The sequence below is a fragment of the Actinomycetes bacterium genome, assembly GCA_035506535.1.
In the GTDB taxonomy this organism is placed as follows: Bacteria; Actinomycetota; Actinomycetes; order DATJPE01; family DATJPE01; genus DATJPE01.
On the sequence record DATJPE010000033.1, the window covers coordinates 1 to 104,779 of the forward strand.

The 104,779-nt window shown below is 72.4% G+C and carries 103 protein-coding genes, 1 tRNA gene and 1 pseudogene; 51 read left to right on the forward strand and 54 right to left on the reverse strand.

What is annotated here, in order from left to right:
• The coding region (locus VMI11_05195) for a saccharopine dehydrogenase NADP-binding domain-containing protein (GenBank protein HTY71804.1) at window positions 1-470 on the reverse strand (470 nt) is incomplete at its 3' end.
• 90 nt (window positions 471-560) lie between these two features.
• Between VMI11_05195 and VMI11_05200 the strand changes: the two genes are divergently transcribed.
• Window positions 561-1,616, forward strand: coding sequence for a hypothetical protein (locus tag VMI11_05200; GenBank protein HTY71805.1), 1,056 nt, complete (start codon window positions 561-563; stop codon window positions 1,614-1,616).
• Between the two features lie 31 nt (window positions 1,617-1,647).
• Here VMI11_05200 and VMI11_05205 read toward each other — a convergent pair whose 3' ends face one another.
• A complete protein-coding gene (locus VMI11_05205; GenBank protein HTY71806.1) occupies window positions 1,648-2,421 on the reverse strand; it encodes a BTAD domain-containing putative transcriptional regulator in 774 nt (257 codons plus the stop codon).
• Window positions 2,422-2,472: 51 nt separating this feature from the next.
• On the opposite strand from VMI11_05205, the gene VMI11_05210 reads away from it, so the two are divergent.
• The 4 genes from VMI11_05210 (at window position 2,473) to VMI11_05225 (ending at window position 5,675) form a co-directional block, all read left to right on the forward strand.
• A complete protein-coding gene (locus VMI11_05210) occupies window positions 2,473-2,631 on the forward strand; it encodes a DUF1059 domain-containing protein (GenBank protein HTY71807.1) in 159 nt (52 codons plus the stop codon).
• A 14-nt stretch (window positions 2,632-2,645) separates the two neighbouring features.
• Window positions 2,646-3,542: a class I SAM-dependent methyltransferase gene (locus VMI11_05215; protein ID HTY71808.1), complete on the forward strand. Its 897-nt coding sequence runs from the start codon at window positions 2,646-2,648 to the stop codon at window positions 3,540-3,542.
• Window positions 3,539-4,486: a carbon-nitrogen hydrolase family protein gene (locus VMI11_05220; protein ID HTY71809.1), complete on the forward strand. Its 948-nt coding sequence runs from the start codon at window positions 3,539-3,541 to the stop codon at window positions 4,484-4,486. The genes VMI11_05215 and VMI11_05220 overlap by 4 nt, the downstream gene beginning before the upstream one ends.
• A gap of 70 nt (window positions 4,487-4,556) precedes the next feature.
• The gene (locus VMI11_05225) at window positions 4,557-5,675 is read left to right on the forward strand and encodes a 5-methyltetrahydropteroyltriglutamate--homocysteine S-methyltransferase (GenBank protein ID HTY71810.1); all 1,119 of its coding nucleotides are present in this window, start codon (window positions 4,557-4,559) and stop codon (window positions 5,673-5,675) included.
• 10 nt (window positions 5,676-5,685) lie between these two features.
• Here the strand turns inward: VMI11_05225 and VMI11_05230 are convergent, their stop codons facing one another.
• Together VMI11_05230 and VMI11_05235 are read right to left on the reverse strand one after the other, a co-directional pair.
• Window positions 5,686-7,317 (reverse strand): hypothetical protein, encoded by a 1,632-nt coding sequence (locus VMI11_05230; GenBank protein HTY71811.1) that lies wholly within the window; start codon window positions 7,315-7,317, stop codon window positions 5,686-5,688.
• Between the two features lie 22 nt (window positions 7,318-7,339).
• Window positions 7,340-8,155: a class I SAM-dependent methyltransferase gene (locus VMI11_05235; protein ID HTY71812.1), complete on the reverse strand. Its 816-nt coding sequence runs from the start codon at window positions 8,153-8,155 to the stop codon at window positions 7,340-7,342.
• Window positions 8,156-8,284: 129 nt separating this feature from the next.
• Here VMI11_05235 and VMI11_05240 point away from each other — a divergent pair, with 129 nt between their 5' ends.
• From VMI11_05240 to VMI11_05260, 5 genes are read left to right on the forward strand one after another with little or no spacing between them, the layout of a single operon-like run.
• Entirely contained in the window at window positions 8,285-8,773 is a 489-nt protein-coding gene (locus VMI11_05240) for a DUF1269 domain-containing protein (protein ID HTY71813.1), read from the forward strand.
• Window positions 8,770-10,443, forward strand: a complete 1,674-nt coding sequence (cydD, locus tag VMI11_05245) for a thiol reductant ABC exporter subunit CydD (GenBank protein HTY71814.1) — start codon at window positions 8,770-8,772, stop codon at window positions 10,441-10,443. The genes VMI11_05240 and cydD overlap by 4 nt, the downstream gene beginning before the upstream one ends.
• A complete protein-coding gene (gene cydC / locus VMI11_05250) occupies window positions 10,440-12,125 on the forward strand; it encodes a thiol reductant ABC exporter subunit CydC (GenBank protein HTY71815.1) in 1,686 nt (561 codons plus the stop codon). Before cydD ends, cydC begins: the two co-directional genes overlap by 4 nt.
• A 49-nt stretch (window positions 12,126-12,174) precedes the next feature.
• Complete coding sequence (locus VMI11_05255) at window positions 12,175-12,627, forward strand: DUF6325 family protein (GenBank protein ID HTY71816.1); 453 nt, start codon at window positions 12,175-12,177, stop codon at window positions 12,625-12,627.
• Between the two features lie 29 nt (window positions 12,628-12,656).
• Complete coding sequence (locus VMI11_05260) at window positions 12,657-12,968, forward strand: SHOCT domain-containing protein (protein ID HTY71817.1); 312 nt, start codon at window positions 12,657-12,659, stop codon at window positions 12,966-12,968.
• 27 nt (window positions 12,969-12,995) lie between these two features.
• On the opposite strand, the gene VMI11_05265 is transcribed toward VMI11_05260, so the two are convergent.
• Window positions 12,996-13,538 carry a hypothetical protein gene (locus VMI11_05265; protein HTY71818.1) on the reverse strand — a complete coding sequence of 181 codons (543 nt, stop codon included), beginning with the start codon at window positions 13,536-13,538 and terminating at the stop codon, window positions 12,996-12,998.
• Between the two features lie 179 nt (window positions 13,539-13,717).
• On the opposite strand from VMI11_05265, the gene VMI11_05270 reads away from it, so the two are divergent.
• Window positions 13,718-14,314, forward strand: a complete 597-nt coding sequence (locus tag VMI11_05270; GenBank protein ID HTY71819.1) for a biotin transporter BioY — start codon at window positions 13,718-13,720, stop codon at window positions 14,312-14,314.
• Here VMI11_05270 and VMI11_05275 read toward each other — a convergent pair.
• A complete protein-coding gene (locus VMI11_05275) occupies window positions 14,268-14,894 on the reverse strand; it encodes a histidine phosphatase family protein (GenBank protein ID HTY71820.1) in 627 nt (208 codons plus the stop codon). The genes VMI11_05270 and VMI11_05275 overlap by 47 nt on opposite strands.
• 79 nt (window positions 14,895-14,973) lie before the next feature.
• Between VMI11_05275 and VMI11_05280 the strand changes: the two genes are divergently transcribed.
• From VMI11_05280 to VMI11_05290, 3 genes are all read left to right on the forward strand, one after another.
• Window positions 14,974-15,279 (forward strand): WhiB family transcriptional regulator, encoded by a 306-nt coding sequence (locus VMI11_05280; protein HTY71821.1) that lies wholly within the window; start codon window positions 14,974-14,976, stop codon window positions 15,277-15,279.
• 61 nt (window positions 15,280-15,340) lie between these two features.
• Complete coding sequence (locus tag VMI11_05285) at window positions 15,341-16,069, forward strand: hypothetical protein (GenBank protein ID HTY71822.1); 729 nt, start codon at window positions 15,341-15,343, stop codon at window positions 16,067-16,069.
• Window positions 16,070-16,085: 16 nt separating this feature from the next.
• Window positions 16,086-16,886, forward strand: coding sequence for an enoyl-CoA hydratase-related protein (locus tag VMI11_05290; GenBank protein HTY71823.1), 801 nt, complete (start codon window positions 16,086-16,088; stop codon window positions 16,884-16,886).
• Window positions 16,887-16,892: 6 nt separating this feature from the next.
• Here VMI11_05290 and VMI11_05295 read toward each other — a convergent pair whose 3' ends face one another.
• A complete protein-coding gene (locus tag VMI11_05295) occupies window positions 16,893-17,924 on the reverse strand; it encodes a LacI family DNA-binding transcriptional regulator (GenBank protein HTY71824.1) in 1,032 nt (343 codons plus the stop codon).
• A gap of 203 nt (window positions 17,925-18,127) precedes the next feature.
• On the opposite strand from VMI11_05295, the gene VMI11_05300 reads away from it, so the two are divergent.
• Window positions 18,128-20,191 carry a methyl-accepting chemotaxis protein gene (locus VMI11_05300; protein ID HTY71825.1) on the forward strand — a complete coding sequence of 688 codons (2,064 nt, stop codon included), beginning with the start codon at window positions 18,128-18,130 and terminating at the stop codon, window positions 20,189-20,191.
• Here VMI11_05300 and VMI11_05305 read toward each other — a convergent pair.
• The 3 genes from VMI11_05305 to VMI11_05315 are packed head-to-tail and all read right to left on the reverse strand — an operon-like array spanning window position 20,188 to window position 22,908.
• The gene (locus VMI11_05305; GenBank protein ID HTY71826.1) at window positions 20,188-22,245 is read right to left on the reverse strand and encodes a bifunctional copper resistance protein CopD/cytochrome c oxidase assembly protein; all 2,058 of its coding nucleotides are present in this window, start codon (window positions 22,243-22,245) and stop codon (window positions 20,188-20,190) included. The genes VMI11_05300 and VMI11_05305 overlap by 4 nt on opposite strands.
• Window positions 22,246-22,293: 48 nt before the next feature.
• Window positions 22,294-22,614, reverse strand: a complete 321-nt coding sequence (locus tag VMI11_05310; protein HTY71827.1) for a co-chaperone GroES — start codon at window positions 22,612-22,614, stop codon at window positions 22,294-22,296.
• A 54-nt stretch (window positions 22,615-22,668) separates the two neighbouring features.
• Window positions 22,669-22,908, reverse strand: coding sequence for a DUF3618 domain-containing protein (locus VMI11_05315; GenBank protein HTY71828.1), 240 nt, complete (start codon window positions 22,906-22,908; stop codon window positions 22,669-22,671).
• 130 nt (window positions 22,909-23,038) lie between these two features.
• On the opposite strand from VMI11_05315, the gene bcp reads away from it, so the two are divergent.
• The 7 genes from bcp to VMI11_05350 all read left to right on the forward strand — a co-directional run bounded on the left by bcp (window position 23,039) and on the right by VMI11_05350 (window position 30,274).
• A complete protein-coding gene (gene bcp, locus VMI11_05320; GenBank protein HTY71829.1) occupies window positions 23,039-23,497 on the forward strand; it encodes a thioredoxin-dependent thiol peroxidase in 459 nt (152 codons plus the stop codon).
• 187 nt (window positions 23,498-23,684) lie between these two features.
• Window positions 23,685-23,766: transfer RNA gene (locus VMI11_05325), tRNA-Leu, on the forward strand.
• A 64-nt stretch (window positions 23,767-23,830) separates the two neighbouring features.
• Window positions 23,831-24,646, forward strand: coding sequence for a glutamate racemase (gene murI / locus VMI11_05330; protein HTY71830.1), 816 nt, complete (start codon window positions 23,831-23,833; stop codon window positions 24,644-24,646).
• Complete coding sequence (locus VMI11_05335; GenBank protein ID HTY71831.1) at window positions 24,643-25,335, forward strand: MBL fold metallo-hydrolase; 693 nt, start codon at window positions 24,643-24,645, stop codon at window positions 25,333-25,335. Before murI ends, VMI11_05335 begins: the two co-directional genes overlap by 4 nt.
• A 34-nt stretch (window positions 25,336-25,369) precedes the next feature.
• A complete protein-coding gene (gene rph, locus VMI11_05340; GenBank protein ID HTY71832.1) occupies window positions 25,370-26,107 on the forward strand; it encodes a ribonuclease PH in 738 nt (245 codons plus the stop codon).
• Complete coding sequence (gene rdgB / locus VMI11_05345; GenBank protein ID HTY71833.1) at window positions 26,104-26,727, forward strand: RdgB/HAM1 family non-canonical purine NTP pyrophosphatase; 624 nt, start codon at window positions 26,104-26,106, stop codon at window positions 26,725-26,727. Before rph ends, rdgB begins: the two co-directional genes overlap by 4 nt.
• Before the next feature lie 37 nt (window positions 26,728-26,764).
• On the forward strand, window positions 26,765-30,274 hold the full coding sequence (locus VMI11_05350) for an adenylate/guanylate cyclase domain-containing protein (GenBank protein HTY71834.1): 3,510 nt from the start codon (window positions 26,765-26,767) through the stop codon (window positions 30,272-30,274).
• A gap of 41 nt (window positions 30,275-30,315) precedes the next feature.
• Here the strand turns inward: VMI11_05350 and VMI11_05355 are convergent, their stop codons facing one another.
• The 5 genes from VMI11_05355 to clpS all read right to left on the reverse strand — a co-directional run bounded on the left by VMI11_05355 (window position 30,316) and on the right by clpS (window position 32,921).
• A complete protein-coding gene (locus tag VMI11_05355; GenBank protein HTY71835.1) occupies window positions 30,316-31,263 on the reverse strand; it encodes a cysteine synthase in 948 nt (315 codons plus the stop codon).
• Complete coding sequence (locus tag VMI11_05360) at window positions 31,264-31,542, reverse strand: MoaD family protein (GenBank protein HTY71836.1); 279 nt, start codon at window positions 31,540-31,542, stop codon at window positions 31,264-31,266.
• Between the two features lie 61 nt (window positions 31,543-31,603).
• Window positions 31,604-32,032 (reverse strand): M67 family metallopeptidase, encoded by a 429-nt coding sequence (locus tag VMI11_05365; protein HTY71837.1) that lies wholly within the window; start codon window positions 32,030-32,032, stop codon window positions 31,604-31,606.
• A gap of 30 nt (window positions 32,033-32,062) precedes the next feature.
• Window positions 32,063-32,614: a DUF2017 domain-containing protein gene (locus VMI11_05370; GenBank protein HTY71838.1), complete on the reverse strand. Its 552-nt coding sequence runs from the start codon at window positions 32,612-32,614 to the stop codon at window positions 32,063-32,065.
• 1 nt (window position 32,615) lies between these two features.
• Complete coding sequence (gene clpS, locus VMI11_05375) at window positions 32,616-32,921, reverse strand: ATP-dependent Clp protease adapter ClpS (protein HTY71839.1); 306 nt, start codon at window positions 32,919-32,921, stop codon at window positions 32,616-32,618.
• A gap of 66 nt (window positions 32,922-32,987) precedes the next feature.
• Here clpS and VMI11_05380 point away from each other — a divergent pair, with 66 nt between their 5' ends.
• Both VMI11_05380 and VMI11_05385 read left to right on the forward strand, forming a co-directional pair.
• A complete protein-coding gene (locus tag VMI11_05380) occupies window positions 32,988-34,280 on the forward strand; it encodes a nicotinate phosphoribosyltransferase (protein ID HTY71840.1) in 1,293 nt (430 codons plus the stop codon).
• A complete protein-coding gene (locus tag VMI11_05385; GenBank protein HTY71841.1) occupies window positions 34,277-34,846 on the forward strand; it encodes a nicotinamidase in 570 nt (189 codons plus the stop codon). Before VMI11_05380 ends, VMI11_05385 begins: the two co-directional genes overlap by 4 nt.
• Window positions 34,847-34,866: 20 nt before the next feature.
• Here the strand turns inward: VMI11_05385 and VMI11_05390 are convergent, their stop codons facing one another.
• Together VMI11_05390 and VMI11_05395 are read right to left on the reverse strand one after the other, a co-directional pair.
• A complete protein-coding gene (locus VMI11_05390; GenBank protein HTY71842.1) occupies window positions 34,867-35,697 on the reverse strand; it encodes a phosphatase PAP2 family protein in 831 nt (276 codons plus the stop codon).
• A gap of 30 nt (window positions 35,698-35,727) precedes the next feature.
• Complete coding sequence (locus VMI11_05395; protein HTY71843.1) at window positions 35,728-36,258, reverse strand: pyridoxamine 5'-phosphate oxidase family protein; 531 nt, start codon at window positions 36,256-36,258, stop codon at window positions 35,728-35,730.
• A 157-nt stretch (window positions 36,259-36,415) separates the two neighbouring features.
• Between VMI11_05395 and VMI11_05400 the strand changes: the two genes are divergently transcribed.
• Window positions 36,416-38,719 carry a cation-translocating P-type ATPase gene (locus VMI11_05400; GenBank protein HTY71844.1) on the forward strand — a complete coding sequence of 768 codons (2,304 nt, stop codon included), beginning with the start codon at window positions 36,416-36,418 and terminating at the stop codon, window positions 38,717-38,719.
• Window positions 38,720-38,733: 14 nt separating this feature from the next.
• On the opposite strand, the gene VMI11_05405 is transcribed toward VMI11_05400, so the two are convergent.
• From VMI11_05405 to VMI11_05420, 4 genes are all read right to left on the reverse strand, one after another.
• Entirely contained in the window at window positions 38,734-39,420 is a 687-nt protein-coding gene (locus VMI11_05405; protein HTY71845.1) for a hypothetical protein, read from the reverse strand.
• A gap of 115 nt (window positions 39,421-39,535) precedes the next feature.
• Window positions 39,536-40,378: an ABC transporter ATP-binding protein gene (locus tag VMI11_05410; GenBank protein ID HTY71846.1), complete on the reverse strand. Its 843-nt coding sequence runs from the start codon at window positions 40,376-40,378 to the stop codon at window positions 39,536-39,538.
• Window positions 40,378-41,472 carry an iron ABC transporter permease gene (locus tag VMI11_05415; GenBank protein HTY71847.1) on the reverse strand — a complete coding sequence of 365 codons (1,095 nt, stop codon included), beginning with the start codon at window positions 41,470-41,472 and terminating at the stop codon, window positions 40,378-40,380. Before VMI11_05415 ends, VMI11_05410 begins: the two co-directional genes overlap by 1 nt.
• Before the next feature lie 13 nt (window positions 41,473-41,485).
• Window positions 41,486-42,523 carry an ABC transporter substrate-binding protein gene (locus VMI11_05420; GenBank protein ID HTY71848.1) on the reverse strand — a complete coding sequence of 346 codons (1,038 nt, stop codon included), beginning with the start codon at window positions 42,521-42,523 and terminating at the stop codon, window positions 41,486-41,488.
• Between the two features lie 208 nt (window positions 42,524-42,731).
• On the opposite strand from VMI11_05420, the gene VMI11_05425 reads away from it, so the two are divergent.
• Both VMI11_05425 and VMI11_05430 read left to right on the forward strand, forming a co-directional pair.
• A complete protein-coding gene (locus VMI11_05425) occupies window positions 42,732-44,378 on the forward strand; it encodes a copper resistance protein CopC (protein HTY71849.1) in 1,647 nt (548 codons plus the stop codon).
• An 11-nt stretch (window positions 44,379-44,389) separates the two neighbouring features.
• The gene (locus VMI11_05430) at window positions 44,390-45,142 is read left to right on the forward strand and encodes a YcnI family protein (protein HTY71850.1); all 753 of its coding nucleotides are present in this window, start codon (window positions 44,390-44,392) and stop codon (window positions 45,140-45,142) included.
• Window positions 45,143-45,146: 4 nt separating this feature from the next.
• Here VMI11_05430 and VMI11_05435 read toward each other — a convergent pair whose 3' ends face one another.
• Both VMI11_05435 and VMI11_05440 read right to left on the reverse strand, forming a co-directional pair.
• Complete coding sequence (locus VMI11_05435; GenBank protein ID HTY71851.1) at window positions 45,147-45,392, reverse strand: heavy metal-associated domain-containing protein; 246 nt, start codon at window positions 45,390-45,392, stop codon at window positions 45,147-45,149.
• A gap of 20 nt (window positions 45,393-45,412) precedes the next feature.
• A complete protein-coding gene (locus tag VMI11_05440) occupies window positions 45,413-46,105 on the reverse strand; it encodes a DUF5134 domain-containing protein (protein ID HTY71852.1) in 693 nt (230 codons plus the stop codon).
• A gap of 207 nt (window positions 46,106-46,312) precedes the next feature.
• Here VMI11_05440 and VMI11_05445 point away from each other — a divergent pair, with 207 nt between their 5' ends.
• Window positions 46,313-47,956: an aminotransferase class V-fold PLP-dependent enzyme gene (locus tag VMI11_05445; GenBank protein ID HTY71853.1), complete on the forward strand. Its 1,644-nt coding sequence runs from the start codon at window positions 46,313-46,315 to the stop codon at window positions 47,954-47,956.
• Window positions 47,957-47,985: 29 nt separating this feature from the next.
• Here the strand turns inward: VMI11_05445 and VMI11_05450 are convergent, their stop codons facing one another.
• The 8 genes from VMI11_05450 to VMI11_05485 form a co-directional block, all read right to left on the reverse strand.
• Window positions 47,986-49,707, reverse strand: a complete 1,722-nt coding sequence (locus VMI11_05450; GenBank protein ID HTY71854.1) for a glycosyl hydrolase family 18 protein — start codon at window positions 49,705-49,707, stop codon at window positions 47,986-47,988.
• A 107-nt stretch (window positions 49,708-49,814) separates the two neighbouring features.
• A complete protein-coding gene (locus VMI11_05455) occupies window positions 49,815-50,564 on the reverse strand; it encodes an amino acid ABC transporter ATP-binding protein (GenBank protein HTY71855.1) in 750 nt (249 codons plus the stop codon).
• Window positions 50,561-51,415, reverse strand: coding sequence for an amino acid ABC transporter permease (locus VMI11_05460; GenBank protein ID HTY71856.1), 855 nt, complete (start codon window positions 51,413-51,415; stop codon window positions 50,561-50,563). The genes VMI11_05455 and VMI11_05460 overlap by 4 nt, the downstream gene beginning before the upstream one ends.
• A complete protein-coding gene (locus VMI11_05465; GenBank protein HTY71857.1) occupies window positions 51,412-52,359 on the reverse strand; it encodes a transporter substrate-binding domain-containing protein in 948 nt (315 codons plus the stop codon). Before VMI11_05465 ends, VMI11_05460 begins: the two co-directional genes overlap by 4 nt.
• 126 nt (window positions 52,360-52,485) lie before the next feature.
• Window positions 52,486-53,418 carry a transporter substrate-binding domain-containing protein gene (locus VMI11_05470; GenBank protein ID HTY71858.1) on the reverse strand — a complete coding sequence of 311 codons (933 nt, stop codon included), beginning with the start codon at window positions 53,416-53,418 and terminating at the stop codon, window positions 52,486-52,488.
• The gene (locus VMI11_05475) at window positions 53,415-54,809 is read right to left on the reverse strand and encodes an MFS transporter (protein HTY71859.1); all 1,395 of its coding nucleotides are present in this window, start codon (window positions 54,807-54,809) and stop codon (window positions 53,415-53,417) included. The genes VMI11_05470 and VMI11_05475 overlap by 4 nt, the downstream gene beginning before the upstream one ends.
• Complete coding sequence (locus VMI11_05480; GenBank protein HTY71860.1) at window positions 54,806-55,117, reverse strand: DUF3039 domain-containing protein; 312 nt, start codon at window positions 55,115-55,117, stop codon at window positions 54,806-54,808. The genes VMI11_05475 and VMI11_05480 overlap by 4 nt, the downstream gene beginning before the upstream one ends.
• 33 nt (window positions 55,118-55,150) lie before the next feature.
• On the reverse strand, window positions 55,151-55,720 hold the full coding sequence (locus VMI11_05485; protein HTY71861.1) for a YqgE/AlgH family protein: 570 nt from the start codon (window positions 55,718-55,720) through the stop codon (window positions 55,151-55,153).
• Window positions 55,721-55,782: 62 nt separating this feature from the next.
• Here VMI11_05485 and VMI11_05490 point away from each other — a divergent pair, with 62 nt between their 5' ends.
• On the forward strand, window positions 55,783-56,457 hold the full coding sequence (locus VMI11_05490; protein ID HTY71862.1) for a type 1 glutamine amidotransferase: 675 nt from the start codon (window positions 55,783-55,785) through the stop codon (window positions 56,455-56,457).
• Here the strand turns inward: VMI11_05490 and VMI11_05495 are convergent.
• Window positions 56,447-58,258 (reverse strand): phosphoenolpyruvate carboxykinase (GTP), encoded by a 1,812-nt coding sequence (locus VMI11_05495; GenBank protein HTY71863.1) that lies wholly within the window; start codon window positions 58,256-58,258, stop codon window positions 56,447-56,449. The genes VMI11_05490 and VMI11_05495 overlap by 11 nt on opposite strands.
• Before the next feature lie 199 nt (window positions 58,259-58,457).
• Here VMI11_05495 and VMI11_05500 point away from each other — a divergent pair, with 199 nt between their 5' ends.
• Window positions 58,458-59,216 carry a L,D-transpeptidase family protein gene (locus VMI11_05500; protein ID HTY71864.1) on the forward strand — a complete coding sequence of 253 codons (759 nt, stop codon included), beginning with the start codon at window positions 58,458-58,460 and terminating at the stop codon, window positions 59,214-59,216.
• A gap of 66 nt (window positions 59,217-59,282) precedes the next feature.
• Here the strand turns inward: VMI11_05500 and VMI11_05505 are convergent, their stop codons facing one another.
• Window positions 59,283-59,486: a cold-shock protein gene (locus tag VMI11_05505; GenBank protein ID HTY71865.1), complete on the reverse strand. Its 204-nt coding sequence runs from the start codon at window positions 59,484-59,486 to the stop codon at window positions 59,283-59,285.
• A gap of 274 nt (window positions 59,487-59,760) precedes the next feature.
• Here VMI11_05505 and VMI11_05510 point away from each other — a divergent pair, with 274 nt between their 5' ends.
• Window positions 59,761-60,834, forward strand: coding sequence for a M15 family metallopeptidase (locus VMI11_05510; GenBank protein ID HTY71866.1), 1,074 nt, complete (start codon window positions 59,761-59,763; stop codon window positions 60,832-60,834).
• 4 nt (window positions 60,835-60,838) lie between these two features.
• The gene (locus VMI11_05515; GenBank protein HTY71867.1) at window positions 60,839-61,681 is read left to right on the forward strand and encodes a hypothetical protein; all 843 of its coding nucleotides are present in this window, start codon (window positions 60,839-60,841) and stop codon (window positions 61,679-61,681) included.
• A 1-nt stretch (window position 61,682) separates the two neighbouring features.
• Here VMI11_05515 and VMI11_05520 read toward each other — a convergent pair whose 3' ends face one another.
• Window positions 61,683-62,606, reverse strand: a complete 924-nt coding sequence (locus VMI11_05520; protein ID HTY71868.1) for a DUF2510 domain-containing protein — start codon at window positions 62,604-62,606, stop codon at window positions 61,683-61,685.
• Window positions 62,607-62,731: 125 nt separating this feature from the next.
• Here VMI11_05520 and VMI11_05525 point away from each other — a divergent pair, with 125 nt between their 5' ends.
• The 4 genes from VMI11_05525 to VMI11_05540 all read left to right on the forward strand — a co-directional run bounded on the left by VMI11_05525 (window position 62,732) and on the right by VMI11_05540 (window position 66,358).
• Window positions 62,732-64,075 carry a cytochrome P450 gene (locus tag VMI11_05525; protein HTY71869.1) on the forward strand — a complete coding sequence of 448 codons (1,344 nt, stop codon included), beginning with the start codon at window positions 62,732-62,734 and terminating at the stop codon, window positions 64,073-64,075.
• 245 nt (window positions 64,076-64,320) lie between these two features.
• Window positions 64,321-65,175 (forward strand): hypothetical protein, encoded by an 855-nt coding sequence (locus tag VMI11_05530; GenBank protein HTY71870.1) that lies wholly within the window; start codon window positions 64,321-64,323, stop codon window positions 65,173-65,175.
• Between the two features lie 6 nt (window positions 65,176-65,181).
• Window positions 65,182-65,913, forward strand: coding sequence for a PIG-L family deacetylase (locus tag VMI11_05535; protein ID HTY71871.1), 732 nt, complete (start codon window positions 65,182-65,184; stop codon window positions 65,911-65,913).
• 85 nt (window positions 65,914-65,998) lie between these two features.
• Window positions 65,999-66,358 carry a cupin domain-containing protein gene (locus VMI11_05540; GenBank protein ID HTY71872.1) on the forward strand — a complete coding sequence of 120 codons (360 nt, stop codon included), beginning with the start codon at window positions 65,999-66,001 and terminating at the stop codon, window positions 66,356-66,358.
• Between the two features lie 3 nt (window positions 66,359-66,361).
• Here VMI11_05540 and VMI11_05545 read toward each other — a convergent pair whose 3' ends face one another.
• Both VMI11_05545 and VMI11_05550 read right to left on the reverse strand, forming a co-directional pair.
• Window positions 66,362-66,754 carry a nuclear transport factor 2 family protein gene (locus tag VMI11_05545; protein HTY71873.1) on the reverse strand — a complete coding sequence of 131 codons (393 nt, stop codon included), beginning with the start codon at window positions 66,752-66,754 and terminating at the stop codon, window positions 66,362-66,364.
• A 40-nt stretch (window positions 66,755-66,794) separates the two neighbouring features.
• Window positions 66,795-67,784: a hypothetical protein gene (locus VMI11_05550; protein ID HTY71874.1), complete on the reverse strand. Its 990-nt coding sequence runs from the start codon at window positions 67,782-67,784 to the stop codon at window positions 66,795-66,797.
• A gap of 264 nt (window positions 67,785-68,048) precedes the next feature.
• Here VMI11_05550 and VMI11_05555 point away from each other — a divergent pair, with 264 nt between their 5' ends.
• The gene (locus tag VMI11_05555) at window positions 68,049-68,582 is read left to right on the forward strand and encodes a flavodoxin domain-containing protein (GenBank protein HTY71875.1); all 534 of its coding nucleotides are present in this window, start codon (window positions 68,049-68,051) and stop codon (window positions 68,580-68,582) included.
• A gap of 24 nt (window positions 68,583-68,606) precedes the next feature.
• Here VMI11_05555 and VMI11_05560 read toward each other — a convergent pair.
• Both VMI11_05560 and VMI11_05565 read right to left on the reverse strand, forming a co-directional pair.
• Window positions 68,607-69,245, reverse strand: a pseudogene (locus VMI11_05560) (phosphoribosyltransferase).
• Window positions 69,238-71,151 (reverse strand): SulP family inorganic anion transporter, encoded by a 1,914-nt coding sequence (locus VMI11_05565; GenBank protein ID HTY71876.1) that lies wholly within the window; start codon window positions 71,149-71,151, stop codon window positions 69,238-69,240. Before VMI11_05565 ends, VMI11_05560 begins: the two are co-directional and overlap by 8 nt.
• 157 nt (window positions 71,152-71,308) lie before the next feature.
• On the opposite strand from VMI11_05565, the gene VMI11_05570 reads away from it, so the two are divergent.
• Window positions 71,309-71,941, forward strand: a complete 633-nt coding sequence (locus tag VMI11_05570; protein ID HTY71877.1) for a hemerythrin domain-containing protein — start codon at window positions 71,309-71,311, stop codon at window positions 71,939-71,941.
• A gap of 1 nt (window position 71,942) precedes the next feature.
• Here VMI11_05570 and VMI11_05575 read toward each other — a convergent pair whose 3' ends face one another.
• Entirely contained in the window at window positions 71,943-72,728 is a 786-nt protein-coding gene (locus VMI11_05575; GenBank protein HTY71878.1) for a type IV pilin protein, read from the reverse strand.
• Window positions 72,729-72,827: 99 nt separating this feature from the next.
• Between VMI11_05575 and VMI11_05580 the strand changes: the two genes are divergently transcribed.
• Together VMI11_05580 and VMI11_05585 are read left to right on the forward strand one after the other, a co-directional pair.
• Window positions 72,828-74,069: an alpha/beta fold hydrolase gene (locus VMI11_05580; GenBank protein HTY71879.1), complete on the forward strand. Its 1,242-nt coding sequence runs from the start codon at window positions 72,828-72,830 to the stop codon at window positions 74,067-74,069.
• A gap of 4 nt (window positions 74,070-74,073) precedes the next feature.
• Window positions 74,074-74,727: a VOC family protein gene (locus tag VMI11_05585; GenBank protein ID HTY71880.1), complete on the forward strand. Its 654-nt coding sequence runs from the start codon at window positions 74,074-74,076 to the stop codon at window positions 74,725-74,727.
• Window positions 74,728-74,731: 4 nt separating this feature from the next.
• On the opposite strand, the gene VMI11_05590 is transcribed toward VMI11_05585, so the two are convergent.
• The 4 genes from VMI11_05590 to VMI11_05605 form a co-directional block, all read right to left on the reverse strand.
• Window positions 74,732-76,288 carry a YfcC family protein gene (locus VMI11_05590; GenBank protein ID HTY71881.1) on the reverse strand — a complete coding sequence of 519 codons (1,557 nt, stop codon included), beginning with the start codon at window positions 76,286-76,288 and terminating at the stop codon, window positions 74,732-74,734.
• A gap of 4 nt (window positions 76,289-76,292) precedes the next feature.
• Window positions 76,293-77,534, reverse strand: coding sequence for an arginine deiminase (locus VMI11_05595; protein HTY71882.1), 1,242 nt, complete (start codon window positions 77,532-77,534; stop codon window positions 76,293-76,295).
• Window positions 77,535-77,546: 12 nt separating this feature from the next.
• Window positions 77,547-78,950 carry a basic amino acid/polyamine antiporter gene (locus VMI11_05600; GenBank protein HTY71883.1) on the reverse strand — a complete coding sequence of 468 codons (1,404 nt, stop codon included), beginning with the start codon at window positions 78,948-78,950 and terminating at the stop codon, window positions 77,547-77,549.
• A gap of 226 nt (window positions 78,951-79,176) precedes the next feature.
• On the reverse strand, window positions 79,177-79,509 hold the full coding sequence (locus VMI11_05605) for a TfoX/Sxy family protein (GenBank protein ID HTY71884.1): 333 nt from the start codon (window positions 79,507-79,509) through the stop codon (window positions 79,177-79,179).
• Window positions 79,510-79,638: 129 nt separating this feature from the next.
• Between VMI11_05605 and VMI11_05610 the strand changes: the two genes are divergently transcribed.
• A complete protein-coding gene (locus tag VMI11_05610; GenBank protein ID HTY71885.1) occupies window positions 79,639-80,055 on the forward strand; it encodes a Rid family hydrolase in 417 nt (138 codons plus the stop codon).
• A 12-nt stretch (window positions 80,056-80,067) separates the two neighbouring features.
• On the opposite strand, the gene VMI11_05615 is transcribed toward VMI11_05610, so the two are convergent.
• Together VMI11_05615 and VMI11_05620 are read right to left on the reverse strand one after the other, a co-directional pair.
• Window positions 80,068-81,762, reverse strand: a complete 1,695-nt coding sequence (locus VMI11_05615) for a DUF222 domain-containing protein (protein HTY71886.1) — start codon at window positions 81,760-81,762, stop codon at window positions 80,068-80,070.
• 99 nt (window positions 81,763-81,861) lie between these two features.
• Window positions 81,862-83,244, reverse strand: a complete 1,383-nt coding sequence (locus VMI11_05620) for a tryptophanase (protein ID HTY71887.1) — start codon at window positions 83,242-83,244, stop codon at window positions 81,862-81,864.
• A gap of 135 nt (window positions 83,245-83,379) precedes the next feature.
• On the opposite strand from VMI11_05620, the gene VMI11_05625 reads away from it, so the two are divergent.
• Together VMI11_05625 and VMI11_05630 are read left to right on the forward strand one after the other, a co-directional pair.
• Window positions 83,380-84,255 carry a class III extradiol ring-cleavage dioxygenase gene (locus tag VMI11_05625; protein HTY71888.1) on the forward strand — a complete coding sequence of 292 codons (876 nt, stop codon included), beginning with the start codon at window positions 83,380-83,382 and terminating at the stop codon, window positions 84,253-84,255.
• 16 nt (window positions 84,256-84,271) lie between these two features.
• Complete coding sequence (locus VMI11_05630; protein ID HTY71889.1) at window positions 84,272-84,904, forward strand: LysE family transporter; 633 nt, start codon at window positions 84,272-84,274, stop codon at window positions 84,902-84,904.
• A 13-nt stretch (window positions 84,905-84,917) separates the two neighbouring features.
• Here the strand turns inward: VMI11_05630 and VMI11_05635 are convergent, their stop codons facing one another.
• From VMI11_05635 to VMI11_05650, 4 genes are read right to left on the reverse strand one after another with little or no spacing between them, the layout of a single operon-like run.
• Window positions 84,918-86,162: an NAD(P)/FAD-dependent oxidoreductase gene (locus VMI11_05635; protein HTY71890.1), complete on the reverse strand. Its 1,245-nt coding sequence runs from the start codon at window positions 86,160-86,162 to the stop codon at window positions 84,918-84,920.
• A complete protein-coding gene (locus VMI11_05640; protein HTY71891.1) occupies window positions 86,159-87,586 on the reverse strand; it encodes an NAD(P)/FAD-dependent oxidoreductase in 1,428 nt (475 codons plus the stop codon). The genes VMI11_05635 and VMI11_05640 overlap by 4 nt, the downstream gene beginning before the upstream one ends.
• Window positions 87,583-89,022 (reverse strand): FGGY family carbohydrate kinase, encoded by a 1,440-nt coding sequence (locus tag VMI11_05645; protein ID HTY71892.1) that lies wholly within the window; start codon window positions 89,020-89,022, stop codon window positions 87,583-87,585. Before VMI11_05645 ends, VMI11_05640 begins: the two co-directional genes overlap by 4 nt.
• Before the next feature lie 54 nt (window positions 89,023-89,076).
• Entirely contained in the window at window positions 89,077-89,463 is a 387-nt protein-coding gene (locus VMI11_05650; protein ID HTY71893.1) for a VOC family protein, read from the reverse strand.
• A 123-nt stretch (window positions 89,464-89,586) separates the two neighbouring features.
• Between VMI11_05650 and chrA the strand changes: the two genes are divergently transcribed.
• Window positions 89,587-90,756, forward strand: a complete 1,170-nt coding sequence (gene chrA / locus VMI11_05655; protein HTY71894.1) for a chromate efflux transporter — start codon at window positions 89,587-89,589, stop codon at window positions 90,754-90,756.
• Window positions 90,757-90,762: 6 nt separating this feature from the next.
• Here chrA and VMI11_05660 read toward each other — a convergent pair whose 3' ends face one another.
• The 3 genes from VMI11_05660 to VMI11_05670 form a co-directional block, all read right to left on the reverse strand.
• Window positions 90,763-94,284, reverse strand: coding sequence for an adenylate/guanylate cyclase domain-containing protein (locus VMI11_05660; GenBank protein HTY71895.1), 3,522 nt, complete (start codon window positions 94,282-94,284; stop codon window positions 90,763-90,765).
• A 68-nt stretch (window positions 94,285-94,352) separates the two neighbouring features.
• A complete protein-coding gene (locus VMI11_05665; protein HTY71896.1) occupies window positions 94,353-96,125 on the reverse strand; it encodes an FAD-dependent monooxygenase in 1,773 nt (590 codons plus the stop codon).
• 504 nt (window positions 96,126-96,629) lie between these two features.
• A complete protein-coding gene (locus tag VMI11_05670; GenBank protein HTY71897.1) occupies window positions 96,630-97,241 on the reverse strand; it encodes a GNAT family N-acetyltransferase in 612 nt (203 codons plus the stop codon).
• Window positions 97,242-97,369: 128 nt separating this feature from the next.
• Here VMI11_05670 and VMI11_05675 point away from each other — a divergent pair, with 128 nt between their 5' ends.
• The 4 genes from VMI11_05675 to VMI11_05690 are packed head-to-tail and all read left to right on the forward strand — an operon-like array spanning window position 97,370 to window position 100,188.
• The gene (locus VMI11_05675; protein ID HTY71898.1) at window positions 97,370-98,686 is read left to right on the forward strand and encodes a DUF222 domain-containing protein; all 1,317 of its coding nucleotides are present in this window, start codon (window positions 97,370-97,372) and stop codon (window positions 98,684-98,686) included.
• A 36-nt stretch (window positions 98,687-98,722) separates the two neighbouring features.
• Window positions 98,723-99,310: a GNAT family N-acetyltransferase gene (locus VMI11_05680; protein HTY71899.1), complete on the forward strand. Its 588-nt coding sequence runs from the start codon at window positions 98,723-98,725 to the stop codon at window positions 99,308-99,310.
• A 46-nt stretch (window positions 99,311-99,356) separates the two neighbouring features.
• On the forward strand, window positions 99,357-99,704 hold the full coding sequence (locus VMI11_05685) for a metalloregulator ArsR/SmtB family transcription factor (GenBank protein HTY71900.1): 348 nt from the start codon (window positions 99,357-99,359) through the stop codon (window positions 99,702-99,704).
• A complete protein-coding gene (locus VMI11_05690) occupies window positions 99,694-100,188 on the forward strand; it encodes an SRPBCC domain-containing protein (GenBank protein ID HTY71901.1) in 495 nt (164 codons plus the stop codon). The genes VMI11_05685 and VMI11_05690 overlap by 11 nt, the downstream gene beginning before the upstream one ends.
• On the opposite strand, the gene VMI11_05695 is transcribed toward VMI11_05690, so the two are convergent.
• Window positions 100,185-101,018, reverse strand: a complete 834-nt coding sequence (locus VMI11_05695) for a class I SAM-dependent methyltransferase (protein HTY71902.1) — start codon at window positions 101,016-101,018, stop codon at window positions 100,185-100,187. The two genes, VMI11_05690 and VMI11_05695, sit on opposite strands and share 4 nt — an antisense overlap.
• Window positions 101,019-101,062: 44 nt before the next feature.
• Between VMI11_05695 and VMI11_05700 the strand changes: the two genes are divergently transcribed.
• Both VMI11_05700 and VMI11_05705 read left to right on the forward strand, forming a co-directional pair.
• Window positions 101,063-102,595 carry an HD domain-containing phosphohydrolase gene (locus tag VMI11_05700; protein ID HTY71903.1) on the forward strand — a complete coding sequence of 511 codons (1,533 nt, stop codon included), beginning with the start codon at window positions 101,063-101,065 and terminating at the stop codon, window positions 102,593-102,595.
• Between the two features lie 88 nt (window positions 102,596-102,683).
• A complete protein-coding gene (locus VMI11_05705) occupies window positions 102,684-103,094 on the forward strand; it encodes a nuclear transport factor 2 family protein (GenBank protein ID HTY71904.1) in 411 nt (136 codons plus the stop codon).
• 24 nt (window positions 103,095-103,118) lie between these two features.
• On the opposite strand, the gene VMI11_05710 is transcribed toward VMI11_05705, so the two are convergent.
• Complete coding sequence (locus VMI11_05710; GenBank protein HTY71905.1) at window positions 103,119-104,099, reverse strand: DMT family transporter; 981 nt, start codon at window positions 104,097-104,099, stop codon at window positions 103,119-103,121.
• Window positions 104,100-104,184: 85 nt separating this feature from the next.
• Between VMI11_05710 and VMI11_05715 the strand changes: the two genes are divergently transcribed.
• Window positions 104,185-104,736 (forward strand): CGNR zinc finger domain-containing protein, encoded by a 552-nt coding sequence (locus tag VMI11_05715; protein HTY71906.1) that lies wholly within the window; start codon window positions 104,185-104,187, stop codon window positions 104,734-104,736.
• Window positions 104,737-104,779: the final 43 nt, after the last annotated feature.

Genomic DNA, 104,779 nt, shown 5'->3' on the forward strand with positions numbered 1-104,779 from the left:
AGGAGGCAGCCGAGGTCGGACGGGATGGAGTCGAACCCGCACGAGTGGACGATCCGCGCGCCGTGCGACGCGGCCGGCGCACCGCAGCGTGCCAGGGACTCGCGCACGAACAGCACCTCGCCGGTGAGGTCGGCGTAGTCGGTCCCCGCGGCCGCGCACGCCTCCACCACCGGAAGGCCGTAGCGGGCGTACGGCCCGACCGTCGTCGCGACCACCTGCGCGGACCAGACCATCGCCTCGACGGAGTCCCGGTCACCGGAGTCCGCGACGAGCAGGGGCCAGTCACGGGCGCGCGGCGCCAGCCCACCGCGCAGCGCCTCCAACTTCTGCTTGGAACGGCCCGCGAGCCCGATCCGTACGCCCTCCGGCGCGTGCTCGGCGAGGTAGTCGGCGACGAGACGCCCCACGAAGCCGGTCGCCCCGAAGACCACCACGTCGAGGTCACGCCGGACCGGGTGCTCCTCGTCCATGCGGCGCCCCTCTCCTCGTGGGCGAATCTACCCAAGCACCGCTCGGGCGTTCACACGTCACTCACAGGTCGCCCTCCTACTCTCCTCGCCATGGGCAGGCCGAGCTCCGCGGACGCCGGCCGCGACGTCGACCGGCGGCGCTTCCTCGGTCTGCTCGCCGCGGGCGCCGCCGGCCTCACGGCCGCCGCGTGCACCACCAGCGCCGGGTCCACGAGGGCCGCGTCGTCCGCGCGCGCATCCGGACCCGGGCCGTCACCCGGCGCCGCGTCCGCACCGGCCCGTGCCACCACCTCGAGCACCGCCGCCGCGCCCGCGTCGACCGCCGCGCTGCCCCGCACGACGCCGTGGACGGCACGGATCGGGGAGGTGCACCCAGCGGTCAAGCACCGCGCGACCGCACTCGTCCAGGCGGTCGCCGCGTGGCCCGAGGGCCAAGGCGGGATGGCCGCGGCTCGACGCCGGGTCGCCGCCCTCGGGATGGACCCGTCGTTGGCCGACGCCTGCGCCCCGCTGGTCGGCAGCGAGCCTGCGGCCGCCTGCCAGGTCGTGGACGCCCAGTACGGCGGAATCCTCGCGACCTCCTCCAGCGTGCTCGTCGTCGTCGATCAGTGGCGCCGCCACGCCGACGGCACCGTGCACGCCGGCGGGACCACCCTCGACATCCGGCTGGTCGAGGCCTCGCCACGCTGGCGCGTCGTCGACGTCTTCCCGGCCCACCCGGCGCCGGCCACGAGGACGCCGGCATCCAACGCCCGCGCAGTGCTCAGCAGCAGCCGAATCCACCTGCCGCACGCGGCGCACGCCGACGTGATGAGCGGGACCATCCACGCCTCGGTGCTGGACACGCTCCTCGCCCTCGCGGACCGCTACGTCGTCGACGTCAGCATCGTGCGGTCGGGCCATCCGTACTACGTCTTCGGGACGCGCCGCCGCAGCGACCACCCGAGAGGACGGGCCGTCGACGTGTGGGCCCTCGACGGCCGCCCCCTCGTGGAGCCGGTCAACCATCCGCTGGCCGTCGCCGGGATGCGCCTGGCGGTCGCGCACGGCGCGTACAACGTCGGCGGGCCAGTGCTGCTCGCTGGCCCGCAGTACTTCAGCGACCAGACCCACCAGGACCACATCCACCTGGGCTTCGACGTCTGACCACGGCCGGCGAACGCGGCCGCGACTCGCCTCAGGAGTTGAGCTCGGCGAACAGGGTCTGCGTGACCGGGCTGGGCGAGACCCCGAGCTCCTCGCGAAGCGTCCGACGCAGCCGGTCGTAGACCAGCAGAGCCTCCGCCAGGTTGCCCTGCGCCGCGAGGGCACGCATGAGAAGCCGGTAGCCGCTCTCGCGGAACGGCTCGACCTCGACGAGAGAGCGGCCGGCCCGGCAGGCCGCGGCCAGCTCCGAGCCGCCGATACCGAGGCAGCTCGACCCGTACGCCTCCAGAGCGCGCAGGCGCGTCTCGGCGAGCCGGCGTCTCTCGTCGACGAGCCAGTCGAAGGTCTCCTCCCCCTCCTCGCCCGCCAGCAGCCCGCGCTCGGCGGCGAAGAGCGCCACCTGCGAGGGCGCCCAGGCCCGCACCCAGTCGCCGGCCGCGACCGAGGACTCCGCGCGGTGGACCGCCTCACGCGCGACCTCCAGGTCGACCCAGGGGTCCACGAGCCTCAGCCGCAGCGTCGCGCGCCCGTCGACGGAGGAGGTGCCCAACACCTGCCGGATCTTCGACAGCAGGGCGGACAGCCCGCTGTCGACGTTGCCGGGAGGGCGCGCCGGCCAGATGGCGTCGATGAGCTCGCCTCGAGGCACGTACCGGTGCCGGTTCAGCACGAGGTAGCCGCACAGCAGCCGTCCCTGGCGACCGGGCAGCCGATCGTCAACCCGGCGCCCGGCACGGTCGACCACCAGCGGTCCGCACACCTGGATGCGGATCGACGGAGCATCCCCGCGCGCCTGTTCCGGCACGCCAAGATTCTGCCAAGGAGGGTCGGTACAACAGCAGACCGGAGGTGCGAGATGGCACGAGTGATTCGCTGCGAGTGCGGCTTCGTCGCACGCGGCGAGAGCGACGACGAGGTCGTCGACACGATCCGCGGTCACATGAGGAGCGACCACCCGGCGCTGTACGAGTCGGTCGACCGCGCGGACCTCTACAGCTGGATCCAGGTCGAGTAGCGAGGAGCAGGCACATGACGACTCAGGCGAGAACGACTGGCGAGGCACCGGCTTTCGATGCCGCCGCCTACAAGGCGACGACGCTGGCCCAGTGGGAGCAGGCGGCCGCCGCGTGGCACGAGTGGGGTCCGACGCTGGAGAGCTGGCTCGGGCAGGCGACCGAGCTCATGCTCGACGCGGCCGGGGTCGGGCCGGGGGCCAAGGTCCTCGACGTCGCCGCGGGAGCCGGCGGGCAGACGCTGACCGCCGCGCGGCGGGTCGGCCCCACCGGCCGCGTCCTGGCGACGGACATCTCCCCGCAGATCCTCGCCTTCGCCGAGCGCGAAGCCCACGACCAGGGGCTGACCTGGGTGAGCACCCGGGTCCTCGATGGCGAGAACCTCGACGTGGAGCCGGGAAGCTTCGACGCCGTGATCTCCCGGGTCGGCTTCATCTACTTCCCCGACCAGCCGGCCGCCTTCGCCGGGATGCTGCGCGCCCTGCGCCCGGGCGGTCGCCTCGCCGGCATCGTCTACTCCACCCCGGAGGCGAACGGGTTCTTCTCGATCCCCGTGTCGATCATCCGGCGGCGCGCCGAGCTGCCGCCGCCACTGCCGGGCCAACCCGGTCCGTTCAGCCTTGGCGCCCACGGAGTGGCCAGCGCGGCGCTGGAGCGGGCAGGGTTCGTCGACGTGTCGGTCCAGGCCGTCTCCGCGCCGTTGCGGATGGTCTCCTCGGCGGAGTGCGTCCGCTTCGAGAGGGCGTCGTTCGGCGCGCTCCACCAGATGCTCTCGCGCCTCGACGAGCGGGACCAGGAGGCCGCCTGGAGCGAGATCACCGAACGCCTCGGCGAGTTCGACGGACCCGACGGATTCGTCGGTCCCTGCGAGCTGCTCGTGGTCGCCGGGTCGCGCCCTGGGGCACCCTCGTGACCACGGTCGTCGCGGCGGCCGTCCAGGCAGCGCCCGTCATGCTCGACACCGCTGGGACCCTCGAGAAGGTGGTGGCGCTCACCGAGAAGGCCGCGGCGGACGGGGCCGAGCTCGTCGTGTTCCCCGAGACCTTCGTCCCGGGCTATCCCGACTGGGTCGCCCGAACGCTGCCGTGGGACGACGCGGCGCGCGAGCTCTACGGGATGCTGCTGGACCAGGCCGTCGTCGTGGGCTCCGCCGAGACCGACCTGCTCGCCGAGACGGCGGCCCGGCTCGGCGTGTGGCTCGCCGTCGGGGTGGACGAGCGGGAAGCGGTCGGGTCCACCGTCTACAACACCCTGCTGTACTTCTCCCCCGAGGGCACCCTGGCCGGTCGGCACCGCAAGCTGGTGCCGACCGGTGGTGAGCGGCTGGTCTGGGGCGCCGGTGACGGCTCCACGCTGCCGGTGCTCGAGACGCCCTTCGGACGCCTCTCCGGCTTGATCTGCTGGGAGAACTACATGCCGCTCGCCCGAGCGGCGCTGTACGCCCGTGGGGTCGACATCCACCTCGCCCCGACCTGGGACGACCAGGACTCGTGGGTGGCCAGCATGCGCCACATCGCCAAGGAGGGGCGCATGCACGTGATCGGCGTCAACTGCGCGCAGCGCGCCGCCGACCTGCCGGAGGGTCTGCCGGGGCGCGAGAGCCTCTACTCCGGGGAGGAGGAGTGGCTCAGCCGCGGCCGATCGGTGATCGTCGGCCCCGACGGGACGATCCTCGCCGGCCCCGCGGTCGAGCGCGAGGAGATCCTCCTCGCCGAGCTGGACGTCACCGCGGCACGGCGGTCACGGCAGTTCTTCGACCCGGTCGGGCACTACAGCCGCCCCGACGTGTTCCACCTGAGCGTCGACACGACCCCGCGGCCGGGTGTCAGCTTCACCGAGCAGCCGGGCGGCGAGTAGCACCGGGTCCGTCGTTATCCTCCGAGCCGGGAGGCGGCGCCCGCCGCCCGCTCTACGAGGAGGCGGAACCATGGCCGACCAGCTTGCTCCCTTCCGCGCGGACCACGTCGGCAGCCTGCTCCGGCCGGCACGGCTGCTGGCGGCCCGCGAGGACGCCGCCGCCGGACGCATCCCTCGCGAGGCGCTGCAGGAGGTGGAGGACGAGTGCATCCGCGAGGTGGTCGGCAAGCAGGGTGACGCCGGCCTGTCGTCCGCGACCGACGGGGAGTTCCGCCGTACCTCGTGGCACATGGACTTCATCTACCAGCTCGGCGGCGTCGCCCGGTCGGACCAGAAGCTGACCGTCCACTTCCACAACGAGGACGGCGACCTGGACTTCGAGTCGGCGGCGCTCGTCGTCAACGAGCGGATCGGTCTGCGGGACACCATCTTCGGCGATGCCTTCACGTTCCTGCGTGACACCGTCCGCCCCGGCCAGACCCCGAAGCTGACGATCCCGTCGCCGAACATGGTCCACTACCGCGGGGGACGTGCCGCGATCAGCACGCAGACCTATCCGGACCTCGGGCAGTTCTGGGCCGACCTCACCGGGGCCTATGCCGAGGAGATCGCTCGCCTCGGCGACCTCGGCTGCACCTACCTGCAGCTCGACGACACCAGCCTCGCCTACCTCAACGACCCGGAGCAGCGGGCGATGCTGGCCGCCCAAGGGGCTGACGCCGAGCACCAGCACGAGCAGTACGTCCGCAACATCAACGCCGCCCTGGCCGGACGGCCCGCCGGCATGAGAGTCACCACCCACATGTGTCGTGGCAACTTCCGCTCCTCCTGGGCGGCCGAGGGCGGCTACGACTTCGTCGCCGAGGTCCTCTTCAGCCAGCTCGCGGTCGACGGCTTCTTCCTCGAGTTCGACGACGCTCGGTCGGGGGGATTCGAGCCGCTGCGCTTCGTCCCGCCTGGCAAGCAGGTGGTCCTCGGCCTGGTCACCACCAAGCGCGGTGCGCTGGAGACCAAGGACGAGCTCAAGCGCCGCATCGACGAGGCCAGCCGCTACGTCCCGCTCGACCAGCTGTGCCTGTCGCCGCAGTGCGGCTTCTCCTCCACCGTCGAGGGCAACGCCCTCACCGAGGACGAGCAGTGGTCGAAGCTGCGGCTGATCGTCGAGACGGCGCGGGAGGTCTGGGGCTGACGCCCGGGTCTCATCCCGTCGTGGCGATGGCGACGTCGCTCGGGCAGTCGGGGTCGGAGCGGCGCAGCCGGGCGGTCGGGTTGAACTGGCTGACCACGCTGAAGGACTCGGCGCGGGGTACGTCGATCCGCGTCCAACCGCCGTCATCGCTCACGCACGCCAGCAGCTGCTCTCGTGTCCCGGGTCGCACCACGGTGAGGTAGCTCGACCAGCGAAGCCGCAGCCGTACCGTGCCCGCGGCCGTGGTCGCCAGCGTGACGCTGCTCGGGGTCACCGCCGTCACCGTCGCCCCGTTCGCCAGCGGCGTGGCGTCCACCACCTGGAACAGCTGCCAGTTCCGGTCCGACCAGACCAGCCGCAGGTACGGCAGCCCGGCCGCGACGAGGCGTCCCTCGTCGGCCGACGCGAAGTCCAGCTTCCCGTCGGGCAACGCGACCCACCCCACGGCCAGCTGGCCCAGCCAGCCGCGGTAGCTCTCGGGCGTCAGGGCGCCGTCGGTGTAGAAGAGCGGGTTGTCCGCGACGTCGACCTGACGGTCCCAGCCCCGGGCGAGTGAGACCGAGCCGGACAGGTACGCCGAGGCCCAGTGGTTGACGGTGTCGACCACCTCGACGCGCTCACCGCGGGCCGGCATACCCGCCGCGGCCTGCACCGCGTGGAGCTCGGCCCGCAACGGCTCGTAGAAGGCCTGGGCCGCCGAGGGGTTGCTCGACGCGAACAGCTGGTGGGCGAGGTCGCTCACCGGCCAGGCGACGACGACGAGGAGCAGCGCGAGCGTTCGCCGCCACGACAGCCGCGAGCAGGCGACGAGAACCGGACCGGCGCCCACCCAGGCCAGGCGGCCGATGTTGCCGCCGACAGCGCCCGGGACCAGCAGGAAGACCGGCAACGAGATGAGCACGGCGAGCGCGGCCGCGCGGACCAGCCGCACCCGACAGACCAAGGCGACCACCACGCAGCAGACGGCCGGCGGGATCGCGTTGACCACGGTGAACGGCATGACGCCGGTCCCCGGGAACAGCAGCGCCATCGTGCCGCCGACGGCCACCAGGCAGCCCGCGCTGACTGCGGCCGCGGCGCGGCGGGTCCGGTCCACCGCGACGACCGCGAGCAGGACCAGGCCGAGGAACAGCCCCGCGAGGGGACTGGCGAGGTAGGCCGCAACCGAGAGGGCGGCGGCGACCCACCCGAGGCGCGCACGCAGCGCGACCAAGGCCCAGGTGGCCACCGCCAGGCCGATCGCGAAGGTGACCCGGCCGGCGACCAGGTCGGCGGCGAAGGCGACCGCGAAGGCCACGGCGCCGGCGCGCGGCCGGGGGGCGTCGCGCAGCAGCACCGACGCGCCGACAGCGCCCGCGACCGCCGCCAGCGCCCCACTCGCACGCACGCCGATGGCCGCCATCGAGGCCGGTGCCAGGACGCTGTACGTCGGCAGCGAGACGCCACCGAACCAGCCGGTCCACCACGACACCACGCCCGACTCCCGCACCACCGACGAGCGCGCCACCTGGGCGGCCAGGTCGGGGGCGGCCGGGCTCCAGCGCAGGTAGGCCACCGCGAGCGCGACGCCGAGCACCAGCGCCCACCGGGTCGCCGACCAGGGGTGAGCGCCGTCCGGCCGACCCGTGTGGACCCGTTCCATGCCGCTCCTCCGGCCAGCCAACCTAGCCCGTGGGCTGGTCCGCCCCGCGCCCGGCCCCGGCCAGGCGGGCGCTCCAGAGGTCCTCGACCGGCCAGCTCGACGCCCAGGAGGCGGAGGCGATCTCGTAGTAGTCCGGGTCGACAGCGTCCGTACCGGCGTACAGCTCGTGCAGCGCCTCGACGACGAACCCGTGCGAGCGCAGCACCGCGATCCAGTCCCCGTGCGAGGGATGGAACTCCACGCCGCCGCCGGGCCAGCGCACCCGGCGCAGGTCCCGCTGGGGGCGCAGCAGCCGCTCCCCCGCCACCCCGGACTCCTCGGGCACGCACAGGCTGGCGAGCACGCTGTTGGTCAGGAACACGAGGCGGCCACCCGGCCGCAGGAGGCGCGCTGCCTCACCGACCCAGCGCGACGGCTCGCACCACACGCTGGCGCCGTACTCGCTCACGACGAGGTCGAAGCTGGCGTCCGGAAGCGGTACGTCGGCCGCGTCGGCCGCCACCAGCGGGAAACTCATCCCATGCTCGCGCTGGCAGCGAGCCGCGGTCACCAGCTGCGCCGGTGTGACGTCCACGCCGACCGGCCGGGCACCCAGCCGCTGCAGCCAGGCGGAGAAGTACGCCGTCCCGCAGCCGAGCTCCACGACGTCGAGCCCGGCCACCTCGCCCAGGGCGCCGATCTGCCACTCGGGGACGGCGAACAGGCCCCACACCACCTCCTCGCGAGCCCAGGCGACCCGGGCGTGCTCGTCGGTGTGCTGGGCGTTGACCAGCGTCCACAGCTCGCGGTTGACCGCCGCGTCATCGAGGTGTGCCGCGTCGGGGCTGCTCCGCTCCATGGGAGAAGTCACGCACACCGCGCGGGGCTCAGCTGCACCGGGGACCCGATGAGACAACCGGCCCCTCCTGCTCGTAGCGTCGTCGCTGACGCGGCGGGCCCGGCGCCGCCCGAAGCAGCGGGAGAACGCATGGCGACGCTGACCGTGTGGCGGTTCCCGACGCCGACCGGGGCGGAGGACGCCGAGTACACCCTGGACCAGCTGCAGCGCCAGCAGCTGATCTCCGTCCACGACGCCGCGATCGTGAGCTTCCCGCTGGGGGCGACGAAGCCGACCACCAAGCAGCTGAACAGCCTGACCGGGGCAGCGGCCCTCGGTGGGGCGTTCTGGGGTCTGCTGTTCGGCCTGATCTTCTTCGTCCCGCTGCTCGGCGTGGCCATCGGCGCCGGGCTCGGAGCCCTGGCCGGATCGCTCACCGACGTGGGCATCGACGACGACTTCATCGCACTCGTCCGGACCCAGATCACGCCAGGGACGTCGGCGCTGTTCGCCTTGACCTCCGACGCGGTGGTCGACCGGGTGCGCGAGGCCTTCGCGGGCCAGGAGATGGAGCTCATCTCGACCAACCTCAGCAAGGAGCAGGAGGACCGCCTGCGCGAGGTCTTCGGATTGCAGTGAAGCCCCTCGACCCGAGGCTGCTCGCCCACACGAGGGCCAGCCGGCACCACCTCGTCGCCGCCAGCGCGATCACCGTCGCGACGGCCGTGCTCCTCGTGGTGCAGGCCTTCGCGGTCGCCGACGTGGTGGTCCGCGGGTTCCAGGACGGCGCGACGCTCGGCGCCGTACGCACGCCGTTGCTCGTCATCGCTGTCGTCGTGCTCCTGCGCGCGAGCCTCGCGTGGGCGGGCGAGGTGGCATCGCACCGGGCGGCCGCCTCCGTGAAGTCCCAGCTGCGTCGCGACCTGCTCGCCCACGTGGTCGGACTCGGGCCGGACTGGCTCTCCGGACGGCGCACCGGCGAGCTGGCCACGCTCGCGACGCGCGGCACCGACGCCCTCGACGGCTACTTCTCCCGCTACCTGCCGGCTCTCGCGAGCGCCGCGGTCATCCCGCCGCTGATGGTGCTGGTGATCCTCAGCCAGGACCTCTGGTCGGGGCTCATCGTCGTCCTCACCCTGCCGCTGATCCCGGTCTTCGCCGCGCTCATCGGGCGGGCGACCGAGCGACGCGCTCAGCGGAGCTGGCGGGCGATGGCGACCCTCGCCGGCCACTTCCTCGACGTCGTCGACGGACTGCCCACCCTCCTCGTCTTCCGCCGGGCGAAGGCCCAGGTGCGCACGATCCGGGAGGTGACCGACGAGAACCGCGTGGCCACCATGGCCACGCTGCGCCTGGCCTTCCTGTCCTCGGCGGTCCTGGAGTTCATCGCCACCATCTCGGTGGCCCTCGTCGCCGTCTCGTGCGGGCTGCGCCTGGTCGACGGGCGCCTGGACCTGCGCACCGCCCTGGTCGTGATCATGCTGACCCCGGAGGCGTACTGGCCGCTGCGCCAGGCCGGCGCCCAGTTCCACGCCAGCGCCGACGGGCTCGCCGTCGCCGACCAGGTCTTCGCCGTCCTCGAACGCCCACTGCCCGTGCCGGCCTCCGCGCAGCAGGTACGTCTCGACGGGGCGACCATCTGCGTCGAGGGCTTGATCGTCTCCTACGACCGGGCGAGGCCGGCGCTCGGCCCGCTCGACCTCACGGTAGGACCGGGTGAGTTCGTCGGGGTGGCCGGCCCCAGCGGCTGCGGCAAGTCGACCCTGTTCTCGGTGCTGCTCGGCTTCGTGCCCCCGACGGCGGGACGGGTCCTGGTCGTGCCCGCGCACGGTGCGGGCGTCGACCTGACCGACGTCGACCCGCGGCACTGGCGCGCCCAGGTGTCCTGGCTGCCGCAGAGCCCCTGGTTCGCGCGAGCCTCGATCGCCGAGAACGTGCGGCTGTCCGACCCCGACGCCGGCGACGACGCGGTCCGCGACGCGCTCGAGCGCGCGCAGGCCTGGGAGTTCGTGGCCCGTCTGCCCGAGGGGGCCGACACCGTGATCGGCGAGGGCGGGTACGGCCTCTCGGCCGGCCAGCGCCAGCGGCTGGCGCTGGCAAGGGCGTTCCTGCGCGACGCGCCCCTGGTGCTGCTCGACGAGCCCACCGGCCACCTGGACCCGGAGAGCGAGGCGCTCGTCGACGAGGCGGTCCGCACCCTGGCGCGCGGACGCACCCTGCTGGTGTCGGCGCACCGGCCGTCCCTGCTCGCCGACGCCGACCGGGTCGTCCGGCTCGATGCCCCGCTGCTGGCGGAGCCGGTGCGATGAGGCACGACGCGGCCGACGTCGCGCGGCTGGCCGCCGCCGGGCGGCCCGCGCGGACCCGCCTCGGGCTGGGCGCGCTCGCGGGCGCGGGCGCGCTCCTCGCCGGGATCGGCCTGACCGCCACGGCGGCCTGGCTCATCGCGCGCGCCTCCCAGCGGCCCCAGATGGTCGAGCTCAGCCTGGCCGTCGTCGCCGTCCGCTTCTTCGGGGTGACCCGTCCGGTGCTGCGCTACGTGGAGCGGCTGGTCTCGCACGACGCCGCCTTCCGCGTGCTGGCCGACGTGCGGTCGCGGGTCTACTCGCGCCTGGTGCTGCGACCGCCCGCCCGGCTCGGCACGCGCCGGCGCGGGGAGCTGCTCTCGGGAGTGGCCTCGGACGTGGACGCCGTCGAGGACCTGCACCTCGGCGTGCTCGAGCCCGCGGCGGTGGCCGGCGTCGTCTCGGCCGGCGTCGTCGTCTTCATGACCTGGCTGCTGCCCTCGGCGGGCTTGGCGCTGCTCGCCGCCCTCCTCGTCGCCGGCGTCGCGGCGCCCTGGGCCGCGGCTCGGGCCGCCCGGCACGCCAGCGCGGTCGTCGCGCCCAGACGCGCCGAGCTCAGCGCGACGGTCGTGGACCTGCTGCGCGGCGCCCCTGACCTGGTCGCGCTGGGTGCGGCCGAGCGGTGGCTCGCCGAGGCGGACGCCCTCGACGAGCAGCTCACCACGGCGAGTCGGCGCAGCGCGTGGGCGACCGGACTCGGCACGGGGCTCGCCGCCCTCGCCGCCGGCGGGGCGGTGCTGGCCAGCGCGGTGCTCGGGGTGTCCGCCGTGTCGGGCGGCCAGCTGGCCGGGCTCGCGCTCGCCGTCGTGGTCCTGGTGCCGCTGGCCGCGTTCGAGTCCCTCGTCCCCCTGCCTCGGGCGGCCGTCATGTACGACGGCATCCGCCAGGCCGCCCGCCGGCTGTTCGCGGTCGTCGACGACCCCGCCGCCTACCCCGAGCCCGAGTCCCCGCGACCGCTTCCGGACGGCCCGTACGCGCTGCGCCTCACCGACGTGCGCGCCCGCTGGAACCCGGACGGGCCGCTCGTGCTCGACGGCGTCGACCTCGACCTCCCGCCCGGCCGCCGGGTCGCCATCACCGGCGCGTCGGGGTCCGGCAAGTCGACCATCGCCGCGCTGCTGCTGCGCTTCCTGCCGGCCGAGTCGGGGTCGGTCGCCATCAACGACCTCGACGTGGCCGAGCTGACCCCCGAGGACGTCCGCGGGGTGATCGGGCTGGTCGACGACGACCCGCACCTGTTCGACACCACGCTGCGCGGCAACCTGGCGCTGGCCCGCCCCGAGGCGAGCGACGACCAGCTGGTCGCCGCGCTTCGTTCCGCCCGGCTCGGCCCGTGGTACGACGCCCTCCCCGAAGGCCTCGACACCTGGCTCGGCGAGCGGGGCGGGCAGGTCTCCGGCGGGGAACGGCGACGTATCGCCTTGGCCCGGGCGCTGCTTGCCGACCAGCCGGTCCTCGTCCTCGACGAGCCCACCGAGGGCCTGGACGCACCGACCGCGGACGCGGTCATGGCCGACCTGCTGTCGGCCTCGGCCGGGCGCTCCGTCGTGCTGCTCGCCCACCGGCCCGAGGGCCTCGACCTCGTCGACGAGGTGCTCGTCCTACGTGAGGGCCGCCTGTCCCCGCGCGGCCCCGCGAGCGTGTGACAGACTCGGGCCGAATCCAGCCGATCAGGTGACGCGAAGGGACACGCCCATGGCTGAGGACATCGAGGAGATGGGGCCGATCGACTACCTCGTCGTCGAGTACCCCGGCAACAAGATGACGGGAGAGGCGCTGCCGCTGCTCGTCGACCTGGTCGACCGCGGCCTGGTCCGCATCATCGACCTGGAGTTCGTCCGCAAGGACATCGACGGCACGGTCACGGCCCTCGAACTGGCCGACTTCGACGGTGACGGCACGCTGGACCTGGCGGTGTTCGAGGGCGTCTCCTCGCACCTGCTCGACGAGACCGACTTCGCAGAGATAGCGAACGCCCTCGAGCCGAACTCCTCGGCAGCCGTGCTCATCTACGAGAACGTCTGGGCCGGCCCGTTCGCGGCCGCGGTACGTCGCGCCGGGGGTCAGCTCGTCGCGAGCGGCCGGATCCCCGTCCAGGCCCTCATCGCCGCCCTCGACGCCGCCGAGGCGACCGAAGCCACCAGCTGAGCGAACCACACCACGAAGGAGCACGACCCATGCCAGGACTCATCCGAGGCGTCGCACGTACCGCGGTCGTCGCGGGCACCGCGACCGCCGTCTCCAACCGGGTCTCCCGCCGCCAGGCCGGCCGCTGGGCCGAGCAGGAGCAGGAGCAGCAGGCGCAGCAGCAGTACGCGCCGCCGCCGCAGGAGTACGCCCCACCGCCCCAGCAGTACGCGCCCGCGCCCGAGGCGCCGCCGATGGAGGACAAGCTGGCGCAGCTGAAGCAGCTGGGCGAGCTCAAGGACGCCGGCGTGCTGACGGAGGCGGAGTTCGAGGTCCAGAAGAACAAGATCCTCAACGGCTGACCGCTCGAGTGGTGAAGGCCCGCGTGCCTAGTGGTGCACGTGGGCCTTCAACACGATCATGATGATGCCGAAGGCGCCGGCGACGGCTGCGGAGAGCAGCCGTCGGCCCAGCCTCAGGTGCGCGTCGCCGCCCACCCGCCAGCCGGTCCAGCACAGCACCACGGTGCTCGCGACCAGCGCGGTCAAGACAGCCGTGTCCAGTCCCGCGCCGGCCAGCGAGACGACGACAAGCACCCCGAGCGAGACGAACGAGGCGGAGACCAGCTCCCAGCCCCGGGCGAGCTCGCCGGCGACGTCGGCGCGGGTGAGGTCGCGGTGGATCACGATGCGCAGGGCCATGATCCGGGCGTAGCGCTCCGCGGCCCAGTAGATGAGCAGCGTCACGATGACGGAGGCGACCAGCCTCGCCACGGTCTCCCGGGGGGCGACCGCGAGGACGGCGGATCCGACGATCGTGCCGTAGATGGCGCTGGCCGCCCGCCGCTCGCGCTCGAGGTCCACCTCGTCGGTCGCGGGCGCGTCACCGGAATGGGTGTCGCCGGCGTCGGGGCCGAGCGCGCGATCGGTCACCGGGCGATCCTCCCAGGTGGGCAGGCAGGTCGGCGGACGGAGCCGGCGAAGAGCCGCTGCAGTGGGGACCCCACAACGATCCCGCCCGCGGCCTGTTGACCGGCTTGGCCCGCACGAGGCTGCCGCGTGCAGCATGATCGGAGCCTGACCCGCCCGCCGACCCCGACCGAGGAGCCAGCGTGAGCAGCGCCGTAGCCCTTCCCCGCCGCACGTCCTACCTGACCGACCGGTGGTCCTCCTCCGCGGCGGGGACCGTCGCCCTCGTCGTCGGCTTCGCCGCGCTGACCGCCCTGTGCGCGCAGATCTCCTTCCGCCCCTCGGGCTGGGTGGTCCCGATCACCGGCCAGACCTTCGCGGTGCTGCTCACCGGGGCCGCGCTCGGCTCCCTGCGCGGGATCGCGAGCATGACCCTGTACGCCCTCGCGGGCATCGTCGGGCTCCCCGTGTTCGCCCACGGCGCCCACGGCTGGTCACAGCTCGCGGGCGCGACCGGCGGCTACATCGTCGGCTTCATCGTCGCCGCCGGCGTCGTCGGCTGGGCCGCGGAGCGTGGCTGGGACCGCACCCCGCTGAAGGCGTGGCCGCTGTTCCTGCTCGGGGAGGTCATCATCTTCGGGATCGGCGTCCCGTGGCTGAAGTTCGACCTCAACACGACCTGGGCCTGGGCGATTCACTGGGGCTTCGCGGTGTTCATCCCGGGCGAGATCGTCAAGGCGTTCCTGGCGGGGGTCACCCTCCCCGCGGCGTGGCGCCTGCGTCGGCGCCTGGAGGGCTGAGCCCGGCCGAGCGGTTCCACTCCAGGACCGCCGGCGTGCCGTGCTCGTAGCCCAGCCGCGACAACGCGGCGGTGCCCAAGGCCAGCCGGGCGGCGAAGCCGGGCGGCTGGCCCACCCACCGGGCAGCGAGGACGCGCAGGAAGTGGCCGTGGGAGAACAGCAGGACGTCCCCGCGTGCCTCGAGCGCCCGCGCCAGCACGCGGTCGGCGCGCGCCGCCACCTGGGCGAGGGACTCACCGGGCGTGGCCCCGGGCACGACGCCGTCGGAGAAGATCGTCCAGTCGTGCCCGACCTGCGCGCGGATCTGCTCGCTGGTCAGCCCCTCGTAACCGCCGTAGTCCCACTCGACGGCGTCGGGCTCGAGGCGCGGGTCGGCGTACCCGGCCAGCCCGGCGGTCTCTCGCGCACGCTGCAGGGGACTGCTCAGGACGAGTGCGAAGGCACGTCCGGCGAGGAGCGCGCCGGCCGCCGCCGCCTGCTCCCGACCGCGCTCGGTGAGCGGCACGTCGGTCCGGCCGGTGTGGCGGCCCGCCCGGCTCCACGCGGTCTCGCCGTGGCGGAGGAGCACCAGCTCGCGCATGCGCCTCAGCGAACCAGATCGCCGCTCGTGTTTGGACCGCCCCCCGCGGGGGAACCGAGCAGGCGAGGAGGGTGGTCGAGTGAGCGGAGTACCCCAGATCGCGGCCGCACCGCTGCGCCCGGTGCAGGAGGAGTGGGAGTGGCAGGACCGGGCGGCCTGCGCGGCCGGGCCGGGCGAGGTGTTCTTCCCCCCGGACCTCGCGTCCGGACCTCGGGCCTACGCCCGTGAGAGCGTCCACGAGCGCCGGGCGAGGGAGGCTCGCGCCAAGCTCGTGTGCGCCCGGTGCCCCGTGGTCGAGCCCTGCCGAGCGCACGCCCTCGCGGTGCCGGAGCTCGAGGGGGTGTGGGGCGGCCTGACGCCCGAGGAGCGCGCGGCGATCCGCTGATCGCGCGCAGGTCGGGGCCACACTGAAGGCCGACGACCCGCGCGGCCTCAGGGGGCAAGGCATGGAGGAGGGCACCACCGGCCACCCGACCTCGCCTCATGCCCCAGGGCGCACCGGGCATCCCGGTGAGTCACGCCTGCCCGCCGCGGTCGCGATCCTCGTCGCGATCGGGCTGTACGCGGCGCTGCCGAACAAGCTCGTCCTGGGCCCCCGCTACCTCGTCCCCGCCCTCGAGCTCGCCCTCCTCGTGCCGCTGCTGTTGGCGAACCCGGGCCGGATGAACCGGGAGGACCAGTGGCTGCGCCGGACCTCGATCACGCTGGTCCTCGTCATCGCGGCCACGAACACCGCCGCCCTGCTGCTCCTGCTGCACGAACTGGTCACGGCGCCGCGCTCGGGGCACGGGAACGACCTCATCATCGGCGCCGGCCAGGTGTGGGCCACCAACATCGTCATGTACGGGCTGGTGTTCTGGGAGCTCGACCGCGGCGGTCCGGTGGTCCGGACCCAGCACCTGCGCGAGACCCTCCCGGCGGCGGACTTCCGCTTCCCCCAGGACGAGGACGAGGACGCGGTCCGCGAGGTGGCGCGACGGTCCGCGGCGACCTCAGGGTGGGTCGCGACGTTCTACGACTACCTCTACGTGTCCGTGACCAACTCGACCGCGTTCAGCCCCACCGACACGATGCCGTTGTCCGGCCGCGCGAAGCTGCTCATGTCCGCGCAGGGCATCTCGGCGTTGGTGACCATGGTCCTGGTGATCGCGCGCGGCGTGAACCTGCTGAGCTGAGTCAGGAGGAGCGAACATGACCGCCGCCGCGGATCCCGGACCCGTCCTGCGCCGCGCCCACGGGCCGGTCGCCGAGGTGGTCCTGAACCGGCCGTCCGCCCTCAACGCCTTGTCGACGGCGCTGATGCTCGAGCTGACGGCGACCTGCGCGGCCCTCGCCGGCGAGGCCGGCGTGCGCGCCGTGGTCCTGTCCGCGGAGGGGACGCGAGCCTTCTGCGCGGGAGCGGACCTGAAGGAGCGGAACGCCTTCGGCGCCGAGCAGCTGGCCGCCCAGCGCCCGGTGTTCCGGGCGGGGTTCGCGGCGCTGAGGGAGCTGCCGGTCCCGGTCGTCGCCGCCGTCCAGGGCTACGCGCTCGGGGGCGGGCTCGAGCTGGCCCTCTCCTGCGACCTCGTCGTGGTCGAGGACAGCGCCGTGCTCGGCCTCCCCGAGGTGAGCGTCGGGCTGGTCCCGGGCGGTGGCGGGACGCAGCTGCTCAGCCGCCGCGCCGGGCTGGCGGTGGCCCGCGACCTCGTCCTGACCGGCCGGCACGTGCCGGGGCCGGAGGCCGTACGCCTCGGCGTCGCCGACCGCCTCGTGCCCACCGGCGCGGCCCGCGGGGAGGCGCTCGCCCTCGCCGCCACCTGCGCCGCCGGGTCCCCGACAGCGGTGCGTGCGGCCAAGCGGGCCGTCCTCGACGGCTACGAGGTGCCCCTCGCCGCGGGCCTGGACCTGGAGGACGCGGCCTGGCGCACAGCGGCCTTCTCCCCCGACCGGGTGGAGGGGATCGCGGCCTTCAACGAACGCCGCCCCCCGGTCTGGGCCGACCCCGCACGCTGAGCGCCGCTACGCGCTCTCGCGGCGGACCAGCGTCGTCTCCACGACGTCGTAGGGCGCGACGTCGAGCCCGTCGAGACGGTCGAGCAGCATCTTCGCGGTGCGCCGACCGAGCTCGACGATCGGCTGTCGCACCGTGGTCAGCGGGGGCTCGGCGAGCACGGCGTCGGGAGTGTCGTCGAAGCCCACGACCGCGACGTCGCGCGGGACCTTGCGCCCGGACCGGCGCAGGACGCCCATGGCCCCGAGGGCGAGGGCGTCGCTGGCGGCGAACACCGCGTCGAGGTCCGGAGCGGTCTCGAGCAGCCGGGCCATCGCCGCCGCCCCGGCGGGGCGGGAGAAGTCCGTGGCGACGACGACCAGCCCGCGGTCGACCGGCAGCCCGGCACCGCGCAGGGCTTTGCGGTAGCCGTCGAGCCGGTCCTTCGCCGCCGTCATATCGCGCGGCCCGGCGATGGTCGCGATCCGGCGCCGGCCGGTCCCGAGCAGCAGCTCGGTGGCCGTCCGCGACCCGCCGAGGTTGTCGGCGTCGACGTAGTGCAGCGGGGACGCGGCGTCGTACGGGCGTCCCGCGAGCACCACGGGGATGCCCAGCCCCTCCAAGCGCGCCGGCAGCGGGTCCGCGCCGTGCAGCGACACGATCATCAGCCCGTCCACGTGGTGGCCCGCGGCGAACTGCTCGACCTGCGACCGCTCGGTGTCGTCGGCGGCGAAGGTCACCACGAGCTGACGGCCGCGCGCGGACACCTCGGCGTGCGCGCCCCGGAGGAGGATGCCGAAGTACGGGTCGCCGAACAGCCGCTCGCCGGACTCGGAGACCATGAAGGCGACGGAGTCGGTGCGGCGGGTGACGAGAGTGCGCGCCGCTCGGTTGGGCAGGTAGTGCAGCTGCTCCGCCGCGCGAAGGACCGCCTCCTGGGCGGCCGGGCTGACCCGCGGCGACCCCGTCAGGACACGGCTGGCGGTCGCGCGGGACACCCCGGCGAGCGCCGCCACGACCTCGAGGGTCGGCGCCCGCCCGGCCTCGCTCACCGTGGTCATCGACCCCCACACCTCTCGAGGCCTCGGTCCCGTCGGGCTCACTGTAGGGCCTCATCGGCCGGCCCCTCGTGTCGGCGGCGGCCCGGACCGGCCCGCCCGAGGCCCGCTGGCCGCTCAAGACGTCCCCCGGACGGCCGATACACCACCAGGGGCCATCCGCGCCCGCCCTGGCCCCGCGTCCGAGGAGAGGGCACACGGTTCGCATGGTCAGCCTTCGGCCGACGCCACGTCGCCTGGCGATCGCGTCAGCGTCGCTGGGGGCGCTGCTGCTGGCCGCCTCCTGCTCGTGGGCCTACCTGCTGCACAGCTCGAGCTCCCAGGACCGCAACGAGGCCACCCAACAGACCCTCACCCTCAGCAACGACGTGTCGTCGAGCTCGACGTCGATCATCAAGCAGGACTCGGACCTGCTTCGTACCCTGTCGCGCGAGCAGAGCTTCGCCCGCTGGCTCGCCCTGCCGGGGACCGACGCGGAGAAGCTGAGCGACGCCACCGGCGAGGCCTACCTCGACATGGCGGACATCCGCCAGAGCTTCGTGGACTACGCCCGGCTGTTCCCCGCCGCCTTCGAGACCCTCGAGTTCATCGACGCCTCGACCATGACGCCGGTCGCGATGTTCGACGACGGGGCGTACGTGCCCCCGACGCGCCTGCCGCACACCGTCGACGACGCGCAGCGCTCGTGGATCGTGCAGGCGTCGCAGCTGTCGACCGGACAGACGCTGGTCACGCAGCCCTACATCGACGGCGACGGGGACGGGGAGCACCTGATCAGCCTCGCCGGCCCGCTGCTCCAGGCCGGGTCCCACGGTGTCGTCGTGACCACGCTGAACGTGAGCCGCCTGCAGGAGGCCATGGTCTCGGTCCCCGGGTCGGCCGGGCACGCGGTCGGGCTCGTCGACCGAACCGACGCCAGCGTGCTCGCCACCGGCAGCGACGAGTACGCCGTCTCGCCCGCGGTCGCTCGGGACGCCGTGCAACGGATGAAGCTCGCGCACGGATCAGTCTCGTTCGAGCGCGACGGCCGCATCGTCGCGGCGGTGCCCGCCAGCGCGGCCAGCGCCGGCGGGCTGGACGTCGGCTGGCTCGGCGTGGTGACGGAGACCCCGCTCCCGGCAGCGGGCGTGTCCTCGATGCTCTCGCCCGGCGTGGTGTCCCTGATCCTGCTGGGTCTCGCGCTGCTCGCGCTGGCCCTCGTGCTCCAGCTCCGGCAGCGCCGCGCGAGCGAGGCGCGGGCCGCGCAGGTACGCGCCGAGCGCGACCGCTTCGCCAGCGGGATGGTCGAGCTGACCGACGCGTTGGCCAGGACCTCCACGGGCGACCTCGCGACCCGGCTCAACGTCGAGCTGGGCGACGAGGCGATGACCGGGCTCGCGGCGTCCTTCGACCAGACCCTCGGCGCGCTGCGGGACCTGGTCTCGCAGGCGCAGACGAACAGTCGGCTGCTCAACGCCGCAGCCACGGAGCTTCGCGCGACCTCGACCCAGCAGGCGACCTCGGCGAACCAGCAGTCCGCCGTCGTCACCGAGACGACCGCGACGATCGAGGAGCTGGCGGCCACCGCGGTGCAGATCGCGGAGAACTCCGAGGCCGTCGCCATCGTGGCCGAGCAGACCCTCGCGACGACGATGGAGGGCCGGCAGGCGGTGGAGGAGTCGGTGGCCGCCATCGAGTCGGTCAACGGCCAGGTGGCGTTCATCGCCCAGGCGTGCGAGGGGCTCGGCGAGAAGATCGCCGAGATCGGCGGCATCCTCGCGATCATCGACGAGCTGTCCGACCAGACCAACCTGCTCGCGCTCAACGCCGCCATCGAGGCGGCCCGAGCCGGCGAGCACGGCCGCGGGTTCGCGGTGGTGGCCAGCGAGATCCGCCGGCTCGCGGAACGCTCCCAGGAGTCGACCGTCCGCATCCAGAGCATCATCACCGAGATCTCGGCCCGCGCCCGCCAGACGGTCGACGCCTCCTCGCAGGGCTCGTACGCCGTCCGAGCGGTCGCCCAGCAGGCCCGTGCGGCGGCCGACTCCCTCGAGCGAATCGCCTCCCTCGTCGACACCACGACCTCGGCCGCGCGCGAGATCTCGGCGGCGACCGGGCAGCAGCGCTCCGCGAGCGAGCAGGTCGTCCAGGCGATGGCCGAGGTGAACGCGAGCGCGCGCCAGTTCGCCGCCGGCGCCAAGCAGTCCGCGTCCAGCGCCGAGGAGATCGCCGACCTCGCGGTGCGCACCGAGCTGTCGATCAGCCACTTCGTGACTGAGGACGCCGACTAGGACGTGCTGCTGTCGTGCTCGGCCAGCTGGGCGAGGTAGGCGTTGTACGCCTCGAGGCGGCTGTTGTCGCCCGCGTCGATGCGGCGGTCGGCGTGCCTCGCCTCCCGCTCGTCGGATCGGACCCACTGCACGAAGATCACGCCGAGCACGAGGATCGAGGGGATCTCGCCGAACCCCCACGCGATACCCCCACCCAGCTGCTGGTCCGCGAGGCGGTCGCCGACCCACGACAGCCGCAGCTGGGAGTACCAGTCGCCGGCGATGACGGTCTTGGTGCTCATCAAGACGATGCCGAAGAAGGCGTGCAGCGGCAGAGAGGCGAACAGCAGCAGCATGCGCGCCGGGGGCGACAGCCGGCGCGGCATCGGGTCGATCCCGAGGACGCACCAGAAGAACAGGCAGCCCGCGAGAACGAAGTGCAGGTGGAGAACCAGATGGGCGACGTGGCTGCGCTGGCTCATCTCGAACAGGGGCGAGAAGTACAGCCCATAGAGCGAGACGACGTAGATGGCCAGTGCGACGAGCGGGTGGGAGATCACGCGGAACCAGTGGCTGTGCAGCATGGCCAGCAGCCACTCCCGGGGTCCCCACGCCTCCCCCGCCCGTGCGGCCGGCAGTGCCCGCAGGGCCAGGGTGATCGGGGCTCCCAGGGCCAGGAAGATCGGAGCGACCATGGTCAGCGTCATGTGCTGGATCATGTGCACGCTGAACATGGCCCGCCCGTAGGTCCCCACGCCGCTGCACAGCACGACGAGGATGAGCAGCAGCCCGAAGCAGAACGACAGCGTCCGCCCGACGCCCCACCGCACGCCCCCTCGACGCAGCCGTAGGACGCCGTCGAGGTAGAGGAAGGCGAACGTCGCCAGCGTGCCGATGACGAGGAGGTCCGGACGCCAAAGGGTGAGCAGCCGGTGGAAGGTCAGCGGCGGTACGTCGTACCCGAGGATGCCGGCCGCATAAGTGGCCGGGACCCCCCCGTTGCGCGGCACCGGGGTCGGGGTCCGCGACATCGCCACCGCGAGACCGACCGTGGCCGCCATGAGCGTCACCTCGAAGGCGGCGACCCGGTGAAACGAGGCCCGCAACGCCCGCTGGTCCACGCCCGGATCGTGGAGGCGAGCGATGAGGATCCGACGCGTCCACCAAGCGAAGGTGCCGAGCACGACGAGGGCGGCGACCTTGCCGAGGACCATCAGGCCATAGGCGGAGTCGACCAGCCCCTGCCACGAGCCGACGCGTATCCAGGCGCTGGCGATGCCGGAAGCGCCGACGGCGACCAAGCACCACAGGGCGAGCGGGCTGTAGCGGGGGAGGGCGAACACGAGCGCGCCGCCCGATCGGGCTGAGACAACGAGGAGCGCGGCCAGGGAGCCGACCCAGAGAGAGACAGCGAGGACGTGGGCCACCAGGCTCGACACGGCGATGTCGTGGCTGCCGGCAAGGACCGAGTGGCCGTTGAAGGCCGGTGGCACGACACCGATGACCGCGACGAGGAGCAGCACAAGCCCCCCGCGGACGCCGAGCACAAGAGGGGCGCTGGCTGCGACCACGAGGGCGGCGACCGCGACGGTGAGCAGCGCCTGGCCGAAGGGGACGTTGCGTGCGAAGCTACCGAGACCCGCCCAGCCGATCGCGCCGAGCCCCTCGCCGAGCACGTCAGAGGCGTAGAAGGCCACGAGGGCAAGCGCCGAGGCCGCCCACAGAAGCGCCCAGCGCCCCGCCAGGCGGGTGCAGCGAAGGCCGGTCCCGGACAGCTCCTCTCCCAGCGAGGGCACGAGCAGAACCCCGGCGATGAGGAAGCCGAGGGTGAGCAGACTGCTGCCGTCCATGAGGAACTTGGTCACGGGCAGACCCCAGCCGGTGACCGTCCCGTCATCGGGCCGCGCGGCGCCGCTCGCTCCTGGGCGGCCCCCGCCGGCGAGGAGCGCAATGACGAGCACCCCGACGCCGGCGGTCACCGCCGCAGTCGTCCACCGCAGCGTCCCCGGCGCGGGATCTGCGGGCGGCGGCGCCGGGTCGGCGGCCTGCGTCGCCAACGCGGGCTGCACGGACACGCCGCCCAGGGTACGTCGGCGGTGCGCCACCCGAGCCCGGGCCAGGCGCTAGAGGTAGAGCCCGGTCCCCTCGTCGCCGACCCGGGTCGCGGCGACGGCGTGGACGTCGCGCTCGCGCAGCAGCACGTACGTCCTGCCCTGGAGCTCGACCTCGCCACGGTCCTCGGGCTCGAAGAGCACGTGGTCGTCGACGGCGACGGTCCGCACGTTCTGGCCCACCGCCACCACCCGTGCCCAGGCGAGCCGGCGGCCGACCGCCGCAGTGGCGGGGATCACGATGCCGCCGCTGCTGCGCCGCTCGCCCGCGACGGCGTCCTCCTCGACGAGGACGCGGTCGTGCAGCAGCTTGATCGGCAGGGACTCGGGCACGCGGACAGGGTACGGGGCCGCCAGCGGCGGCGACCGCGGACGACGGGTCGTGCCTCAGGCGCCGCGACGACGGATGACGTACAGGACCAGGATCGTGGTCACCGTGCCCGCGATGGCGATGTTGCGGACGTTGGGGCTGCCCTCGTCGGAGACGAACATGCGCCGGACGTCGCGCAGCTTTCGTCGCGTGACGTTCAGCGGGTTGACCCGCTCGGTGATGGCGTCGATGGTCGCCGCCAGGTTCTGCCGGGCCGTCTCGAGGTCCGCCACGGTCGGGTTGGTCGCGCTCGCCATGGGCGAAGCCTAGGGGACCGGGCGGGCGTCCGTGCGGGCGCCGCCGTCACGACCTCGCCCGGGCGGGCGGGCGGCGGGTCCGCGTCGTAGGTTGGAGCCGACCAGCCCCCGACCCGACCGGAGGAGACCCGTGCTCTCGCCAGGTGACCCAGCGCCGCCGTTCTCCCTCACCGACGACCACGGCAAGACCGTGTCGCTGTCGGACTTCGCCGGGCGCCGGCTCGTCGTGTACTTCTACCCGGCGGCGATGACGCCGGGGTGCACCACGCAGGCCTGCGACTTCCGCGACTCCCTCGACTCCCTGCACGCGGCCGGCATCGACGTGGTGGGCATCTCTCCCGACAAGCCGGAGAAACTGGCGAAGTTCCGCGAGCGCGACCACATCACCTTTCCCCTCTTGTCCGACCCCGACAAGGAGATCCTCCTCGCCTACGGCGCCTTCGGCGAGAAGAAGATGTACGGCAAGGTGGTCCAGGGTGTCATCCGCTCGACGTTCGTGGTCGGACCCGATGGGCTGATCGAGCAGGCCCAGTACAACGTCAAGGCCACCGGCCACGTCGCTCGGCTGCGGGAGTCTCTCGCCGTCTGAGGCACGATGACCGGACCCTTCCCCGTCCGCTGCCCGAAGCGCAGGGTGAGCAGTCTCGGGACCGCCGCAACGACTCCAGGTCCTGATTCCGCTCATTCTCTTGGCCGAGAGCCGTCCAGGCCTGTCCTAGCACCGACGAGCCGGCTGAGCCCGCGCCGGCTGGCGGCCCGTACCCTGAGCGCGTCACGCGGGAGTGGCGGAACTGGCAGACGCGCGGGCCTTAGGAGCCCGTGCCTTCGGGCATAGGGGTTCGAGCCCCCTCTCCCGCACGTACCACGAACCGTCGGCTCGCCGACAGAGCGCGATCGACCACCTGGCTTAAGGTGGTCGACCGTGCCGTGCGACCCCGACGCCCCGATCGGGATCTTCGACTCCGGCGTCGGCGGGCTCACCGTCGCCCGTGCCGTGCTCGACCAGCTGCCGCACGAGCCGGTGCTCTACGTCGGTGACACCGCCCGGGGGCCGTACGGCCCGAGACCCATCGCCGAGGTCCGCGCCTTCGCCCTCGACGTGATGGACCACTTGGTCGACCGCGGCGTGAAGCTGCTCGTCATCGCGTGCAACAGCGCGAGCGCGGCCGTGCTCCGCGACGCACGGGAGCGCTACGCCGTGCCCGTCGTGGAGGTCATCCAGCCGGCCGTACGGCGGGCCGTGCGTGCGACGCGCAACGGCCGCGTGGGCGTCATCGGCACCCGGGCCACGGTGGCGAGCGGCGCCTATGAGGACGCCTTCGCCGCCGCTCCCCACCTCACCGTCACCAGCAGGGCCTGTCCGCGGTTCGTCGGCTTCGTCGAAGCGGGCGTCACCGGCGGCGACGAGCTTCTCCACGTCGCGCACGAGTACCTCGACCCAGTGGCCGACGCAGGGGTCGACACCCTCGTGCTCGGGTGCACGCACTACCCGCTGCTGACCGGCGTCATCTCCTACGTCATGGGAGAGGACGTGACGCTGGTGTCCAGCGCGGAGGAGACCGCGAAGGACGTCTACCGCGTGCTCGCCGACCGGGACCTGCTGCGCCCGCCGGACGCGGAGGAGCCCGAGCACCGCTTCCTCGCGACGGGTGACCCGGGCTCGTTCGGTCCGCTCGCTCGCCGCTTCCTCGGGCCGGAGATCGGCTGGGTCGACCACGCGGGGGTGTTCACGCCATGAGACTGACCATCGTCGGCTGCTCGGGATCGGTGCCTTCCCCCGACTCGGCCGGGTCCTGCTACCTCGTCGAGCACGACGGCTTCGTCGCCTTGCTCGACCTCGGACACGGCGCGTTCGGCCCACTGCAGCGCTACGTCGACCCGGGGCTGGTCGACGCGGTCCTGCTCAGCCACCTGCACGCCGACCACTGGACCGACTTCCATGCGATGGAGGTGTGGCGCCACCACGGACCCGGCGACGCCACCCGCGCCCTCACCGTCCTCGCGCCGGCATCCGGCGACGTGGCCGACGCCACCGCATGGGCGCCGAGCCAGCGGGTCGGCCCGTTCGTGGTCACCTCGGCGCGGGTCGCGCACCCGGTGGAGGCGTACGCCATCCGGCTGGAGGCGGGCGGGCACGCGCTGACCTACACCGGCGACACCGGCCCCTGCGACTCGCTGGTCGAACTCGCTCGCGGAAGCGACGTGCTGCTCTCGGAGGCCTCCTTCGTCGACGGACGCGACAACCCGCCCGACCTGCACCTGACCGGACGCGAGGCCGGGGAGGCCGCGACGGCCGCCGGCGTCGGGCGGCTGGTGCTGACGCACGTACCGCCGTGGGAGTCCTGGGAGCTCGCCGCGAAGCAGGCCGAGCAGACCTACTCCGGGCCGATCGAGATCGCCCGCCCCGGCCTGGTCATCGAGGTGTGAGGCCGGCGGCATAGGGTCAGGCGCCGTGACCTCCCTGGAGACCGCTGCGCCACGCATCGACGGTCGCGGACCCACGCAGCTGCGACCGATCCGGCTCACCCGCGGATGGACGGACAACGGCGAGGGCAGCGTCCTCGTGGAGTTCGGGCGGACCCGCGTGCTGTGCATCGCCTCGTTCACCGCCGGCGTACCGCGCTGGCGCAAGGGCTCCGGCGAGGGGTGGGTCACCGCCGAGTACGCCATGCTGCCCCGCTCGACCAACACCCGCGGGGACCGCGAGTCGGTGCGCGGGCGCATCGGCGGGCGTACCCATGAGATCTCGCGCCTGGTCGGACGCTCGCTTCGCGCGGTCGTCGACGCGCGCGCCCTCGGCGAGAACACGGTCGTCCTCGACTGCGACGTGCTGCAGGCCGACGGCGGGACGCGCACCGCGGCGATCACCGGCGCCTACGTCGCTCTCGCAGACGCGATCACCTGGGCCAAGGGAGCCGGTCTCGTCGCAGACGGTGCCGCGGCACTGAACGGCTCGGTCGCCGCGGTGTCAGTGGGGATCGTGGACGGCGTACCGCTGCTCGACCTCTGCTACGAGGAGGACGTGCGAGCCGAGACGGACATGAACGTGGTGTGCACCGGCGACGGCCGCTTCGTGGAGGTGCAGGGCACGGCCGAGCGCGAGCCGTTCGACCGCGCGCTGCTCGACTCGCTGCTCGACCTCGCCGCGTCGGGTTGCCGAGACCTCGCCCGCCTACAGACCGAGGCGCTGTCGGCGTGAGCGCACGGACCACCGTGGTGCTCGCGACGCGCAACCGCCACAAGCTGGAGGAGATGCACCGGATCCTCGTGGAGGCCGGCATCGACGTCGACCTGGTAACCGTCGCCGACTTCCCCGCCGTCCCCGACGTCGCCGAGACCGGGGCCACCTTCAACGAGAACGCCCTTCTCAAGGCGCGCGCGGTCGCCGAGGCGACCGGGCTGCCCGCGGTCGCCGATGACTCGGGGCTCTGCGTCGACGCGCTCAACGGCATGCCCGGCGTGCTGTCGGCGCGCTGGTCCGGGCACGAGCGCGACGACCGGGCCAACCTCGAGCTCGTCCTCGCCCAGCTGGCGGACGTACCGGACGAGCGCCGCACCGCGTCCTTCGTCTGCGCGGCCGCCCTTGCCACGCCGGACGACACCGTGCAGCACGTCGTGGTCGGGCGGGTGGACGGCCACATCGTCCGCGAGCCCCGCGGCACGGGCGGCTTCGGCTATGACCCGATCTTCGAGTCCGTGGACCGGCCGGGACGCACCACCGCCGAGCTCAGCCCCGGGGAGAAGGACGGGATCTCCCACCGGGGCAGAGCGCTGCGGGCGTTGGCGCCGTACCTGCGCGACCTCGTCGTCCCCGACTGAGACCACGCGGGTGGCGGACGTCGCTATCGTGCGAGAGGTGACCTGCTCGCACTGCGCAGCGGAGATCCGGCCTAGCGACCGGTTCTGCCCGGAGTGCGGCACGCCCGTCGAGCGGCTGCGCTACTGCCCCGAGTGCGGGACCCCCGCTGAACGCGGCCGCTTCTGCGCGAGCTGCGGGGCCGCGCTGGACGCCGCAGCGGTCGCGGAGCCCGCACGCGCTCAGCCCGTCGCCGAGCGCCGGGTCACCTCCGTCCTCTTCGGCGACCTCGTCGGCTTCACGCCGCTCAGCGAGACGCGGGACGCGGAGGAGGTGCGCGAGCTGCTGTCGAGCTATTTCTCGGTCTGCCGCACGGTCATCGGCCGCTACGGCGGGACCGTCGAGAAGTTCATCGGTGACGCGGTGATGGCCGTGTGGGGGGTGCCCGTGGCGCACGAGGACGACGCGGAACGCTCGGTGCGCGCCGGCCTCGAGCTCGTCCAGGCCATCGCCGCCCTCGGCGAGGACGAGGGAGCCCCAGGCCTGGCGATGCGGGTTGGCGTGGTGACCGGCGAGGTCGCGGTCACCGTCGGCGCGACCGGGGAGGGGATGGTCGCGGGCGACGCCGTCAACACCGCCGCACGGGTGCAGGCCGCCGCCGAGGCCGGCAAGGTCTGGGTCGACGACCGGACCCGCTCGCTCACCTTCGCCGCCATCGCCTACGCCGACGCCGGCGAGCACGCCCTCAAGGGCAAGACCGAGCCGCTGCACCTGTGGCAGGCCAGGGCGGTCGTCGCGGAGCTGGGCGGGGGCCAGCGGGTCGACGGGCTCGAGGCTCCCCTCACCGGACGCGACCGCGAGCTGCGGCTGCTGAAGGAGCTGTTCCACTCCACGCAGGAGTCCTCCCGCCCACGGCTGGTCGTCGTCGACGGCGATCCCGGGGTCGGCAAGTCGCGACTGGTGTGGGAGTTCGAGAAGTACGCCGACGGCCTGACCGCCACCGTGCGCTGGCACCGGGGACGCTGCCTGTCCTACGGGGACGGCGTCGCCTTCTGGGCGCTCGCGGAGGCCGTGCGCACCCGGCTCGGCCTGACCGAGGCCGACGCCGGCGAGGTCGTGGGACGTCGCCTCGAGGAGGGCCTCGAGCAGTTCGTCCCCCAGCCGGACGAGCGGGACTGGCTGCGGCCCCGCCTGGCCGCGCTCGTCGGCGCGGGTGCCGGCGGCTTCGCACGCGAGGACCTGTTCGCGGCGTGGACCGCGTTCTTCGAGCGCCTCAGCCAGGGCGGAAACGCCGTCGTGCTCGTGATCGACGACGCGCAGTACGCCGACGACGGTCTGCTCGACTTCCTCGACCACCTGCTCTCCTCTGCCCGTGCCCCCGTCTTCGTCGTGGCGCTGGCCCGCCCGGAGCTGCTGGCGCGTCGACCCACGCTCGGAGGGCGGCGCGCCACCGTGCTGCGGCTCGATCCCCTGGACGACGCGGCGATGGCCGCCCTGGTCGACGGCCTGGTCGTGGGCCTGCCCGCGCCGGCACGAGCGGCCCTCGTCGAGCGGGCCGAGGGCGTCCCGCTGTTCGCCGTCGAGACCGTGCGAGCACTCATCGACCGCGACGCCGTGGTGCCGCGCGACGGCCAGTACGTCCCCGCGGACGACGCGTCCTTCGACCTCGGGGCGATCGGCGCCCCCGCGTCGCTGCAGGCCCTCGTGGCGGCCCGGCTGGACGCGCTCACGCCCGACGAGCGGCGGGTGGTCGCCGACGCCAGCGTGCTCGGCCTGACCTTCACCCGGGAGGGCCTGGCCGCCCTCGGGTCGGACGCGGTCGACCTCGACGCGGCGCTGGACGCCTTGCAGCGCAAGGAGATCGTGGCCGTCCAGCAGGACAGGTTCTCCGCCGAGCGAGGGCATTTCCGCTTCGTGCAGTCGGTCGTGCGCCAGGTGGCGTACGGCACTCTGTCCAGGCGCGACCGACGGACCCGCCATCTCGCGGCCGCGGACTTCCTGACGGCGCAGCCGGACCCCGCCGACGACCTCGCGGTGGTCATCGCCCAGCACCTGCTGGACGCGGTCGACGCGTCGGGGTCGGACGCGGCGGACGTACCCGAGCTGCTGAGCCGCGCGTGCGCCCTGCTCGAGCGGGCCGGAGCGCGCGCGAAGGCGCTGGGCTCGCCCGCGGAGGCGCGCCGGCTGTTCGAGGCCGCGCTGGCCCGTACGTCGGACCCGGCCGACCAGGCCCGCCTGATGCTGGCCGCCGCCGAGGCCGCCCAGGACGCCGGCGACTTCCGGGGCTCGATGGACCTCGCCCGGCGCTCCATGGAGGGCTTCGACGCCCTGGACCGCCCCTTCGACGCCGGCATCGCGGCCGGGACGTTGTGCCGCTCGATGTCCTTGGTCGTCGGCGACTTCGCGGGGATCGTGGAGATCGCCGAGCCGCGGTGGCAGGCGTTGTGGGGGGTAGGAGGTGCCGAGCGTGCCCTGTTGCGGCTGGCCGGCTCCCTCGCCGGCGCGCACTACGAGCTCGGCGGCTTCGACGTGGCCAGGGACTTCGTCCAGCGACGGGTCTTCCTCGCGGAGGCGGTGGGCGAACCCGACCTGCTGGCGAACGCGCTCATCCAGCTCGGCAGCCTCTACCAGGCCACCGGCGCGCCTGTCACGTCGCGTGCGGTGACCGAGGCCGCGGCCCGGATCGCCCGCGACGGCCTGCCCGGAACCCTGGCCAACGCGCTGACCAACGTGGGCACGCTACTGATGAGTCGCGACCTGCCGGCCGCGCTTGAGACCTTCAGAGAGTCCCGCGACGTCGCGCGCCGGTCGGGGAACGCGGGTCAGCTGGACTACGCGCTGGGCAACTACGCCTCCGCCCTGTGGACCGCAGGCCGGCTCGCCGAGTCGCGCCGCGTGCTGGACGAGGCGCTGGAGACCTCGACCGTGCCCACGATCACCGTCTACCTGGCGCTGATCGGGACCTGGCTCGCCGACGCGTTCGGCGAACCCCTCCCCGACACCGAGAGCATGGACAACTCTGGCAGCGTGTGGGACCTCGCGGCTCTGGGGTGTCTGCGCGTCGCCGCCCTGTCGGCCGCGGGCGAGGTGGCCGCCGCCGCGGCCCTCACCGAGGAGACCTTGGCCCACGCGCTGACCGCGGGGGGACTCGAGGACGACTTCATGCACTTCTGGCCCCCGCTCGTGCGAGCGGCGCTGGCGGCGGGTGACGTCGCGCTGGCGGAGCGGCTGCTGGAGCCGGTGACCTCGGCGTCCGGCGGCGTGCTCTCGGCGGCCGTGGGCGCCCACCTGCTCAACCTCAAGGGGCTGGTCGCGGCGGCCCGCGGGGACGACCCCGCCGACGTCGAGACCGACCTGCGCGCGGGGCTGGCGGCGCTGGGCGCCTTCGGGGCCGTGGGCTGGGCCGCCCGCGCGGAGGAGGACCTGGCCCGCTGGCTGGCCGCGCAGGGCCACGAGGCCGAGGCCGCGTCCCGGGTGGAGCGGGCACGGGAGACGTACCGGGAGATCGGCGCCCTGGGCTGGCTGGCCCGCCTCGATGCCTGGTCTCTCCCCCTTGTTAGGCGTCCGTAGGTCCATCGACCGACCAACGCCTAACAGCTCGTGAGCAAGGGTCAGGCCCAGAGCTGGCCCTCGAGGCTGTCCTCGGCCTCGTCCAGACTGCCCTCGTAGGCGCCGGTCGAGAGGTACTTCCAGCCCGCGTCGCACACGATGAAGGCGATGTCGGCCCGCTCCCCCGCCTTGACCGCCTTGGCGGCCATCCCGAGAGCCGCGTGCAGGATCGCACCGGTCGAGATGCCGGCGAAGATGCCCTCGACGTCGAGCAGCTCGCGGGTACGTCGTACCGCGTCGCGGGGGCCGACCGAGTAGCGGGTGGTCAGCACCGACTCGTCGTACAGCTCGGGCACGAAGCCCTCGTCGAGGTTGCGCAGCCCGTACACGAGCTCGCCGTAGCGTGGCTCCGCGGCCACGATCGCGACCCCGGGGACCTGCTCGCGCAGGTAGCGCCCGACTCCCATGAGCGTGCCCGTCGTGCCGAGCCCGGCCACGAAGTGGGTGATCTCCGGCAGGTCCGCGAGCAGCTCGGGACCGGTCGTGCGGTAGTGGGCGTCGGCGTTGGCCGGGTTGCCGTACTGGTAGAGCATCACCCAGTCCGGATGCTCAGCGGCGACCTCCTTGGCCCGGCGCACCGCCTCGTTCGAGCCGCCCGCCGACGGGGAGTAGATGATCTCGGCACCCCACATGCGCAGCAGCTGTGAGCGTTCGACCGAGGTGTTCTCCGGCATCACGCAGACCAGTCGGTAGCCCTTGAGCCGGGCCGCCATCGCCAGCGAGATGCCGGTGTTGCCCGAGGTCGGCTCGAGGATCGTCGCCCCCGGCCTCAGCGCTCCGGACGCCTCCGCCGCCTCGATCATCGCAAGCGCCGGTCGGTCCTTGACCGAGCCGGTCGGGTTGCGGTCCTCGAGCTTGGCCCACAGCCGTACGTCGGGAGCCGGCGACAGCCTCGGCAGCCCCACCAGCGGCGTGTGGCCGAGGGAGTCCAGCAGGCTGGCGTAGCGCACTCAGGCCCCCCCGCCGGCGACGGCGGGGAGGATGGTCACGGCGTCCCCGTCGGCGATCGGCGTGGCCAGGCCGCCGAGGAAGCGCACGTCCTCGTCGTTGACGTAGACGTTGACGAACCGGCGCAGCTGGCCACCCTCGACGATGCGCTCGCGCAGGCCGGCGTAGCGGGAGTCCAGGTCGACGACGAGCTCATCGAGGGTCGTGCCGCTGCCCTCGACGGCCTTCTCGCCGCCGGTGTAGCTGCGCAGAATCGTCGGGATGCGGACCTCGACGGACATGGGGCTCCTCGGACTCGTACCGGCTGGGCTCTTACAGCGCGGGACTCGGACAGCTCGGTGCTCAGGGCAACGCGGGGACGACGGCTACTTCTTCCTCGGTGACCACCCCGTCCACGATGCGAAACGAGCGGAACTCGACCGGGCCGTCCCCGGTCGCGCTCTCCCGCGTGGAGACGACCACGTAGTGCGCCCTGGGCTCAGAGGCGTAGCTCACGTCGGTGCGCGACGGGTAGGCCTCCGTGGCGGTGTGCGAGTGGTAGACGACCACCGGCTCCTCCTCACGCGCGTCGAGGTCCTTGTACAGCGCCAGCAGGTCCGCCGAGTCGAACTCGTAGAACGTCGGCGATCGGGCCGCGTTGGCCATCGGGACGAACCGCTCCGGCCGGTCGCTGCCCACCGGGCCGGCCACGATCCCGCAGGCCTCGTCAGGGTGGTCGCGGTGCGCGTGGTCGACGATCGCGGCGTACGTCGCCTCGTCGATGGTCAGCACCCGCCCAAGGGTAGGCGAGGCCCGGGGCCCCTAACCCAGGGCCTGCAGCAGGCTCCACTGCAGCCCGCCGAGCCAGTCGTAGATCGCGTGGTGCAGCGGCCGGGGATCCTCGTCGGGCAGCCCCGCCAGCTGGGCCCAGTCGGCCTCGGGGTCCTCGCTGACGTCCAGGCGCGTCCCGAGGACCAGGCGCAGGTCGTTGAGCGAGGTCAGCCAGGCCTGCGCCTCCTCCTCGCTCAGCGGACGCGCCTTCCCGGGGTGCTCGAGCGTGGCGAGGACCAGGGCGGCACGGTGCTGCTTGCGCTCCCGCAGCTCCAGCTCGGTGTAGCGGCGGAACTCGGCGGCCGCCTCCTCGTCCTCGCGGTAGGCGTCGGGCAGCAGGCGGGCGAGCGCCGGGTCCTCGGGGGCCCTGGTCGACGTCCCGATGCCGACCAGCGCGCCGAGCGGGTCCTCCTCGCCAACCTCGTCCGCCGGCTCGAGCAGCGTCGTGAGCTGGCCGAGCAGGTCGACGAGCAGCGCCGCCTCGCCCGGGTCGACCTTCAGCACGACGGACCCGCGCTTGCGGGCGAAGGAGGTACCGCCCACGTCAGTCGTCCTGCTGCAAGGTGGCCCACAACCCGTACCCGTGCATCGCCGCCACGTCGCGCTCCATCTCCTCACGGCGGCCGTTGCTGACCACGGCGCGGCCCTCGTTGTGGACGGCGAGCATCAGCGTGCGGGCCTTCTCCGCCGAGTAGCCGAAGTAAGTGCGAAAGACGTAGGAGACGTAGTCCATGAGGTTGATCGGGTCGTTCCAGACGATGGTGACCCAGGGGCGCTCGGGGACGACGACCGACCCGGTGACCGGCTCGTCGAGCTCGGTCGGGGCGGTCGAGGCCCGGACCGGGACCAGGGCGGTGGAGCACCTCACCCGCCCATCGTCCCAGCCCGCGCTCCCGGCGTTCTAGGGTCGGTCGCTGTGACGGGTACGTCGACGGCGCTGCTGACCGACCGCTACGAGCTGACCATGCTCGAGGCGGCGCTCGCGTCCGGCACCGCGCACCGACACTGCGTCTTCGAGGCCTTCGCCCGCACCCTGCCGGCCGGGCGTCGGTACGGCGTCGTCGCCGGCACCGGACGTCTGCTCCAGGCGCTGGCCGACTTCCGTTTCGACGAGCCCACCCTCGTCGCCCTCGAGCAACAGGGCTTCCACGAGACCCGGGCGCTGGAGCACCTCGCGTCGTGGCGCTTCACCGGGGACATCCGCGGGTACGCGGAGGGCGAGTGCTTCTTCCCGGACTCCCCGATCCTGCAGGTGGAGGCCAGCTTCGCGGAGGCCGTCGTCCTGGAGACCCTCGTCCTGTCGATCCTCAACCACGACTCCGCCGTGGCGGCAGCGGCATCACGCATGACCGCCGCGGCGGGGCACCGTCCCTGCATCGAGATGGGCTCGCGGCGCACCCACGAGCGGGCGGCCGTCGCGGCGGCACGGGCCGCCTACGTCGCGGGCTTCGCCGCCACGTCCAACCTCGCGGCCGGGGCGCAATACGGAATCCCGACCGCCGGGACGGCGGCCCACGCGTTCACCCTGGTGCACGACGACGAGCGGAGCGCGTTCGCGGCCCAGGTCGCGACCCTGGGCCGGGAGACGACGCTGCTCATCGACACCTTCGACGTCGAGACGGCCGTACGGACCGCGGTCGAGGTCGCCGGGCCGGAGCTGGGAGCGGTCCGCCTCGACAGCGGCGACCTGGGGGCCACCGCGGTCGAGGTCCGCGAGCTGCTCGACTGCCTCGGCGCGACCTCGACCCGCATCGTCGTGACGAGCGACCTGGACGAGCACGCCATCGCCTCTCTCGCGGTCGCGCCGGTGGACTCCTACGGCGTGGGGACCTCGCTGGTCACCGGCAGCGGCGCGCCCACGGCCGGGCTGGTCTACAAGCTGGTGTCCGTCGACGGGCGACCCGTGGCCAAGCGCTCCACCGGCAAGGAGGGTCGCGGCGGCCGTGCCTGGGCCGGTCGCGCTCTGCGGGACGGGGTGGCCGTCGCCGAGGTCGTCGGGCGGCACGGCGACCTGCGCCCCGGGCCGACGCTGCGCCCGCTCCTCGTCGACCTGGTGGTGGGCGGGGAAGCCGTGGGGATGGAACCGCTGGAGGCCGCCCGCGACCGGCACGCCGCATCGCTCGCCGAGCTGTCGCCGCGTGCCCGCCAGCTGCAGCGGGGCGAGCCGGCCCTGCCGACGGTCGGGTCGATCGAGGAGGTCGAGACGTGAGCCGAGCCCTGGTGATCGTGGACGTACAGAACGACTTCTGCGAGGGCGGATCGCTGGCCGTGGGCGGCGGCGCCGACACCGCGGTCGCGATCAGCACGTACGTCGCCGATGCGGCCTACGACCACGTCGTCGCGACCCGGGACCACCACATCGACCCCGGGGCCCATTTCTCGTCCCACCCGAACTACGTCGACACCTGGCCGGCGCACTGCGTCGTCGGCACCCCCGGCGTCGAGCTGCACCCGGACCTGGACCGGAGCACGATCGAGGCGGTGTTCGACAAGGGCGAGCACGCGGCGGCGTACTCCGGTTTCGAGGGCCACGCCGCCGACGGCGAGAGCCTCGCCGACTGGCTGCGAGCGCGCGGCGTCGAGGAGGTCGACGTCGTGGGCATCGCCACCGACCACTGCGTGCGAGCGACCGCCCTCGACGCGGTCCACGACGGCTTCCGCACCCGGGTCCTGCTCGACCTCACCGCCGGCGTGGCTCGCGCGACCACCGACGCAGCTCTCGCCGAGCTCCGGGCAGCCGGCGTCGAGCTCACCGGCGAGCCCGTGCTCCGCTGAGCCCTCTGGCGGCTGCGGGCTCAGGCAGTGACGGGTTCGGGTTCGGCGCTGCCCGCGGGGGCGGTGGCCCGGCGCCGGGCGAGGGCGGTCTCGAAGGCGCCCTCGATGGCGACGGAGATGCCGAGCAGGCCCGCGGCGACGAAGCAGTCGAGCCACCAGTGGTTGGCGGTGGCGACGATCACCAGCCAGGTGAACAGCCAGTGGAAGAGCGTGATGAAACGCCAGCGGCTGGTCGTGATGCGCATGGCGTAGAAGGCGATGATGAGGGACCAGGCGGCATGGACGGACGGCATGGCCGCCAGCTCGTTGGCGTTGGCGCTGCCGAGGGCGTCATAGACGGACTGGTGGTAGATCTGCGCGGTGTCCACGAAGCCCGGGAGCATCCGAGGCGGCGCCACCGGGATGATCTGGATCAGGAAGCAGAAGAACGTCGTCAGCGCGACGACGTTGCGGATCCTGGCGAACCAGTCGTGGTGGCGCACCCACACCCAGATGAGGAACGCCGCCATCCCGTTGAGGTGGAAGAACAGGTAGTAGACGTTCATCGACCGGACGACGTCCGGGTACGGCAGGAACAGGTGCTGCACCCACTGCTCGCTGGGGATGTGCAGGTCGTGCTCCACCCGCATGACGCCGCGGGCGTGCGCGAACGCGCCGGCCACGTGCGTGTGCGCGTACCCGCCGATCTTCTGCCAGAGGGCGAGCAGGAGCATGACGATCGTGAACTCCTGCGCGAAGGAGCCCGTGTACTTGGCCCAGCGGTTCGGGACGGGTCGGCTGGCGACCGCGATGACCGCCAGCAGGGCGGCGATGGTCACCGAGAGCTGGAAGCTCGGGCGCAGCTGCGGCAACGACTCACCCCCTCCGGACGTCTGGCCAGACTAGACCGCGATCAGCGCGGCGAGCCTGGTCCGGTCGGAGCAGTACGTCAGCATCCGCTGGGCGTCGATGCGCACGTAGCGAGCCATGGACGGCTCCGCGACCCACTCCTCCGGAGCGCTGCCCTGGTAGACCGCCTGCCAGTACGGCCGCACGCCGTCCGCCTCGGAGGTGCCCCCGACCACGACGTGAGCCGTCCCGTGAACCGTGATCGCGAGGTCGTCGCCGACGACGTGCGTCGCGCTCACCCCCGGCCGGCGCTCCAGGTGCCTGATCCGCCAGGCATCCGAGGAGGTGGTGAACCAGAAGCGACCGTGCAGGAACAACCCGTCGACCGGCGCGACGCGTGGCTGCCCCGACGCGGTGACCGTCGCGACCGCCAGGTGCTTGACCCCGGTCAGGTAGGCGGCCGCCTCCACCGCGCTGAGACGGCGCTCCGGGGTGATGATGTCGAGGGTCTGCGTTCCCGCGGCCGCGAAGGAGGCGTCGATCAGGGCCTGCAGGGCGGCCAGCTCCTCAGGGCTCTCGTGCATGTGCCCAGCCTGGCATCCACCAGCACGGACTACCTATCGGCAGGGATGGCAGCGGAGCGGGCAGTGCCCCGCCACGGTCGGGCGCCCCGTGGCTCTACGCTGATGACTGGAGCCAGGCGGCGAGGACGCGGGCCGGTGCGGAAGGGAATGCCTAGCGGTGACCATCGCACCTGAGACCCGAGTGGTCGAGTTGTCGGTGGGCGGGATGACCTGCGCCTCCTGCGCGGCCCGTGTGCAGAAGCGGCTGAACCGGGTCGAAGGGGTGCACGCCGCCGTCAGCTTCGCCAGCGAACGAGCCACGATCCAGGCGCCCTCGGAGCTGAGCGTCGCAGATCTCATCGCCCAGGTGGAGGCCGCGGGCTACAGCGCGGCGCCGGCGGGCGACTCCTCCGAGGAGGCTGACCACCGACGACTGCTCGACCTGCGGCGCCGGCTGGTCGTCGCGCTCGTCCTCACGATGCCGCTGGAGAATCTGTGCATCCTGTGGCCGATGGGACTCATCCCGCGGGTCGATCACTGGCAGCTGGTGCTCATCGCCCTGGCCACGCCGGTGGTGACCTGGTGCGCGTGGCCGTTCCACCGGGCCGCCTGGATCAATGCCCGGCACGGGGCGACCTCCATGGACACCCTGGTCTCCCTGGGCATCATCGCCGCCAGCCTGTGGTCCCTCTACGCGATGTTCGCCCTCCCCTTCGACGGGCAGCGAAGCGGCGTCTCGCTGCTCTTCCGCGCGGGTGGCGGGCAGGTCTATGTCGGTGCCGCGGCTGGTGTCGCCACACTGCTCCTGATCGGCCGAGTCTACGAGGCCGGCGCCCGGCGAAGCGCACGCAGCGCACTTCGTTCGCTCGCGGCGCTGGGCGCGAAGGAAGCGACACTGCTGCTCCCGGACGACGCCGAACGACGCGTCCCGGCCGCCCTGCTGTCCTCGGGCGACCGCTTCCTCGTCCGCCCCGGCGAGACGATCGCGACGGACGGCGTGGTTGTCGCCGGATCGGCCGCGATCGACGCCTCGCAGATGACCGGCGAGTCGCGGCCGGTCCACGCGGTCGAGGGCGACGACGTGCTCGGCGGGACGACCGCTCTGGACGGTCGGCTGGTCATCGAGGCGCTACGTCCGGCAGCGGACAGCCACCTCGCCCAGATGGTCCACCTGGTCGAGCAGGCGCAGGCCGAGAAGTCCCATGCCCAACGGCTGGCCGACCGGGTGAGCGCGGTCCTCGTCCCTGCCGTCATCGTCGTGGCCGGCCTCACTCTCGTCGGCTGGCTCGCCCTCGGTGCCTCCACCGCCACCGCGGTGGGGGCCTCCATCGCCGTCCTTGTGGTGGCCTGCCCGTGCGCCCTGGGCCTCGCCACTCCGACCGCCCTCATGGTCTCAGCGGGCGCTGCCGCCGAGAACGGGGTCTTCGTCAAACGGCAGCAGGCCCTCGAGATGGCCACTGAGATCGACACCGTGGTGCTCGACAAGACGGGCACCGTCACGACGGGGCGTCTCGAGGTCGAAGCGGTGGGGGGCGGAGGGGGCACGAACGGCCCGGACCCCGGCTGGCTGCGGCTCGCCGGGGCGCTCGAGGCGGGCTCGGAGCATGCCGTGGGGACAGCGATCACGGCGCGAGCGCGTACCGCGTTCGGTAACCTCCCGGAGGTCCAGGACTTCGAGGCGCACCCGGGTATGGGAGCCACGGGCGCGGTGGAGGGCCACGCCGTCGCCGTGGGGAGCCCCACTTTCGTCGCCTCCCTGATCGGCGCGAGGGTCGTCGAGCCGATCGTGAGCTCGGTCGCAGCCGAGGAACGCTCGGGTCGGACGGTCGTGCTGGTCGCGGTCGATGGTCGCGTGTGCGGGTATCTCGCACTGACCGACCAGCTGCGCGACACCGCCGCAGCTGCCGTCACGGATCTCAAGCGCCTCGGTCTGCGCGTGCTCCTGGTCACGGGCGACAACCCCGGCGCCGCCCAGGGGGCCGCGGACCGGCTTGGCATCGACGAGGTTCGCTCACGTGTCCTCCCTGACGCAAAGGCCGAGCTCGTCCGGTCCCTTCAGGCCGAGGGGCATCGGGTCTGCTTCGTCGGGGACGGACTCAATGACGGTGCCGCGCTGGCCTGCGCGGACCTGGGCATGGCGATCGGGTCCGGCACCGACCTCGCCATCGATGCCGCAGACGTCGTCCTCAGCCGCGACGACCTCGGCGTCGTCTCCACCGCGATCTCGCTGGCCAGGGCGACGGTGCGCACGATCCAGCAGAACCTCCGCTGGGCCGTCGGGTACAACCTCGTCGCGATCCCGTTCGCGATGCTGGGGTTCCTCAACCCGCTGCTCGCGGGCGCCGCCATGACGACGTCCTCGACCCTGGTGCTCTGGAACAGCCTGCGCCTGCACGAGCGATTCGCCCCGGCCTCCAACACCTACGCCGCCCGCCTGGCAGCGCTTGCACCGGGCACGGTGCCTGAGGTCGAAGCTCTCTGACGCGACGGGGAGCTTCACGGACCGGACGCGTGCGCAGCGCGGGTCACCCTCGGGCGGCCGGTGCTGTCGCGGAACTCCGCGTCTGCCATGGCAGCCAGCCAGTCGGTGACGGCGCCCACCTGGCTGGATGCCCTGACCACCACCGGACACCCGGGACAGGCATGAGGCGAGGGCGTGGAGTTCAGCACGCAGCACAGGCTCCGGGCCGGCACCACCACGACAGCACCGTCGTCCGGTCGGCAGTGCAGGTACCGACCCCTGACTCCAGCCCCCAGGGCGCTGGAGATCGCCGTCGACGCTTGCTGGAGCCAGTCCAGGTCGTCGCTGCGCCCCGAGGAGCGTGCGGCCCGGAACATGCCGGCGATGGCCGACTCCGCCGCGATCGTGGCGACCGCCCGTTCGTGGATGCGAGAACCTGCCGTGGTGGACGCGGCGACCGGTCGGAGCAGCCCGCCGATCCACGCGCCGACCGCCTCAGGCCCCGGAGGGTCATCCACCCGGGCGTCGCGCGCCAGCCAGAGTTCCTGGACCTCACCCACGGAGTCCACCACGAGGCCGAGTTGGTGAACTTGGACCTGGACCCAGACCCCGTCCTGGAAGAGCGGTCGTGCCAGAAGTTCGATCACCGCCCAGTTCGCGAGATGCAGCGGTGTCAGCTGCAACGACCGGCGCGACAGGTCGAGGCCCGACATGCTGGACATGATCCACTCGTAGCCCCGACCGGCCACAATGTCGCCAAGCGTGATCGTGCCTGGCCTCGCGGGACCGATGCCCACCGGCGGAACGAGTCCCTCCCACGCGGTCACGCCACTGAGGTCACCCGGCATCGGCAGGCCCTCCGCGCTCGAAGATCAGGTGGGGTCGTCCGGTCACGGGGTGCGCTACGACATGGGACCTGACCTGGAAGACGCGGTCGATCACCGAGGGGTCCAGGGCGTCCTCGGGGGCGCCGCCGGCGACGATCGCTCCCTCCGCGATGACGTAGACCCGGTCGCACCAGGCCCCGGCCAGGTTGAGGTCGTGAAAGGCGGCGATCACGGTCATGCCCAGCGAACGAACGTGGTGAAGCACATCGAGCTGGTAGCGGATGTCCAGGTGGTTGGTCGGCTCGTCCAGGATCAGCACGCGGGACTCCTGGACCAGCGCTCTGGCGATCAGGGTGCGCTGGCGCTCTCCTCCCGACAACTGGTTGAACCGACGATGCGCGAGGTGAGCGAGGCCGAGGGTGTCGAGGGCGGTGAGTACCAGCTCCCGGTCGCGCTCGCCCTCGCGCTCGAAGCCTCGCAGGTGCGGAAGCCGGCCCAGAGCGGCGACCTCGGCCGCCGTGAAGTCGAAGTCACTCGGCATGTCCTGCGCGACCGCGGCGATGCTCCGCGCGGACTCCCGGGCGGTGAGCTTCCAGATGTCCTTGTGATCCATCCAGACCGCACCCTCGCTGGGACGGAGGGCGCGGTAGCAGGACCGCAGGACCGTCGTCTTGCCGCTTCCGTTGGGACCCACCAGTCCGACCATGGCCGCCGCCGGGATGTCCAGGTCCACCCCGTGCGCGATCTCGACGTCACCGATCTCGATGTGCAGTCCCTCGATCGACAGCCTTGGGGGGCTGATGGCGCTCAAGGGAGAGGCGCGACCGTCCGCGTCGCCGACGACCCGGCTCATCACCCGTCGATGTCCTGCCGTCGCAGCAGCCAGAGGAAGAACGGGGCACCGATGATCGCGGTCAGGACGCCGACATTGATCTCGTCCGGTGCGAAGATCACCCGGCCTATCAGGTCCACGGCCATGAGGTACAGGCCCCCGAGGAGCGCCACGGCGGGCAACAACCGGGTGTGCTCGGCACCGAAGACCATGCGACCGACGTGAGGGACGACGAGGCCGACGAAGCCGATCGGGCCGACCAGCGATACCACGACCGCCACGGCCAGGGACGTGATGACGAGCAGTCTGATCCTGAGCCGGTCCGGGTCCAGGCCGACCGCGGCGGAGGTCTCATCCCCCATCGCCAACCCGTTCAGCGACCGGCTGTGGAAGCGCAAGGCGGCGGCGACGAGCGCCAGCATCACGAACGCGACCGGGATCTGGTCCCATTGCGCCGAGGCCAGGCTCCCCAGGGTCCACTCCTGCTGCGTCTCGGTGGAGTTGATGTCCGGGTTGAGCGTGCTGAAGAACTCGGTGATACCGGCGAGGGCGAAGGAGACGGCCACGCCCGCGAGCAGCAGCCGTGTGGAGCTCACCCGGCCACGGCGCCGGGCCAGCGCGAAGACGAGCCCCAAAGTGGCCACCGCGCCGAGGAAGGCCGCCACGGCCGGTGGGAAGACCCTCGACCCAGTCACGAGTGCGACGTAGAAGACGATCACGACAGCCGCCGACGCACCCGACTCGATCCCCAGGATGTACGGGTCGGCGATCGGGTTGCGTACCAGCGCCTGGACGGCCACCCCGACCAGGGCGAGCGCCCCACCGACGATGAACCCGAGCGCGACCCTCGGGGCACGGATGAGCCAGATGATGGAGTCGTCCGGCGAGGCAGTGGTCTTCGCGCCCACGATGTGATGGAAGATGATCGACCAGACCTGGCCCGCGGGGACGCGGACCTGCCCGTAGGTCATACCGAGGGTGGCGACCAGGACGGTCAGGAGGGCGACCAGCGCCATCCGGACCGCGTACCGTCGGCGCAGCCTTGCCCCCTCGTGGCGCGCGGAGTCGACGGGGAGCGCACCGGCGGCGGTCGATGCGATGGACAGAGGGGGCATCAGGCGGCGACCTCTACAGCTTGCCTTCGCTCTTGAGGCGGATGAGGCCGTCCACGAGCAGCCTCACCGCGTCGACGGCACGGGGGGAGCCGGCGGCGGCGAAGTAGGAGATGGGCACGTAGGCCTGGTTCTTGACGGCCTCGACCGTTCTAAGCTGCGGGTCCGACTGCAGGAAGTGCTCCATCTGGGAGACGGTGAATCCACTGTCGGTGACGAGCCAGAACACGTCCGGATCCGTCTTGACCACCTGTTCCCAGCTCACGTTCACGTTGGGATTCGTGTCGTACTCGCGGAAGGCGTACGTCGAGCCGGCCTCAGTGATGATCGCGTTCGCCGTCGTCACCCCGAGAGTGCCGGGAGAGGATGTCATTCCGTTCGCCTCCCCGATCCGGTAGCTCCCCAGCCCCGCTCTCTTGGCCAGCGCGTGATCCTGAGCCAGCTGCGCCTGGAGGCTTGCGATCAACGCAGCCGCCCTGGCCTGGACGTTGAAGATGACGCCGAGGTTGCGGATGTCGGAGTAGAGCTGGTTGAAGTCGTACAGCGGCCGGGAGCTGTACTGACCGCAGTCCGACAGCGTCTCGTAGCTGGCGACTCCCAACGCGTTCCAACGCTGCGGCGTGGCTGGGCCGATGCCCTTGGTGAAGGCGCTCGGGAAGTCCGAGACGACGATGTCCGGGCGCAACGCCACGATCGACTCCAGCGAGGGGTAGGCGTCCCCATAGCTCAGCCCGCTCAGGGTGGCGACGACCTGGGCGTCCCGGGACCACTCCTGCTCGGGCGTCTCGAACTTCGTGACCGCCACGATCCTGCTCGTCAGGCCGAGGGCGACCAGCGTGTCGGTGGCGCTGTCGTCGAGAGTGACGATCCGCTGCGGCGCCGACTGGTAGGTCTGAGTACCGTTGCAGTCTCGCACGGTCACCGGATAGCGAGTCTGGCTCGAGGGAACGGGCGCCCTCGTCGCCTCCGTGACGCCCACGCTGGACGACTCGTCAGCCCTGCCGGCACCGCAGCCCGCGGACAGCACGGCCAGTCCGATGACGACGGCTGCCATCCGGATTCCTGGCAGGAGGCGACGGCGAAGGTGCCGATGGCGCCCGACAGACCCCTTCCCCTCCAGCGTCAGCACGGCTGCTCCTCACATTCGGTTGGGGTCGAGGCATGGGGCCGATCTTCTACATGATGTAGAGGAGACTACCTTCTACATCGTGTAGAGCGCTGGCGCCCGCCGCGTCCCACGTCCACCTCGACGAGGAGTCCCCATGCCGGATGCGCTGCGCGTGAGCCGCATCCTCATGGCGTCGACGGCTCTCGCTGCCGCCTCGCTGGTCCAGGTCGCGGTCGCGGCTCCGGCGAGTGCACACGCGACCGTCGTGTCCAGCTCCCCCGCCGACGGGGCACGGCTGGCCCGCTCCCCCGCCGACGTCTCGATCACCTTCGACGAGCCGGTCAGCCTCGGGTCGACCACCTACCTGCGAGTGGTGAACAGCTCGGGCAGGCGCGTCGACTCCTCAGTGGCGTCCCATCCCGGTGGTCAAGGCCGCGTCGTCGCGGTCACCCTCCGTCCCGACCTTCCGCCAGACGTGTACGTCGCGAGCTGGCGGGTCATCTCCGCCGACTCGCACCCGGTCGCCGGGACCATCCGCTTCGCGGTCGGTGACGCAGTTCTGACGCCACTCACGACCTCCGTCCAGGTTGTGGACCGGGTGACGAGCACGGCGATGGCGGTCGCCAGGTTCACCGGCTTCGCCGGGTTGACCCTTCTCGGCGGGCTGTGGGTGGTGCTCGTGAGCTGGCCGGCAGGTCGCCGCGACCGACGGGCGCGTCTGCTCCTCTGGACCGGCTGGGGACTCGCGCTGGGGGGCACGGTGGGTGCGTTCCTGATGCAGGGTCCCTATGTTGCGGGCTCCGGGGTGGCCACGCTCGTGCGCCCTGACGTCCTCAGCTCCACCTTCCACACAGACTACGGTCAGCTGGCCCTCGCTCGCGTGGGCTCACTCGTGGTCCTCGCGCTGGTGATGGACGCCGTGCTGAGAGGAGCGCCGACCGCCGACCGTTACCCGGCCGCCGTGCTGAGTGCGTGTGCACTCGCCGTCGCCCTGACCTACTCGGGCGCCGGACATCCCCGTACGACCCCGCCCTCGTGGATGTCAGTCGCCCTCGACTCGGCTCACCTCCTGTCGGTGTGCGCATGGCTCGGCGGTCTGGCCATGCTCGTGGTGGCGGTCCTCCCGAGACGGTCCCCCGAACTGGTGACCGTGGTCCTGCCTGCCGTCTCGAACGTGGCGACGGTCGCCGTCGTGGTGATCGCGGTGTCCGGCGCCTATGCAGCCTTCCGCGGGGTCGGCACGCTGCAGGCGCTGACGTCCACCTATGCCCTTCTCGTCGCGGGCAAGGTCCTGCTCTTCGGCGGGCTCCTGGGCATCGGGGCGTGCAGCCGAGCCTGTGTCCGCCGCCTGGCGGCGACGAGCCGCCGCCCCGACCGCCTCCGTCACCTGGTGACGGCCGAGCTCAGCGTCGCCACAGTGGTGCTCGCCCTCACCTCGGTTCTCGTCGCGCAGCCCCGCGGCCCGGAGGCCGTGGCCACCGAACAGTCCCGGCCGGTCTCCGCGCAGGCAACTCTCGGGCCCGGTCGCTCGGTACGGGTGATAGTCGAACCCGGACGGCACGGCGTGGTCGCCGTGTTCGTCACGGTGACGGGCGAAGTTGCGCGCCGGATCACGGTCGATGCGTCGCTGCCGCGTCAGGAGCTCGGCCCGATCCCTGTCCCGCTCGTGCCCGACGGCCCACACCGGTACTCAGCCAGCGGTGTCCTGCTGCCCCATGCCGGCGTCTGGCGATTCACGGTGGTTGTCGGCACCTCGGAGTTCGACGCCACGACCACAGCGGTATCGATCCACCTGCACTGAAGGGAACCTGCATGATCCACATCACGCCACGACGTGCTGCTCTCGTCGCCACGATCACGGCCGCGATCGTCGTGCTGCCGGCCGTGGCAGCTTCCGCCCATGTCACGGTCAGCGCGCCCGGAGCGACCCAGGGGGGAACCGACCAGGAGATCACGTTCCGGGTACCGGTGGAGAAGGACGTGGACACCGTGGGGCTCAAGGTCGCCCTTCCGACGGATACACCGATCGCCGACATCCTCGTGGAGCCCGTCCCCGGCTGGACTCACACGGAGAAGACCATCACCTTGAAGACTCCCATCGTCACTGACGACGGCAACATCACCGAGGCCGTCTCCGAGGTGGACTGGGCAGCCACGCCCGGACACGGCCTGACGCCAGGCGAGTTCGGCGCGTTCACGGTGATCGCCGGCCTGCTGCCGAAGACCCCGACGTTGACCTTCAAGGCGATCCAGGTCTACGCCGACGGGTCGCAGGTCGACTGGACACAGACTGAAGCTCCGGGGAGCACGGCAGAGCTGGACAACCCGGCTCCCGTGCTGGCCCTCGCCCCCGCGGCCACGACCAGTGGCTCGACGACGTCCTCCGCGAGCCCGCTGGCATCCGAAGCGGCGTCTTCCGAGGCCTCGACCGGAGCGGCTTCCTCCGGCGGCAGCGGGTCCTCCAGCACGTCGACGTGGGCACTGGTGCTCAGCGTTCTCGCCCTGGTCGCAGCGCTCGCCGCACTGGGGGTGGTGGCCGCCAGGACCCGGGCACGGCGAGCGTGAACCGCTAGGAGCGGATCGGGGCCGCCAGGGCGTAGCCCGCCTCGGCGACCGCCTTGGTGAGCTCCTCGTCGGAGAGGGTGCGACGAGCCCGCACCGTGGCCCGCGAGGGCCGGTCGGCGTCCCCGAGCTCGATGTCGACGGACTCGACCGATCCGATCGCGCCCAACTCCTCTCGCACCGCCGACACGCAGTGCGAGCACGTCATCCCCGCCACGAGAAGCTCGTAGCGGTTGGCTGCGACGTCGCTCATCCGGCTCCTCATCCTCGGGATCACATGCCGCTCATGCCGTGCATGGACATACTGGCCATCCCGAACTGCATGGCCAGGATCATGTAGCCCATGCCCAGGCTCATCAGCGACAGGGTCGCGCGCACGACTCGGCTGTCCAGGCGCTCATGATGGCCCTGGCTGACGGCCGGCTCAGTCCGCGCGACCAGCGCCGGCCCGGCCGCCCCCACGGCCACGACCGGGCGCGCGGGCAGAGCTGCCCCGGCCTCCGGCTCGGGCCAACCGACTCCCGCCCGCTCGGCGGCGTGGGCGAGCGGGCCGGCGGCCCAGGCGATCGCCTCGATCGCGAACCAGGCGGCCAGGACGGTCGACAGCACGGCGTCGCCGTGCTGGGGAATGGCGAACATGTAGGCCATGGCGAGCAGGTCGACCGCGGTGAGCGGCCAGACCACCGTGCTACGTCGGTGCCGGCGTGCGTCACCGACGACGAGGACCAAGACGCCACACGCGGCGGCGAGGTAGACCACCTCCGGCAGTGCGGGGCCGACGACCATGGCGCCACCGGGCCAGAACATGTCGATCATGCCAAGGGCCATGAGCACGTGGGTCGCGTGCCACAGGCGCCGTCGCCCGGCCATCCCCACGCTGTGTCGCAGGTGGACGGCGAGCACCCAGGTGTAAGCAGCGGTCCACAGGAGCGCGGACCACGTGGGGATCCACGAGCTCGCGCTCATCAGTCCCTCCAGATCGCCTCGGCCCGGGTGGGCCGTCCGAGCATAGCGAAGGCTCAACGGGCGGTTGCGCTCACGGGAGCGGCCCACCGAAGGCAACGCGTCGGACGTACCCTCAGACCCGTGGAGATCCCCGAGCGGGACCCCGGCCTGCCGGAGCCGCCGCTGCTGCGCCGCATCCGCGAGTCGGTCATCGGGGACGACGAGCTCATGCAGACCCCGTACGGCGCTCGGCGGGTGACCTACGCGGACTACACCGCCAGCGGGCGCGGCCTGTCCTTCGTGGAGGACTTCGTCCGGCACGAGGTCCTGCCGCGCTACGCCAACACGCACACCGAGTCCAGCGGCACCGGGCTGCAGACCACCCGGCTGCGCGAGGACGCTCGGCGGATCATCCACGACGCGGTCAACGGCGACGACGACACGGTCGTGCTCTTCGCCGGGTCCGGGAGCACCGGGGCGATCGACAAGCTGATCGGCATCCTCAACCTGCGGCTCCCGGCCGACCTCGACGCGCGCTGGCAGCTGTCGTCGCACATCCCGCGCGAGCAACGGCCCGTCGTCCTCATCGGGCCGTTCGAGCACCACAGCAACGAGCTGCCGTGGCGGGAGTCGATCGCCGACGTCGTGGTGATCCCCGAGGATGTCGACGGGCACATCGACAAGGCACGCCTGGAGGATGCGCTGCGCGCGTACGCCCACCGGCCCCTGCGCATCGGCAGCTTCAGCGCCGCGAGCAACGTCACAGGGATCGTCAGCGACGCCCACGCGATCTCGGCCCTGCTGCACGAGCACGGCGCGCTCGCGTTCTGGGACTACGCGGCGGCCGGCCCGTACGTCGACATCGAGGTCAACCCGCGCTGCGAGGCGCACCCCCTCGCCTACAAGGACGCCGTCTTCCTCTCACCGCACAAGTTCATCGGCGGTCCGGGCACGCCGGGGGTCCTCGTCGTCCGTCGCGAGCTGTTGACGAACTCGGTGCCCGACGTCGTGGGTGGCGGCACCGTCGCCTACGTGAACCCGGCCGAGCACGTCTACCTGAGCGATCCGGTGCACCGCGAGGAGGGCGGCACGCCCGCCATCATCGACTCGATCCGTGCCGGCCTCGTCTTCCAGCTCAAGGAAGCCGTCGGGGTCGAGGTGATCCGCGCCCACGAGGAGGACATGCTGCGCCGCGCGGTCGAGGCGTGGCACACCCATCCCTGCATCGAGGTGCTCGGCAACCTCGAGGCCGAGCGCCTGTCCATCGTGTCCTTCGTCGTCCGCCGTCCCGGCGGTCGCTATCTGCACCACAACCTCGTCGTGGCCATCCTCAACGACGTCTTCGGGATCCAGTCGCGCGGCGGGTGCTCGTGCGCAGGGCCGTACGGCCACCGGCTGCTCGGCATCGACCTCGAACGCAGCCACGAGTTCGAGCGCGCGATCACCGCCGGCTGCGAGGGCATCAAGCCCGGCTGGGTGCGCGTGAGCTTCAACTACTTCGTCAGCGAGGCGGTCTTCCACTACGTGGTCGAAGCGGTGGCCCTCGTCGCCGACGAGGGCTGGCGGCTCATGCCCGACTACCGCTTCGACGCGGTGTCGGGTCGCTGGCGGCATCGCGACGGAGCGGTCGAACCGCCCCTGCGGCTGCACCAGGTGAGCTACTCCGCTGACGGCGCCATGACCTACCCGCACACCCATGCCGTTGCCGACGAGTCGGTGCTCGAGCAGCACCTCGCCGACGCCAGGGCCCTGTTCGCCTCGCGAGCCGGGGACGTCGTCACGGCCGGCGCGGACGAGCTCCTCGAGCGGCTCGGGCCGGACGTCGAGGCCTTGCGCTGGTTCGAGCTCCCCTCGGTCTGCCTCGAGCCCTAGATGCCAGGGTCGTCGCGCGAGCGAGCGGATCAGGTGGCGTGCAGGAGCAGGCGTGCGGAGTATCCGTTCGAGCGGTAGCCGTCGGAGTGGACCACGACACGGTAGGCGTACCAGGTGGCCCGGGGCGGGGTCACCCGGAAGGCGAAGCGACCCTCGCTCGAGGTGTGCGTGCTCGCCACGGTGACCCAGGCCCCGCCCTGGCGGACCTGGCGGTCGACGAGCAGTCCCGCCTCGGTCGGGGCGACGCGTCCCCGCAGCGACACCGGGTGGCCGTGGCGGACCGAGCCGGCGCTGAGCGCCGCCGTGACGGCAAGCCTGACGGTGGAGGAGTTCGGGGCGCTGCTTCCCGGGTAGTACCACCACGACCCGGACACGAGCAGCCGGTAGGAGCCGTTGGCACGGGGCAGCCGACTGACGGACAGCGTCCCGGTGGCCGACGTGCGGCCGGTCGCCACCTTCTGCCAGCTCTGCCCGGGCCGTGACCACTGCAGCGTCCACGGCAGGTCGGCGACCGGTGTCCCGCCGGGGCTGCGGACCTTGCCCGAGACGATGATCCGGCGCCCGTACGTGGTGTCCCCCGCGTACAGCGAGACGACGGGCGTCCGCTTGGCGACCGACCGGGCGTAGGTGCGCAGCTGGGTGAACTGCCCAGCACCCTCGTACCCGAGGGCCCACAGCGCCACGCCGGCGAGGTGGTAGCGCGCGACGAGCTCGGTCCGGTCGAGGACCGCGTGGGCGTCGTCGTAGACGACCTTGCGGGTGACCGTGCACGCGGCGGCGCTGCCGTCCGCGGCGTGACCGGCATAGACCTTGCGGTAAGTGAACGAGCGCTCGGCGGTCGAGGCGTCCCAGTGCTTCGTGGCGCCGTACTGGGTCGCCAGCGCCTCTGCCTGGCGCGTGGTCGGCGCCGTTGTGAACGGCATGTTGTCCGTCGGGCACCCGGCCGTCGAGGAGACCACCCAGTTGCGGCCGTACGCCGGGACACCCAGCTGGATGCGGCCGGCGGGGACCTGGGTCACGGCGTAGGCCACGATCTGGCGCACCCACGAGATCGGGGCGATCGGCCCGGGCGAGGAGACCGAGTAGTCGTAGGCCATGATGCGCAGCCGGTCGACGTAGGGCGCGATGTCGTGCCAGTCATAGACCCAGAACCCGCTGGTGTCGCTACGGGCGCTGTCGTAGATGGGCGGGGTGGTGACCGCGAGGGTGCGGCCGGCTCGATGCAACGCGAGAGAGAGCTGGCGGACGAACTGCACCCAGGCAGGGCGCGTAGTCGCCCAGGTCGAGCGGCCGTCGTGGAAGGCGAAGCTCTCGTAGTCCAGGTCGATGCCGTCGTAGTCGCCGCGCTCGGCGAGAGCGACGAGGGCGTGGACCTGGTTGGCCCGAAGCGTGCTCGAGCGCAGGATCGAGGCCATCTTGCCCTTGGGGGTGCCATCGGCGACCGTGGCGTAGACCCGCAGGTGCGCGGCGTGCGCCTGGGCCACGATGGCCGCCCGCTGGGCATCGGGCACGCGGTCGGAGATGACGGTGCTGCTGAGGGCGGAGTGCCAGAACCCGCCGACGTCGCTCATCAGGTCCGCGTTGGCCTGCATGCTCGCCACGGCATCGGCCGTGCCCCAGTAGGGCAACCAGCCGCTGACGATCCGGCGGGGCTGCGCCTGCGCCTGCGCGGGAGCGCTGAGGGAGGAGAGGCCGACCCCGACGAGAACCGCGGCGATGCCCACCGCCAGCGCGCTCTTCAGCGAAGCCACTTCATCTCCTCCAGTGCTGGCCGGGCGACCTGTCCGGCCACCTTCCACTGTGACCGCCCTACCCAAGGACAGCCACATCGAAGCCTGAGAGTCTCTCAGGCCGAGCGTCAGAGGTGACCGAACTCACTCACCCTGCGCAGGAACGCCTGGGTACGTGGCTGCGCCGGCGCGGCGAAGAACTGCGCCGGAGGGCCCTGCTCGCACACGACCCCGCCGTCGAGGAAGACGACCTCGCTCGCCACCTCGCGGGCGAAGCCCATCTCGTGGGTGGCAAGCACCATCGTCATCCCCGAGCGGGCCAGGTCCCGGATGACCTCCAGCACCTCACCGACCAGCTCCGGGTCGAGCGCGGAGGTCACCTCGTCGAGCAGCAGCAGGTCGGGCTCCATGGCGAGGGCCCGCACGATCGCGACGCGCTGCTGCTGGCCGCCGGAGAGCCGGTCCGGGTAGTCGTCGGCCTTGTCGGCCAGCCCGAACCGGGACAGCAACTCCCTCGCCTGAGCCTGCACCTGCTTCGAGGGGCGCCGGGCCACCTTGCGCGGGGCCAGGCAGACGTTCTCCAGAACGGACAGGTGTGGGAAGAGGTTGTACGCCTGGAACACGATCCCGACCCGCCGGCGGACCGCGTCGAGGTCGACGTCGTAGTCCGTCACGTCGATGTCGTCGACCCGGATGCTGCCCGCGTCCACCGGCTCCAGGCCGTTGATGCAGCGTAGGAGGGTCGACTTCCCGGAGCCGGAGGCACCGATGAGGCAGACGACGCCCCCGCGCTCGACGTCGAGGGAGACCCCGCGCAGGACGGCCGTCGTGCCGAACGCCTTGTGCACGGAGTCGACGTGCAGCAGCGGCTCGCTCATCGCACCCCGATGGTCTGGCGCTCCCGCTCCCGCGCGAGCAGCCGGTCGGTGACCCGGGCCAGCGGGATCGTGATCGCGATGAACAGAAGAGCGGCGGCGACGAGGGGGGTGGAGTTGAAGTCGGAGCTCTCATAGATCTGGGCGGCCCGCAGCGCCTCGATCGGCCCCAGCACCGCGACGAGAGCAGTGTCCTTCTGCAGCGAGACGAAGTCGTTGAGCAGCGGCGGCAGCACCCGGCGGACCGCCTGGGGGAGGACCACGTGACGCATCGTCTGGAACGAGCTGAGGCCGAGCGAGCGGGCCGCCGCGCGCTGGCTCGGGTGCACCGACTCGATCCCGGCTCGGTAGACCTCGGAGACGTAGGCGCTGTAGGAGACGACGAGCGCGACGGTTCCCCAGACGGTCACCGAGGAGGTGAGGCCCTGGATCTGCAGCGCCGGGATGCCGAACCCGAAGAGGAACACCAGCAGCAGGGTGGGCACCCCTCGGAAGACGTCCACGAACAGGGCTGCGAGCAGCCGGAACGGCAGGAACACCGGCGCCCGGAGCCCGCGCAGCAGGGCGATGCCGAGGGCCACGACGAGGATGAGCACCTCCGCGACGCAGAAAAGCTTCACGTTGAGCAAGAAGCCGCGCAGCACGCTGGGGAAGGACGCCTTGAACTCCGAGGGCGAGAAGAACTGCTCCTTCACGGCGGGCCAGCCGGGGGCGGAGGTGACACCCCAGACGATGAGCGCCAGCGCCACCACGGTGGACAGCGACGCGATCCCGGCGTCGCGTCGAGCCCGCCGCCGCAGGTGGTCCTGGCGCTCCGGGTCGACGTACGGCAGGTCGGCCGCGGCCGGGGTCACGAGAAGGTGACGACCCCGGCCCCGGCGCCGAGCCACTTGTCGGTGATCTGCTGCAGCTCACCGCTCGACTTGATCGCCGCGACGGCCTGGTTCACACAGGTGAGGATCGGGCTGCCCTTCTGCATGAGGAGGCCGAACTGCTCGCCCTTGGCCGGCGCCGGGAACTGGCCGACGATGATCCCGTTGTCCAGCTCGGCACCGGTGATGTAGAAGGCGGTGGGCAGGTCCACGACGATCGCGTCGACCTGCCCGTTCTTCAGCGCCTTGGTCGCGGCGTCGGTGTCGTTGAAGACACTGGGCTGCTGCGTGGGCTTCACGATGTCTTGGATCGTCTGCAGGCTGGTCGTGCCGACCTGGACGCCGAACTTGAGCTTCTTCAGCCCCTCGATCGTCGTGACGCCGTCGGCCTTGCCGCCCTTGAGCGCGATGACCGCCTGGTTGACGTTGTAGTAGCCGTCGCTGAAGTCCACGACCTTGGCCCGCTGCGGGGTGATCGAGATCTCGTTGATGTCGAAGTCGAAGCGCTTCGGCCCGGGCTGGTAGGAGCTGTTGAAGGGAACGACGACCCACTTGACCTGGTTCGTGGCGTAGCCGAGCTGCTTGGCCACCGCGTAGGCGACGGCCGACTCGAAGCCCTTGCCGTTGGCCGGGTTGTTGTTCTCGAAGTACGGGGGGTAGGCCGGCTTGTCGGTGCCGACGGTCAGCACACCGCTGGTCCTGGTCTTCAAGGTGTCAGGGCTGCAGGACGACGACGCCGACCCGGCCGCCGACGTGGACGTGGCGGGCGTGGACCCGGACGAGCCGGTCGAGGCTGCCGCGGATGTCCCCTGGGAGGTCGCACCCGACGACCCCGCGCTGCTGGCGGTGGAGCAGCCCGCCAGGCCGAGACAGGCCACGGCCAGCAGGCCGAGAGGGACACGAAGCGCACGTCGATTCGGATTCACGACCGGACACGATAACCGCCACATGTCACATCGTGGTCGAGGGCGCCCTCCCCCGTGGGTCAGGACGCCCTCTTCCCTCGTTGACGCAGCCGGGACCGATCAGGTTCCGTCGGGTTCGGTGCCGGGTCAGGAGAAGGCGGCGAGCCCGGCGCCGCGGCCGAGCCAGCGCTGGGTGATCGCCGCGAGGCGCCCGGAGGTGGCGAGGGCGTCGAGGGCCTGGTCCACGCAGGCCAGGATCGGGCTGTCGCGCTCGAGCGTCATGCCCCACTGGGTGCCGGTCTCGGGTGTCGGGAACGACCCGGTCACGACCAGGCCGGACCCTGCGCTCGCCAGGGCGAAGGCGGTCGGGAGATCGACGACGACCGCGTCCACCCGCCCGGCCTGAAGCGCCCGCTCGGCGGCCGCGACACTCGGGTAGGCACGTGGCGCGCGGCTGGGGCGCACGTCACGGCGGATGGTGGCCATCCCGGCGGAGGCGGCGCGAGCGCCGAGCCGCAGCGTGCGCAGCCCGGCCGTGGTGCGGACCGCCGCGGCAGGACCGCCGGTTCGCGCCAGCACGCTCTGGTTGACGAGGTAGTAGGCGTGGCTGAAGTCGACGCTGCGCGCCGCGGCCACCGTGATGGGCAGCTGGCCGATGCCGATGTCGAACGGCTGCGACGCGCTGGACGTCAGGTCGGAGGCGGCCACGGTGTCCCACACGACGTCGGTGTCATGGAAGCCGAGCTGGTGCGCGAGGGCGTACGCGAGCGCCGACTCGAAGCCCTTGCCGTTTCCTGGGTTGTTGTCCTCGAAGTACGGCGGCTCGGCCGGGGTCGACGTCGCGAAGGTGAGCTCGTGCTCCACCTTGGTCGTGAGGCTGTCCGGGGAGCACGACAGCGCGGACGACACGCCCGGCGCGCTCGAGGAGGGCAACTCGGACTGCCCCTGCGTCTGGTCGGCCTCCGCGCTGCCGGCAATGGCGCCGCTGGGCGCCTCGCACCCGGCCAGCGCGACCGCGCCGACCACCACTGCCACCAGGCACGCCGCGAGGGCGCGGCGGCGGTTCCCCGGCGTCGTCACGGGCGCAGACGATAGCGAGCGCGCACCAACGGCTCCTCGGCGACCACGGCGGTCGGTGGCCGCATCCGGCCCGCGACCAGCGCCGTCACCGCGGCCAGGACGGCCATCGAGCACAGGATCAGCGCGAAGGTAGTGGTCGGGTACGAGTCGCGACCAACCGCGTAGATCGCGGAGCCGAGCGCGATGGTCAGCGTGGCGGCGAGGGTGTCGCAGAGCTGCATCCCCGCCGAGACGAAGCCGCGGTCGCCCGGCGCGGCCAGCCGCAGCGACGCCACCGAGACCGAGGCCATGCCCAAGCCCATGCCGAGGCCGGCGAGCACCCAGCCCACGCTGGCCACGAGGACCGGGACGCCGCCCCGGAGCGTGGTCGCCACCGCGAGGATGCCCGCGACCAGCAGGATGGCTCCGGAACGGACCAGCGCCTCGCGCGGCAGCAGCATGGTGGGCCGGCCCTGGATCCAGGCACCGGTCGACCAGCCGAGCGACCCGACGGTGAGGGTCACCCCGGCCACCGTCGGGGTCAGCCCGCGCTGGGTGACCAGCAGGAGCGGCACGAACGTGCCGGCGCCGAAGAACGGACCGGACAGCCCCCCACGCATGAGCACGGTCGTCGGCAGGCCGCGCCGAAGGCGAAGGGCCCCTCCCGGCAGCAGCCGGGGCAGGGCGAGCAGCAGCAGAGCGACCCCGGTGACCAGCAGCGGCACCGACCAGGCGTCGACCCGGGTCCCGGCCACCTGGAGCGCCGCGGCGCCCGCCGCGACCGCGAGCGCGAGCCTGGTACGTCCGGCCCGGCGCCGGCCCCGCCCGGGCGGCTCCAGGTGGGCCAGCCGCGGCAGGATGAGCAGGGTCGCCGGGACGCCGAGGAAGGGCACCAGCAGGAACACCAGCCGCCACGACAGATGCTCGGTCAGCACGCCGGCGATGGAGGGGCCCACGAGGGCGGGCAGGATCCAGGCGGCGGAAAGGACGCTGAACATCCGTGGCCGTACGTCCTCGGGATAGGCGGACCCGACGACGACGTACACCGCCACGACGACCCCGCCGGCGCCCAGCCCCTGCAGCATGCGGCCCAGCACGAATCCGGGCATGCTCACCGCGGTGCCGGCGACCACGAGGCCCACGGTGAAGACCGCCATCCCGCCGACGAGCGGGATCCGCGGGCCGCGGGAGTCGCATGTCTCTCCGGCGACGACGGTGGCGAACAGCGAGGCGACGAGGAAGCCGGAGAAGGCCCAGCCGTAGGCCCCCAGCCCGCCCAGGTCGCTCACCGCCACCGGCATCGCTGTGGCCACGGCCATCGCCTCGAAGGCGACCGCCGTCACGACGCCGGCGATGCCGAGGGTGAGGCCCCTTCGCCGCGGCCCGAGGACGCCCTGGGCCGCGGCGCTCACTCCTCGCCGGACCCTTCGTCGCCCGGCGGGAGCGACTCGAAGATCTCCTTGCAGGTGGGGCAGACGGGATAGCGGTTGGGGTCCCGGCTCGGCACCCACACCTTGCCGCAGAGCGCGACGATCGGCGTTCCCGTCACCATCGCCTCGACGATCTTGTCCCTGGGCGCGTAGTGAGCGAACCGGTCGTGGTCCCCCTCGTCGGTCGGGACGAGCCGGCGATCCTCCTCGAGGATGGTCCCGGCGCCGCCACCCACCGGCTCGGCCGCCGGGCCCTCGGTCGAAGCCAGCGGCGTGCGCGTCTCGGACATGCCTGGAGTGTAGGCGCGGCGCCGGCTTCGCACTCAGTTCATCTCGGGGTCGTCGGGGAAGGTGGCCATGAGGGCCAGGTCCCCGCCCTGACGGCGCAGGACCAGGCGCCACAGCTGGTCGGGGTCGTCGGTGAACGCGTCCCCCGGCAGGGCGTCGACGACGTACCACGAGCCCTCGGCCACCTCGTCCTCGAGCTGTCCCGCCCCCCACCCGGAGTAGCCCGCGTAGACCCGCACCGCCGCGAGCTCGGCTCGGACCAGGGCCGGGTCCTGGTCGAGGTCGACGAGCCCGAGGCCGCGCGCGCTCACCGGACGAAAGCCGGTCGGCTCGCTGACACCGGGCTCGGGGCAGGCCAGCGCGAGCGCGGAGTCGACGGCGACCGGCCCGCCGTACCAGAGCACGGGAGAACCGACGAAGCCGTCCCAGGGGCCGAGGACCTCGGCGAGCGGGACCTCGGTGGGCCGGTTGAGGACGACGCCGACCGCCCCGTCCTCGCCGTGCTCGAGGAGCAGCACGACGGTGCGCCGGAAGTGCGGGTCGTCGAGCAGTGGCGTCGCCACCAGGAGGTGGCCCGCCAGCTCCGAGGATGCGGTGCCGTCCATCGCTCCGAGGCTCTCGCGTCGGCGGGAGGCTCAGCAAGCATCCGTCCGTCTAGGCTCCGGGCGTGGACGTGCTGGTGATCGGAAACCGGGAGGACCCCGAACGCGGGTACGTCGGCGACGCGCTCGCCGACCGCGGCGCGACCTTCCGTGAGGTGTGGCGCGGGGACCTGATGACCGAGGACCTGCCCGCGGGCACTCCGGACGTGGTGCTGGTCCTGGGCTCGGAGTGGCACGTGTACGACCCCGAGGTGCGGCCCGCGGTCGAGCGCGAGATCCGCTTCCTGCGCCAGGCGGCCGCCCAGGAGGTCCCGGTGCTCGGGATCTGCTTCGGCGCGCAGGTGCTGGCCCGCGCGTTCGGGGGTGACGTGCGCCACGACCCCGGGGGCGGGGAGGTGGGCTGGTACACGGTCGACTCCGACGACCCGGCGCTGCCCGAGGGGCCGTACGTCCAATGGCACAGCGACGTCTTCAGCGTGCCGCCGGGCGCGGTGGAGCTGGCGCGCTCCCCCGTGGGGCCGCAGGCCTTCGCCCTCGGCTCGGCCTTCGCGGTGCAGTTCCACCCTGAGGTGACCCCGCAGATCCTGCACCGCTGGGCGGTCGGCGGGCACGCCACCATCTCGCGCTGGGGACTCGACCGGGAGCGCCTGCTCGCCGAGGCGGACGAGCGCGCCGAGGCCTCCCGCGGGCACGCCGAGGCGCTCGTGGAGGCGTTCCTCGCCGGGGAGTTCAGGCGCTGAGGCGCTTCCGCAACTGGTCGAGCTGCTCGCTGAGCTCGGCGGGCAGGTGGTCACCGAAGCGCTGGAAGTACTCCTCGGTGAGCCCGGCCTCGGTGAGCCAGTGCTCACGGTCGATCTCGAAGAGCGCCTCGACGTCCGCCGGCGGGATGTCCAGTCCCTCCAGGTGGAGCTCGCCGGCCGCGGGCATCCGGCCGATCGGGGTGTCGACGGCGGCCGCATGACCCGAGGTCCGGCGCACCACCCAGTCGAGGACCCGGCTGTTCTCGCCGAATCCGGGCCACAGGTAGTGCCCGTCCGCGCCCTTGCGGAACCAGTTCACCTGGTAGATGCGCGGCAGCTTCTCAGCCGAGGTCTCGCGACCCACCGCCAGCCAGTGCGCCCAGTAGTCGGCCATGTTGTACCCGCAGAAGGGCAGCATCGCGAACGGGTCGCGACGCAGCTCGCCCACCGCGCCGTCGGCGGCCGCAGTGGTCTCCGAGGAGACGGTGGCGCCCAGGAACACCCCGTGCTCCCAGTCGAAGGACTCGACGACGAGCGGGACGTTGGTCGCCCGGCGCCCGCCGAAGAGGATCGCGTCGATCGGGACGCCAGCGGGGTCCTCCCAGTTGTCCGCGATGGACGGGCACTGCGACGCGGGAGCGGTGAACCGGGCGTTCGGGTGCGCCGCGACGGTCCCCGACTCCGGCGTCCAGTCCGCGCCCTTCCAGTCGATGAGGTGCGCCGGCGGCTGCTCGGTCAACCCCTCCCACCACACGTCGCCGTCGTCGGTGAGGGCGACGTTGGTGTAGATGACGTTCCCGGTGAGGGTGTTGATCGCGTTCGCGTTGGTCTTCAGGCTGGTGCCGGGGGCGACCCCGAAGAAGCCCGCCTCCGGGTTGATGGCGTGCAGGCGCCCGTCCTCGGCGTAGCGCATCCAGGCGATGTCATCGCCGACGGTCTCGACGGTCCAGCCGGGCAGCGTCGGTTCGAGCATCGCGAGGTTGGTCTTGCCGCACTGAGAGGGGAAGGCGGCGGCCACGTGTCGGACATCACCGGTGGGTGAGGTGAGCTTGAGGATCAGCATGTGCTCGGCGAGCCAGCCCTCGTCGCGCGCCATGACGGAGGCGATACGCAGGGCGAAGCACTTCTTGCCGAGCAGCGCATTGCCGCCGTAGCCCGAGCCGTAGGACCAGATCTCGCGGGTCTCGGGGAAGTGCACGATGTACTTGGTCTCGTTGCACGGCCACGCGACGTCGGCCTCCCCCTGGTGCAGCGGCTTGCCGACCGAGTGCACCGCCGGGACGAAGCTGCCCTGCTCGTCGATCAGGTCGAGGGCGGCCTTGCCCATGCGAGTCATGATCCGCATGCTCACGACGACGTACGGGCTGTCGGTGATCTCCACGCCGAGCTGGCTGATGGGTGAGCCGAGGGGACCCATGGAGAAGGGGACGACGTACATCGTCCGGCCGCGCATCGAGCCGCGGAAGAGGCCGTGGAGCGTCTCGCGCATCTCGGCGGGGTCGCGCCAGTTGTTCGTCGGGCCGGCGTCCTCCTCCTCGAGGGAGCAGATGAACGTGCGGTCCTCGACGCGGGCGACATCGCTGGGGTTGGAGCGGGCCAGGAAGGAGTTCGGGTGCTTCGCCGGGTTCAGCGGGATGAACGTGCCGGAGGCGACGAGCTCACGCGTGAGCCGGTCCCACTCCTCCGCGGACCCGTCGCACCAGACGACCCGGTCCGGCTCCGTCAGGGCGGCGACCTGGCCGACCCAGGTGCGCAGCGCGGTGTTGGCGGTGGGCGCGTCCTCGAGCCCCGTCACTGTCATGGCATCTCCCTCGATGAGGCGGCGGGCCCTCGTCGCCGCGCGCCTAGTGACAGGGTGCCCTCCCGAGGCGTCCAAGGCCACCGCCGAAGGTCCTTCGTGACCAACTGCACAGGGCGCCTACAGCCCCCGCGCGGCGATGACGACACCCAGACCGAGCCCGATGCAGGATCGAGTCGAGACGTCGCCACCGGGAGGACCCGTGACCGCGATCACAGCTCGCCGTGCCATCGGCCTCGCGGCCTGCTCGGTGCTGGCTGCCGGCCTGCTCGGCGCGCCGACCGCGCTGGCCGCCGCGAGCCCCCCCGCCTGCGACCAGACCCTGCCCACCCGGCTGACCCACCTCGGGGACTCCACCCAGGTGGTCGTCGCCACGGCCGCGGGGTGGGGCTCCACCGCGGGGACGGTGCAGGTCTTCGAGAAGCGAAGCGGCACCCCCGGCACCGGCTGGTGCCTGGTGCTGGGGCCGTACCGGTCCCGCTACGGGTGGGCCGGGCTCGTGCCCGGCACGAAGCGGCGCAAGGACACCGGGACCACCCCGGCCGGGACGTACGCGCTGCCCAAGGCGTTCGGGCTGGACCCGAACCCGGGGACGGCTCTGCCGTACATCCACTCGGACGGCAACGACTACTGGGCGCTGGACCCGAAGTACCCGTGGACGTTCAACACCTACCGCTTCAACGGCGTCCACGGCTTCCGAGCCTCCCAGGCCGAGCACATCGCGCACTTCAGCGTGCAGTACCGCTACGCGGCGGTGATCGGCTTCAACCTGCCCTCCCCGGGCCACCGGGCCAACCGGGTGCGCGGGGGCGCGATCTTCCTGCACGTCAACGGCTCGGGGGCCACGGCCGGCTGCGTCTCGGTCTACCAGTCGGCGATGGTGGCGATCCTGCGCCGTCTGGACCCTGCCCGCCACCCCATGATCGTGATCTCACCCATGTCGTGGCTGGCGAGCGCCTGAGCTGGCCGGCCCGAGACGCGACGAGGCCCCGGTGCCGGAGCACCGGGGCCTCGTCGTGCGGCTTCGTCAGATCGCGCGGACGGCGTCCGCCTGCGGGCCCTTCTGGCCCTGCGTCACCTCGAACTCGACGCGCTGCCCCTCGTCGAGGCTGCGGTAGCCGTCGGATGCGATGGCGGAGTAGTGGACGAACACGTCGGGTCCGCCGCCGTCCTGGGCGATGAAGCCGTAGCCCTTCTCAGCGTTGAACCACTTGACGGTGCCCTGAGCCATGGAGATCTCCTTCTGGGGTCGACGCCGGGACCTCGTCCCTCGTCGTCGTCCACCGCACTTTGCGGTGCACGCGGCTGCCTTGCGCCGTCCCACATCCGGACCTCGGGTCGTGCACACGAAACCCCCCGTTCACGTCCCGGGGCGCTCGTGCCGTACTGCGAACTGCTCAAGCAACCGGGCCGAAGGTACCACGCGGCCCCTCACCGCACGTAGCCACGAACCGGTCAGGTCACGGCGCGGTTGGGCCGACGCAATCCGGGGAAGGAGGTGTCCGATGAGAGCTCCGACACTGGTGGCCGCCGCCGCGCTCGCCGGTCTGGGCTTCGGCGCCGCCCTGGGCGTCGGCCTGGCCGCGGCCGCCGATGGCGGCTCTGCGTCTCCGAACGCGCCCGGCCCGCCCGCCGCCACCACCGGCCAGGCGTCCACCGAAGCCTCCAGCAGCCCGACCCCCTCCTCGGCCACGTCGGCGTCGCCCAGTGCCGGCTCCGGGTGGTCGGTCACGCTCAGGGCGCCCGGCGTGGACGTCCTCCAACCGATCGCCCTCAGCGGCACCGTGCAGGCGGCCCCCGGCGATCCGGCCCGGCCGACGTACGCCGTCCTCGAGCGCTGGGTCTCGCCGTCCTGGACCCCCGTGCACCAGGTCCCCCTCACCTGGACGGGGAGCGCCGCCACCCTCGCGACGACCTACGCCCGGACCGCCAGCCCGGGCACGTACGCGCTCCGCCTCGCCGTGACGACCACGCCCGGCGTCACCGTGCTCGGCAGCGTGACGGTGCCGGTACGGGCGGCCATCGACATCAGCGTCTCCGGGCCGTTGACCCGTGCCGACCTGCCCTTCACCTATCGCGCCGGCTGCCCGGTGCCGCCCTCGAGGCTGCGCCGGGTCGACATGAACTTCTGGTCCTTCCAGCCGGGCATCGTCGCCCGTGGCAGCCTCATCGTGAAGGACTCGCTCGTGCCGGACGTCCGGCGCGCGTTCACCCGGATCTTCGCGGCGCACTTCCCGATCCACAAGATGTTCCCCGCCGACCGCTACGGCGGGAAGGACGTCCGGGCGATGGCGGCCGACGACACCTCGGCCTTCAACTGCCGGACCGTGACCGGGAACCCCTACCGCATCTCCCAGCACAGCTACGGCAACGCGATCGACATCAACACCTGGGAGAACCCCTACGTCACGCCGTCGCACGTCTACCCCTCGCGCCACTTCTTGCGACGCAGTCCCTACCGGATGGGCATGATCGTCAAGCACGGCCCCGTGCAGCGCGCGTTCACGGCGCTGGGCTGGCTGTGGGGAGCGCGCTGGAGCCACCCGGACTACCAGCACTTCTCGTCGAACGGAGGCTGAGCCCGTGGCGGGTACGGACGGCGCCAGCCGCCCGGCGGTGCTCGTGGCCGGCATCGCCTTCGTCGTCGCGGCCGTCGTCGGCGCCATCGCCGCGCTGGCGCTGTCCTCGGGCCCGAGCCGCCACGTCGGAGGCGCCTCGGCAGCGGTGCCCGCCCCGTCGACCCCGAAGGCCTCGGACCGGCGGACGTCCGGGACGTCGACGTCGACCCGGTCCCCGTCGGGGACCCCGAGCCGGTCCCCGGCGAGCCTGCCCGGCCAGCCCGACCGGACCTCCGGTGGTCTCACGGCCCGCACCCTGCCCAGTGCAGGCTCCCTGGGCGTGGGATGGATCTATCGCGTCGACCGGGGCTCCGCGGAGGCGGGCTACGTCGGGAACGGCACGCCGACCCTCGCCCGGGACCCGCACGAGGTCGTGCTGACCGCGGTACCCCTCGGCTGCGAGCAGCGCTCGCAGCTGCCGGTCCCCGCCCACGTGCTGGAGACCGACTACCGGCAACGGGCCCGCGGGACCGCCGGCGTGGGGCTGCGCCTGCGCTTCAGCACCCCCGCGGCGGCCGGCCGCTTCGAGGCGCTCCGGCGCGAGGACCTCGAGGCGTGCGCCCGCCAGCCGCTGGAGCCGGGCGACGGCGGGGTCCACCTGGTGAGCGGGGTGCGGTCGAGCGGCCGGGGTACCTACGTCTCCGCGCGCACCGACGCGTCCCTGCCGGCCGGCCAGCGGACCTGGACCGAGGTCGCCGCCTGGATCGGGGGACGCGACGTGGTGCTGCTCGCGGTCAACGCCGCCCCGGGTTCCCCGGTCGCCGACGTCGCGCGGCTGTCCGAGGCGGCTGGGTCGATCCTGCGCTGAGTCAGCCCGCGAGCTGCTGCAGCACCTCCCGGAGGGTGAACGCCGCGCGCGGCGGGCGCCCGGTCCTCGCGACGGACATCCGCACCTGGGCGTTCTGCCACGAGCACACGCTGCGCACCTCACCGTCCACCCGTCCGGAGACGCAGTCGATCGGGGGGGAGCCGTGGCCCATCCCGCTGAGGCGGACCAGGCTCGTCCGCTGGGCGGGGTCGCCCATCGCGGACTCGAGGAGGGACACCAGGCGGGCCTTGAGCGCGGCGCCTGACACGGATCGAGCCTCGCCAGGCCGCAGTGCCGAGGCGATGAAGAAGAAGCGGTCGCTGCCGAGGCCGTAGAACGACGCCACCGCACGGTGCCCGCCGCGGGCAGCCTCGGTCACGACGTGCGCGGCCAGCGACCGGGAGACGGGGTCGACCGCCCACGGCACGCCGGCGAGGTCCGACGGGGTGGACCTGGGAAGGCGTACGCGAGCGGACGGGAACGGCCGCGACGGCGGCGCCGGCCGTGAGCTCGGGGCGTTCGAGCCGGCGGAGGATGCCGAGGAGTGCGTGGTGGTCCACGCGTACCAGCCGCCGACGGCGAGGAGCGCGCAGAGCGCGACCGCGACGAGCGAGCGGGTCGAGGGGCGCGGCAGGCGTGGTGTGCCCCGGCGACGCACGACCGGCCGACGGGCTGCCGCCGCCGGCGGCCGGCTGGGGGCCGGGTCGGCCACCGCGATCATCGGCTGCGGGACGGGAGGCTGCGGGACGGGAGGCTGCGGGACGGGAATGGGAGCTGGAGGCGCTGCAGCGGGGGCCGCCAGCGCGCTGGGCAGGGGCCGCGTCTGCGGGCCCCAGGCAGAGCCGTCCCACCAGCGGGCCAGGCCGGGGTCGGTGGGATCCCGGTACCAGCCAGCCCCCGGTACGACGTCCGTCGCCGCGCTCATGGCATGTCCTCGTCGGTTGCGGCGGCCCTGACGGGTCACCTCCCTGAGGATCATCGGCACGGGGCGCGCTGTCGTTGAGGGGTCCGGGGCGCCCACCGGTCCCTGGGGCGCCTAGCCTTGAGGGCATGCTCGGGGCGAGGAGCGGCCCGCACTGGATCGGGCCGGTCGAGCTGGTCTGGCGCGCGCGTGGTGCCCTGCGACGGCGCGACGGCGGGTCGGTGCTGCGCCGCATCACCAACGGCGCCACGACGGCCACCGGCCTGCGCATCCGCGGCCAGCACACCCTGATCCTCCTGGACCCCGCGCACGCCGGTGAGCTCCTGGTCGACCTGGCACCCTCGACCACGAAGGGACCCGGGCTCCAGCTGACCAGGCCGCTGCTCGGCAACGGCCTGCTGACCAGCGAGGGAGAGGAGCACCGGCGGGTACGCCGGCTCGTCGCGCCGGCCTTCTCGCCGAAGCGGCTGGCGGGCTACGTCGACACCTTCGCCGGGCGCACCGAGGCGATGCTGGAGCGCTGGTCGGACGGCGCGACCGTGGACGTCTACGACGAGATGGGCGCCCTGACGCTGGACATCGTCGGCCAGACCCTGCTCGGCCTGGACCTCAGCGCCGACACGACCGGCATCCGCTCGGCCCTGGAGGCGGGGCTGACCGCGTTCGCGCAGATCGGGTTCCCGCTGACGCCGCGACGCGGCGTCCCGGCCGACCTGACCCGGCTCGCCCCGCCCGAGCTCGACGCGGTGCACCGCGTGGTCGACGAGATCATCGAGACCCGGCGCGGCTCGACCCTCGGCGACCGTGGGGACGTGGTCTCCGCGCTGCTCGCCGCCGCCGCTGAACCCCGCGGGCTCACGCCGCAGGAGGTGCACGACAACGTCGTGACCCTGCTGATGGCCGGGCACGAGACGACCGCCAACGCGCTCGCGTGGACCTTCCACCTGCTGGGTCGCCACCGCGACGTGGAACGCGCCCTGCGGGCGGAGGTGGACGGCCTCGGCGGGCGGGCGGTCACGAGCGAGGACCTGCCCCGGCTCACCTACACCAGGGCCGTGGTCAGCGAGTCGATCCGCCTGTTCCCACCCGCCTGGGTCATGGGCCGTACCGTCACCAGCGACGCGCGCTTCGGCGAGTGGCGGGTCCCGGCCGGCTCGACCGTCGCGGTCAGTCCCCTGCTCATGCAGCACGACGAGCGCTGGTTCCCCGAACCGGAGCGCTTTGATCCCCAGCGGTGGCTCGACGAGCGCAAGGACACGGTGCCGCGCTACGCCTACATCCCGTTCGGAACGGGGCCGCGGTCGTGCATCGGCGAGCAGTTCGCGTGGATGGAGGCCGTCACCGTGCTCGCCACCGTCGCCGCCCGAGTCGCGTTGCGGCCGGTGACCGGCCACACGGTGACACCGCAGTTCCGGGTCACGCTCCGTCCGGGAAACGGCATGCCCATGACGGTGGTCCGGAACACCGAATGACCTGCGGTCACGGGTACGCCCGTTCGGGTGAGGTCTAGACGCACGGTAGCCGTCTCTCACCCTGGGTGATCGGGCCTCACCCCCGTGGCGTAGCGCGGCGCACGAGGTGTCAGGAGAACGGAGGATGCCCGCTCCGACACGGACTCCTATCGTGATTCTCGGACGTCTCGCTCGCCGGGACGCCCAGCCCTTGGGGGGGCGTACGCATGGGGAGGCCTGCTTCGGCAGGCACGGAGGGCTGATCGATGGACGTTGTCGACGCCGAGGCCGGCGTGGCGCCGCGTCCCGCGCGATGGCGGCGCGTCCACCGACAACGCGTCCTCGCTCTCGACGGGGTCGCTGTCGCGCTGGGAGTCCTCGCCGCCTGCGCCCTGCAGTCGGCCAGGGGTGGTTCGAGCCCAGCGCTGGCGTTCCTGGTCGGCGGTCTGTCCGCGCTGTCGTGGTGGGGGCTCACCGCGGTGCTGCGCGCATACGACCCCCGGCTGATCGGCTCCCTGCGCGAGCTCGCCGCCCCTCTGGCGGCCGGCGCGGGGGTTGCCAGCGGACTGGTCGTCGCGGTGGCGCTCGGCGTGTCTCAGGCGACCGCTCTTCTCGCGGCCGTCTCGTGCGGAACCGCGGTGGTGGCATCCCTGCTCGCGCGTGCCGCCATGCGGGTGCACCTTGCGCAGTCGCGGCTGCGTGGCCGGTCCATGAGCCGGGTGCTGGTCGCCGGGCCGGAGGAGGAGGCGCTGCGACTCGCGCGCGACCTCCGCGGCTCCCCCGCCCAGGGACTGCGCGTTGTCGCCGCCTGCCTGACCGAGGACAGCCACTTCCTGCCCTCGTCGTTGGACCAGGAGATCACCGTGGCGGGAGGCTTCACCGACGTCGTCGCGGCCGCCCGGCACTTCGCGGTCGACGTGGTCGCGCTCTTCCCCTGCGCGGAGCTCGACGCCGTCACCCTGGGTCGGATCAACCGCGGGCTCGCCGACGCCGAGGTCGAGGTCCTCCTCGTGCCGTCGAGCTCCCCACCGGAGGCACGATCGGGAGCCGGGACCGCGCGCTCCGACCCGGAGCGGACCATCGAGATGAACGCCGGGACGGGCCAGGTCGTTCTACCGTAGGCACCCATGGAGGCGTCTGAGGCGAGCACGGCCGGCATCGTGGGTCCTGTCCTCAGCGTGTGGGCGCATCCCGACGACGAGACCTACCTGGCAGCCGGCGCGATGGCCGCGGCCGTCAGGGACGGGCACCGCGTGGTCTGCGTCACCGCGACGCGCGGGGAGCAAGGTTCGACCGACCCGCAGCGCTGGCCCCCGGGCGAGGAGCTCGCCGCGGTCAGGACGGTCGAGCTGGAGCGCGCGCTGGCGCATCTGGGCGTGCACGAGCACCACTGGCTCGACTACCCCGACGGGGGATGCGCGGACGTCGACGAGGGTGAGGCGGTGGCCCGGATCCGCGGTCTGCTCGACGAGGTCGACCCACGCCTGGTCCTCACCTTCGCCCCGGACGGGCAGACCGGACACAGTGACCACATCACCGTGTCCCGATGGGTCGGGCTCGCCGTCGACTCACTGAGCGGCGAGCGGCCTCGGCCGCGCGTGCTCCACGCCCGAGCGAGCAGCGAGTGGCTCGCCCGCTGGCGGCCGGTGCTGGAGCCGCTCGGGGTCTACATGGGCTTCGAACCGGTCTCCACGCCTCGCGCCGAGCTGGCACTGTGCCTCGACCTCGACGGCGACCTGCTGGCGGCGAAGATGAACGCCCTTCGGGAGCAGGCCAGCCAGACGGAAGCGGTGATCGCCGCCCTCGGTGAGGAATTCATGAGCGAGGGCCTGCGCGAGGAGGGGTTCGTCGAGGGCTGATCCCGGCCATTGCCTCGGGGGCCGAAGCGGAGAACGATGGCGCCAGCCCCCGCCCCCAGACGGCGAGGCGGCCCGGAGGTGGCCCATGAGCGCGACCGAGACCCGCAACATCGACAAGCCCCACGAGACCCGCATGTTCACGGCCCACGGCTCCATGGACGTGGTCACCTTGGGCGACTTCACGATGGGACGCGGGTCCTTCGAACCCGGTTGGCGATGGTCGGCGGACGTCAAGCCGATCGCCGGGACGGACTCGTGCATGACGCGGCACACCGGCCTGTGCCTGTCCGGCCGCATGGTGGTTCGCGCCGACGACGGCAGCGAGGTCACCATCGAACCCGGTGACGTCTTCGTCATCGAGCCCGGGCACGACGCATGGACGCTGGGCGAGGAGCCCTGCGTGCTGGTGGACACCGGCGTCGCGGCGTACGCCAAGCCCAGCTGAGCCTCAGGAGGACCAGAAGGCGTCGAACGCCGCCTGGTCCTCCGGGTAGACCCGACGCAGCACGATCTTCCCGTCACGGAAGGCGAGCAGCTGCAACGCGCGGTCGTGCAGCCTGCGCCCGTGACGCTCGCCGGTGACGTCGACGAGCGCCGCGACGTGGCCCCGACCGACCAGGAGGTCGACCGGGACGACCTGCTGGGTGCCGTCGGTGAGCTCGAGGACTCGGCGCAGGTAGCCGAGCACGGCCGCACGGCCGTGGAAGTCGCCGGAGATCTGGCTGCGTCCGGGTGTGTGCCACCAGATGTCGTGGTGCAGCAGCTCACCGAGCGCGTCGAGGTCCCGGGCGGCGAAGGCCGCGAACGCGGCGCGCGCGACGTCGACGTCGGCTTGGCTCATCCGTCTCACCTCCGCGGGACATGCTCCCGCCCTGGCCGGGCTACGGCGAGGAGGGGACGGCGGTGAAGTGGCGGTGCACGAGGTGTCCGTCGACGTGGGCGCTCAGCACGTACGTGCCGTCGAGCTGCGCGCTCGGCAGCACGACCACGGCGTTCATCCACGACAACCAGCCACGTGCGGTCGACGACGCCTGCGGATCGGTGAACGCCCTTGTCGTCGAGGACAGCCGGCACCAGCTCGTGGCGACCCGGTGGCCGTCGGCGGTCGTGAGCCGAAGTCCTGTGACCACCAGGCGGGAGGAGGACCCGGGCCTTGCGAACCACATCGCCGGACCGGCCACGCTCAAGCCGCAGGCGGTGACCGGGTCGGGCCACTCCTGACCGGCCGAGGTGCTGCCGTTGATCCGCCAACCTGACGCGGGCCAGGCCATGAGCCTCGAGGTCGCGTCGCGGTCGGCGTAGTGGCCACCGGTCACGTCGATGGCGACGGCGAACCGGGTGTCGGCGGAGGGCGAGGACCCGGACGACGCGCCGAACCCCATCTGCGTCTGCGTCGGGTCCGCTAGGGCGAGGGAGTGGAAAGGCGACTCGGCGAAGCGCATCACCTCCACCCGGGCTGACCCGGCTACCGCGTCCGTCGCCATCAACGACTCGCCTGCACCCCTGGCGGCCAGTGCCCACGAGACCGCATGAGCGCAGGCCAGCGACTTGCGAGGCGCGTGCAGGTCGGTGTCCTGCCCCGTTCTCACGATGCAGGTCGCCGCGGCACGCGAACGCGCGTCGAGAACGGCGAGGATCGACACGGGCGGCGCCCCGACCGATCGCCGGAAGGCCGCGATCATCCGACGGTAGGAGCTGGATCCGGCCGGCTGCGCGATCGACGGCGGGAGCAGCGGCCGGGAGGCCTCGCGCGCGGCGGACGGCGAGGCGTGCACGACTGCGGTCGGGCGCAGGAAGGCCAGCGCGAGCAGGACGATGACGCACGCCGTCATCCGAAGCGCTCGGAACAGCGCCGCGCGAACGCCGACCACGACTTCCCCCCACCGCACCCGTGATCACCCGGGCACTGCAGGATGACGTCCGATTCCCCTTTCGCCGCAAGGGTGATCGACCTTTCGCACACCCTCGGCGCACACGGTTTCGGCACACAGTCACGGAGCATGACCACTGCGCAACCACGCCCGTCGGTCGAACGGATGAGGGCCGATCGGCCGGCAGGGCACTTCGCCCCTGTCCGCTTCGGGGAGCTCCTGCCTAGGTTCGGAACGCAGGCAGCACGAACGCGGAGGTGGACGATGAGAGCGGTCGTGGTCTACGAGTCGATGTACGGGAACACCCGCGCCGTGGCGGAGGCGATCGCCGAGGGCCTCTCGCCGAGGATGGAGGCCGAGGCGGTGCCGGTCTCGATGGTGAGGAGCGAGGCTGTCGCCGCAGCCGACCTGGTCGTAGTCGGTGGCCCCACGCATGTGCACGGCATGAGCCGACCATCCACCCGCAAGTCCGCGGTCGAAGCCGCGGCGAAGCCCGGTGCCGAGGTCCACCTCGACGAGCACGCGGAGGGCGAGGGACTGCGGGAATGGTTCGACCGGCTGCCGCACCAGGCCGGCATGGCCGCAGCCTTCGACACCCGCATCGACCTGTCGGCTGCGATGACCGGCCGCGCGTCGAAGGGCATCGGCAAGCGCCTGCGCCAGCACGGGATGACCCTGCTGTCGCCTCCGGAGAGCTTCCTCGTCGACAAGGCCGGCCACCTCGAGGCGCAGGAGCAGCAGCGAGCCCGGGACTGGGGGGTCGCCCTCGCGGCTGCCCTGATGCCGGCCACCGGATGAGGGCCGGCTGACGGGGGCCGCTGCTCAGGTCTGGGGGGCCAGGTGCCGGACGAACCAGTCGGCCGCCAGATCGGCGACTCGGTCCAGGGCCCCGGGCTCCTCGAACAGGTGGGTCGCGCCGGGGATGACCTCGAGCCGGTTCTCGCAGCTCAGGAGAGCCTGCGCCTCACGGTTCAGCTCGACGACCAGGTCGTCGTTGCCGCCGACGATGAGAAGTGTCGGTGCCCGCACCAGGCCGAGCCGGGCACCGGCCAGGTCGGGGCGGCCTCCTCGCGAGACCACGGCCGCAACCAGACAGTCCGGATCCGAGGCCGCCCAGAGGGCCGCGCCCGCACCGGTGCTCGCGCCGAAGTAGCCGACCGGCCGGCCCGTCGTTGAGGCATGGGTGCCCAGCCAGGCCGTCACCGCCAGCAACCTGGAGGCGAGCAGGTCGATGTCGAAGACCATCGCCCGATCACCCTCCTCGCGCACGGTCAGCAGGTCCAGCAGCAAGGTGCCCAGCCCGGACTCGCCCAGGACGTCGGCGACGTAGCGGTTGCGCGGGCTGTGCCGGGAGCTTCCGCTGCCGTGGGCGAAGACCACGACGGCGACCGCATCGTCGGGCACGGTGAGACGACCCCCGAGCTCGGCGCCGCCCGCACCCACGAGGACGTCCTCAGCGCGCATGATGCTCCTTCTTCCGCTTCTTCCTCGGCTCGGCCGGCTCGGGCTGAGCCGACGTCGGCTCCTCGGGCTCATCGGAGCGAGCCGCGATGTGCTCGTGAGCGCCGAGCTCCCCCGCGCCCTCCTCGTCTTCGAGCAGGGCCTCCCCGGGCAGCTCGACCGGGCTGGCGCCTCCGGTGCGGGCCGGCACGTGGCGCAGACCGTGGGCGTGGCGAGCCTCTCTTACCCCCTGGGAGATGCTGTGCCACGAGTGGTCGGGCCCCAGCTCGTCGAAGAAGCCGCATCGGCGAAGGGCCTCTCGCACCGGCCACATGACCCGGACCAGGTAGAGGTCGACCCCACGGCGGCGCAGGGTCGCGAGCAGGTCGGCCAGGGCGTCGGCGCTCGTGGTGTCCATCTGGTTCGTGGCCTCGAGGTCGAGCACGAGAGCCCGGGTCCCCGGGTGCTCGTCGACCATCCGGAGCACGCGGTCGTGGATCGGCGCGGCGGTCACCCAGAACATCGGGGCGTCGACCCGCAGCACGAGGACACCGGGGAAGGTGGGTCGTTCGTCGTGGTTGCGCACGCTGCCCCAGGCGGCCTTCTCCCCCGGCACCTTGCCCATCTCCTCGATGTCCACCCGGCTCGAGCGATAGACCAGGCCGAGCACAGAGCCTGCGATCGCGATGAGCAGGCCGTCGAGGGGACCGAGGAGGACGACCCCAACCGCCGCGACGACGGCGGCGACGATGTCGTTGCGGCGCACCCGCGCGTAGCGGCGCAGCGCTCCGAAGTCCATGAGCCGCCACACCGCGTTGACGACGATCGCCGAGAGCACCGCCCGGGGCAGGACCGACAGTGCGGGGGCGATGGCGACGATCACCACGATCGACATGGCCGCGGCCGCCATCCCGGCGACCTGGGTGCGCCCACGCGCCTCCGACATCGCGGCGGTCTTGGTCAGGCTCCCGGCGACGCCCATGCCACCGAAGAGACCGGAGGCGACGTTGGCGGCGCCGGCGGCCAGCAGCTCCTGGTCGGCGTCGATCGGGTATCCGCCCTTCCCGGCGAACAAGCGCGCGGCGCTCAGCCCCTCAGCGAGACCCACGAGGGCCAACGCCGCCCCTGCACCCAGGATCGCCCCGAGGTCGCCCGCTTGGACGTTGGGCAGCTGGGGGGTCGGCAGCCCGCGTGGGACCGGTCCGACCACCTCGACGCCGTGTGCCCTCAGATGGAAGGCCTGCGAGACGGCCAGCCCGCCGATGAGCACGATCAGCCCCCAGGGCGCCCGTGGCGCGAGGCGCTGTCCGCCGAAGAGGACGACGAGGGACACCACCGAGATCCAGATCGCGATGTCGTTGGCCTGCCCGCTCTGCAGGCTTCCCTCCAGGGCGCCGATGCGTTCCACGACCTGCCCCCGAGGCGAGGGGACGCCGAGCAGGTGCGGCACCTCTCCCAGGATCACCAGGATGACCAGGCCGAGGACGAAGCCGGTGACGATGGGCTTGGAGAGGAACTCCGCCATCCAGCCGATCCGCAGGAAGCCCGACGCCAGCAGGACCAGTCCGGAGGCCAGGGCGAGCGCGGCCGTGTAGGAGGCGGCCCGCAGGGTGCCGGCGACGCCGAAGCTGGCGAGGAAGGAGCCGGACAGCACCGAGACCGTCGAGACGGGGCCGACGATGAGCTCGCGCGAGGAGCCGAGCAGCGCGTAGGCCAGCAGCGCCACGGGGACGGCGTACAGGCCCACCTCGACGGGGGCTCCGGCGATGGACGCGTAGCCGAGGGCCTGCGGCACCGCCAGGGCAGCCACGACGGCGCCGGCGATCAGGTCACCGCGCAGCCAGGGCCGCTGGTACCTGGGCAGCCAGGCCAGGACCGGCAGCCGTCGCCAGCGGCCCGGTGCGCCCTCGACCACCGCGTCGCTCATGCCAGCCCGTCCCGTCCCGTCCCGTGGCCTCGATCCTGGCGTCGGCCACCCGATGCGCCCAGGGACGTTGGGCCCAAGTGTTCACCGTGCGTTCATGTCATGTTCACCTTCGACCACGCCGGCCCTGCGGGCAACCGAGGAGCTCTAGGGTCGGGCCATGGGCGAGATGAGCATGAACAGGGCCATCCACGCGGGGTTCCGGCGCGACCTGGACCGCCTCGATGCGGCGCTGTCGGCCTTCCCGGCGGGCAACCAGGTTCGAGCGACGCAGCTCGACCGGGCCTGGGCCAACCTCGACGACCAGTTCACCTACCACCACCACGGCGAGCACGAGATCGCTTGGCCCGCGTTGCGAGCGGTCGGGGTGTCGGCGGACCTGCTGGCCGAGCTCGACGGCGAGCACGCGGCGCTGGAGACCGCGCTCGTCGACGTCCGCGCGGCCATGGCAGAGCTGGCGCGAACCGCGCTCGCCGACGACGCGAAGGCCGCCCTCGCCGCCGTCGAGCGGCTGCGCGAGGTGGCCGTCACCCACCTCGACCACGAGGAGGCCGAGCTGGAGCCGGTCTTCCTGGCCAAGCGGGACAGCCCCGAGCTCAAGGCGATGGGCAAGCAGTTCGCGAAGGTCAGCCCGGCTCGCGCCGGCCGCTACTTCGCCTGGTTGCTCGACGGCGCCGACGACGACGTACGGGCCGCCGTGACCCACCAGATCCCGGGACCGGTCGTCTCCGTGGTCAGCGGAGTGTTCGGGCGTAGCTACCGCCGGGACGTCGCGCCCGCGTGGGAGAGCTGAGTCAGTTCAGTGGTGTGAACGTCGCGGCCCCGGCGCAGGCGCCGCCGGTGGCCGCGCTCGGCGAGGACGGCCCGGCGACGGGTTGCAGCCCACCGCCCTGCGAGTCGTACCAGAACCAGGACCCGTTGGCCGGACCCTGAGCCGACCCGGTCGTGGTGTACGCCCGCAGGCAGTAGCCCTGTGCGGTCGAGGCGACGGCCACGTGCGCGGTCCGGCTGATCCCCGTGATCGGGCCCCGGACCGCGTAGTTCTGGTGGTCGGAATACCACGTCTCCATCGCCTGCGCGGCGTTGACGAGAGCCTGCTTCGCGTCGGAGTCCGTGGCCTGCTTGATCGCCTGCTGCCCGGTCTGCGTCTCGGCCTGCGCGGTCCTGCCCAGGCCACGGAACACGAGGAGACCGCCCACGACCGCGACGAGCGCCACCACGGTGACGACCAGCCAGGTGCCGCGACCGGATCCGCCGCTGCCGCTCATCCGTACCGTGCCGCTCACCGGCCGGCTAGGCGACGCGTACGTCGCATCAACGGGGAAGCCGAACTGGTCGACCGCGCCTCCGGCCTGCGCCTGTGGTGCCCAGCTCGGGGCGGCGGGCGGCGTCGACGCGGGCGTGGCTGATGGGGCCGCGGCAGGTGTTGCGGGGGTCGCGGGCGGGACTGCCGGAGGCGTCGGTGCCGGGGGCGGCGCGGCGGTCCAGCCCTGCCCGGTCCACCAAGCGGGCTGCCCGGTGTGCGGATGCACGTACCAGCCGGGCGCCGGGCCGGTCGCCGGCCGGTCGGTGGTGGACATGGCTCCTCCAGACGTCCAGAGCAGCATCGACCGGGACCAGTCCCGGCTTGATAGCGCGTTCGGCTCCCGCTGTCGGCGGGACTCCCTACAGTCCCAGCCATGACGACGCCGCCGATCGTGCTGGTCCCCGGATTCTGGCTCGGCGCCTGGGCCTGGGACGAGGTCGCCGACATCCTGCGGGCCGAGGGGCACGACATCACCGCCGTGACGCTCCCGGGCCTTCGTTCCCCCGACGAGGACCGCGCCCGCGTGCGACTCGCGGACCACGTCGACGCGGTCTGCGCCGCGGTCTACGCCGCCGGGGCCCCCGTGGTCCTCGCCGTGCACAGCGGCGCCGGAGTTCCCGGGTACGCCGCCAGCGACCGCATCCCCCAGCAGATCGCCGCCATGGTCTACGTCGACTCCGGACCCGCCACCGGGGCGCTGGACCCGGACTTCGCCGGTGACGACCTGCCCCTGCCCTCCTGGGAGGGTCTGGTCGCGGACGGGAACAGCATCGAGGGGATCAGCGAGGAGCAGCTCGCCACCTTCCGCGCGCGAGCGCTGCCCCAGCCGGGCGGGGCGATCCGCGACGCGCCGGTGCTGACCAACCAGGCGCGGCTGGACGTCCCGACCACGGTGATCTGCACCTCGGCGACCGCCACCCAGCTGCAGGAGTGGGTCGGCCAGGGCTACGCCTGGATCGGCGGCCTCGCCGAGCTGCGCACCGTCGACTACGTCGACCTGCCCACGGGGCACTGGCCGATGTGGTCGCGTCCCGCCGACCTGGCCGCAACCTTGTCCGGCATCGTCCGCCGGTACTCGGTCGCGGTCGAGCCGCCGTACGCCGGGGACGAGACCGCGACCCTGCTGGGCTCGCTCGAGCGGCAGCGGCGCACGCTGGCGTGGAAGTGCGGCGGGCTCGGCTCGGAGGGGATGAACGCGCGGCTGGGCCCGAGCTCGCTGTCCCTCGGCGGGCTGCTCAAGCACATGGCGCTGGTCGAGGCGAACACGTTCTCGCTCAAGCTCAACGACCACGGGCTCGGACAGCCGTGGGAGTCGGTGGACTTCGATGTCGACCCCGACTGGGAGTTCCGCACCGCCGCGCAGGACTCCCCGGCGGAGCTGTTCGCCCTGTGGCGGGCCGCCGTGGCCAGATCGCGCGAGGAGGTCGCGCAGGCGCTGGCCGAGGGCGGCATGGACCGCCTATCTCGGCGAGAATGGCCCGACGGGAGGGTGCCCACGTTGCGGCGGCTGGTGGCCGACATGGTCGAGGAGTACGCCCGCCACGTCGGGCACGCCGATCTCATCCGGGAGTCCGTCGACGGGCTCACCGGCGAGGATCCCCCGCCGCTACCGTGACGGGATGACCGAACCGATCACGGCAGGGCAGTTCCACGCCGCCGAGGGCGTCGAGGACTGGCGAGCCCTCTACACCGGCGTCTCGGCCCACTTCCGTACCGGGTCCTTCTCGACGGGCGTGGCGCTGGTCGAGGTCATCGGCCGCCTCGCCGACGCCGCCGACCACCACCCTGACGTCGACCTGCGCTACGGCGGGCTCACGGTGCGCCTCGTCACCCACTCCGTGCAGGGGCTGAGCGATCGCGACGTGGCCCTGGCCCAGCAGATCTCGGCGGCGGCCCGCGAGCTCGGCGTCGCGGCCGACCCCGCGGCGGTCCAGGACGTCGAGGTGGCGATCGACGTGCTCGACCTCTCGGCCGTACGGCCGTTCTGGCTGGCCGTCCTCGGCTACCGCGAGGCCGCCGGACGGGACTACCTGGTCGACCCCCACGGCCGCTGGCCGACCATCTGGTTCCAGCAGATGGACGAGCCACGGCCGCAGCGCAACCGGGTCCACGTCGACATCTGCGTGCCGCACGACGAGGCGCAGACGCGGATCGCCGCCGCGGTCGCCGCCGGCGGACGGCTGGTGAGCGCCGAGCACGCCCCGTCCTGGTGGGTGCTCGCGGATCCCGAGGGCAACGAGGCGTGCGTCGCGACCTGGCAGGGTCGCGACTGAGGACTCACGCGGCCGCGGCGAGCGCCACGGCCACCATGGCCACCACCAGCAGCGCGAGCGCGAGTGGCCAGACGAAGCGCAGGTAGCGGTCGTAGCCGACGCGTGCGATCGCCAGACCCCCGACGAGGACGACACTGGTTGGCGACACCATCAGCGTCAGCCCGTGCCCGAGGACCCAGGCCGTCACGGTCGTCGTCCGGTCGACGCCCGCGAAGTCCGAGAGCGGTGAGAGCAGCGGCATGGCGAGCGTCGCGTGCCCCGAGCTCGACGGGATGAGGAAGGCGAGCGGGATGTTGATGAGCACCGTCACGGCCGCGAAGACGCCGGCCGACGCGCCACCGACGAGGTGCTCCATCGAGTGCAGGATCGTGTCCAGAGTCCGGGTGTTGGTCATGATGACCGAGACTCCGCCGGCGAGGAGGACGACCAGTGCCGGGGTCATCATGTCCGCGGCGCCGGCGGCGATGAGCCGGACGATCTCCCGCTCGTTCATCCGCGCGACCACGCCGACGACGACCGAGGCGATGAGGAACAGCATCGCCAGCTGCGGGAACCACCAGTTCAGCTCGAACCAGTACGGCGTCACGGCGGTCGCGTGCGTCAGGTCGTCCGCCGGACCGGTCGCCGCCCCGAGGATGCTCGACCACGGGATCACCGAGAAGATCATCAGACCGAAGGCCGCCACGGTGATGCCGAGCACCACCTTCTGGGTGCCGCTCAGGGTCTCGCCTGGGGCGTCGGAGGACTCACCCGTGTGGTCGTCCCAGCCGACGAGCGAGGCCGCCGGATCCCGGCGCACCCGAGCCGCATAGCGAAGCACCCAGGCGACGGCCAGGCCGGTGATCACCGCCCAGAGGAGCAGCCGAAGGCCGATCCCGTCGCCTATCGAGACCCGCGCCTCCCCGGAGGCCACCCCGATCGAGAACGGGTTGACGGTCGCTCCCATGACGCCCGCGAGGGCTCCGAGGATGATCATCGCCGCGGTGACCAGCCGGTCGTAGCCGAGCGCCGCCATCAGCGGGAGGAACAGGGCGTAGAAGCCCAACGTCTCGACCGAGAAGCCCATCGTCGAGCCGAGCAGTGAGAAGAGCACCATCACCGTGACGATGAGCAGCCAGCCCTTGCTGCGCAGCCGGTGGGCCAGCGCGGCGATCGCCACCTCGAGGCTTCGAGTGGCGAAGGAGACCGAGATGAACGCTCCGATCGCCATGATGAAGACGATCACCCCGATCTGGCCGAACATCCGCCCGACCGTCTCGGTGTCCACCACGCCGGTGGCCGGGTTGCGAAGCCCGTACGTGCCGTTGACCGGCGCCAGCAGCAGCTGTTGGACCCGCTCGCCGAAGGTCAGCGGGTTCGGGACCCGGTGGTAGGTCCCCGGGATCGGCGAGCCGTCCGGGTCGGTGCGATACGCGCCGGCGGGGATGAGAAGAGCGGCGATCCAGACCAGCACGGTGACGATCGCGAGAGTGGTCACCGCGGAGGGGAAGCTGAAGCCCTTCGCGGGTGCGAACGTCTCGGAACCGTCGCTGTCCTGCGCCTCGGCGGCCGGCGCGGACATCGCGTCAGTAGTCGACCGGGTCGCGGATGATCGGGCAGGTCATGCAGTGACCGCCGCCACGGCCGCGCCCCAGCTCGGAGCCGACGATGGTGATGACCTCGATGCCCTCCTTGCGCAACAGGGTGTTGGCGTAGGTGTTGCGGTCGTAGGCGAACACCACTCCCGGCGAGACCGCCACCAGGTTCGCGCCGCTGTCCCACTGAGTGCGCTCGCGCAGGTAGTCGCTGCCCCCGGTCTCGACGACGCGCAGCTTCGGCAGGTTGAGCGCACTCGCCACGGTCTCGAGGAACGGCTTCTCCTCCTTGTGCAGCTCGATCCCTCCGGGCCGGTCAGACGGACGGTAGGAGAACGCCTCGATGCCGAACACGATGTCGGGATAGACCAGGACGCAGTCGCGGTCCGCGAACGTGAAGATCGTGTCGAGGTGCATGGCCGCGCGCGACTTCGGCATCGCCGCGACGATGACCCGCTCGGCCGCGCCCCGCTCGAAGAGGGCCGCCGCCAGCTGACTGATGCCCTGCCGGGAGGACCGCTCGCTCATGCCGACCAGCACCGTCTTGTTGCCGATGGGCATGACGTCCCCGCCCTCGAGGGTCGCGCGGCCCCAGTCCCTGGTCGGGTCGCCCCACCAGACGTTCACCTTGCCGGAGAACTCCGGGTGGAACCGGTAGATCGCCGTGGTGAGGATCGTCTCCTCGTGGCGCGCCGGCCAGAAGAGCGGGTTCAGCGTGACACCGCCATAGATCCAGCAGGTCGTGTCGCGTGTGTAGAGGGTGTTCGGCAGCGGGGGGAGCAGGTACTCGTTCACCCCCGCCGCGTCGCGGACCAGGCCGATGGTGTCCCCGCCGTAGGTCTCCGGGAACTCATACGTGGAGAGCCCGCCGATCAGCGTCTCCGCGAGCTCACGGTCGTCGAGCTGGTCGAGGTAGGCACGGACCTCCTCGACGAGGTCGAGACCGACCTTGTCCGGCACGACCTGCTGGTCGAGGATCCACGCGCGCGCTTCGGGGAGAGCCACAGTCTCCGCGAGGAGCGAGTGCATCTCCACGACGTCCACCCCGCGGTCGCGCAGCTTCGCCATGAAGTCGAAGTGGTCACGTTTGGCGTTGTCGACCCACATGACGTCGTCGAACAGCAGGTCGTCGCAGTTCGTCGGCGTCAGCCGCTGGTGGGCACGCCCCGGTGCGCACACCATCACCTTGCGAAGCTGGCCGACCTCCGAATGAACGCCGAACTCCTGGTCCATCGATCCACCTTCTCAGATCGAGATGATTCCCGCAGCGAGAGCGATGACGCCCACCAGGCCACCCGTGACCAGGACGACGCACAGCACGAGCTCCCGCGGCGTGAACAGCTTTCGTCGGTTCTCCCGGCGGGCCATGACGTAGAGGATCGTGCCCGGCGCGTAGATCACACACGATAGGAGCAGGAACTTCGCCCCCGCCGTATAGACGAGGAACAGCGTGTAAACGCTGGCCAACGTGCCGATGAACAGATGGCGACGTCGTGTCTGCGGGTCGGCCTCGTAGGTGTCACGACGCACGGCGATCTGCAACGCGTACGCAGCGGCGAGGAAGTACGGGATCAGCGACAGGCTGGTGCACAGGTCCAGCATGAAGTTGAGCGCGTCCTCCGACGCGAGCGTGACGACGAGGAAGATCTGGACGAGCAACGAGGTGAGGATCAGGGCCGCGATCGGGCTCCCGGCGGGGTTCAGGCGCCTGAGGAACCGCGGCATGTCGTCGTTGGTCGCGGGGATGTACATGACCTCCGCTGCCATCAGGGTCCAGGCGAGATAGGCGCCGAGCACGGAGATGACGACCCCGAAGCTGATGAATGTCGACCCCCACGGGACGAGCGACTCCAGCACGGTCCCCATGGACGGCTGCCGAGCGTCGGCGAGCTCGCTGCTCGGCAGGACGCCGTAGGAGAGGAGGGTGACCAGCGCGAAGATGCTCAGGACGCTCAGGAAGCCGAGAACCGTTGCTCTGCCTACGTCCTCGCGGCGGCGCGCGTACCTGGAGTAGACCGAGGCGCCCTCGATCCCGAGGAAGACGAACGTGGTCACGAGCATCGTCGAGCGCACCTGGGTGAACAGGGTCGAGAGCGACGCCGGCTCTCCTCCCCACCAGTTCAGTTTGAACTGGTGCGAGCTGAAGGACAGCGCGACGACGAGGATGAAGACGAGGATCGGGACCAGCTTGGCCACCGTGACGATGCGGTTGATCCCCGCTGCTTCCTTGACGCCACGCGCGATCAGGACGTGGAACACCCACACGCCGATGGACGACAGCGCTACCGCGAGCAGCGTGTCGCCCTTGCCCAGGCTCGGAAAGGCGCGACCGATCGTGGTCATGATGAAGACCCAGTAGAAGCAGTTGCCGACGCAGGCGCTCGCCCAGTACCCGAACGCGGAGTTGAACCCGACGTAGTCCCCGAAGCCGGCCTTTGCATAGGCGAAGACACCGGAATCCAGATGTGGCTTGCGGATCGCGAGGTTCTGGAACACCAGGGCCAGCATCAGCATCCCGACACCGGCGACGATCCAGGCGACGATCGCACCCAGGACGCCAGTTGCGGCCCCGAAACGTGCGGGGAGCGAGAAGACGCCCGCACCGACCATGGAACCGACGACCATCGCGGTGAGCGTGGGCAGGCTCATACGTGCCAACGAGGTTGGCTGTGTCGCTTCTTCTACCTCGGTCACAGTTCGCCTCCGGTGGCGTGGGGAGGACGTCGTTCGGCGACCCGCAGCGTTCAGGGGATGTCGTACGTGGCCGTGCCACCGAGGCTAACGCGAGACAGATCGGGTCGCAGACTTGGCCAGAGCAGGTGATGACGTCAACGCCTGGCACCACAACCGGACGCCGAATCCGCTGAACGAGCGCCTACTTGGGCGGCAGCGAGGCAGCGTAATCCGTCGAGCGGTCGACCCACTCGCCGAGCCGGTCATCGGTCGTCACGTCGGCGGCCGCCACCCGCAGCCAGCCCTGCATCGGCCGACCCCGCATCACCGCGACCTCTGCTCCCGTCGAGTCGAGGATGGTGTCCGTCTCAGCGGGGTCGACGCAGACCAGCAGCCCACCCTGCGAGCTGGCCGCGATCGCCATGTTCCCGTCGAGAAGGAACGCGATCCCACCGAACATCCTCTTCTCGCTGACCCCTGCTCGACCGGTCACGAGGTCGCGGATCCGGTCCGCCAGCTCCACGTCGTACGCCATGAATCGGGACGCTACTCGCGACCTCGGACATGACGGGCTGCTCCGTGTCCGGCGAGGGGTGGACGACGCGGGCCAGCGCGAGGAGCCTCGTCCGAGACGTCCCCATGCGGGCGAGTCGAGGAGAGATCGATGGCTTCCAGCAAACGCCAGATCGTGGAGACGCAAGCCTGGGCAGGCTACCTCGCGGCGACCCATGTCCCAGCCGCGGTGCGGGTCGGCAACCGGCTGCTGGTGACCGGGCACACGGGCGAGGACGCGGACGAGGTGTACCCGCCCGACGCCGCCACCCAGATCCGCAACACCTTCGCCAACGTCGCCGAGACCCTCGCGGCAGCCGGCTCGTCATGGGTCGACGTCGTCTCCGTGACCTCCTATCACGTCGGCCTGGCCGCGCAGGAGGAGCAGCTGCTCGCCGCCGCGTCCGAGTTCCTCACCCCGCCCTACCCGGCCTGGACCGCCGTGGGCGTCGCTGAGCTCTGGCAGGGCGCCCTCGTCGAGATCGCCTGCGAAGCCGTGCTGCCCGACGCGCCGCTGACGGCGCCGTGAGAGCCGGCTGGGTCAGGGGGGTTCGCCGTAGTTGGTGATGCGGTGGTCCTCGGGTGGGGTGGTGTGGGTGCCGCTGGGGGTGGTCCAGGTGATGGACCCGTCGGTCTGGCGCTCAGCGGAGAAGCCGTAGAGCGTCTTGAGCCGGTGGTGGTGGACGCAGGCCGGGTTGGCGTTGCTGACAGCGGTGTCGCCGCCTTCGCTCCACGGGATCGCGTGGTCGAACTGCATGGCCGCCCGGCCGCAGCCGGGCGCGCTACATCGTTGGCCGAGGCCGACGAGGTGGTCGCGCATCTTCGGCGTCGGTCGGTAGCGTCGCCGGCCGAGGTCGAGCAGGTGGCCGGTGGCGTCTTCGTGGACCAGCCGCCGCCAGGAGCTCGAGCGGGCGAGATCGCGGGCCAGTTCGATCGGCAGCGGCCCGTAGCCGGGCAGGTCGGCGTGCCCCTCGCGAAGGCCGAGCAGGGTGGTGAGGTCGACGTGTACGACGACCTCGCGGGTGGCGTCCCGTCCGGCGCGAAGCCCCTCCGGGGTCCAGGGCTCGGACAGCGGCAGACGCACGTACTCGTGCTCGTCCTCGGGCTCCTCCTCGGGCTCGTCCTCGTCCCGACCCTCGTCTTCTGGCTCCTCAGCGGAGAAGCCGGCCGCGCCGGGCGCGTCCTCGACGGTCTCGCCGTCCGCGACGGGTGCCTCCTCGACGGGTCCCGCTGGCTGCGGCTCGTCAGCGGAGAAGCCATACGCGCTGGGGGCGTCGGCGATGGGTTCGGTGGGTTCGGCGGGCTCGTCGGTGGGGCTGCCGGCTTCGATATGCTCGAGGAGGGCGGTCAGCTGCGGGGTCTGGGCGATCTCGATCCCGCTCAGGCGCGCCCAGCGGCGCAGCACCAGGAGCTTGAGCAGCCGCAACGGTATCGGGGGCTTGCCCTGCGCGGCGCGCTGCGCGGCCCAGGCCTTGGCCTCGGCGTGGATGGCGTTGTCCAGCTCGCGGATGGTGACGACATCGGACTCGATCCACAGGCCCGCGGTGCCGTCGTCACGCTCGTGGCGGCGTACCCCGAAGTCCTTGGTCCCCCGCAGGAACGCCTCGGACAGCTGCTCGGGGTCGAGGGAGGCGACGACGCGGCGTACGGAGCGGCGGAACGCGGAGACGCTCTGGGACTGCGCGCGGGGGAACACCCGCCGCTCCACGACGGCGCACTGCTCGTCGGAGAGCCCGGCCGTCAGCTCGCGCAGCGCGTACAGGTGGCCCATGGTGATCGCGCCGCGGCCCAGCGCGTCGCGGGCCTTCGGGTAACGGGTGGTCAGGTCGCTGGCCAGCTTGCGCCGCTCGCCGACACCGAACTCCGAGGCGTTGAGCGCAATGGCCAGGTCGGCGTCGCTCACCTCGGTGAAGTCGCCGTCCATCGGCGCCAGCGGGTACAAAGTGAGGAGGTCCTCCGGCACCGGGGCGCTCACCTTCGCGACCGCCTCCAGGGCGAGGGCGTGGCAGGCGGTGGCGCAGCGCTGCATCGCCTCGGCGTACTTGATCCGCACCCCGACCGGGTACAGCGTCGGGTCGAACCGGGCCAGGACCGCCATCGCGGCCGGCCCCGGCGGCAGCGCGCCGTCCATCACCTCCCACGCGGTCAGCCGCTGTCCCTCGACCGTGTCGTCGACGGCGTCGTACGGGCGCAGCACCTCGATCCGGAAGCCGAGGGCCGAGGTGACAGGAGGCATGCAACAAATGTACGAGAGGTCACCGACAACGCCCACCCCCGCAGACCAGATTGGGGATAACGGCGGCACTCGAGGAGTGCCGCGTCGTGAGCCCGGTCGTTACTGGACCGGCTCGAAGGTCGCCGTGAAGTGCCGTAGCGCCGGCGGCTCGTCGACGATGCGGTAGCCGGTGAGCTCGCCCGCCCGGCCGGCGACGTGCTCGCAGACCTCGATCACGTAGTCGATGTGGCTCTGGGTGTACGTGCGCCGCGGGATGGCCAGCCGCACGAGGTCCATGGCGGCCGGCTCCTCGCTGCCGTCAGGGCGTCGACCGAACATCACGGTGCCGATCTCGCAGCTGCGGACACCGCCGGCCTCGTAGAGCGCCACCGCGAGGGCCTGGCCCGGGTAGCGCAGCGGCGGGATGTGCGGGAGCAGCGCCCGGGCATCGAGATAGACCGCGTGCCCGCCGACGGGGGTGAGCACGGGCACGCCGGCCCGCTGCAACGCGTCCCCGAGGTAGGCCGTCGAGCGGATCCGGTAGCGCAGGTAGTCGTGGTCGACGACCTCGCGCAGCCCCTGCGCAAGTGCCTCGAGGTCCCGTCCGGCGAGGCCGCCGTACGTCGGGAACCCCTCGGTGAGGATGAGCAGGTTGCGGCACTCCTGTGCGAGTGCGTCGTCGTCCATCGCGAGCCAGCCACCGATGTTGCCCATCGGGTCCTTCTTCGCGCTCATCGTCATGCCGTCCGCGAGGGAGGCCATCTCGCGGACGATGTCGCGGACGTCGCGCTCGTGCTGGCCCGGCTCGCGCTCGCGGATGAACCACGCGTTCTCGGCGAACCGGCACGCGTCGAGGAACAGCTTCTTGCCGTGTGCGTCGCACACCTCGCGCACGGCGTGGAGGTTGGCCAACGAGACCGGCTGCCCGCCGCCGCTGTTGTTGGTGACGGTGACGAACACGACCGGTACGTCGTCCCCGCGCCGGTCGAGCAGCGCGTCGAGGGCCTCGACGTCCATGTTCCCCTTGAACGGGTGGTCGGAGTGCGGGTCGCGCCCCTCGGCGATGACCAGGTCGACCGCTTCCGCGCCGGTGTACTCGACGTTGGCCCGCGTCGTGTCGAAGTGCGTGTTGTTCGGCACGACCCTCCCGGGACCGGCCAGCACGCTGAACAGGATCCGCTCGGCGGCGCGGCCCTGGTGGGTCGGGATGACGTGCTCGAAGGGGAAGAGCTCACGCACCGCGTCGCGGAAGATGTCGTAGGAGGGCGAGCCGGCGTAGGACTCGTCGCCGTGCTGGATCGCGGCCCACTGGTCCCTGCTCATCGCGCCGGTGCCGGAGTCGGTGAGCAGGTCGACGAGCACGTCCTGGGCCCGCACCCGGAACAGGTTGTAGCCGGCCTCGACGACGGCGGCGTGCCGCTGGTCCGGTGTGGTCATCCGCAATGGCTCCACGGAGTGGATCCGGAACGGCTCGATGATGGTGTGGAAGGCGGGCGAGCTCATCCCCCGATGCTGCCCGGCCACGGGCGCCGGCGGGGCTGATCGGCCGACTCGGCGGTGCTGACTGGCCCGGGAACATTCGCTTGAACGTTCAAGTTATGCCTACAGTTGCTCGAGGCGACCCCAGGAGGCGTCCAGGTGTTCAGCGTGATGTTCCCCGAGGTCGAGGCGGGTGCCTTCGAGGCCTTCCTGCGCGAGCGTGGCGAGGAGAGCCGTGCGCAGCGCGCCTGGTCGCCGGCGGACGGGCCGCTCCCGAGCCTCTACCTCAGCCACGGCGCCCCGCCGCTGTTCAACGACGCGCACTGGATGACGCAGCTGTACGACTGGGCGCTCGCCATGCCCAAGCCGACTGGGATCCTGATCGTCAGCGCGCACTGGGAGCACGCGCCGGTGATGCTCTCCTCGCCCGAGGCGGGCACCGCGCTCGTGTACGACTTCGGCGGGTTCGCGCCCGTCTACTACCGGATGACCTACCCGACTCCGGCGGCGCACTGGCTCGCGGAGGCGGTCGCGAAGCTGATGCCGGACACCGAGCCGTTGCACGTGAGCCCGCGGCGCGGCCTCGACCACGGCGCGTGGGTCCCGCTGAAGGTGATGTACCCGCACGCGGACGTACCGGTCCTCCAGCTGTCCATGCCCACGCACGACCCGGCCCGGCTGATGCAGCTCGGGGCCAGGCTGCGTCCCCTGCGCGAGCACGGCGTGCTCGTCGTCGGCTCCGGCTTCATGACCCACGGGCTCCCGTTCGTCACGGCCGACATGTGGGTCAACAACGCCGTCCCCGCCTGGTCGGCGGACTTCGACACGTGGACCGCGGAGGCGCTGGGCGCGGTGGACTGGGACGAGCTGGCGCGCTTCCGGCACGCACCCGGGATGCCGTACGCCCACCCGACGGTGGAGCACTTCACCCCGCTGTTCGTGACCCTCGGCGCCGCGACGCGACCGGCGGTCCCCACGACGCCGATCGACGACTACATGTTCGGCTTCGCCAAGCGGTCCATCGCGCTGGCCTGAGCCGTATCCTCCGCGGATGACCAGCGCGCTCCTCGCCGGGTACGGTGTGGGGCTGCTCGTCGCCCTGCAGGTCGGCCCGATCTTCCTGCTCTGCGCCCGCACGTCGGCGCGCTTCGGCTTCGCCCCCGGTGCGGCGATCGGCGGCGGCGCCGCGACCGTCGACCTGCTCTACGCCGCCCTCGGTGCCCTCGGCGCCTCGGTGCTCCTGCGGGCCTCCGCCCTCCGGCTCGGACTCGGGCTGCTCGGCGCAGGAGTGCTGGCGTACCTGGGGATCCGCACGCTGCACGACGCGTTCCGGGTCCGGATCGGCGGGGAGTCCGACGAGGAGGTGTTCTCCACCGGCCGGGCGTTTCGCACCGCGCTGGCGGCCACCGCGTCGAACCCCCTGACGATCCTCACCTGGGCGGCTGTGTTCTCGGGCGCCGCCGTCGCCCAGGTCGCGGGGAGCACGCCGGCCGCCGTCGCCTTCGTCGTGGGGACCGGTCTCGGCTCCCTGACGACCCACCTCCTGCTGGCCGGCTCGATGGCCGCGATCGGCGCGCGGCTCGACCGTACGGCGCTGCGCGCGATCGACGTCCTCTCCGGCGTCGGCCTGGTCCTGTTCGCGGGAGCGCTCGGCTGGCGCAGCGTCGAGTCGAGCCGCACCTGACACGGGCCGGCGGTCAGCGCAGGCTGACCGTCACGGGACCGGCGTCGAGGTCGACGCGGCTCCCCCAGCGGGCGGAGACGTCCACCGGGCGGTTGGGCACCAGGGTGAGCCCCGATCGCTGACGGTGCAGCAGGCGAGGTCCCTGGCGGACCTCGAGCACCGGGCGCGCCACGAACTCGGTGCTCCACACCACGAAGCGTCCCCGGGGCGGGGGCGGGCCGGTCGGGCCCACGCGGTTCGGCGCCACCCAGCGCAGCGGATGCTCGGCCCTGACGGCCACGTCGGGCTCCGGCACGGCGCCGGAGAGATGGCCCAGCACCTGGGCGGACACCGCCGCTCCCTCCAGCGCGACGACGTCGGCCGTCTCGACACCGCGCAGCAGGTTGCCGACCGCGAAGACCCCGGGACGCGAGGTCCGCAGGGCGGTGTCGACGGACGGCCCGCGGGTGCCCGGGTCGATGGCCAGTGCGCCGCGTCGCGCGAGCTCGTGGTCGGGGATCCAGTCGCCGGTGAACACCACCGTGTCGGCCTCGATGACCTCGAGGCGGCCGTCGGGCCGGCGTACCTCGACCGCCTCCAGCCGGGGGTGGCCGAGCAGGCGGGTGAGCGCCGATCCGGTGAGCAGCGGGAAGCGGTAGCGCGCGGCCGCCGCGACGCGGAAGGCGAGATAGGACTGCTGGCGCGGCAGGTCGGTGACCATGGCCGCCACGCGGACGCCTCCGTGCTGCAGGGTCAGCGCCGCCGAGAAGGAGACGTGCTCGGCGCCGACGACCACGGCACGCGTGCCGACGCGCTGGTGGTGCACGTACACCGCTTGCTGCAGCTGGCCGGTGGTGTACACCCCTGACGGGCGGCTGCCGGGCACGAGCCGGGCCGAGCGCGGGCGTTCGCGGGCACCGGTCGCCAGGACGACCGCGCGAGCGGTGATGAGCTCCAGACCGCCGGGGCTGACCGTCTCCAACGTGAGCGGGCCGGCCCAGCCGGTGGCCGTGACCCCGGTGCGCAGCCACGCGCCGGCCTCGAGCGCGAGATCGGTACGGCGGCGCGCGTACGCCGGACCGGTCATGGCGCGGTGCAGGTCGCGCAGCCCGTAGCCGGTGTGGTGGCTGTGGCGCGGGATTCCGCCGGGTCGCTGCTCGCGATCGAGCACCTCGACGACGCCGGCCCCAGCGCGCGCCAGCTCCATGGCAGCCGACAGCCCCGCGGGGCCTGCCCCGACGACGAGGACGTCCACGGCACGGGCCAAGAGGTCGCTCACCGGCCGCCCTCCGCGCCGCCCCCGGCCATCGCCCGGCGGCGCTCGACGAGCGCCTCGACCTCCGCGCCGCAGAAGAAGCCCTGGCAGCGACCGTTGAGCGCGCGCGTACGGCGGCGCAGTCCGTCGATCGAGCGCGGCGGGATGGGCGAGCCGAGCGCGTCGCGGATCTCACCGAGGCTCACCCGCTCGCAGTGGCACACGATGCGCCCGTAGTCGGGGTCCTCCGCGATGAGGTCCGCGCGCTGGTACGGCCGCGGGGACGCCTCCCCGATGGTGGGCATCCGCGGCGTGACGACGTCGTGGCGCTCCCGGGCGTCGAGGCCCGCCTCCTGGAGCAGCCCGACGACGTGCTCGGCGATCGCCATCGACGCGGTGAGGCCGGTCGAGCGGATCCCACCGACGCAGACGTAGGCCTGATCGGCGTGTCCGCGCAGCTGGTAGTCGCCGTGCTCGGTGGCCGCCCGCAAGCCCGCGTAGACCGCCGTCACCTCCTCGGCGACCAGCGTCGGCAGGATGCGCGCGCCCTTGTCGCGCAGGAGCGCCAGCCCCTGCGCCGTGGAGCCGGTGTCGGTCTTGTCCTCGAGGTCCTCGGCCGTCGGGCCGAGCAGCACGTTGCCGAAGACGGTCGGCGTGACGAGCACGCCCTTGCCGAGCACGCTCGGCACCGGCAGCAGGATGTGGCGGACCAGAGGGCGGGCCAGCTTGTCGTAGACGATGAGCTGTCCCCGGCGCGGGGTGACGCGGAAGTCGTCGTGGCCGAAGACCCGGTCGAGCTCGTCGGAGAACAGCCCCGCGGCGTTCACGACGTAGCGGGCGCTCACCTCCCCTCGGCTGGTCCGCAGCCGGTGCGCGAGACCACGGTGCCCGGGCGAGACGGACTCGACCCGGGTCGCGAGGAGCAGCTCCACCCCTCCGGAGACCGCCTCGGTGGCGAAGGCGAGCGGGGTGGTCCACGGGCACACGATGGCCTCGTCGGGGACCTCGAGGGCGCTAAGCGCACCGGGGCCGAGGTGCGGTTCCCGCCGGTAGAGCTCGTCGGCGTCGACGATGCGGGTCCGGAGGTAGCCGTTCGCCTCGGCCTTGGCCCGCAGCCCCGGCAGGGCGTCGCGCTGCTCGTCGTCCCACGCCACGAGCAACGCACCAAGGCGCTCGACCGCGATGCCCGCGTCGGCGGCGTACGCCGACAGCAGCTCGTGGCCGCGCCGGACCAGGCTCGCCTCGAGCGTCCCCGGCGTCGCGTCGAAACCCGTGTGCAGGATCGCGGTGTTGGCCTTCGAGGTCCCCTCGCCGACGTCGGAGGCGGCATCGACGAGGGCGACCGCGAGGTCTCGGTGCGCGAGCTCGCGCGCGATCGCGCAGCCGACCACGCCGGCGCCCACGACCACGACGTCGTAGGCCGCCCGGGACCCCGCAGCCGGGTTCACGTCGGCTCCCGCGCGGTCAGCCGGCGAACGGCCGCCCGGTAGCTCGCCAGCCGGGCGATGGCCTCGTCGGCGCTGACCGCCGGCTCGTACACCGCGGCCGGCTCCCAGCGAGGCACGGCATCGGCAAGGCGCAGCCTCGGGTCCAGGCCCAGCCGCGCGGCGGTCGCGACCCCGAGCGCGGTGGCGTCCGGGGAGGCGTACACCTCGACCGGCATCTGCAGGAGGTCGGCCTGGGTCTGCATGAGCAGCCTGCTGCGCGTCAGCCCCCCGTCGACCCGCAGCATCGACAGGGGACAGCCCAGGTCCTCGGCCATGGCGTTGCTGAGCTCGACCACCTGCGCCGCGATGCCGTCGCAGAGCGCGCGCACGACGTGGCCCCGCGTCGTCTCCAGACCCAGCCCGCCGAGGGCCGCCCGTACGTCGCCGCGCCAGGACGGTGCCGCCAGCCCGGCGAAGGCGGGCACGAACGTGACCCCTCCCGTGTCGTGGACACCGAGCCCGAGACCGTCGATGTCCTCCGGCCCCGAGAGCAGCCCGACGTCGGTGAGCCAGCGGACAGCAGAGGCCACCGTGTAGACCTGGCCGTCGAAGCAGTACGTCGGATCGCCGGCGAGGCGCCACGCCACGCACGCCACGAGGCCGTGCCTCGACCGCCGAGCCGGGGCTCCCGCGTTCGCCAGGACGAAGGCCCCGGTGCCGTACGTGCACTTCGCGCTCGCCGCGTCGAGACACCCCTGCGCGAGCAGTGCGGCCTGCTGGTCGACCAGCAGACCGCTCACCGGTACCGGCGGGCCGAAGGCCGTGGTCGTCCCGACGGCGCCGGCGCAGTCGACGACCCTCGGCAGCCGTTCCCCGGCGAGCCCGAACGCGGAGACCGCGTCCATCGACCACTCGCAGGTGTCGAGGTCGAGCAGCATCGTCCGCGAGGCCGTCGAGGCGTCGGTGACGAGCTCGCCGGTGAGCCGGTGGACGAGCCAGCTGTCGCTGGTCGTGACCATGCCCTCGCCGGTGAGATGGCGGCGCAGCCAGGCCATCTTCGGCGCGGCGAAGTACGCGTCGAGAGGCAGTCCGGTCGTCTCGGCGAGCGTCTCGGCGTGCTCGCCCATCTCGGCGCAGATCTCAGCGGCGCGACGGTCCTGCCAGACGATCGCGTCGGTGTACGGCTCCCCGGTCGCGGGGTCCCACGCGAGCACGGTCTCGCCCTGGTTGGCCAGGCCGACGGCCGCGACCGGCTCCCCCGCGGCTGCGAGCGCCTGATGCCCGGCATCCAGCACGGAGGCCAGCAGCTCGCTCGGGTCCTGCTCGACGGCCCCGCCGGCGCCGTAGCGGGGGCGGACCGCGGTGGCCCCGACGCCGATGACGCCACGGTCGGGACAGACGACCAGGGCCTTGGTACCCGAGGTGCCCTGGTCGATCGCCAGCACGTTGCCCGTCATGGTCACCGACACCCTATGAGGCGAGCACCGGTGCGGCGCGAGAGACGGCGCCGGCTACGACCGCTGCTGGACCACCTCGACGAGGTTGTCGGCCGGGTCGAGAACCCATGCCGTGCGCAAGCGCCCGGCCTGGAAGTCCTCCGGCGCCCTAAGCGGCCGGCCACCGGCACGAAGCATCAGCTGGTAGGCCGCGTCCGCGTCGTCGCACCAGAGGCAGACCTCCATCGCGTTGCCCTCGCTGGAGACGTCGAGGCCGTGCACGTCATGGGCAGCGGCGACCGACGCGATCCCCAGCGTGAGGCCGAGGCTGCGGACCTCGACATGTTCCGGGACGCCCTCGCGAGGCGTCCGGTAGGTCTCCTCGAAACCGATCCCCCTGTAGAACGAGACGCACGGCTCGACGTCGTCGACGAACATGTTGATCTGGAACCCGGAGAACATGAAACGACCCTAGGGCCTGCACGCCGAGGCGGCGTCGGATGAGGAACCCGATATCGTCCCGAAGACCCGAGTCCGACTATTGGAGCCCGGCATGGTGGCGACGAACAGGCTCGCCCGAGCGCGGTGACCGACGCCGACCGCGGTCCGGTCACGCCGTCCCTGCTGACCGTCCTGCGCGAGTGGGGCCGGATCGGCTGCATCGGCTTCGGGGGGCCGCCCACGCACATCAAGCTCCTCCGCGCGCTGTGCGTGGAGCAGCGGCGGTGGATCGACGCGACGGAGTTCGAGGACGCGATCGCGACGTGCAACCTGCTCCCGGGACCGGCGTCGACCCAGCTGTCCATCTACTGCGCGTGGCGCCTGCGTGGTCGGGCCGGTGCCCTCGTGGGCGGAACCGCGTTCATCCTGCCCGGCCTCGTCGTCATCCTCGCCCTGGCGGCGTTGTTCCTCGAGGGTGCGCCACCGACGTGGGTCCTCGCCGCCGGGGCGGGCGCCGGCTCGGCGGTGGCCGCGGTCGCCGTCCATGCCGGGGTCGGCCTCGTCCCAGCGAGCTGGGCGAGGAGCGCGGCGCGCGTGCGTTGGGCGGCGTACGTCCTCGCCGGTGCCGTCGCCGCCGCGACGCTGGGCCCGCGGCTGGTGCTCGTGCTGCTCGCGTGCGGGGGAGTGGAGCTCCTCCTCCGGCGTGGCCTGCCCCGTGGCCCGGCGCGACCGGGCCTCTCCCCGCTCCCCCTCCTCGGCGTGGGCACCCTGAGCGCCGGTGTGCTCCTGAGCGTGGCGTGGGTGGCCATCAAGGTCGGCGCGCTGTCCTACGGCGGCGGCTTCGTCATCATCCCGCTCATGCAGGGCGACGCCGTCGGCCACTACCACTGGATGACCGGCGCCCAGTTCCTCAACGCCGTGGCTCTCGGCCAGATCACCCCGGGCCCGGTCGTGCAGACGGTGGCTGTCGTCGGCTACGCGGCAGCCGGGCTCGTCGGAGGGGTGCTCGCCTCGGTGGTGGCCTTTACCCCCTCCTTCCTGTTCGTCCTCCTGGGCGCGACCCGCTTCGACCGCATCCGGGCCGACCAACGGGCGCGGGCCTTCCTCGACGGTGCCGGCCCGGCCGCGATCGGGGCGATCTTCGGCTCGGCCATCCCGCTCACGCGCGCGTTGACGGAGCCGTGGCAGTTCGCCCTGCTGGCACTGGCCGCGATCGTCCTGCTCGCCCTGCGTCGAGGCGTCGTCGCGACCCTGCTCGCCGCCGCGCTCGTCGGGATGGTGGCTGTCGCCGCCGGAGCACCGCTGCCGGGGTGATCGGCGTCACGCGGTCGTGTCGAGGGCGACGGCTGAGGCGACGCGGCGACGGTCGTCGAGGGCGGCCAGCCACCCGGAGGCGCCGATCCGCTCGTAGACCGACCGGGCCTGGGCGAACCTCGCGGCCGCCTCCTCATGACGACCCTGGCCGGCGAGCCAGGCGGCGTGGTCCTCGACGGCACGCGCGCCGAGGCCGACGATCCCGAGGGACATCAGCTGGTCGGCGCCCTCACGCAGGTCGGCATCGACGCGAGCCGGGTCGTCGCCACGGGCAGCGCCGATCAGGCCGGAGAGCCGGCGGTGGTGCGCCAGCACCGCGGAGGACAAGATCCCCGGCGGCGCATCGGTGACGGGCTCGAGCAGCTCCTCCGCCAGGTCGGGGTCGTCGACAGCGAGAGCGGACTCGACGAGCGACGGCCAGACGTGGACGAAGTCGTCCTCGAGGCCGCTCGCGGCGAGCAGGTGACGCAGGCTCTCGCGCAGCAGCTCCGGAACTCCCGACGTCTCTTCCCTGCGGACCAGCTCGTTGGCGCGCTCGGAACCCACCCAGGCCATGACGTTCTCCTGGTCGGCATCCTCGGACCCGACCGCCGGCCAGCCCCGGCTCTCCCCGCGCGCCTCGTCCAGCCACCTCCCGAGAGCCGACACGATGGGCAGGACCGACGAGTCGGTCACGTCCGCCGCCTCCTCGTCCATGGACGTCGCGGCCTCGCCGAGCCGACCGCTCAGCCACAGCAGCAGGCAGCGGTTGATGAAGGCGCCGTCGATCGCATCGCGCACACCGGAGCGGTGTGCCTCCAGCAACGCCTGGTCGGCCCAGCCGCGCGCTACCGCGAGGTCACGCCCGGCGTCGAGGATGAGCAAGTTGTTCAGGGCGTTGGACAGTGCCTCCGGGAAACCGTGCTCGCGGGCGATCTCGGCGGCGTTGCGATAGGCCAGCCCAGCGGAGACCGGCGCCCCCATGACGAGGTACCGGTTGCCGACGTGCAGATGTGCCCGTGACAGCGAGGAGAAGTCGCCGAGGCGCTCGGACAGCTGGAGCCGCAGGTCGAGGAGCGGGGCCACTCGATCGTCGCCCAGGGAGTCGTAGGCGAGCGAGAGCGCCGACGCCAGGCGCAGGCGCGCAGAGTCGGTCTCGGGGCCGGGCGGCAGCGCCTCGTGCACGGGGGCGGCGACGCGGACGGCGCCGGCGTTGTCGCCCGCCCTCGCCATCGCCTGGGCCTGGATGCCAGTCGCCATGGCCGCCGAGACGGAGTCGCCACGCCCGAGGTGTTCGTGACGCGCCAACTCGGCATGGCTGATCGCTACCGCCCAGGCCCCGGCCTCGTACGCCACCTCGGCAGCGGCCTGGTGCAGGCGGCCGATGTCTGCAGCGTCCCGGTTGCGTGCGATGGCCGTCTCGAGCAGGCGCAGCGACTCGCCCGGCGAGCCCAGCCGTCGCGCGCGGTCCGCGGCGCGCTCCAGCCACACACAGGCGCGGGCGATGAGCTCGTCGACGTCGTCGGTGGCCGCCGAGGAGTCGACGGCGTCCAGCAGGTGCTGGGCGACGATCGCCGCCAGCTCGTCCGCCGACTCCTGCTGCGACTCGAGGAAGTCCGCGGCGGCGAGGTGCCGCTGTTTTCGCTGCCGCTTGCCCAGCGTCGAGTAGGCGACCTGGCGGACCACGCCCTGGACGAACCGGTACGAGCCGCGCTCGGCGGAGAAGCGATCGGTCTCGAGACTGAAGATCTCCTTGCGTTGCAAGGAGGCGAGCACCGGCTCCAGGTCGACAGAGGGGTCGCCGAGCGCTCGCAACCCGCGGTCGGTGAAGGCCAGGCCGAGGACCGAGGCGTCACTGACCACCTGGCGTTCGACCGGGGTGAGAGTGTCGAGACGCGCGGCGACGAGCGCCTGCAGCGAGGCGGGGGCGCTGCCCTCGGCGGTGGCGACGGTCAGCCGGTCGGTGGCTACGTAGCGCCCGCCCGACGGGACGACGAGGTCGTGGTCGATGAGCGAACGCACCGTCTCCACCGCGAACAGCGGGATCCCCTCCGAGCGGCGGGCAAGCTCGTCGCGCACGGGGGACGGCAGCTCGCCGACGAGTCCGTCGAGCAGCTCCGCCATCACCGGCTCGTCCAGGACGTCCAGGCGGACCACCGAGGTCCGCCGACCGCCGAGGTCCGGCCGACGGGCCAGCAGCTCGGGACGTGCCAGCGCGAGGATGAACAGCGCGTGCCGCGCCGTGGAGAGCAGGTAGTCGACGAAGTCGAGAAGTGCGTCATCGGCGTACTGCGCGTCGTCGATGACCCAGATCACGGGGGCGTCGCCGCCGACCGCGGCGAAGAACGCCGCCCACGCCGCGAACAGCTGCTCACGCGGGAAGGCGCTGTCGGTGTCGTCACCGATGAGGGTCGCCAGGCGGGGCCGGATCCAGCTGCGCTCGGCCTCGTCCGCGACGTACTGCGCGAGTCCGGCGTCCAGGGAGTCGAGTGCGCTTCCCGCGTCGTCGGACTCGACGACCTGCAGACGACCCCGAACCGCCTCCGCGAGCGCCCAGAAGGTCGCACCCTCCCCGTAGGACGGGCACCGGCCCCGGTGCCAGCGCACGGTCGCGGCGAGCCCGTCGCAGTACTTGTCGAACTCCCACGCCAGCCGCGACTTGCCGACTCCCGCCTCACCGTCCAGCACCACGAGCCGCGGCCGGCCGGCGTCCGCCGTCGCGTGGAACAGGTCCTTGATCAGGCGGACCTCGGCGGCACGGCCCACCAGGGGCGCCTCGAGCCCGTCCATTCGTCGGGCCCCGCCGACCTCGGCGACGACCTCGCGCGCGTGCCACAGGTGGACCGGCTCGGCCTTCCCCTTGAGCTGGTGTTCGCCGGCGTCGCGATAGGCCACCGAGCTCGCCGTGAGCGCGTGGGTGGTGTCGTCGACCCAGACCTGCCCGGGCTCGGCGCTCGCCTGGATCCTCGCCGCCGTGTTCACCGCGTCGCCGGCGACCATGCCCTCGGCGGTGGCGCCGACGGTCACCGCTACCTCGCCGGTCAGCACGCCCACGCGCATCGCGAGGGTGGGGACACCCTGCTCGGCGCCCAGGGCCGACACCGCCTGCAGCAGCTCGAGTCCCGCCCGGACCGCGCGCTCCGCGTCGTCCTCCCTGGCGACCGGGACCCCCCAGACGGCCATCACGGCGTCGCCGATGAACTTCTCGACGGTGCCGCCGTAGCGGCCGATGACGGTGCGGCACCGGTCGAAGTACTGCGACAAGAGGTCGCGGACCTCCTCGGCGTCCCGGGTCTCGCTCAGCGGGGTGAAGCCCACCAGGTCGGCGAACAGCACCGAGGCCACCCGTCGTTCAGGGAACGCCCCGGACTGCTCCCGCTGGGCCGGACGGCCGTTGTCCAGAGCCGTCCCGCACTCCGAGCAGAACCTGCCGCTCGGCGCCGGAGCGCCGCAGCCCGGGCACGCCCGCTGCGCGAGCGCGGTGCCGCACTCGGGGCAGAACTTCGCACCGGGGACGACCTCGGCGCGACAGGTCGGGCAGGCGCTCACGTACACCCCCACCCTGCGGTAGACCGATGCCGAGACGATACCGAGCGGGTCGGCGCCGAGTCCGCTGTTCAGCGATTCGCCCCGGTCGTGCCGTCGGGCTCGAGGGCGAGGCAGCGACGAATGACCCGTCGGAGGTCCTCGGTCGGGTCGGCCGGCGCTTCGACGCTGCGCCACGCCACATGCTGGTCCGGGCGCACCAGCACGCACCCGGACTCGGCAGTCTCCGAGAGCTCCGCCCAGGCGCCGTACAGGTCGACGACCTCGCAGCCGGGGCCGATCCGGACTGCCGACAGCGGTACGCCGAGCTCGGCTCCGACCTTCGCGGCGGCACCCAGCCAGGCGGCACCGCGGTTTCGGGCCAGCAGCGTGAACCGCTCCGGCTCGGCGAGGTCGAGGGTGGAGCGCGTACGACCGTCGACGCCGACCCAGCAGTGCGGGACGCGAGATCCCGGCCGGCTGCTCGCCTGGTAGTACAGCTCCGGGTCGCGCTCGTCGTGGAGCGGCGCCGCCCCGTCGTCGATGACCGCGGCGGAGGCGTACACCTGGTTCATCTCCACGCCGTGCGCGTGGTAGCTGTACACCTTGGACCGCTTGGCTCGTTCGAACGCCGCGCGGCGCTGCTCGCCGGCGTCGGTGTCGGCGAAGAGCTCGGCGAACTGAGCCTCGCGGACCTCCGGTGCCGCGGAGGGATCGATGCCCAGCGCCTGGACCACCTCCGGGTTCTGCCGCCAGCTCGCGATGGCCCGATCCACCACCTGCCGCCCGACCGGCTGCCGCTCGTCGCTGTAGGTCTCGAGCAGCCGCTCCCCCGCTCCCCAGCGCAGCACCGCGGCGAGCTTCCAGGCCAGGTTGAACGCGTCCTGGATGCAGGTGTTCCCGCCCAGCCCGTTCATCGGCGGGTGCCGGTGGACGGCGTCCCCGGCGCAGAGGACCCGACCCGCCTGGTAGCGCTCGGCGATGACGTGGTTGATGCGCCACGGGAACACGCCGGTGACCCGGACGTCGATCGTGTCGTCCTGGATGATGTCGCGGACGTGCTGCTCGACCTGGGCAGTGCTGAGGTCGGCCACCGATGCCCCGAGGTGGACGAACCCGATGACCCAGTCGTCCCACGGACGAACCATGCGCAGCATGGCGTTGCCGAGGTTCTCGGGCCGGTCGGGCTGGAGGATCCAGTACAGCGACCCCGGCCGGTGCGCGACGTGGCGCGAGAGGTCGGCGCTGAACCGGACGTTGAGCGCGGGCGCGAGTCCCTGGGTCCCGACGAGGGGCAGCCCGACCGCGTCGGCGACCCGGCTCTGACCGCCGTCCGCGCCCACGACATAGCGAGACCTCACCTGCAGTTGCTCGCCGCTGACCAGGTCCTCGAGGACCGTGGTGACGCCGTCCTCGTCCTGCTCCAGGGTCAGGAACCTGGTGTCGAAGCGAACCGTCGCCCCGAGCCGTTGCGCCTCGCCGACCAGGATGGGTTCGAAACGGTGCTGCGGCAAGTCGCACCCACGGCCGGGGCTGGCGGCCGCGTACTCACCCAGCCGGGCCGGGTCGTTGCCCCACGTCCACATGCGTCCGAACTCGCGTCCGGCGACCGCGGTCATCATCACGTGGTTGGCCATCAGCTCACCCGGCGCAGCCTGTTGGTAGCACGCCTCCTCGAGGCCGACGGCCCGCATCACCTCCATGGTCCGCTGATTGATGATGTGCGCCCTCGGCGAGTCGGCGACCCAGTGGGTCTGGCTGATCGCGAGGGTGTCGACGCCGTGCCGCGCGAGCAGCAGAGCAGTGCTGGCCCCGGTGAGCCCGGCCCCGACGACCAGCACCTCGGTGTCGACGCCTAGGGCCATGGGGGCTCTCCTCCTGGTGCACCGGCGCCGGCCGAGCGGGCGCGCCTCGTGCCATCACCCTGTCGCGGTCACCTCCGAAGGGAAGGAGGCCGCCGGGAAAGCAAAGGTTGCAGATTCCGTGATCCCGACTCCGGCGCAGACCACGGTTGGATCGACGTTGCATCGGGCGCGTGACGGCATCGGGAACGTGGGGGCAGTTCGCCCAGATGCTCCTGGCGCAGGAGTACACCTCGTGGACGCGGGAGAGCGTGGCGCACGCGTGGAGGCCCGTGGGCGTCTCCTCGGGGCGAGCACTGAGCACCCCTCTCCAGGAGACGACCTACCTCTGCGTGATCGCTCGCGACCACTCCTCGGTGGGCACGCAGGTCCACGTCACGTGGGGCAGTCCCGGCACGGCTCAACGCGAGATTCGCGCTCTCGTCGTGGCGCTCCCCTTCAAGCGGGACCAACGAAGGACGGACGTGTCTCTCCGGCACCACGAAGAGCCCGGCCCAGTCGGCTCGATCAGGCGAACGCCGCCTCTCGCCACATCGTCGTCACGACGGGGCCTTCGGAGAACGGCTCGAAGCGGTCGCGCACCGTGAAGCCGTATCGCTCGTAGAGGGAGACGTTCGCCGGGTTGCTGGCCTCCAGGAAGCACGGCGTGCCGATCTGGTCCACCGCCGCGAGGTTGTCGTCGAGCAGGCTCAGCCCGCGGCCACGGCCCCGGTGCGCGGGGTCGGTTCCGAGCAGCGAGAGGTAGTGGTGGGGCTCGTCGCGCGGATGGTGCTCGTCGAAGAGCTCGAACGCGCGCAGCACTCGATCCGCACCCGTTCCAAGTCGCTCGCGGAGCCCGTCCTCGAGCTCCTCCTCCTGCGCCGGTGCCAGCTCGGTTCCCCCGGGTGGGATCCAGACGGAGACGGCGACCTCGTCGTCCGTGAGCCACACGAAGGGGTAGCGAAGCGCCCCGCTGACGAACAGTCCCCAGAGCCAGCGGTGCTGTACGCGCCTGGCCGACTCATCCGGGAACGCGGACGCCCAGGTGGGGTCGTCGTGGAAGGCCTCGACCAGGATCTCCACCGCTCGTGCGGTCTGCTGCGTTCCTTGGACGACATGCGGCGGGTGGCTCTGGCTCACGCGACACCTCCGCAGGACGGGTATCGAAGCATTGTGCCGCTTGCAGCACGTCGTCACCGCTGAGATTCGTCGATTCCTGTTGATACGACTGGAGAAGACTGTCGGAGGGCGGGTCTAACGTCGTGGGCATGAGAACACTCGCGGCAGCCGCGAGCATGCCGGGTCCCGCCGCGGTGTCGGCCGCGTCGGAGGCGATCGGTCAGTTGCAGAGCGCCTCGTGGTGGACGGCATCGACGAGCGAGCTCCTCGAGAGTGCCCTCGCGCTCGAGGAGGTGAACCGCCTCGTGCAGGCCGCGCGTCTGGAGCTGCTCGCCGAAGTCGAGACCCGCGGCGCGGCGATCGAGGCCGGCGGCCGGTCCACCGTCGACTGGCTGGTCCGCACCGGAGGTCTCTCGCGTCATGAGGCGCGCCGCGTCACGAGGCTCGCCGGCAAGATCGGGACGCACGCGCCCGCGGTCCGCGACGCGCTACGCGCCGGCGAGATCGACATCCCGCACGCCGAGGTCATCGCGACGGCGATCCAGGAGCTCACGCAGCGCGCCGCACGGATGCGCGCGCCCCTCGACCGGGCCGAGATCGCGAAGGCGGAACAGACGCTGCTCGAACTGGCTCCGTCCTTGGACCCCTCGAGCCTGCGGGCGGCCGCGGCCCACCTGCTCGACCTGGTCGCGCCGATCCCGCCCGAGGAGAAGGACCTGGTCGAGCCGGTCCGGGAGTTCACCTGCTCGAAGCTGCCGGATGGTTCGGGCTCGGTGCACGGCTCCCTGGACGCCGAGGGGATGGCCCTGCTCGAGGCGGCGCTCTCGCCGCTGTCCGCACCGCGCCCCACGGCCGCGGACGGACGCGACGCCCGTACGCCGGCAAGGCGACGCGGCGACGCCCTCGTCGAGCTGGCCCGCCGATCCCTCGCCGACGGCGGACTTCCCGGCGAAGGCGGCTCGCCGGCGACGGTGGTGGTCACCCTCGACCACCAGTCGCTGGTCGGCAACGTGGGCACTGGCACGCTCGACGACGGGACCGAGCTGGCGCCCGGCCTCGCCCGCCGGCTGGCTTGCGACGCCATGGTCATCCCGGCCGTGCTGGGGACGTCCTCGCAGGTCCTGGACATCGGGCGCGCCTCCCGAACCGTGCCGGTCGGGATGCGCCGCGCCCTCCTCGTGCGCGACGGCGGGTGCGCGTTTCCGGGGTGCGGGCTCCCACCTGCGTGGACGGACGCGCACCACATCGTGCCCTGGTCGCAGGGCGGCGAGACCCGGCTCGACAACCTTGTCGCGCTGTGCGGCCACCATCACCGACTCGTCCACCACAGCGACTGGGAGGTCGCCATGGCCCTCGACGGGATGCCGACCTTCCGGCCACCGCCCGGGCTGGCCGACTCGGTCGTCATGCGCGATCCGACCTGGCGCCTCGACGTCGACCGGCGCTTTGGGTCCGACGCGGCGTAGGTGAGGTCGGTCGTCGGCTTGCGGCATGCTGGCCGGGTGAGCGACGACGGGCCGACGTACACCACGGGCCTCCTCACGCCCGAGACCTGGGACGACTTCGCCACGCTCGTGGAGGCGAACAACGGGGTGTGGGGAGGCTGCTGGTGCATGGGCTTCCACCCGGAGGGCGTCGGCAAGGGCCACACTGTGGCGGGGAACCGAGCCGCGAAGCTCGCCCATGTCACTGCGGGCACCGTCCACCAGGTCCTCGTCTACGCGGGCGCGGAGTGCGTCGGGTGGTGCCAGTTCGGCACACCTGTCGAGCTGCCGACCATCAACAACCGGGCAACCTACGCCAAGGGCCTGATGGCTCTGCCCGACTGGCGGATCGGGTGCATCTTCACCGGAAGCCGGCACCGGAGGCGCGGCGTGGCCCGCGCGGCGGTCGCGGGAGCCCTCGCCGCGATCAAGGAGGCAGGCGGCGGCCTCGTCGAGGCCTACCCGGAGCAGGTCGAGGGTCGCGAGCCGCAGCGGGGCGCGTACTTCCACACCGGCCCCGAGGACCTGTTTACCGACTTCGGCTTCACCCGTGACCGCCAGATCGCCAAGTGGCGATGGGTGATGCGCCTGCGCGTCGAGGGGTGAGCGATACACCCGTTGACACATTCCAATATCGGAATATGTTTGTCCCGTGGCCCGCTCCTCCACCACGTCGGACGTGTTCAACGCGGTTGCGGACGCACGTCGCCGCGAGATCCTGGACACGCTGATCACCGGCGAGAAGGCGGTCGGGGCGATCGTTGACGACCTGTCGATGCCCCAGCCCCAGGTGTCCAAGCACCTGAAGGTGCTCAGCGAGGTCGGACTCGTCACCTGCCGGGCGGACGGGCGTCGCCGTCTGTACCGCCTGGAGGCGGCGCGTCTTCGGCCGTTCCAGGACTGGCTGGGCAAGTACGAGAGGGCGTGGAACGACCGAATGGATCGGGTGGACAACTACCTCAGGGAGCTTCAACGACAAGGAGACCGGCATGGCAGTTGATCGGCACGGGTCGGCGGTCATCGAGTTCCCCAACGAGCTCGAGATCGTCCTCACCCGAGAGTTCGATGCCCCCATCCAACTCGTGTTCGACGTCCTGACGAGGCCCGAGCACCTCCGCAAGACCCTTGCGCCCTTCGGCGAGCAGGTGACGGTGTGCTCGGTGGACCTGCGTGTAGGTGGTGACTACCGCTTCGTTTTCGTGACCGACGACGGGACCGAGATGTCCTTCCGCGGCACCTTCCTCGAGGTCGAGCCCCCGAGGCGGACCGTCGAGACGTGGCGGTTCGAGGGATGGCCCGATGTGGAGGCTGTCGAATCGATCGATCTGTCCGAGACCGACGGAGTGACGAAGCTGCGGCACAGCCTGAAGTTCCGCGACAAGGCGGGCCGTGACCACATGACCAAGACGGACGGACTCGAGGCGAACTACGACAACGTGGCAGAGCTGCTGAGGTCGCTGGTCGAAGCCGAGGGAAGCGCCTAGGGCTCAGCCTTCCGGGCGGTGACCAAGACGGCGGCAGTGGTCGAGCGGATGGGCCGGCCGAGGTCGCGCTCCAGGTCGACGATCGAGGCCTCGAAGACGGACTGCTGGTCCGCGGTGAGGTGGTGATAGGGCGACAGCGTGCGCAGGAGCGCGATGAGCTCAGTAGCCGTACGTTCCCAGACGACGGGCACGGCCGCAGCCCGCACATCGTCGAACAGCCGGCCGGCGGCGCGGGCGAGGTCGCGCTGAGCGACCCAGGACCACACCTCGGAGACGTTCGCCCTGCGTTTCTCGATCCCGGCCATCAGCGCGGGCAGCGACCGGAGCGCCGGCCAGGCCGCGGCTGTCCGCGGCGCGGCCCGACGCAGCGCTTCCAGCTGCGCCGCCTGGTCGTCGTCGTCCTCGATGCCGCAGTACTGGAGGAGGGCCAGCGTCCCCCCTGGCGACAGCGCACCGGCGGCACGCGACCAACTGACGTCCGGGTCGATCCAGTGCAAGGCCGACGCCGAGAACATCGCCGGGAACTGACCGCCCAGCTCCGCCTCCTCGAACGGGGCGTTCACGAAGCGGACGCCGGGCGCTTCCCTCGCCGCCAGGGCGAGCAGCCGGCTCCCGGGATCGACCGCGGTGACCTGCAGTCCCCGCGCCACCAGGCTGCGGGTCAGCTGACCCGATCCGCAGCCCACCTCCAGCACCGGGTCGCCCGCCGCGAGGCCGGCACAGGCCAGATCCACCAGATCATCCGGGTATGTCGGCCGGTAGGCGTCGTACTCAGCCGCGATCGAGTCGAACACGCCGCCGAGCTGTCGTCCCGAGCCGTCGACGTCCACGGCCCCACAACGTACGCCCGGCTTCTCGCGCCTAGAGTGCGGACGTGAGCGCGGCGATCGGCATGGCCGGGGTCGTCGCGGCGTTGTCGGTGACGAGCGACCTCACGCGCGGTCACCCGCCGGGCGAGGCCATGCGTGCCTGCCTACTGGCCAGCGAGCTGGCGCGCAGGAGCGGCCTGTCGCAGGCACGACGCAACGACGTCTACTACACGACCCTGCTGCGCTTCGCGGGTTGCCCGGCCACCTCTCACGAGCTGGCCATGACCTTCGCGGGCGACGACGTCGCGGTGCGAGCCGCCGCCGACCTGGCCGACACCACCCGACCCACAGAGGCGCTGCGGCTGCTGGCGGGCCTCGGCACCGGGCTGGACCGCGCACGAATCCTCGGCCGGTCCCCGGTGATGGCCCGCATCGCGGCCGAAGGTGCCCGGGCCGACTGTGAGGTGGGTGCGGAGCTGACCCGACGGATGGGCCTGCCCGATTCCGTGCGAGCCGCGGTGTTGCAGGGATTCGAGCGATATGACGGCCGTGGGGCGCCTGACGGAGCCCAGGGCGAGGACATCGCTGAGGCGGCACGATTCGCCGCTGTCGGCTTCGCCGCGGTGATGTTCGACGCCGTCGGCGGCACAGCAGAGGCCGTCTCCACGGTACGGCGATGGGCTGGACGGGCGTTGGACCCGGCGATAGCCGGGCTCTTCCTCGATGCTCCGGAGGAGCTGCTGCGTCTCTCGGACCCGGACGACGTCTGGGAGGCGGTGGTCGCCGCGGAGCCGGCTCCCCGCCGTGCGTTTCGCGACGAGGCGGCCCTGGAGGAGACCCTGGCCGCGTTCGGCGACGCGGCCGACCTCAAGGCCCCCTGCTTCCATGGGCACTCCCGGGGGGTCGCCCAGCTGGCTCGTGATGCGGCCACCGCGCTCGATGCGGGACTCGCGGCGACGGCGTACCGCGCCGGCCTCGTGCACGACCTCGGACGCGTCGCAGTCCCGACAGGCATCTGGGAGCGCGCCGGCCCACTGCGACCGCCGGAGTGGGAGCTCGTGCGCCTGCACCCCTATCACTCGGGCCGGATCCTCGCCCGCTCCCCCGTGCTCGCGCCGCTCGGCCTCGCAGCCAGCCGGCACCACGAGCGCAGCGATCGCAGCGGCTACCCCGCCGGAGTCCACGCCGCCGAGCTCGATGCCGTGTCCTGCGTGCTCGCCGCCGCCGACGTGCTCCACGCCCTGGGGGAGCCGAGACCGTACCGGGCCGCGCACCCACCGCGTGAGGCCGCACGCGTGCTCGCTGGGCTACCGCTTGACCGCGACGCCGTGCGAGCCGTCCTCGAGGCCGCTGGGGCGCCGCGCACACCGATGCCACGCCTGCCCGCCGCCCTCACCGAGCGCGAGCTCGACGTCCTCCGGCTGCTCGTCGCCGGGCGGACCAAGCGCGCGGCCGCGGCCGAGCTGTTCGTGTCGCCGGCCACGGTGCACACCCACACCGTCAACCTCTATGCCAAGTGCGGGGTCAGCACACGCGCCGGGCTCGCGATGTTCGCGATGGCGCACGGACTCGTCTCCCCCCGGCCGGGCTCCGAGTAGGCCGGATATCGACTGAACAGTCGAGGAGCCGGGTCGGCGCGACTCCCTAGCGTGGCGCCACAGTCTTATCGTCGACCGAGGAGCCACCATGACCGCCACCCCCACCACTGTCGATGCCGCGACCGCCGTCCGGACCGGCTTCGAGGCTTTCGCCCGCGGCGACCTCGAGGCGTTCGCGGCCGTGTTCGCCGAGGACTCGACCTGGAACCACCGAAACGACGACACTCTGGGCGGCGTGCACCGCGGAATCGACGCCATCATCGCCTTCCTCAACGAGTCCGGCCGCCTCACCGCGGGGACATTGAGGGCCGTGCCGGGCACCGTCATGACCGACGGCGGCTCTCACGTCGCCGTCGTCACCCGCGTCAGCGGCACCAGGCCGGACGGCCGCAGCTTCGACGACGAGCAGATCGTGCACTTCGTGGTCACCGATGGGCTCATCCGGTCCGCCGACCAGTACATCGGCGACCCCACGGCGGTCACAGCCTTCTGGGCGTGACGCGCGCGGCTCGCTCGCCAGGTCTCAGCGAGCGATCTCGTCTCGGGGCGAGAGCTCCAGGAGGAGGCGCTCCCGCTCGAGATCCGGTTCTGGCAGCGCCCCGACGTTCTCGTCGAGCCGGACCAGCGCGACCCCCGCCAGGACGAGGATGCCCCCGAGCATCTGGACGGTGCCGATCCGTTGCCCGAGCAGCAGCCACGCGAAGACCGCGGCGAAGAGCACCTCGCTGAGGCCGACGAACGAGGCGAGCTTGACGCCCAGGACACGGGCGGCGCGGATTCCGGTCAGGTACGACACGGCGGCGGCGACGAGCGAGAGACCGAGGACCGGCACGAGCCAGCTCACTCGGTGCTGGACGAGCACCACGTCCGTCGACGACGCGGTGTACGGGACGGCATGGACCAGACCGAGCACGACGAGGGCAAAGCCTCCGGTGACGAGACCTCCCCACGCCAAGGCGAGCGGCGGAAGGTCGTCGTGGACCCGTGCTGACAGCACGAAGAACGTCGCGAGACCGAGCGCGGCGCCGAGTCCCCAGAGCACCCCGACCGGGTCGAGACGATGCTCGCCCCACACGTCGAGCACGAGCGCGAGACCCACGATCACGACCGCGATCCCGCTCGTGGTCAACCGGCGCGGCCGCTGGTGGTGGCGCAGCCATAGCCAGCCGACGATCATCACCGTTCCGAGGTACTCCAGGAGCAGCGCGACGCCGACCGACAGGTGCGTGACCGCGTTGAAGAAGCACCACTGGGCGCCCGCGACCGCCACGAGCCCGTAGGCGAGAACCATGCGGGACTGGGAGACGTACAGGCTCCAGCGGCCCCGCATGACGTGGATGACGGCGGGTGTCAGCGCGGCCGCGGCTACGAGCAGACGGGCCGTGACCGCCGCCGCGGGCGACCAGCCCGTGCGCAGGAGCGGGGTCGCGAGGCTGCCCGACGTGCCGAACGAGGCCGCCGAGACGGCGGCGAGTCCGAGACCCTGCAACGATGACCGGGCCATCACGTCGCGACCTCCCGTCGGGACAATGTAAGGAGTAAAATGCTTTACGGAGATGACACTAGGCGATGCCGTGTTAGGAGTCAACGTGATCTTTGCTCATGACACGGAGCAGGCGCTGCAGAGTGCCGCGGCCCTGATCAACACCGACGACCCGGATGGCGAGCGACTGCCCGACGTCGCCGCGCTGGAGGAGTTCGTCCGGGTCTGGGGCTGGAGCGGTGAGCTCCGGCACGACGAGGCCGAGCTGCTCGCCGTACGGGCGCTGCGCCCGCGACTGCGGCGGATGTGGACGGCGGACCGGGACGAGGTCGTCGAGATCGTGAACGCCATGCTGCGCAAGGCGCATGCCGTCCCCCAGCTGGTCCGACACGACGGATGGGACTACCACCTGCACGCCACGCCGCCGGATGCTCCCCTGGCGACCCGGATGGCCGTCGAGGCGGCGATGGCGATGATCGACGTCGTCCGCGCCGACGAGCTCTCCCGCCTGCGCGTGTGCGACTACCCGACCTGCAGCAGCGTCGTCGTGGATCTGTCGAAGAACCGCTCCAAGCGGTACTGCGACGCGGGCTGCGGCAACCGCGCGGCCGTGGCGGCGTACCGCGCGCGCAAGCAGCATGCCGCCGACACCTCCTGACCAGGCTCTGACATCCTCTCGGTTGGCACCACCACGTTCCGTA

Coding starts and splice junctions, on each gene's coding strand:
- VMI11_05200 (HTY71805.1), top strand. CDS start 561: ATGGGCAGGCCGAGCTCCGCGGACGCCGGCCGCGACGTCGACCGGCGG.
- VMI11_05210 (HTY71807.1), top strand. CDS start 2,473: ATGGCACGAGTGATTCGCTGCGAGTGCGGCTTCGTCGCACGCGGCGAG.
- VMI11_05215 (HTY71808.1), top strand. CDS start 2,646: ATGACGACTCAGGCGAGAACGACTGGCGAGGCACCGGCTTTCGATGCC.
- VMI11_05225 (HTY71810.1), top strand. CDS start 4,557: ATGGCCGACCAGCTTGCTCCCTTCCGCGCGGACCACGTCGGCAGCCTG.
- VMI11_05230 (HTY71811.1), bottom strand. CDS start 7,317: ATGGAACGGGTCCACACGGGTCGGCCGGACGGCGCTCACCCCTGGTCG.
- VMI11_05235 (HTY71812.1), bottom strand. CDS start 8,155: ATGGAGCGGAGCAGCCCCGACGCGGCACACCTCGATGACGCGGCGGTC.
- VMI11_05240 (HTY71813.1), top strand. CDS start 8,285: ATGGCGACGCTGACCGTGTGGCGGTTCCCGACGCCGACCGGGGCGGAG.
- cydC (HTY71815.1), top strand. CDS start 10,440: ATGAGGCACGACGCGGCCGACGTCGCGCGGCTGGCCGCCGCCGGGCGG.
- VMI11_05255 (HTY71816.1), top strand. CDS start 12,175: ATGGCTGAGGACATCGAGGAGATGGGGCCGATCGACTACCTCGTCGTC.
- VMI11_05260 (HTY71817.1), top strand. CDS start 12,657: ATGCCAGGACTCATCCGAGGCGTCGCACGTACCGCGGTCGTCGCGGGC.
- VMI11_05275 (HTY71820.1), bottom strand. CDS start 14,894: ATGCGCGAGCTGGTGCTCCTCCGCCACGGCGAGACCGCGTGGAGCCGG.
- VMI11_05285 (HTY71822.1), top strand. CDS start 15,341: ATGGAGGAGGGCACCACCGGCCACCCGACCTCGCCTCATGCCCCAGGG.
- VMI11_05290 (HTY71823.1), top strand. CDS start 16,086: ATGACCGCCGCCGCGGATCCCGGACCCGTCCTGCGCCGCGCCCACGGG.
- VMI11_05295 (HTY71824.1), bottom strand. CDS start 17,924: ATGACCACGGTGAGCGAGGCCGGGCGGGCGCCGACCCTCGAGGTCGTG.
- VMI11_05300 (HTY71825.1), top strand. CDS start 18,128: ATGGTCAGCCTTCGGCCGACGCCACGTCGCCTGGCGATCGCGTCAGCG.
- VMI11_05315 (HTY71828.1), bottom strand. CDS start 22,908: ATGGCGAGCGCGACCAACCCGACCGTGGCGGACCTCGAGACGGCCCGG.
- VMI11_05335 (HTY71831.1), top strand. CDS start 24,643: ATGAGACTGACCATCGTCGGCTGCTCGGGATCGGTGCCTTCCCCCGAC.
- VMI11_05360 (HTY71836.1), bottom strand. CDS start 31,542: ATGTCCGTCGAGGTCCGCATCCCGACGATTCTGCGCAGCTACACCGGC.
- VMI11_05395 (HTY71843.1), bottom strand. CDS start 36,258: ATGCACGAGAGCCCTGAGGAGCTGGCCGCCCTGCAGGCCCTGATCGAC.
- VMI11_05405 (HTY71845.1), bottom strand. CDS start 39,420: ATGTCCAGCATGTCGGGCCTCGACCTGTCGCGCCGGTCGTTGCAGCTG.
- VMI11_05410 (HTY71846.1), bottom strand. CDS start 40,378: ATGAGCCGGGTCGTCGGCGACGCGGACGGTCGCGCCTCTCCCTTGAGC.
- VMI11_05415 (HTY71847.1), bottom strand. CDS start 41,472: ATGCCCCCTCTGTCCATCGCATCGACCGCCGCCGGTGCGCTCCCCGTC.
- VMI11_05420 (HTY71848.1), bottom strand. CDS start 42,523: ATGGCAGCCGTCGTCATCGGACTGGCCGTGCTGTCCGCGGGCTGCGGT.
- VMI11_05425 (HTY71849.1), top strand. CDS start 42,732: ATGCCGGATGCGCTGCGCGTGAGCCGCATCCTCATGGCGTCGACGGCT.
- VMI11_05430 (HTY71850.1), top strand. CDS start 44,390: ATGATCCACATCACGCCACGACGTGCTGCTCTCGTCGCCACGATCACG.
- VMI11_05435 (HTY71851.1), bottom strand. CDS start 45,392: ATGAGCGACGTCGCAGCCAACCGCTACGAGCTTCTCGTGGCGGGGATG.
- VMI11_05440 (HTY71852.1), bottom strand. CDS start 46,105: ATGAGCGCGAGCTCGTGGATCCCCACGTGGTCCGCGCTCCTGTGGACC.
- VMI11_05445 (HTY71853.1), top strand. CDS start 46,313: ATGCAGACCCCGTACGGCGCTCGGCGGGTGACCTACGCGGACTACACC.
- VMI11_05455 (HTY71855.1), bottom strand. CDS start 50,564: ATGAGCGAGCCGCTGCTGCACGTCGACTCCGTGCACAAGGCGTTCGGC.
- VMI11_05480 (HTY71860.1), bottom strand. CDS start 55,117: ATGTCCGAGACGCGCACGCCGCTGGCTTCGACCGAGGGCCCGGCGGCC.
- VMI11_05485 (HTY71861.1), bottom strand. CDS start 55,720: ATGGACGGCACCGCATCCTCGGAGCTGGCGGGCCACCTCCTGGTGGCG.
- VMI11_05495 (HTY71863.1), bottom strand. CDS start 58,258: ATGACAGTGACGGGGCTCGAGGACGCGCCCACCGCCAACACCGCGCTG.
- VMI11_05505 (HTY71865.1), bottom strand. CDS start 59,486: ATGGCTCAGGGCACCGTCAAGTGGTTCAACGCTGAGAAGGGCTACGGC.
- VMI11_05510 (HTY71866.1), top strand. CDS start 59,761: ATGAGAGCTCCGACACTGGTGGCCGCCGCCGCGCTCGCCGGTCTGGGC.
- VMI11_05520 (HTY71868.1), bottom strand. CDS start 62,606: ATGAGCGCGGCGACGGACGTCGTACCGGGGGCTGGCTGGTACCGGGAT.
- VMI11_05525 (HTY71869.1), top strand. CDS start 62,732: ATGCTCGGGGCGAGGAGCGGCCCGCACTGGATCGGGCCGGTCGAGCTG.
- VMI11_05530 (HTY71870.1), top strand. CDS start 64,321: ATGGACGTTGTCGACGCCGAGGCCGGCGTGGCGCCGCGTCCCGCGCGA.
- VMI11_05535 (HTY71871.1), top strand. CDS start 65,182: ATGGAGGCGTCTGAGGCGAGCACGGCCGGCATCGTGGGTCCTGTCCTC.
- VMI11_05540 (HTY71872.1), top strand. CDS start 65,999: ATGAGCGCGACCGAGACCCGCAACATCGACAAGCCCCACGAGACCCGC.
- VMI11_05545 (HTY71873.1), bottom strand. CDS start 66,754: ATGAGCCAAGCCGACGTCGACGTCGCGCGCGCCGCGTTCGCGGCCTTC.
- VMI11_05555 (HTY71875.1), top strand. CDS start 68,049: ATGAGAGCGGTCGTGGTCTACGAGTCGATGTACGGGAACACCCGCGCC.
- VMI11_05565 (HTY71876.1), bottom strand. CDS start 71,151: ATGAGCGACGCGGTGGTCGAGGGCGCACCGGGCCGCTGGCGACGGCTG.
- VMI11_05570 (HTY71877.1), top strand. CDS start 71,309: ATGGGCGAGATGAGCATGAACAGGGCCATCCACGCGGGGTTCCGGCGC.
- VMI11_05575 (HTY71878.1), bottom strand. CDS start 72,728: ATGTCCACCACCGACCGGCCGGCGACCGGCCCGGCGCCCGGCTGGTAC.
- VMI11_05580 (HTY71879.1), top strand. CDS start 72,828: ATGACGACGCCGCCGATCGTGCTGGTCCCCGGATTCTGGCTCGGCGCC.
- VMI11_05585 (HTY71880.1), top strand. CDS start 74,074: ATGACCGAACCGATCACGGCAGGGCAGTTCCACGCCGCCGAGGGCGTC.
- VMI11_05590 (HTY71881.1), bottom strand. CDS start 76,288: ATGTCCGCGCCGGCCGCCGAGGCGCAGGACAGCGACGGTTCCGAGACG.
- VMI11_05595 (HTY71882.1), bottom strand. CDS start 77,534: ATGGACCAGGAGTTCGGCGTTCATTCGGAGGTCGGCCAGCTTCGCAAG.
- VMI11_05600 (HTY71883.1), bottom strand. CDS start 78,950: ATGAGCCTGCCCACGCTCACCGCGATGGTCGTCGGTTCCATGGTCGGT.
- VMI11_05605 (HTY71884.1), bottom strand. CDS start 79,509: ATGGCGTACGACGTGGAGCTGGCGGACCGGATCCGCGACCTCGTGACC.
- VMI11_05610 (HTY71885.1), top strand. CDS start 79,639: ATGGCTTCCAGCAAACGCCAGATCGTGGAGACGCAAGCCTGGGCAGGC.
- VMI11_05615 (HTY71886.1), bottom strand. CDS start 81,762: ATGCCTCCTGTCACCTCGGCCCTCGGCTTCCGGATCGAGGTGCTGCGC.
- VMI11_05620 (HTY71887.1), bottom strand. CDS start 83,244: ATGAGCTCGCCCGCCTTCCACACCATCATCGAGCCGTTCCGGATCCAC.
- VMI11_05630 (HTY71889.1), top strand. CDS start 84,272: ATGACCAGCGCGCTCCTCGCCGGGTACGGTGTGGGGCTGCTCGTCGCC.
- VMI11_05645 (HTY71892.1), bottom strand. CDS start 89,022: ATGACGGGCAACGTGCTGGCGATCGACCAGGGCACCTCGGGTACCAAG.
- VMI11_05650 (HTY71893.1), bottom strand. CDS start 89,463: ATGTTCTCCGGGTTCCAGATCAACATGTTCGTCGACGACGTCGAGCCG.
- VMI11_05665 (HTY71896.1), bottom strand. CDS start 96,125: ATGGCCCTAGGCGTCGACACCGAGGTGCTGGTCGTCGGGGCCGGGCTC.
- VMI11_05675 (HTY71898.1), top strand. CDS start 97,370: ATGAGAACACTCGCGGCAGCCGCGAGCATGCCGGGTCCCGCCGCGGTG.
- VMI11_05690 (HTY71901.1), top strand. CDS start 99,694: ATGGCAGTTGATCGGCACGGGTCGGCGGTCATCGAGTTCCCCAACGAG.
- VMI11_05705 (HTY71904.1), top strand. CDS start 102,684: ATGACCGCCACCCCCACCACTGTCGATGCCGCGACCGCCGTCCGGACC.
- VMI11_05710 (HTY71905.1), bottom strand. CDS start 104,099: ATGGCCCGGTCATCGTTGCAGGGTCTCGGACTCGCCGCCGTCTCGGCG.